This is a genomic window from Haloferax sp. DFSO60 (assembly GCF_046557615.1).
Taxonomy (GTDB): domain Archaea; phylum Halobacteriota; class Halobacteria; order Halobacteriales; family Haloferacaceae; genus Haloferax.
In genome coordinates this window covers 665,695-777,883 of sequence record NZ_JBKIII010000001.1, presented here as the reverse complement: position 1 = coordinate 777,883, position 112,189 = coordinate 665,695, and the positions used below count along the sequence as shown (strand labels likewise).

At 60.5% G+C, this 112,189-nt stretch carries 116 protein-coding genes, 1 tRNA gene, 1 other RNA gene and 1 pseudogene (2 of these 119 running past the window's edge); 52 read left to right on the top strand and 67 right to left on the bottom strand.

Annotated features, from left to right (window positions below):
- From ACK509_RS04095 to ACK509_RS04030, 14 genes are all read left to right on the top strand, one after another.
- Positions 1–292 carry the 3' portion of an NADH-quinone oxidoreductase subunit B gene (locus ACK509_RS04095; RefSeq protein WP_410765219.1) on the top strand. It extends 410 nt beyond the left edge of the window, so 292 of the gene's 702 nt are visible here — the last part of the coding sequence; its start codon lies beyond the left edge, outside the window; its stop codon occupies positions 290–292.
- Positions 289–1,956, top strand: a complete 1,668-nt coding sequence (locus tag ACK509_RS04090) for an NADH-quinone oxidoreductase subunit D (protein WP_410765218.1) — start codon at positions 289–291, stop codon at positions 1,954–1,956. The genes ACK509_RS04095 and ACK509_RS04090 overlap by 4 nt, the downstream gene beginning before the upstream one ends.
- A complete protein-coding gene (locus ACK509_RS04085; RefSeq protein ID WP_410765217.1) occupies positions 1,956–3,005 on the top strand; it encodes a complex I subunit 1/NuoH family protein in 1,050 nt (349 codons plus the stop codon). The genes ACK509_RS04090 and ACK509_RS04085 overlap by 1 nt, the downstream gene beginning before the upstream one ends.
- Positions 3,002–3,463, top strand: coding sequence for a NuoI/complex I 23 kDa subunit family protein (locus ACK509_RS04080; protein ID WP_390223611.1), 462 nt, complete (start codon positions 3,002–3,004; stop codon positions 3,461–3,463). Before ACK509_RS04085 ends, ACK509_RS04080 begins: the two co-directional genes overlap by 4 nt.
- 101 nt (positions 3,464–3,564) lie before the next feature.
- Positions 3,565–3,825, top strand: a complete 261-nt coding sequence (locus tag ACK509_RS04075) for an NADH-quinone oxidoreductase subunit J (RefSeq protein WP_007539048.1) — start codon at positions 3,565–3,567, stop codon at positions 3,823–3,825.
- A complete protein-coding gene (locus ACK509_RS04070) occupies positions 3,822–4,193 on the top strand; it encodes an NADH-quinone oxidoreductase subunit J (RefSeq protein WP_410765216.1) in 372 nt (123 codons plus the stop codon). The genes ACK509_RS04075 and ACK509_RS04070 overlap by 4 nt, the downstream gene beginning before the upstream one ends.
- Complete coding sequence (gene nuoK / locus ACK509_RS04065; RefSeq protein WP_410765215.1) at positions 4,193–4,495, top strand: NADH-quinone oxidoreductase subunit NuoK; 303 nt, start codon at positions 4,193–4,195, stop codon at positions 4,493–4,495. Before ACK509_RS04070 ends, nuoK begins: the two co-directional genes overlap by 1 nt.
- 4 nt (positions 4,496–4,499) lie before the next feature.
- Positions 4,500–6,521: an NADH-quinone oxidoreductase subunit L gene (nuoL, locus tag ACK509_RS04060; protein ID WP_410765214.1), complete on the top strand. Its 2,022-nt coding sequence runs from the start codon at positions 4,500–4,502 to the stop codon at positions 6,519–6,521.
- A complete protein-coding gene (locus ACK509_RS04055) occupies positions 6,518–8,047 on the top strand; it encodes a complex I subunit 4 family protein (protein ID WP_410765213.1) in 1,530 nt (509 codons plus the stop codon). Before nuoL ends, ACK509_RS04055 begins: the two co-directional genes overlap by 4 nt.
- Positions 8,048–9,568, top strand: a complete 1,521-nt coding sequence (locus ACK509_RS04050; protein ID WP_410765212.1) for an NADH-quinone oxidoreductase subunit N — start codon at positions 8,048–8,050, stop codon at positions 9,566–9,568. It begins immediately after the preceding gene.
- 120 nt (positions 9,569–9,688) lie between these two features.
- Entirely contained in the window at positions 9,689–11,146 is a 1,458-nt protein-coding gene (locus tag ACK509_RS04045) for a DHH family phosphoesterase (protein ID WP_410765211.1), read from the top strand.
- A 44-nt stretch (positions 11,147–11,190) separates the two neighbouring features.
- Positions 11,191–11,973: a CBS domain-containing protein gene (locus ACK509_RS04040; RefSeq protein WP_410765210.1), complete on the top strand. Its 783-nt coding sequence runs from the start codon at positions 11,191–11,193 to the stop codon at positions 11,971–11,973.
- Positions 11,970–12,944: an ABC transporter ATP-binding protein gene (locus tag ACK509_RS04035; protein ID WP_410765209.1), complete on the top strand. Its 975-nt coding sequence runs from the start codon at positions 11,970–11,972 to the stop codon at positions 12,942–12,944. The genes ACK509_RS04040 and ACK509_RS04035 overlap by 4 nt, the downstream gene beginning before the upstream one ends.
- Positions 12,941–13,732, top strand: a complete 792-nt coding sequence (locus ACK509_RS04030; RefSeq protein WP_410765208.1) for an ABC transporter permease — start codon at positions 12,941–12,943, stop codon at positions 13,730–13,732. Before ACK509_RS04035 ends, ACK509_RS04030 begins: the two co-directional genes overlap by 4 nt.
- Positions 13,733–13,751: 19 nt before the next feature.
- On the opposite strand, the gene ACK509_RS04025 is transcribed toward ACK509_RS04030, so the two are convergent.
- Positions 13,752–13,976, bottom strand: coding sequence for a hypothetical protein (locus ACK509_RS04025; RefSeq protein ID WP_410765207.1), 225 nt, complete (start codon positions 13,974–13,976; stop codon positions 13,752–13,754).
- 52 nt (positions 13,977–14,028) lie between these two features.
- Positions 14,029–14,193, bottom strand: a complete 165-nt coding sequence (locus ACK509_RS04020) for a hypothetical protein (RefSeq protein ID WP_410765206.1) — start codon at positions 14,191–14,193, stop codon at positions 14,029–14,031.
- A 96-nt stretch (positions 14,194–14,289) separates the two neighbouring features.
- On the opposite strand from ACK509_RS04020, the gene ACK509_RS04015 reads away from it, so the two are divergent.
- Positions 14,290–15,597 carry an MFS transporter gene (locus ACK509_RS04015; protein WP_410765205.1) on the top strand — a complete coding sequence of 436 codons (1,308 nt, stop codon included), beginning with the start codon at positions 14,290–14,292 and terminating at the stop codon, positions 15,595–15,597.
- Positions 15,598–15,617: 20 nt separating this feature from the next.
- On the opposite strand, the gene ACK509_RS04010 is transcribed toward ACK509_RS04015, so the two are convergent.
- Positions 15,618–16,676 (bottom strand): hypothetical protein, encoded by a 1,059-nt coding sequence (locus tag ACK509_RS04010; protein ID WP_410765204.1) that lies wholly within the window; start codon positions 16,674–16,676, stop codon positions 15,618–15,620.
- A gap of 114 nt (positions 16,677–16,790) precedes the next feature.
- Entirely contained in the window at positions 16,791–18,122 is a 1,332-nt protein-coding gene (locus tag ACK509_RS04005) for a S8 family peptidase (protein WP_410765203.1), read from the bottom strand.
- Positions 18,123–18,258: 136 nt separating this feature from the next.
- Between ACK509_RS04005 and ACK509_RS04000 the strand changes: the two genes are divergently transcribed.
- Both ACK509_RS04000 and ACK509_RS03995 read left to right on the top strand, forming a co-directional pair.
- The gene (locus ACK509_RS04000) at positions 18,259–19,341 is read left to right on the top strand and encodes a CNNM domain-containing protein (protein WP_410765202.1); all 1,083 of its coding nucleotides are present in this window, start codon (positions 18,259–18,261) and stop codon (positions 19,339–19,341) included.
- Between the two features lie 68 nt (positions 19,342–19,409).
- Positions 19,410–20,516 (top strand): M24 family metallopeptidase, encoded by a 1,107-nt coding sequence (locus tag ACK509_RS03995; protein ID WP_410765201.1) that lies wholly within the window; start codon positions 19,410–19,412, stop codon positions 20,514–20,516.
- Here the strand turns inward: ACK509_RS03995 and ACK509_RS03990 are convergent.
- A complete protein-coding gene (locus ACK509_RS03990; RefSeq protein WP_410765200.1) occupies positions 20,513–22,231 on the bottom strand; it encodes a histidine kinase N-terminal 7TM domain-containing protein in 1,719 nt (572 codons plus the stop codon). The genes ACK509_RS03995 and ACK509_RS03990 overlap by 4 nt on opposite strands.
- Positions 22,232–22,425: 194 nt before the next feature.
- Here ACK509_RS03990 and ACK509_RS03985 point away from each other — a divergent pair, with 194 nt between their 5' ends.
- On the top strand, positions 22,426–22,605 hold the full coding sequence (locus ACK509_RS03985; protein ID WP_410765199.1) for a hypothetical protein: 180 nt from the start codon (positions 22,426–22,428) through the stop codon (positions 22,603–22,605).
- Positions 22,606–22,660: 55 nt separating this feature from the next.
- Here ACK509_RS03985 and ACK509_RS03980 read toward each other — a convergent pair whose 3' ends face one another.
- Together ACK509_RS03980 and ACK509_RS03975 are read right to left on the bottom strand one after the other, a co-directional pair.
- Positions 22,661–23,740, bottom strand: coding sequence for a phosphotransacetylase family protein (locus ACK509_RS03980; protein ID WP_410765198.1), 1,080 nt, complete (start codon positions 23,738–23,740; stop codon positions 22,661–22,663).
- Between the two features lie 26 nt (positions 23,741–23,766).
- Positions 23,767–25,860: an acetate--CoA ligase family protein gene (locus ACK509_RS03975; RefSeq protein WP_410765197.1), complete on the bottom strand. Its 2,094-nt coding sequence runs from the start codon at positions 25,858–25,860 to the stop codon at positions 23,767–23,769.
- Positions 25,861–26,068: 208 nt separating this feature from the next.
- Here ACK509_RS03975 and ACK509_RS03970 point away from each other — a divergent pair, with 208 nt between their 5' ends.
- The 3 genes from ACK509_RS03970 to ACK509_RS03960 all read left to right on the top strand — a co-directional run bounded on the left by ACK509_RS03970 (position 26,069) and on the right by ACK509_RS03960 (position 28,333).
- A complete protein-coding gene (locus tag ACK509_RS03970) occupies positions 26,069–26,338 on the top strand; it encodes a hypothetical protein (protein ID WP_410765196.1) in 270 nt (89 codons plus the stop codon).
- A gap of 213 nt (positions 26,339–26,551) precedes the next feature.
- On the top strand, positions 26,552–27,301 hold the full coding sequence (locus ACK509_RS03965) for a mechanosensitive ion channel family protein (protein ID WP_410766245.1): 750 nt from the start codon (positions 26,552–26,554) through the stop codon (positions 27,299–27,301).
- A 234-nt stretch (positions 27,302–27,535) separates the two neighbouring features.
- The gene (locus ACK509_RS03960) at positions 27,536–28,333 is read left to right on the top strand and encodes a ZIP family metal transporter (protein WP_410765195.1); all 798 of its coding nucleotides are present in this window, start codon (positions 27,536–27,538) and stop codon (positions 28,331–28,333) included.
- A gap of 48 nt (positions 28,334–28,381) precedes the next feature.
- Here ACK509_RS03960 and ACK509_RS03955 read toward each other — a convergent pair whose 3' ends face one another.
- The 3 genes from ACK509_RS03955 to ACK509_RS03945 all read right to left on the bottom strand — a co-directional run bounded on the left by ACK509_RS03955 (position 28,382) and on the right by ACK509_RS03945 (position 30,473).
- The gene (locus tag ACK509_RS03955; protein WP_410765194.1) at positions 28,382–28,666 is read right to left on the bottom strand and encodes a hypothetical protein; all 285 of its coding nucleotides are present in this window, start codon (positions 28,664–28,666) and stop codon (positions 28,382–28,384) included.
- A 113-nt stretch (positions 28,667–28,779) separates the two neighbouring features.
- Complete coding sequence (locus ACK509_RS03950) at positions 28,780–29,535, bottom strand: ABC transporter permease (protein ID WP_410765193.1); 756 nt, start codon at positions 29,533–29,535, stop codon at positions 28,780–28,782.
- Positions 29,532–30,473 carry an ABC transporter ATP-binding protein gene (locus ACK509_RS03945; RefSeq protein WP_410765192.1) on the bottom strand — a complete coding sequence of 314 codons (942 nt, stop codon included), beginning with the start codon at positions 30,471–30,473 and terminating at the stop codon, positions 29,532–29,534. The genes ACK509_RS03950 and ACK509_RS03945 overlap by 4 nt, the downstream gene beginning before the upstream one ends.
- Before the next feature lie 98 nt (positions 30,474–30,571).
- On the opposite strand from ACK509_RS03945, the gene ACK509_RS03940 reads away from it, so the two are divergent.
- Positions 30,572–31,939, top strand: coding sequence for a PQQ-dependent sugar dehydrogenase (locus ACK509_RS03940; protein WP_410765191.1), 1,368 nt, complete (start codon positions 30,572–30,574; stop codon positions 31,937–31,939).
- Here ACK509_RS03940 and ACK509_RS03935 read toward each other — a convergent pair whose 3' ends face one another.
- Together ACK509_RS03935 and ACK509_RS03930 are read right to left on the bottom strand one after the other, a co-directional pair.
- The gene (locus ACK509_RS03935) at positions 31,940–32,761 is read right to left on the bottom strand and encodes a class I SAM-dependent methyltransferase (RefSeq protein WP_410765190.1); all 822 of its coding nucleotides are present in this window, start codon (positions 32,759–32,761) and stop codon (positions 31,940–31,942) included.
- Positions 32,762–32,831: 70 nt separating this feature from the next.
- Positions 32,832–33,833, bottom strand: a complete 1,002-nt coding sequence (locus tag ACK509_RS03930; protein WP_410765189.1) for a Gfo/Idh/MocA family protein — start codon at positions 33,831–33,833, stop codon at positions 32,832–32,834.
- 331 nt (positions 33,834–34,164) lie between these two features.
- Here ACK509_RS03930 and ACK509_RS03925 point away from each other — a divergent pair, with 331 nt between their 5' ends.
- On the top strand, positions 34,165–35,187 hold the full coding sequence (locus ACK509_RS03925; protein ID WP_410765188.1) for an aldo/keto reductase: 1,023 nt from the start codon (positions 34,165–34,167) through the stop codon (positions 35,185–35,187).
- Positions 35,188–35,202: 15 nt separating this feature from the next.
- Here ACK509_RS03925 and ACK509_RS03920 read toward each other — a convergent pair whose 3' ends face one another.
- The 4 genes from ACK509_RS03920 to cyoE are packed head-to-tail and all read right to left on the bottom strand — an operon-like array spanning position 35,203 to position 37,967.
- The gene (locus ACK509_RS03920; protein WP_410765187.1) at positions 35,203–35,607 is read right to left on the bottom strand and encodes a hypothetical protein; all 405 of its coding nucleotides are present in this window, start codon (positions 35,605–35,607) and stop codon (positions 35,203–35,205) included.
- Positions 35,604–35,840 (bottom strand): SelT/SelW/SelH family protein, encoded by a 237-nt coding sequence (locus ACK509_RS03915; RefSeq protein ID WP_410765186.1) that lies wholly within the window; start codon positions 35,838–35,840, stop codon positions 35,604–35,606. The genes ACK509_RS03920 and ACK509_RS03915 overlap by 4 nt, the downstream gene beginning before the upstream one ends.
- A 60-nt stretch (positions 35,841–35,900) precedes the next feature.
- Complete coding sequence (locus tag ACK509_RS03910) at positions 35,901–36,554, bottom strand: hypothetical protein (protein WP_410765185.1); 654 nt, start codon at positions 36,552–36,554, stop codon at positions 35,901–35,903.
- Between the two features lie 3 nt (positions 36,555–36,557).
- Positions 36,558–37,967 (bottom strand): heme o synthase, encoded by a 1,410-nt coding sequence (gene cyoE, locus ACK509_RS03905; RefSeq protein WP_410765184.1) that lies wholly within the window; start codon positions 37,965–37,967, stop codon positions 36,558–36,560.
- 149 nt (positions 37,968–38,116) lie between these two features.
- Between cyoE and coxB the strand changes: the two genes are divergently transcribed.
- A complete protein-coding gene (gene coxB, locus ACK509_RS03900; protein WP_410765183.1) occupies positions 38,117–38,836 on the top strand; it encodes a cytochrome c oxidase subunit II in 720 nt (239 codons plus the stop codon).
- Between the two features lie 116 nt (positions 38,837–38,952).
- Here coxB and ACK509_RS03895 read toward each other — a convergent pair whose 3' ends face one another.
- Both ACK509_RS03895 and ACK509_RS03890 read right to left on the bottom strand, forming a co-directional pair.
- Complete coding sequence (locus ACK509_RS03895) at positions 38,953–39,381, bottom strand: adenylyltransferase/cytidyltransferase family protein (RefSeq protein WP_410765182.1); 429 nt, start codon at positions 39,379–39,381, stop codon at positions 38,953–38,955.
- The gene (locus ACK509_RS03890; protein WP_410765181.1) at positions 39,378–39,863 is read right to left on the bottom strand and encodes a Mov34/MPN/PAD-1 family protein; all 486 of its coding nucleotides are present in this window, start codon (positions 39,861–39,863) and stop codon (positions 39,378–39,380) included. The genes ACK509_RS03895 and ACK509_RS03890 overlap by 4 nt, the downstream gene beginning before the upstream one ends.
- Positions 39,864–40,225: 362 nt before the next feature.
- Here ACK509_RS03890 and ACK509_RS03885 point away from each other — a divergent pair, with 362 nt between their 5' ends.
- Positions 40,226–42,127 (top strand): DHH family phosphoesterase, encoded by a 1,902-nt coding sequence (locus ACK509_RS03885; RefSeq protein ID WP_410765180.1) that lies wholly within the window; start codon positions 40,226–40,228, stop codon positions 42,125–42,127.
- A 12-nt stretch (positions 42,128–42,139) separates the two neighbouring features.
- Here the strand turns inward: ACK509_RS03885 and ACK509_RS03880 are convergent, their stop codons facing one another.
- Together ACK509_RS03880 and ACK509_RS03875 are read right to left on the bottom strand one after the other, a co-directional pair.
- Entirely contained in the window at positions 42,140–43,726 is a 1,587-nt protein-coding gene (locus ACK509_RS03880; protein ID WP_410765179.1) for a phospholipase D-like domain-containing protein, read from the bottom strand.
- 42 nt (positions 43,727–43,768) lie between these two features.
- Positions 43,769–45,028 carry a HEAT repeat domain-containing protein gene (locus ACK509_RS03875; protein WP_410765178.1) on the bottom strand — a complete coding sequence of 420 codons (1,260 nt, stop codon included), beginning with the start codon at positions 45,026–45,028 and terminating at the stop codon, positions 43,769–43,771.
- Between the two features lie 111 nt (positions 45,029–45,139).
- On the opposite strand from ACK509_RS03875, the gene ACK509_RS03870 reads away from it, so the two are divergent.
- From ACK509_RS03870 to ACK509_RS03860, 3 genes are all read left to right on the top strand, one after another.
- Positions 45,140–45,907: a carbon-nitrogen hydrolase family protein gene (locus tag ACK509_RS03870; protein WP_410765177.1), complete on the top strand. Its 768-nt coding sequence runs from the start codon at positions 45,140–45,142 to the stop codon at positions 45,905–45,907.
- 60 nt (positions 45,908–45,967) lie between these two features.
- The gene (locus ACK509_RS03865) at positions 45,968–47,044 is read left to right on the top strand and encodes an NADH:flavin oxidoreductase/NADH oxidase (RefSeq protein ID WP_410765176.1); all 1,077 of its coding nucleotides are present in this window, start codon (positions 45,968–45,970) and stop codon (positions 47,042–47,044) included.
- Between the two features lie 82 nt (positions 47,045–47,126).
- Positions 47,127–47,873 carry a hypothetical protein gene (locus ACK509_RS03860; RefSeq protein ID WP_410765175.1) on the top strand — a complete coding sequence of 249 codons (747 nt, stop codon included), beginning with the start codon at positions 47,127–47,129 and terminating at the stop codon, positions 47,871–47,873.
- Here the strand turns inward: ACK509_RS03860 and ACK509_RS03855 are convergent.
- Positions 47,870–48,334, bottom strand: a complete 465-nt coding sequence (locus ACK509_RS03855; RefSeq protein ID WP_410765174.1) for a hypothetical protein — start codon at positions 48,332–48,334, stop codon at positions 47,870–47,872. The genes ACK509_RS03860 and ACK509_RS03855 overlap by 4 nt on opposite strands.
- Positions 48,335–48,374: 40 nt before the next feature.
- A complete protein-coding gene (locus tag ACK509_RS03850; RefSeq protein WP_410765173.1) occupies positions 48,375–48,893 on the bottom strand; it encodes a hypothetical protein in 519 nt (172 codons plus the stop codon).
- Between ACK509_RS03850 and ACK509_RS03845 the strand changes: the two genes are divergently transcribed.
- Positions 48,882–49,115 carry a hypothetical protein gene (locus ACK509_RS03845; RefSeq protein ID WP_410765172.1) on the top strand — a complete coding sequence of 78 codons (234 nt, stop codon included), beginning with the start codon at positions 48,882–48,884 and terminating at the stop codon, positions 49,113–49,115. The two genes, ACK509_RS03850 and ACK509_RS03845, sit on opposite strands and share 12 nt — an antisense overlap.
- 58 nt (positions 49,116–49,173) lie before the next feature.
- Here the strand turns inward: ACK509_RS03845 and ACK509_RS03840 are convergent, their stop codons facing one another.
- On the bottom strand, positions 49,174–49,545 hold the full coding sequence (locus ACK509_RS03840; protein ID WP_410765171.1) for an OB-fold domain-containing protein: 372 nt from the start codon (positions 49,543–49,545) through the stop codon (positions 49,174–49,176).
- Positions 49,545–50,696, bottom strand: a complete 1,152-nt coding sequence (locus ACK509_RS03835) for a thiolase C-terminal domain-containing protein (RefSeq protein WP_410765170.1) — start codon at positions 50,694–50,696, stop codon at positions 49,545–49,547. The genes ACK509_RS03840 and ACK509_RS03835 overlap by 1 nt, the downstream gene beginning before the upstream one ends.
- A gap of 93 nt (positions 50,697–50,789) precedes the next feature.
- Here ACK509_RS03835 and ACK509_RS03830 point away from each other — a divergent pair, with 93 nt between their 5' ends.
- On the top strand, positions 50,790–51,203 hold the full coding sequence (locus ACK509_RS03830; protein ID WP_410765169.1) for a hypothetical protein: 414 nt from the start codon (positions 50,790–50,792) through the stop codon (positions 51,201–51,203).
- Between the two features lie 102 nt (positions 51,204–51,305).
- An RNA gene (gene ffs, locus ACK509_RS03825) (signal recognition particle sRNA) lies at positions 51,306–51,617 on the top strand.
- A gap of 119 nt (positions 51,618–51,736) precedes the next feature.
- On the opposite strand, the gene ACK509_RS03820 is transcribed toward ffs, so the two are convergent.
- The 9 genes from ACK509_RS03820 to ACK509_RS03780 form a co-directional block, all read right to left on the bottom strand.
- Positions 51,737–51,997: a twin-arginine translocase TatA/TatE family subunit gene (locus tag ACK509_RS03820; protein ID WP_410765168.1), complete on the bottom strand. Its 261-nt coding sequence runs from the start codon at positions 51,995–51,997 to the stop codon at positions 51,737–51,739.
- 233 nt (positions 51,998–52,230) lie between these two features.
- Positions 52,231–52,734, bottom strand: a complete 504-nt coding sequence (locus ACK509_RS03815) for a hypothetical protein (protein ID WP_410765167.1) — start codon at positions 52,732–52,734, stop codon at positions 52,231–52,233.
- Between the two features lie 195 nt (positions 52,735–52,929).
- Positions 52,930–53,709, bottom strand: coding sequence for an SDR family oxidoreductase (locus ACK509_RS03810; RefSeq protein WP_410765166.1), 780 nt, complete (start codon positions 53,707–53,709; stop codon positions 52,930–52,932).
- A 595-nt stretch (positions 53,710–54,304) separates the two neighbouring features.
- Positions 54,305–54,375, bottom strand: a tRNA-Gly gene (locus ACK509_RS03805).
- A gap of 154 nt (positions 54,376–54,529) precedes the next feature.
- Entirely contained in the window at positions 54,530–55,558 is a 1,029-nt protein-coding gene (locus ACK509_RS03800) for an NAD(P)/FAD-dependent oxidoreductase (protein WP_410765165.1), read from the bottom strand.
- A gap of 98 nt (positions 55,559–55,656) precedes the next feature.
- Positions 55,657–56,304, bottom strand: coding sequence for a class I SAM-dependent methyltransferase (locus tag ACK509_RS03795; RefSeq protein WP_410765164.1), 648 nt, complete (start codon positions 56,302–56,304; stop codon positions 55,657–55,659).
- Positions 56,305–56,355: 51 nt separating this feature from the next.
- A complete protein-coding gene (locus tag ACK509_RS03790; RefSeq protein ID WP_410765163.1) occupies positions 56,356–58,524 on the bottom strand; it encodes a type II secretion system F family protein in 2,169 nt (722 codons plus the stop codon).
- A gap of 1 nt (position 58,525) precedes the next feature.
- Entirely contained in the window at positions 58,526–60,217 is a 1,692-nt protein-coding gene (locus ACK509_RS03785; RefSeq protein WP_410765162.1) for a type II/IV secretion system ATPase subunit, read from the bottom strand.
- 62 nt (positions 60,218–60,279) lie between these two features.
- Positions 60,280–60,786, bottom strand: a complete 507-nt coding sequence (locus ACK509_RS03780) for a hypothetical protein (RefSeq protein ID WP_410765161.1) — start codon at positions 60,784–60,786, stop codon at positions 60,280–60,282.
- Between the two features lie 107 nt (positions 60,787–60,893).
- Between ACK509_RS03780 and ACK509_RS03775 the strand changes: the two genes are divergently transcribed.
- Together ACK509_RS03775 and ACK509_RS03770 are read left to right on the top strand one after the other, a co-directional pair.
- On the top strand, positions 60,894–61,367 hold the full coding sequence (locus ACK509_RS03775; RefSeq protein ID WP_410765160.1) for a DUF5793 family protein: 474 nt from the start codon (positions 60,894–60,896) through the stop codon (positions 61,365–61,367).
- Positions 61,368–61,445: 78 nt separating this feature from the next.
- Positions 61,446–62,072: a uracil-DNA glycosylase family protein gene (locus ACK509_RS03770; RefSeq protein ID WP_410765159.1), complete on the top strand. Its 627-nt coding sequence runs from the start codon at positions 61,446–61,448 to the stop codon at positions 62,070–62,072.
- A gap of 378 nt (positions 62,073–62,450) precedes the next feature.
- Here ACK509_RS03770 and ACK509_RS03765 read toward each other — a convergent pair whose 3' ends face one another.
- Together ACK509_RS03765 and ACK509_RS03760 are read right to left on the bottom strand one after the other, a co-directional pair.
- Positions 62,451–63,125 carry an MBL fold metallo-hydrolase gene (locus tag ACK509_RS03765; protein WP_410765158.1) on the bottom strand — a complete coding sequence of 225 codons (675 nt, stop codon included), beginning with the start codon at positions 63,123–63,125 and terminating at the stop codon, positions 62,451–62,453.
- A gap of 48 nt (positions 63,126–63,173) precedes the next feature.
- Entirely contained in the window at positions 63,174–63,632 is a 459-nt protein-coding gene (locus tag ACK509_RS03760) for a molecular chaperone DnaJ (protein ID WP_410766281.1), read from the bottom strand.
- A gap of 22 nt (positions 63,633–63,654) precedes the next feature.
- On the opposite strand from ACK509_RS03760, the gene ACK509_RS03755 reads away from it, so the two are divergent.
- Positions 63,655–64,194: a hypothetical protein gene (locus ACK509_RS03755; protein ID WP_410766280.1), complete on the top strand. Its 540-nt coding sequence runs from the start codon at positions 63,655–63,657 to the stop codon at positions 64,192–64,194.
- A 53-nt stretch (positions 64,195–64,247) separates the two neighbouring features.
- Here ACK509_RS03755 and ACK509_RS03750 read toward each other — a convergent pair.
- Positions 64,248–64,382 (bottom strand): annotated as a pseudogene (locus ACK509_RS03750) (DnaJ domain-containing protein); the annotation flags it as partial.
- 126 nt (positions 64,383–64,508) lie between these two features.
- Between ACK509_RS03750 and ACK509_RS03745 the strand changes: the two are divergent.
- Complete coding sequence (locus ACK509_RS03745) at positions 64,509–65,495, top strand: MBL fold metallo-hydrolase (RefSeq protein WP_410765157.1); 987 nt, start codon at positions 64,509–64,511, stop codon at positions 65,493–65,495.
- Positions 65,496–65,521: 26 nt separating this feature from the next.
- Positions 65,522–65,812, top strand: a complete 291-nt coding sequence (locus tag ACK509_RS03740) for a DNA-directed RNA polymerase subunit L (protein ID WP_410765156.1) — start codon at positions 65,522–65,524, stop codon at positions 65,810–65,812.
- 66 nt (positions 65,813–65,878) lie between these two features.
- On the opposite strand, the gene ACK509_RS03735 is transcribed toward ACK509_RS03740, so the two are convergent.
- The 3 genes from ACK509_RS03735 to ACK509_RS03725 all read right to left on the bottom strand — a co-directional run bounded on the left by ACK509_RS03735 (position 65,879) and on the right by ACK509_RS03725 (position 68,053).
- Entirely contained in the window at positions 65,879–66,466 is a 588-nt protein-coding gene (locus ACK509_RS03735; protein WP_410765155.1) for a DUF1684 domain-containing protein, read from the bottom strand.
- Positions 66,467–66,553: 87 nt separating this feature from the next.
- Positions 66,554–67,366, bottom strand: coding sequence for an imidazole glycerol phosphate synthase subunit HisF (gene hisF / locus ACK509_RS03730; protein WP_410765154.1), 813 nt, complete (start codon positions 67,364–67,366; stop codon positions 66,554–66,556).
- Positions 67,367–67,471: 105 nt separating this feature from the next.
- Positions 67,472–68,053, bottom strand: coding sequence for a hypothetical protein (locus tag ACK509_RS03725; protein WP_410765153.1), 582 nt, complete (start codon positions 68,051–68,053; stop codon positions 67,472–67,474).
- A 104-nt stretch (positions 68,054–68,157) separates the two neighbouring features.
- Between ACK509_RS03725 and ACK509_RS03720 the strand changes: the two genes are divergently transcribed.
- Positions 68,158–68,799: a VOC family protein gene (locus tag ACK509_RS03720; protein WP_410765152.1), complete on the top strand. Its 642-nt coding sequence runs from the start codon at positions 68,158–68,160 to the stop codon at positions 68,797–68,799.
- A 6-nt stretch (positions 68,800–68,805) separates the two neighbouring features.
- Here the strand turns inward: ACK509_RS03720 and ACK509_RS03715 are convergent, their stop codons facing one another.
- A complete protein-coding gene (locus ACK509_RS03715) occupies positions 68,806–70,545 on the bottom strand; it encodes an alpha-glucosidase (protein WP_410765151.1) in 1,740 nt (579 codons plus the stop codon).
- 535 nt (positions 70,546–71,080) lie between these two features.
- Complete coding sequence (locus ACK509_RS03710; RefSeq protein ID WP_410765150.1) at positions 71,081–72,841, bottom strand: alpha-glucosidase; 1,761 nt, start codon at positions 72,839–72,841, stop codon at positions 71,081–71,083.
- A gap of 122 nt (positions 72,842–72,963) precedes the next feature.
- Here ACK509_RS03710 and ACK509_RS03705 point away from each other — a divergent pair, with 122 nt between their 5' ends.
- The gene (locus tag ACK509_RS03705; RefSeq protein ID WP_410765149.1) at positions 72,964–73,119 is read left to right on the top strand and encodes a hypothetical protein; all 156 of its coding nucleotides are present in this window, start codon (positions 72,964–72,966) and stop codon (positions 73,117–73,119) included.
- A gap of 59 nt (positions 73,120–73,178) precedes the next feature.
- Positions 73,179–74,147, top strand: coding sequence for a quinone oxidoreductase family protein (locus tag ACK509_RS03700; protein ID WP_410765148.1), 969 nt, complete (start codon positions 73,179–73,181; stop codon positions 74,145–74,147).
- On the opposite strand, the gene ACK509_RS03695 is transcribed toward ACK509_RS03700, so the two are convergent.
- The 3 genes from ACK509_RS03695 to ACK509_RS03685 all read right to left on the bottom strand — a co-directional run bounded on the left by ACK509_RS03695 (position 74,148) and on the right by ACK509_RS03685 (position 77,625).
- Complete coding sequence (locus tag ACK509_RS03695) at positions 74,148–74,906, bottom strand: competence/damage-inducible protein A (RefSeq protein WP_410765147.1); 759 nt, start codon at positions 74,904–74,906, stop codon at positions 74,148–74,150.
- Positions 74,907–74,986: 80 nt separating this feature from the next.
- Positions 74,987–77,095 (bottom strand): phosphoribosylformylglycinamidine synthase subunit PurL, encoded by a 2,109-nt coding sequence (gene purL / locus ACK509_RS03690; protein ID WP_410765146.1) that lies wholly within the window; start codon positions 77,093–77,095, stop codon positions 74,987–74,989.
- Between the two features lie 95 nt (positions 77,096–77,190).
- Positions 77,191–77,625 (bottom strand): CBS domain-containing protein, encoded by a 435-nt coding sequence (locus tag ACK509_RS03685; RefSeq protein ID WP_410765145.1) that lies wholly within the window; start codon positions 77,623–77,625, stop codon positions 77,191–77,193.
- Positions 77,626–77,882: 257 nt separating this feature from the next.
- Between ACK509_RS03685 and ACK509_RS03680 the strand changes: the two genes are divergently transcribed.
- Positions 77,883–78,566, top strand: coding sequence for a PHP domain-containing protein (locus ACK509_RS03680; RefSeq protein ID WP_410765144.1), 684 nt, complete (start codon positions 77,883–77,885; stop codon positions 78,564–78,566).
- Positions 78,566–79,654, top strand: coding sequence for an asparagine synthase C-terminal domain-containing protein (locus ACK509_RS03675; protein ID WP_410765143.1), 1,089 nt, complete (start codon positions 78,566–78,568; stop codon positions 79,652–79,654). The genes ACK509_RS03680 and ACK509_RS03675 overlap by 1 nt, the downstream gene beginning before the upstream one ends.
- On the opposite strand, the gene ACK509_RS03670 is transcribed toward ACK509_RS03675, so the two are convergent.
- Both ACK509_RS03670 and ACK509_RS03665 read right to left on the bottom strand, forming a co-directional pair.
- Complete coding sequence (locus ACK509_RS03670) at positions 79,651–80,136, bottom strand: NUDIX hydrolase (RefSeq protein ID WP_410765142.1); 486 nt, start codon at positions 80,134–80,136, stop codon at positions 79,651–79,653. The genes ACK509_RS03675 and ACK509_RS03670 overlap by 4 nt on opposite strands.
- A 63-nt stretch (positions 80,137–80,199) precedes the next feature.
- Positions 80,200–81,192, bottom strand: coding sequence for a transcription initiation factor IIB (locus ACK509_RS03665; RefSeq protein ID WP_410765141.1), 993 nt, complete (start codon positions 81,190–81,192; stop codon positions 80,200–80,202).
- 190 nt (positions 81,193–81,382) lie between these two features.
- Between ACK509_RS03665 and gatC the strand changes: the two genes are divergently transcribed.
- The 3 genes from gatC (at position 81,383) to ACK509_RS03650 (ending at position 85,317) form a co-directional block, all read left to right on the top strand.
- Positions 81,383–81,661 (top strand): Asp-tRNA(Asn)/Glu-tRNA(Gln) amidotransferase subunit GatC, encoded by a 279-nt coding sequence (gatC, locus tag ACK509_RS03660; RefSeq protein ID WP_410765140.1) that lies wholly within the window; start codon positions 81,383–81,385, stop codon positions 81,659–81,661.
- Positions 81,661–82,932, top strand: a complete 1,272-nt coding sequence (gene gatA, locus ACK509_RS03655; RefSeq protein WP_410765139.1) for an Asp-tRNA(Asn)/Glu-tRNA(Gln) amidotransferase subunit GatA — start codon at positions 81,661–81,663, stop codon at positions 82,930–82,932. Before gatC ends, gatA begins: the two co-directional genes overlap by 1 nt.
- Before the next feature lie 114 nt (positions 82,933–83,046).
- Complete coding sequence (locus ACK509_RS03650) at positions 83,047–85,317, top strand: hypothetical protein (protein ID WP_410765138.1); 2,271 nt, start codon at positions 83,047–83,049, stop codon at positions 85,315–85,317.
- Between the two features lie 101 nt (positions 85,318–85,418).
- On the opposite strand, the gene ACK509_RS03645 is transcribed toward ACK509_RS03650, so the two are convergent.
- From ACK509_RS03645 to ACK509_RS03635, 3 genes are all read right to left on the bottom strand, one after another.
- Entirely contained in the window at positions 85,419–86,279 is an 861-nt protein-coding gene (locus ACK509_RS03645; RefSeq protein ID WP_410765137.1) for a hypothetical protein, read from the bottom strand.
- A gap of 65 nt (positions 86,280–86,344) precedes the next feature.
- Positions 86,345–87,007, bottom strand: a complete 663-nt coding sequence (locus tag ACK509_RS03640; protein WP_410765136.1) for a potassium channel family protein — start codon at positions 87,005–87,007, stop codon at positions 86,345–86,347.
- A gap of 37 nt (positions 87,008–87,044) precedes the next feature.
- Entirely contained in the window at positions 87,045–88,430 is a 1,386-nt protein-coding gene (locus ACK509_RS03635) for an APC family permease (protein ID WP_410765135.1), read from the bottom strand.
- A 286-nt stretch (positions 88,431–88,716) separates the two neighbouring features.
- Between ACK509_RS03635 and ACK509_RS03630 the strand changes: the two genes are divergently transcribed.
- Both ACK509_RS03630 and ACK509_RS03625 read left to right on the top strand, forming a co-directional pair.
- The gene (locus ACK509_RS03630; protein WP_410765134.1) at positions 88,717–89,397 is read left to right on the top strand and encodes a potassium channel family protein; all 681 of its coding nucleotides are present in this window, start codon (positions 88,717–88,719) and stop codon (positions 89,395–89,397) included.
- A complete protein-coding gene (locus ACK509_RS03625; RefSeq protein WP_410765133.1) occupies positions 89,397–91,058 on the top strand; it encodes a TrkH family potassium uptake protein in 1,662 nt (553 codons plus the stop codon). Before ACK509_RS03630 ends, ACK509_RS03625 begins: the two co-directional genes overlap by 1 nt.
- Positions 91,059–91,134: 76 nt before the next feature.
- Here the strand turns inward: ACK509_RS03625 and ACK509_RS03620 are convergent, their stop codons facing one another.
- The 4 genes from ACK509_RS03620 to ACK509_RS03605 all read right to left on the bottom strand — a co-directional run bounded on the left by ACK509_RS03620 (position 91,135) and on the right by ACK509_RS03605 (position 95,272).
- Positions 91,135–91,506 carry a hypothetical protein gene (locus tag ACK509_RS03620; protein WP_410765132.1) on the bottom strand — a complete coding sequence of 124 codons (372 nt, stop codon included), beginning with the start codon at positions 91,504–91,506 and terminating at the stop codon, positions 91,135–91,137.
- Between the two features lie 104 nt (positions 91,507–91,610).
- On the bottom strand, positions 91,611–93,215 hold the full coding sequence (locus ACK509_RS03615; protein ID WP_410765131.1) for a TrkH family potassium uptake protein: 1,605 nt from the start codon (positions 93,213–93,215) through the stop codon (positions 91,611–91,613).
- Positions 93,216–93,291: 76 nt separating this feature from the next.
- Entirely contained in the window at positions 93,292–94,629 is a 1,338-nt protein-coding gene (gene trkA, locus ACK509_RS03610) for a Trk system potassium transporter TrkA (protein ID WP_410765130.1), read from the bottom strand.
- A 106-nt stretch (positions 94,630–94,735) separates the two neighbouring features.
- Entirely contained in the window at positions 94,736–95,272 is a 537-nt protein-coding gene (locus tag ACK509_RS03605; RefSeq protein WP_410766244.1) for a type II toxin-antitoxin system RatA family toxin, read from the bottom strand.
- Positions 95,273–95,391: 119 nt separating this feature from the next.
- Between ACK509_RS03605 and ACK509_RS03600 the strand changes: the two genes are divergently transcribed.
- Together ACK509_RS03600 and coaBC are read left to right on the top strand one after the other, a co-directional pair.
- Positions 95,392–96,165 carry an FAD-dependent oxidoreductase gene (locus tag ACK509_RS03600; protein WP_410765129.1) on the top strand — a complete coding sequence of 258 codons (774 nt, stop codon included), beginning with the start codon at positions 95,392–95,394 and terminating at the stop codon, positions 96,163–96,165.
- 95 nt (positions 96,166–96,260) lie between these two features.
- Entirely contained in the window at positions 96,261–97,412 is a 1,152-nt protein-coding gene (coaBC, locus tag ACK509_RS03595; protein ID WP_410765128.1) for a bifunctional phosphopantothenoylcysteine decarboxylase/phosphopantothenate--cysteine ligase CoaBC, read from the top strand.
- Positions 97,413–97,415: 3 nt separating this feature from the next.
- On the opposite strand, the gene mnhG is transcribed toward coaBC, so the two are convergent.
- Genes mnhG through mbhE form a run of 7 tightly spaced genes read right to left on the bottom strand, consistent with a single transcriptional unit; the run spans position 97,416 to position 103,582 of the window.
- Positions 97,416–97,793 (bottom strand): monovalent cation/H(+) antiporter subunit G, encoded by a 378-nt coding sequence (gene mnhG, locus ACK509_RS03590; protein WP_410765127.1) that lies wholly within the window; start codon positions 97,791–97,793, stop codon positions 97,416–97,418.
- Positions 97,790–98,083 carry a monovalent cation/H+ antiporter complex subunit F gene (locus ACK509_RS03585; RefSeq protein ID WP_410765126.1) on the bottom strand — a complete coding sequence of 98 codons (294 nt, stop codon included), beginning with the start codon at positions 98,081–98,083 and terminating at the stop codon, positions 97,790–97,792. Before ACK509_RS03585 ends, mnhG begins: the two co-directional genes overlap by 4 nt.
- Positions 98,076–98,660 carry a Na+/H+ antiporter subunit E gene (locus tag ACK509_RS03580; protein ID WP_410765125.1) on the bottom strand — a complete coding sequence of 195 codons (585 nt, stop codon included), beginning with the start codon at positions 98,658–98,660 and terminating at the stop codon, positions 98,076–98,078. Before ACK509_RS03580 ends, ACK509_RS03585 begins: the two co-directional genes overlap by 8 nt.
- Positions 98,660–100,372, bottom strand: a complete 1,713-nt coding sequence (locus tag ACK509_RS03575; RefSeq protein ID WP_410765124.1) for a complex I subunit 5 family protein — start codon at positions 100,370–100,372, stop codon at positions 98,660–98,662. The genes ACK509_RS03580 and ACK509_RS03575 overlap by 1 nt, the downstream gene beginning before the upstream one ends.
- Positions 100,369–100,710 (bottom strand): sodium:proton antiporter, encoded by a 342-nt coding sequence (locus tag ACK509_RS03570; RefSeq protein WP_410765123.1) that lies wholly within the window; start codon positions 100,708–100,710, stop codon positions 100,369–100,371. Before ACK509_RS03570 ends, ACK509_RS03575 begins: the two co-directional genes overlap by 4 nt.
- A complete protein-coding gene (locus ACK509_RS03565) occupies positions 100,707–101,180 on the bottom strand; it encodes an MnhB domain-containing protein (RefSeq protein WP_410765122.1) in 474 nt (157 codons plus the stop codon). The genes ACK509_RS03570 and ACK509_RS03565 overlap by 4 nt, the downstream gene beginning before the upstream one ends.
- A complete protein-coding gene (mbhE, locus tag ACK509_RS03560) occupies positions 101,177–103,582 on the bottom strand; it encodes a hydrogen gas-evolving membrane-bound hydrogenase subunit E (protein WP_410765121.1) in 2,406 nt (801 codons plus the stop codon). The genes ACK509_RS03565 and mbhE overlap by 4 nt, the downstream gene beginning before the upstream one ends.
- A gap of 429 nt (positions 103,583–104,011) precedes the next feature.
- Here mbhE and ACK509_RS03555 point away from each other — a divergent pair, with 429 nt between their 5' ends.
- From ACK509_RS03555 to ACK509_RS03545, 3 genes are all read left to right on the top strand, one after another.
- Positions 104,012–104,413 carry a hypothetical protein gene (locus ACK509_RS03555; RefSeq protein WP_410766243.1) on the top strand — a complete coding sequence of 134 codons (402 nt, stop codon included), beginning with the start codon at positions 104,012–104,014 and terminating at the stop codon, positions 104,411–104,413.
- Positions 104,414–104,586: 173 nt separating this feature from the next.
- The gene (gene hpt, locus ACK509_RS03550; RefSeq protein ID WP_410765120.1) at positions 104,587–105,153 is read left to right on the top strand and encodes a hypoxanthine/guanine phosphoribosyltransferase; all 567 of its coding nucleotides are present in this window, start codon (positions 104,587–104,589) and stop codon (positions 105,151–105,153) included.
- Between the two features lie 123 nt (positions 105,154–105,276).
- Complete coding sequence (locus ACK509_RS03545) at positions 105,277–105,957, top strand: type 1 glutamine amidotransferase domain-containing protein (protein ID WP_410765119.1); 681 nt, start codon at positions 105,277–105,279, stop codon at positions 105,955–105,957.
- Positions 105,958–105,978: 21 nt separating this feature from the next.
- Here the strand turns inward: ACK509_RS03545 and ACK509_RS03540 are convergent, their stop codons facing one another.
- The gene (locus ACK509_RS03540) at positions 105,979–106,272 is read right to left on the bottom strand and encodes a transcriptional regulator (protein ID WP_410765118.1); all 294 of its coding nucleotides are present in this window, start codon (positions 106,270–106,272) and stop codon (positions 105,979–105,981) included.
- 109 nt (positions 106,273–106,381) lie between these two features.
- On the opposite strand from ACK509_RS03540, the gene ACK509_RS03535 reads away from it, so the two are divergent.
- Positions 106,382–107,347 (top strand): sugar phosphate nucleotidyltransferase, encoded by a 966-nt coding sequence (locus ACK509_RS03535; RefSeq protein WP_410765117.1) that lies wholly within the window; start codon positions 106,382–106,384, stop codon positions 107,345–107,347.
- A gap of 53 nt (positions 107,348–107,400) precedes the next feature.
- Here the strand turns inward: ACK509_RS03535 and ACK509_RS03530 are convergent, their stop codons facing one another.
- The 6 genes from ACK509_RS03530 to gfcR form a co-directional block, all read right to left on the bottom strand.
- The gene (locus tag ACK509_RS03530) at positions 107,401–108,111 is read right to left on the bottom strand and encodes a diphthine--ammonia ligase (RefSeq protein WP_410765116.1); all 711 of its coding nucleotides are present in this window, start codon (positions 108,109–108,111) and stop codon (positions 107,401–107,403) included.
- 505 nt (positions 108,112–108,616) lie between these two features.
- On the bottom strand, positions 108,617–109,570 hold the full coding sequence (locus tag ACK509_RS03525; protein WP_410765115.1) for a phosphoadenosine phosphosulfate reductase family protein: 954 nt from the start codon (positions 109,568–109,570) through the stop codon (positions 108,617–108,619).
- A 224-nt stretch (positions 109,571–109,794) separates the two neighbouring features.
- A complete protein-coding gene (locus tag ACK509_RS03520) occupies positions 109,795–110,766 on the bottom strand; it encodes a phosphoadenosine phosphosulfate reductase family protein (RefSeq protein WP_410765114.1) in 972 nt (323 codons plus the stop codon).
- A 133-nt stretch (positions 110,767–110,899) separates the two neighbouring features.
- Positions 110,900–111,466 (bottom strand): hypothetical protein, encoded by a 567-nt coding sequence (locus tag ACK509_RS03515; protein ID WP_410765113.1) that lies wholly within the window; start codon positions 111,464–111,466, stop codon positions 110,900–110,902.
- 146 nt (positions 111,467–111,612) lie between these two features.
- Positions 111,613–111,957, bottom strand: coding sequence for a glutaredoxin family protein (locus tag ACK509_RS03510; protein WP_410765112.1), 345 nt, complete (start codon positions 111,955–111,957; stop codon positions 111,613–111,615).
- 51 nt (positions 111,958–112,008) lie between these two features.
- Positions 112,009–112,189, bottom strand: partial view of a transcriptional regulator GfcR gene (gfcR, locus tag ACK509_RS03505; RefSeq protein ID WP_410765111.1) — the 3' end only. The gene runs 455 nt beyond the window's last position; only the last 181 of its 636 coding nucleotides appear in the window; its start codon lies off the right edge, out of view; its stop codon occupies positions 112,009–112,011.

Here is a 112,189-nt window from a genome sequence, read left to right as displayed (position 1 = left end):
GATTTCGGGCGGCCCGTTCCAGGAAGGCTACAACGTCATCAAGGGCGCAGAAGAGGTCATCCCGGTGGACATCCACATCCCCGGTTGCCCGCCGCGCCCGGAGGCACTCATCTACGGTATCGCAAAGCTCCAAGAGCGAATTGCGAACGGTGAGTCCAGCCCCGTGACGGTCAAGCCCTACGAACTGGAGCAGTTCGGCGACCTCGAACAAGACGAGATTGTCAACAAATTGGCCGACCAAATCGACCAAGACGACCTCGTGATGCGCTATAACTGGGCTGATTCGCCATGAGCCTGGAACCACAAGATGCACCCGGCGAGACCGAACCGGTCTCCCGTGGTGACGAACTCGCGAACCTCCTCGGTGACCTCGTCATCGACCGCGAAGAGCATCTCAACGCACCGGGTTTCGTCATCCGACCCGACCAAGTACAGGAGACGCTGTTCAAACTCCGCGACGAAGCGGGCTTTGACCACCTCTCCTGTGTGACCGCTCAGGAGTACGAGGACCGTTACGAGTCCATCTACCACCTGACGAAGTTCGACGATCGCACTGACGAAGTGAGCGTCGTCGTTCCCACGTCGAAGGACAACCCGGTTAGCGAGACGGCAGAACCCGTCTTCCGGACGGCCGACTGGCACGAACGCGAGGCGTACGACCTCGTCGGCATCCAGTACGAAGGCCACCCCGACCACCGCCGCATCCTCCTTCCGGAGACGTGGCAGGGTCACCCGCTCGGTCTCGACTACGACCAGAACCGACCACAGATTGCGACCCTCCGCGAGCACGCGAACCCGCTCGCAGAGGACCACCGCGATGCCAACGACGAGAACACGATGTACGTCAACATCGGGCCGCACCACCCTGCGACCCACGGCGTGCTTCACGTGAAGACGGTCGTCGACGGTGAGCAGATTGTCGATCTCGACCCCGACATCGGCTATCTCCACCGCTGTGAAGAACAAATCTGTCAGCAGGGAACCTACCGCTACCAGATTATGCCGTACCCCGACCGCTGGGACTACATCTCGGCGGGCCTCCTGAACGAGTGGGCCTACGCCCGCACGGCAGAGGACCTCGCGGATATCGAGGTGCCGGAGTACGCACAAATCATCCGGACGATGGGTGCCGAACTGTGCCGTATCGCATCGCACATGCTCGCACTCGGTACGTTCGCACTCGACGTCTACGGTGACTTCACGTCCATCTTCATGTACGCAATGCGTGACCGTGAAATCGTCCAGAACATTCTGGAAGACCTCACGGGTCAGCGTATGATGTTCAACTACTTCCGCCTCGGCGGCGTCGTTTGGGACCTTCCCGAACCCCGCGAGGAGTTCTTCGAGAAGATTCGTGACTTCATCGACGACCTCCCAGAGGTCCTCGAAGAGTACCACGACCTCATCACGTCGAACGAGATTCTGCAGGCACGTACCATCGGTACGGGCGTCCTGCCGCCGGAAGTCGCCAAGTCATACGGTGCGACCGGGCCGGTTGCCCGTGGCTCTGGCATCGACTACGACCTTCGCCGCGACGACCCATACGGGTACTACGAGAACCTCGATTGGGACGTCGTCGTCGAAGACGGCTGCGACAACTTCTCGCGCCTCCTCGTGCGCATGCGCGAAGTCGAGGAATCTGCGAAGATTATCCAGCAGTGTGTCGAACTGCTCGAAGACTGGCCAGAGGACGAACGGAACATTCAGGCGAACGTTCCGCGCACTCTCAAACCGGACGAGGACACCGAAATCTACCGCGCCGTCGAAGGTGCGAAGGGTGAACTCGGTATCTACATCCGCGCAGACGGCACCGACAAGCCAGCACGCTTCAAGATTCGCAGTCCGTGTTTCTCCAACCTCCAGACGCTCCCCGAGATGTCTGAAGGCGAGTTCATCCCGGACATGATTGCGTCGCTCGGCAGCCTCGACATCGTTCTCGGTGAGGTGGACCGGTAATGAATCTGCAAACGGTCCTTCCAGAGACCATCAGTGGCCTGCTGGGCCTCGAAGGTATCCTCGGAGACGTCGTTGGCGGACTCATCGGTGCGTTCCTCATCGCCAACATCATGCTCATCACGACCGCACTCGCCGGTCCGTGGGCAAAACGGAAGATTACGGCCGCATTCGGTGACCGCATTGCAGTCAACCGTCTCGGGCCGTTCGGTCTGCTCGTCATCATCCCGGACGCAGTGCGTCTGCTCTCGAAGGAACTCATCGTTCCGGAGGGTGTGGACCGCCCGGCATGGGACATTGCACCGATTATCATTCCGTTTTCTGCGCTGCTTGGGTTCGCCGTCATCCCGATGGGTAACGGCATCCAACTCGCCGACCCCGAAACTGGCCTCGCATTTGCGTTCGCCGCAGGGTCGATTGCGTCGCTCGGTCTCGTGATGACCGGCTACGCGTCGAACAACAAATTCTCGCTCATCGGCGCACTCCGCGCTGTTGCAGCGAACATCGCGTACGAAATTCCGCTCGTCGTCACCGCCGCTTCGGTCGTCATCTTCACCGGTTCGCTCCAGATGAGCGAAATCGTCGCCATCCAGGCAGAACCGCTTCTGACGGTCGCTGGCGTGACGATTCCGACGTGGTTCGCGTTCGTGAACCCCTTCGCGTTCGTGCTCTTCCTCGTCGCAAACATGGCGGAAATCGGACGGAACCCGTTCGACATCCCCGAGGCACCGACCGAGATTGTGGCCGGATACCAGACCGAGTACTCCTCGGTTTACTTCGTTCTCATCTACCTCGGTGAGTTCATCCACATCTTCCTCGGTGGCGCGCTCGCGGCGGTGCTGTTCCTCGGCGGTCCAGCAGGTCCGTTCCTGCCCGGATTCGTCTGGTTCTACATCAAAATCTGGGCGTTCTTCCTGTTCACCCAGTGGGCGCGTTCCGCAGTACCGCGTCTTCGCGTCGATCAGTTCCTCGAAATCGGTTGGAAGGGCATGCTCGTGCTGTCCTTCGCTAACCTGGTTCTCACGGCCATCATCGTGGGGGTGATTGCATGATTGGAATCCTGAAAAGCATGGCAGTGACGATGAGACACGCACTCGACGGTGAGACCTTCACGGTCGAGTACCCCGAGACTGCACCGGAAGTGAGCCCACGATTCCGTGGTGTCCACAAGTTCAGCCAAGAACGCTGTATCTGGTGCCGTCAGTGTGAGAACGTCTGTCCGAACGACACGATTCAGATCGTTCAGGACGACAAGCGCAACGGCGAGCAGTACAACCTGCACATCGGCCAGTGTATCTACTGCCGACTGTGTGAGGAGGTCTGTCCCGTCGATGCGATTCTGCTCACGCAGAACTTCGAGTTCACCGCCGACACGAAGAACGACTTCGTCTACAACAAAGAACAGCTCAAGAACGTCCCGTGGTACAAAGACATCGACCCACTCAACTCTCGCAACCCCGACCGCAACGCGTGGATCGGCGAGGGTGAGGGCGAAGTGGACTACCAGTAAGATGCCTGTAACCACGACCGAACCGGCCGAGTCACGTCCACTCAGCGGTGCTGCGGACGTTCTCGAAATGTTCAAAGGGATATCTCAAGGAGACACACACAATGGTTTATGAAACCATCGCGTTCGCGCTGTTCGCCCTCATTACCGTGGGCTGCAGCCTGGGCGTCGTCCTCGTGCGGGACATCTGGCACTCCGCACTCTTACTCGGGGGCGCGCTCTTGAGCGTCGCGGTGCACTACGTGATGTTGCAGGCGGAGTTCCTCGCCGCCATGCAAATCCTCGTCTACGTCGGCGGGGTGCTGATTCTTATCACGTTCGCCGTGATGCTGACGCGAATCGACCCGGAGGTGAGTAGCACATGACCACAAAACCGCAATTGAAGCTCGGTTCACACCTCGTACCAGGGATTGCCGCCATCGCACTGTTCGTCGTGATGGCCGCAGTCTTCATCGGTGCGTCGTTCCCGAACCCACAAGGCTTCGCACAGGACGCGAACATTACCGCGAGCATCGGCTACACGATGTTCAACCTCGGCTTCGGCGACGTCGAAGGCGAGAGCATGCTCATCGCGTTCGAAATCATCGACCTCGTGCTCGTTGGCGCGCTCGTCGGTGCGGTCCTCCTCGCACGCCGCGAGGACGAAGGCGGTCAGATGCGGACGATTCTGACCGACGGTGGTCGCGAACTGAAGCGCACGCTGTTCGACAACGACGAGGAGGGTGACCACTGATGGTGCCCGCCCAATACTATCTGTTGTTGTCGGCGGCGGTGTTCTGCATCGGTATCTTCGGTCTCTTGACCCGTCGGAACGCACTGTTGTTCCTGATGTCGGTCGAGCTGATGCTGAACGCGGCAAACATCAATCTCGTTGCGTTCTCGCTGTACTGGGGTAATGTCACGGGCCAAACGTTCAGCCTGTTCACGATGGCGCTGGCGGCCGCAGAGGTCGCTGTCGGTATCGGCATCATCCTCGTACTCTACCGCAACTTCGACGGCGTGGACGTCACGAAGGCGACCACGATGAGGTGGTAACTCTATGGCAGGCATTCTCGACTTCGCTCCGGCCATCGTTCTCCTCCCCTTCCTGTCGTTCCTGATCGCACTCGGGGCAGGGAAGTACATGCCAAAGGGAGGCGCACTGGCAGGCATCGGCGCGACCGCAGGCTCGTTCCTGCTCTCGCTCGCGACGCTCTTTGCTGTCAGTGGTGGACAGACATACAACCAAACAATCTACACGTGGGCAGAGGGCCTCGATGCGGTCAACCTGACCTTCGGTCTGCTCATCGACCCGCTGTCGGCGATGATGCTGGTCATCGTGACGCTCATCGCGTTCCTCGTACACGTGTTCAGTCTCGGCTACATGAACGACGAGGGCGAAACCGGTCTGGCACGGTACTACGCCGGTCTCGGCCTGTTCACCGCGTCCATGCTCGGGTTCGTCGTCGCAGACAACCTGCTCATGGCGTTCATGTTCTTCGAGCTCGTCGGCCTGTGTTCCTACCTGCTCATCGGGTTCTGGTTCCGCCAGGACGGCCCGCCGAGTGCAGCGAAGAAGGCGTTCCTCGTCACCCGCTTCGGTGACTACTTCTTCCTCATCGGCGTCGTCGCCGTCTTCGCGACGTTCGGTTCGGCGGCCTTCGCTGGCCCCGACGCGTTCCCGGTACTCGCAGAAGAAGCACTCCACGGCGAACACTCGGTCAACACGTTCCTCGGCATGGGCGAACAGATGTGGTTCACCGTCGTCGGCCTCCTCGTTCTCGGAGGCGTCGTCGGCAAGTCCGCACAGTTCCCCCTGCACACGTGGCTTCCGGACGCGATGGAAGGTCCGACGCCCGTCTCCGCACTCATCCACGCAGCAACGATGGTTGCGGCCGGTGTCTACCTCGTCGCCCGGATGTACGGTTTCTACGCGCTGACCCCGACGACGCTCGCCATCATCGCCCTCATCGGTGGCTTCACTGCCCTCTTTGCGGCGACGATGGGTGTCGTCAAGAAAGAAATCAAGCAGGTGCTCGCGTACTCGACTATCAGCCAGTACGGCTACATGATGCTCGGCCTCGGTGCCGGTGGCTACGTCGCCGCGACGTTCCACCTCATGACGCACGCTTTCTTCAAGGCACTCTTGTTCCTTGGAGCGGGTTCGGTCATCATCGCCATGCACCACAACGAGAACATGTGGGACATGGGTGGTCTCAAAGAGAAGATGCCCGTGACCTACTACGCGTTCCTCTCCGGGTCGCTCGCCCTCGCGGGTATCGTCCCGTTCGCGGGCTTCTGGTCGAAAGACGAAGTCCTCTACGAGACGCTCATCCACGGCCTCGGCGGCAGTCCAATTCTGCTCGCCGCGTACGCGATGGGTCTGCTCGCCGTGTTCTTCACCGGATTCTACACCTTCCGGATGGTGTTCCTCACCTTCCACGGTGAACCTCGCTCTGAGACGGCACGCAACCCGCACGGCGTCCGCTGGAACGTCAAGGCTCCGCTCGCCATCCTCGGCGTGCTCGCCGCGACCGCAGGTCTCGTCAACATGGTTCCTGTCGAGAAACTGCTCGGCATCAAGGGAATCGACTTCCTGCACCAGTTCCTCGACGGGAGCTTCGACTCGCTGAACGCACACCACTACGCCGAACTCATCCCGTACAGTTCGGGCTACATCGGTGGTGAAGCAGGGACCGTCGCAATCGGTGCGGCCGTCTCGCTCGGCCTCGCACTCGCTGGGGCTGGCCTCGCGTACGTCCTGTACAACGTCCCTGAGCCTGTCGAACACACCGACAAGCTCGGGAGCATCAAAACGGTACTGTACAACAACTACTACCAAGACGAATACCAGGTCTGGATTGCGACGGGCGTCGTTCAGCCCATCTCGCGCGTCCTCGACAAGTTCGACCAGGGCGTCGTTGACGGCGTCGTCAACGGCATCTCCAGTGTCAGCCTCTTCGCTGGCAGTCGCGTCAAGCGCATCCAGTCCGGTGTCGTGAGCAACTACGCGGCACTCTTGACGCTCGGCCTCACGGCCCTGCTGCTTGGTCTTGGCCTCATCGGAGGATGGTTCGCATGATAATCGAAGCGCTCATCGCAGTCACGTTCCTCGCCGCGTTGGTCACCTTCGTCCTCCCGGACCGCTATGCCGGGAAGGCAGCCTTCGCGCTGAGTCTGGTTCCCGTCGTCGGGAGCCTTCTCATGTGGCAACAGTTCGACGCAACTGGGAACGCCTTGCTCGGCGGGAACATCGCGTTCGAAACAGACGTCGTCTGGCTCCAACTCGGCCAGTACGACCTCCACTGGATGGTCGGCGTAGACGGAATCAGTCTTCCGCTCATCGTTCTCACGACTATCCTGACCACGCTCGCTATCGTTAGCTCGTGGACTCCCATCTCGGAGCGCCAGTCCCAGTTCTACGGACTCATGCTCCTCATGGAGGCGAACCTCCTCGGCGTCTTCACGGCGCTCGACTTCTTCGTCTGGTTCGTCTTCTGGGAGGCCGTGCTCGTCCCGATGTACTTCCTCATCGGTGTCTGGGGCGGTCCCCGCCGCAAGTACGCGGCTATCAAGTTCTTCGTCTACACGAACATCGCGTCGCTCGTGATGTTCATCGGGTTCATCTCGCTCGTGTTCGGTCTCGGCGACTCGATTACGTCGCTGCGACTCCCCGAGATTGCCCAGGCGTTGCAAGCCGGTCAACTCGGCGGCTTCGCTGGTCTCCCGGCCGGCACGCTCGCCACCGTCGCGTTCGTCGCGATGTTCCTCGGTTTCGCGGTCAAGGTTCCGGTCGTCCCGTTCCACACGTGGCTGCCGGACGCACACGTTGAAGCACCCACGCCAGCATCGGTCATGCTGGCTGGTGTACTCCTGAAGATGGGTACCTACGCCCTGCTTCGGTTCAACTTCACGATGCTGCCGGAGACGGCGCGCAGTCTGGCACTGCCAATCGCACTGCTCGCAGTCGCCTCCGTCATCTACGGCGCGCTCCTCGCGCTGGCACAGCAGGACCTCAAACGCATCGTCGCGTACTCCTCTGTGTCCTCGATGGGCTACGTCATCCTCGGCCTCATCGCCTACACCACCTACGGTGTCGGCGGTGCGACCTTCCAGATGGTCGCCCACGGTCTCATCTCGGGACTGATGTTCATGGCCGTCGGTGTCATCTACAACACCACGCACACGCGCATGGTCGGTGACATGTCCGGTATCGCCGACCGGATGCCCGTCACTGCGGGTATCTTCGTCGCCGGTGCCTTCGGGTACATGGGCCTGCCGCTCATGGCCGGATTCGCAGCGGAGTTCTTCATCTTCAAGGGCGCGTTCGAATCCACGGTCATGGAGGCGATGCCCCTCTTTACCGGTGCCGCGATGTTCGGTATCGTCATCGTCGCCGGGTATCTGCTGTTCGCAATGCAGCGTACCCTGTTCGGACCCTTCCGGTTCGACGGCGAGTACGAAGTCACCGAAGCGCCGTTCCACGACGTCGCACCGCTCGCGGTGCTTCTGCTGTTGACCATCGTCCTCGGTGTCTCACCTGACATCTTCTTCACGATGATCCAAGAAGCAGTTAACCCGATTCTCCAACTGGGAGGTGCGTTCTAAATGACGCCACTGCAAACGCTCCCCGAATGGACGGCAACAGCGCCCGCAATCGTCCTCGGACTGACGGCGCTCTTGCTGCTCATCGTCGATAGTATCGACCCCGACACGTCCAACAACGGCCTGCTCGCCAGCATCTCTGGGCTCGGCGCACTGGCCGCAGGCGGTATCGCTGGCTGGTTCCTCATCCAAGGAACCGGCATGGAATCGACTGGCGGCGCAATCACCCTCTACGGAGACGCGCTCGTCGTCGACGGAGTGAGCCTGTTCTTCACGCTCATCTTCACCAGTGTCGCCGCGATGGTCACCGTCGCCTCGTACGACTACCTCGAAGACCAGCGCTACCAAGCAGAGTACTACGCGCTCGTCATGCTCGCCGCGACGGGCATGACGCTGATGGCGATGTCGAACTCGCTCGCAACCGTGTTCGTCGCGCTCGAACTCGCCTCGCTGCCATCCTACGCGCTCGTCGCGTTCCTCAAGAAGGACCGTGGCAGCATCGAAGCGGGTCTCAAGTACTTCCTCATCGGTGCGCTCTCGTCGGCCGTCTTCGCCTTCGGTATCAGCCTCGTGTTCGCCGTCACTGGCTCGCTCGTGCTGCCCGAAGTCGCGGCCAACCTCTCGAACGCTGACGAACTCGTCGGCGTTCTCGGCCTCGGCGTGCTGATGATTGCCGGTGGGTTCGCGTTCAAGACCGCCTCCGTGCCGTTCCACTTCTGGGCGCCGGAAGCCTACGAAGGCGCACCCGCGCCAATCAGCGGCTTCCTCTCGTCGGCCTCGAAGGCCGCCGGGTTCGCCGTCGCGTTCCGCGTCTTCATCGTCGCCTTCCCGCTCGACACGGTCATGTCGCTCGGCGGTGGCACGGTCGATTGGTCGCTCCTGTTTGCGATTCTCGCCGTCGTCACGATGACGCTCGGTAACTTCGCCGCAGCGACCCAAGAGAACGTCAAGCGCATGCTCGCGTACTCCTCGATTGGACACGCAGGCTACGCGCTCATCGGTCTCGCAGCAATCACCGTCGATGGCGGTGCCGCAAACGGCAACGTCCTCGGCGCCTCGATGGCCCACCTGCTCGTCTACGGCTTCATGAACACGGGTGCGTTCCTGTTCATCGCCATGGTCGAAAAGTGGGGTCTCGGCCGAACCTTCGAGGACTACAACGGCATCGCAGCCAAGGCACCTATCGCCGCAACCGCGATGACGGTGTTCATGTTCTCGCTCGCAGGGCTCCCACCGTTCGGTGGCTTCGTCTCGAAGTACGCCCTGTTCTACTCGGCTATCGAATCTGGCTTCTGGTGGCTCGCCGCCGTCGGTGCGGTCAACAGCGCACTGTCGCTGTTCTACTACAGCCGCGTCGTCAAGGCGATGTGGATCGAAGAGCCCACCCAGCCAATCGAAATCAGCAGTCAGCCGACGGGCCTGTACGTCGCCGTGGTCTTCGCCGCGGTCGGTACGGTCCTCCTCCTGCCGGGCTTCCAGCCCGTTATCGAGACGGCACAGACTGTCGCCGCGGCCCTCTTCTAAGAGCGGCCCTCGGTTTTCGTCTCGTCTCACGATTTATTTTTCACACCCCAGACGTCGAGCGACAGCGCTCTCGCGTCGAAATGACGGTAGGGTTTTCCCACCCGAGACTAACCTCAAAGTATGGTACGTCGCCTGGTTCTCGGGTGCGGCCCCGTCGGCAGTGACCTCGTCGATGGTCTCGTCGACCGTCCGGGGAAACTCACGGTCATCACCAACCGACGCGGGCTTGCCGAAGACTATCGTGCCGACGGTATCGCGGCGACCGAAGGCGACCCGACGGACCCAAAGACCTATCCGAAAGAGGCCGACATCGTCATCGTCGCCGGGCGACGCCCACGGACCAACCGAAATGCCGCGCTCGCCGCGCGAGAACACTTTCCCGACGCATTTCTCCTCGTCTACCGCCCTATCGACACCCCACCGGAGGTAGCCGCAGAACTCGAACAGGTGGCAGACAAAATCATCGAGCCGTGGGGAGAACTGACAGAGCGCCTCACGGGGATGGCCGGGAACTCCCATACGAGTCGGATTCGTCGCCTCATGCGGGTGCTTCGAAACCTCGATGGCCGCCTCGCAATCGTGATGCACGACAATCCCGACCCCGACGCAATCGCCTCCGCTATCGCGTTGCAGGCGATTGCAAAGCGAGCGAACGTCGAGAGTGACCCGTGCTACTTCGGCGACATCTCGCATCAGGAGAACCGCGCGATGGTCAATCTCCTGAATCTGGATTTGACAGTCCTCTCGAAACCACCGAGAGAAGACGAGTACGGCGGTGTCGCGCTCGTTGACCACTCGCGACCGGGTGTGAACGACCGCATGCCGGAAGATACACCCATCGATATCGTCATCGACCACCACCCCCCGCGAGCGCCGGTCGAAGCGAGTTACGTCGATCTTAGACAGGACGTTGGGGCGACGAGTACGCTCTTGACCGAGTATCTCGACCGTCTCGGCATGGTTCCCGACAGCGACGTTGCGACGGCGCTCCTGTTCGGGATTCGCGTCGATACGAAGGACTTCACGCGCGAGGTTTCGACCGCCGATTTCGAGGCGGCATCGTTCCTCATCCCAAACGTCGATACGGACATTCTCCAGCGCGTCGAGAGTCCGAGCATGACGCCGGAGACGATGGAGACGCTCGCACGGAGCATCGCCAACCGCGACGTTCGAGGAAACGTCCTCATCTCCAACGTCGGCGATATTCGTGACCGCGACGCCCTCGCCCAAGCGGCCGACCACCTCATCGACATGGAGGATATCGACATCTCCATCGTCTACGGCCTGATGGGCGGAACTGTGTACGTCTCGGGTCGCTCTCGTGGGTCGAGCGTGGACCTCGGAGAAGTGCTTCGTGACGCGCTCGCACCCATCGGGAGCGCCGGTGGCCACGCCGACATGGCGGGCGCACAGATTCCACTCGGCATCCTCGACGACGTGGGTGACGATTCGAGGGAGTCACTGGCGACCATCGTCACGGGCATCGTCGCTGGACGCATCTTCGAGACGCTGGAACACGCACCGGCGGCCCTCGATTTGGACACCGACGTGACCTTCGAATCACCGCTCGACGAGTAGCGGGGCCCACATGTTTTTGCCGTCTGTCGCCCTACCTCGGAGCGATGAGTGCGAAAGCGACCGTCAAGGAGTACATGACACGCGAGGTGCAGACAGTTTCACCGAGTGATACGGTCGCTGATGTGGCCCGCCGCATCGTCGAGAGCGACGGTCACAACGGATTTCCGGTCTGTGAGGGCCGGAAAGTCGAGGGATTCGTCACCGCCCGCGACATCCTCTTGGAGGACGAAGAGACGACGATTGACTCCGTGATGGCGACGGACCTCATCGTCGCCCACCCGGAGATGGACGTCAACGACGCCGCGCGCGTCATCCTCCGCTCTGGGATTCAGAAACTCCCCGTCGTGGACGACGCGGGAAACCTCGTCGGCATCATCTCGAATACCGACGTGATTCGGAGTCAAATCGAGCGCGCCACACCTGAGAAGGTCGGGAAACTCATGCGAACGCTCGAACAGATTCACGGAATCACTGTTCACCAAGAACGCGGCACGGTTTCGCTCTCGGACTTGATTCCGACGCAAGCGCGAGTCTATGCCGACGAACTCGAAGGCCGAAAGTACGAACTCGAACGCGGACTGGCCGAGCCGTTGGTCGTCATCGACAACAACGGCGCGGTTCTGCTCGCCGACGGCCACCACCGCGTCTGTGCCGCCGACAGGGTCGGCATCGAGACGATGGACGCCTACGTCATCGTCATCGACGACCCCATCGAACTCGGCATGCAGCGAACCGCCGAGAAGGAAGGTCTCTCGTCGATTGCCGATATCGACATCGTGGACTACGCTCGACACCCGCTGGTGGAGCGTACCCAACGGTTGCAATGACCGACCCCGTTATCGAAGTCTCCAACCTCACCAAACGATACGGCGACGTGGTCGCGGTCGATGACGTCTCGTTTTCTGTCGCTCCAGGAACGATAGTCGGTGTCCTCGGCCCCAACGGTGCTGGAAAGACGACGATGCTGAAAGCGATACTCGGACTGCTCGTCCCGACAGCGGGCGAGGTCCACGTCTGCGGCATCGACGTTCACGACCACCCGGCACAGGCCTATCGGAGCGTCGGCGCGACCCTAGAGGGCGCACGAAACGTCTACTGGCGATTGACCGTCCGCGAGAACCTCGCGTTCTTCGCTGGCCTCGCAGGTGATTCCGCACGCGACCTGGCGGTCAGAGAACGCCACGACGACTTGCTCTCGCAACTCGGGTTACTGGACCGCGCCGACGACGTGGTCAACGAACTCTCGCGCGGGATGAAACAGAAAGTCGCACTCGCCTGCGCGCTCGCCCGCGACATCGACGTGGCCTTCCTCGACGAGCCGACGCTCGGCCTCGACGTGGAGAGTTCGCTCGACTTGCGACGCGAACTCAGGCGACTCGCGGACGAGCGTGGACTGACGGTCATGCTCACCAGTCACGACATGAGCGTCATCGAAGACCTCTGTGACCGCGTCATCGTCGTCAATCACGGCCAAATCGTCGCCGACGACGCCGTGACCGGCCTCGTGGAACTCTTTCGAACCAGCGCGGTTCGAATCATCGTCGATGGCCCGCTCTCGGATTCGACCGAGACAACGATTCGCTCGCAGTACACCGTCGAATCGTGGGACCGCGAGGGTGACCGAGTGCGGCTGGTCGTCGCACTGGAGGACGGAAACGAACTCCCGGGACTGACTGCCTCGTGCATCGCAGACGGCGGACGACTCGTCTCGGTGAACACCGTCGAACCCAACCTGACAGAGGCGTTCCTCAGATTGACGAGACAAGAGCGAGACGACGCGCTGGAGGTGTCGCCGTGAGCGTGGCAGCCGACACCCGAGCGTTTGCCGTTCTCGTGAGCGCGGTGGCGCGAAAACAGTTCATCCTCCTCAAACGCTATCCCATCAATACCTTTGGCGCGCTCCTCGGTATCTACGCGTTCTTCGTCTTCCTCTTCTTCGGCGGGCGAACGGTCGCTGGCCCCGCGTTCGACGACTCACTCGATTCGCTCATCGTCGGCTACTTCCTCGTCACGATGGCGTTTTCGGCCTATCAGGACCTCGCGGGCGCAGTGATGCGAGAAGCACAGTGGGGGACGCTCGAACAGCTCTACATGGCCCCGCAGGGATTCGGACACGTCATGGCCGCCAAGACGATTGTAAACATCGCGTTTAGCCTCCTGTGGGGCGGGGCGATTCTCGCGTTGATGCTCGTGACGACCGGCAACTCGCTCTCGGTGGACGTTCTGACGATCGTCCCGCTTGGCGCGTTCGCACTCGCTTCAGTCGTCGGTGTCGGGTTCGCAATGGCCGGGTTAGCCCTGCTCTATAAGCGTGTCAACAGTATCTTCGGGCTCTTGCAGTTCGGCTTCGTCGGCCTCGCGGCCGCCCCCGTCGAACAACTGCCTATCCTCAGAATGCTTCCACTCGCGCAAGGAAGTTACATGCTCCAGCGGGCGATGACGGACGGTGTTCGTCTCTGGGAATTTCCCGTAACCGACCTCGTAGTACTCGTCGTCGTCGGTGTCGGTTACGTCGCCGTCGGCTATCTGGTATTCCGCTCGCTCACGACACGGGCGCGAAAGAAAGGCGTCCTCGGCCACTACTAACCGAGTTTCCCATCTGGGGCTATTCGACGTCGTACTTTGCTTTCCACTCGGCAACAGTCTCGTCGGCGGATTCTTCGTCCGAACACTGCACCGTGTCGTAGCCACGTCCTTCGGGCGACTGGTGGAGTCTATCGAATCGAACGTGCCAGCCCTTCGGCCCCTGGCGAATGCGAATCGTTGCGTGTCCATCGCTTCGTTCCCATTCGACGATACGCTCGTCTCGACGGACTTCGGTCCAGCTCATACGCACACGTCGCCTGCGGCCGCCTTGTGGCTATCCATCTCCACACGGGCGCTCAGAACGCTGGCAACTCGCTTGCAAACTTGCGGACTGTCGGTCCGGTCGTCACCCCACACGATGGGCAGACTGCGTAGCCCAATCGGTCGTATGGGATGTCTACTGACGACTTTGCAAGCCCGCAGTTGTGACAGTGAAAGTATGACACCCACTCGAATGACATATCCAGATAGAGGAATTTCAGCATCTTAATTAATGACCGCTTACTGCCGTATTGAGACCGGTGTGGTTATTCGACCGCCGACCAACCGCTCTATCAATGTCTGTCGAGAACCCACGTCGCGCCCTCGGCGTGGTTTTTGTCATCGTCTTCGTTGACCTGCTCGGGTTCGGGATTCTCATTCCTGTCATCCCGCTGTACGCCCTCTCGTTCGGTGCGACAGAGTTCGTCGGAAGTCTGCTCATCGCCTCGTATTCGGCGATGCAGTTCCTCGCGGCCCCGGTTCTGGGTCGCTTCTCCGACACTCGCGGGCGACGGCCCGTCCTCTTACTGTCACTTTCTGGGAGCGTCATCGCGTGGACGATGTTCGGTCTCGCCGGGTCGTTGGCGGTCCTCTTTGCGGCACGCATGTTGGCCGGTGCGATGGGCGGAAACATCGCAACTGCCCAAGCTTATATCGCCGATATAACGCCTCCTGAGGACCGCGCGAAGGGCCTTGGACTGCTCGGGGCGGCGTTCGGTCTTGGGTTCGTCTTCGGCCCGGCGCTCGGGGGGTTCTTCGCCAGCGAACCCGTCGTTTCGGGCGCACGCTCGCTTCTTCCGGCGTTCGTCCCCGTCTCCGAGTTCTCACTACCGAGCTTTGCGGCTGCCGTTATCACCGGCCTGAACCTCGTCGCCGCGTACGTCATTCTCCCCGAATCGAGGCCACCAGAAGCGCGCACGGTCGTCTCCGAGGAGCGCGAGTCGCGTCTCGAACAGCTCGTGTCTGCGCTTCGGACCCACGGACTGAGCGCGCTCATCATCTCGTTTTTCCTCGTCTCGTTTGCCTTCTCGGCGCTCGAAAGCCAGTTCATCTTCCTGACGAACGACCAGTACAGCTACGGTGCGACCGAGAACGCGATTCTCTTGACCTACATCGGCATCGTCATCGCCATCGTCCAAGGTGGCTTTATCGGCCCGCTGACCGAGCGCTTCGGCGAATATTGGCTCGCACTGACTGGTGTCGCTATTCAGGTCGTGATGCTCGCGGCAGTGCCGTTCTCGCCCATTCTCGGTGCGGTCCTCCCCTCGACTGGAAACCTCGTTTCGTTCGGCCCGACGCTTCCACCGGGCGTGATTGCGCTCTTGATTATCATGACGCCGCTCTCGGTCGGAAACGCGCTCACGAACGTCTCGTTGAACACGCTCGTCTCGCGGTCGGCGACGGCCGACGAGCAAGGTGGTGCGTTTGGCCTCACACAGAGCGCAGGCAGTCTTGCTCGGACGTTCGGCCCGGCGCTCGCTGGCGGTCTCTACACGGGAATCGCCTTTTGGGCACCCTTCGTCGCGGGCGGGTTGCTGATGATTCCAATTCTCATCTTGCTCGCACGAGTAGACCGAGAGGCCGTCAGCCCGTCGACAGCCTAAAAAGAAACAGCGAAAGTTGCTTACGCGGGTGCGGCACCCTCAGTCGAGGGTGAGTCGTCTTCGCTTCTGAATCCCGATACGAGGTCGAGCGATTCGTCCGCACGGCCGAGGACGAACAGCGAGTAGTACCGGAAGTACGTCACGACGGGCATCTGGACGAACGCGGCGGTCGCGATTGCGGCGGCCACGAACAGCACGCCGAGGATGCCGAGCAAGACCAGTCCAACAGTCGAGAACATCGAGACCTGAACGGCGGCCAAGCCGAGGACGATTACTCCTGCGACGATGGCGAACGGAATCGCAACGACGAGGAGGACCAGCGCCGTGGCGATGCCGATTGCGATGCTCGCGAGGATTCCGAGGACGAACCGGAGCAACACGTACAGGCCGAACTCAGAGAACTCGGCGCGGAACAGTGGTGCGACGCGGCGCCACGACGAGATGACGTTCCGGTCTTCGGCAATCATCGTCGGGACGACGAAGTCCGTCGTCAACTGGAGTGCCAGCGCGACGACGAAGAACAGGAGTATCGCGAGGAATATCAGCGGGATGGCGAAGAGGAATATCGACGCCGAGATGGACGCGCCGCCGACGATTAACGCGGCTGCTGGAACGCCGATGAACAGCAGGACAGCGAGGATAATCCCGAGTCTGAAGGCGAACAACCGTAGGCCCAGTCCAAGGCGTTCTCTGAAGGGCTTGCGAATGCGCACGTCTTTCGAGACGACGCCATCGACGAAGACGAACTCCATCACCGAAGCGACGAGCGTCCAGACGAGGCCGACGAGGAACGCCAAGACGGCGAGGCCGATGATAAGCGCGAAAACGCTCTCGGGTGTCACCCACGTGGGAAGTGCATCGACCGGGATATCTCCGGTCTGTCCGAACCCACCGGTTCCACCATCGACTGGCGTCCCGCCTGAACTACTTACATTCGCGCCACCACCGCCGCTACCAACGCTTCCGACGAAGAGTGCGATGAGTGCGAGCCGCGCCCATCGCCCGATATCTACCGGGAGGAGGAGCGACGCTGTCGCGTCACGGGCATCTTCGAGCGCATCGATTGCGTGCCAACTCATGCATAACTGTGCGACGCGTAACCCAATAAAGTTGTTTGGGAGATTATGTTTTTAAAGAGACACGAATTGCGTCTCGTTCGACTCGCGTGTCGAAATCGACCGCAGTAACGCGAATTACTCGCTGACTGCTGCGAGTGGGTCGAGCAGTCCGGCCCCGTAGTACGACTTGTCGTATCCGTCGGGGACGCTCGCGGTTTGCTTGAGTCTCGATTTGACCTGGTCGGCGTTCAGGTCGGGGTCGAGCGACCGGACGAGCGCAACCGCAGCGGCGACTTGTGGGGCGGCCATCGACGTGCCTGCCTTCCAGCCATAGCTGTTGGTCGAATCGACGTACGTCCCGTTCTCGTCGTATTCGGGAACGGAGATAGTGCTGTACACGAGGTCGTAGAACCACGTGTTCGGGTGTGATTCGATAGCCGGGAGATAGGCGTCACCACCGGGCGCGCCGAGGTCGATGGCGTTGGTTCCATAGTTGGTGTAGAACGCCGGACTCTCGGGGCCTTCTTCGACGTCACCTGCGTCGAACGCGAACCCTTTCGGACCGGTCGCGCTGATGCTCAGCGCCGCCGCGCCCTCGTTGGGGAGGCTGATGACGCTCCCGTCGTGCTGGAGGTCTGCGGCGTCGTTTCCGGCGGAGATGACGAGAACCGTTCCCTGACTGTTCGCGTAGGTCATCGTCTTGTTCAGCACCTTGCCGTAGAACTGGCCTTCTTCCTGACGCGGAACCGGATAGGCACCGAGGCTGAGGTTCGCGGCGTCACAGCCGATTTCGACGCTGTAGACGATGGCCGCGAGGATGTCGGCGAACGACGCACCTGCTGCGGTCGAAAAGACGCGACAATCCACGATTTCCGTCTCGGGGGCAGAGCCAACGATTCCCGTTCCGTTGGCGTCGTTGCCCGCGATGATGCCTGCGACGTGGGTTCCGTGGTCGCCACCCGCAGGAACTCCCGAACCGAAGTCGTCTGCGGTGAAGTTCCGCGAGAGGTCTTCGTTGACGGCGGCTTCGAGGTCCGGGTGGTCGGCGGCGACGCCGCTGTCGATGACAGCGACGCGAGTACCTGCACCGCGAGTGACGTCGTGTACGTCGGGAATCTGTTGACTCTGTTTGTCCCACTGGATGCCGTATCCCGGTTCGTCGGTCGCACCCGCCGGAACGGCGTCGTTCACGGCTGGCGTCTCGAGATGAATCTCCACGTCGGGTGCATACGCAGTCGTGACCGACGAGAGATTGGACTCACTCCCTTCGACGACGGCGACACCGGTCGCAGAGAGGTCGTAGGCGACGTCTAATCCAGCACGTCGCAAGTCCGCGACACTGGCATTCTTCGTCTCGACGATGAATCGGTCTGTTCGCGCTGCTGCCACCACGTTCGAACCGACCGCGAGGCTACCGAGGAGGGCACCACTCAACTTCAGGACGGAACGTCTGCTTTGTTGACGCATACCAAATTTTGATAGGACGAGAGAAACATAGTTGTTACGGCACATTTTAACGTTTAAAATAATTCTTTGACGATTCACAACATCACGTCGTGGCCGACAACCTCAGGGGCATCGAGTTCGAAACGCGGACACTCATATGGTAGGTGTCGAGACTGCACTCCGTCTCTTCGGCGGCGTCGTGTTGTTGTTCGCAAATGGCTTCTTCGTCGTCTCGGAGTTCGCCATGACGCGTGTGCCCCAGTTCGACCAGTCGAAGTTCGAGGGCTCTCGCGGACTCGAACTCGCCTGGGAGATGACAGAGCGTCTCGAAGTCTATCTCTCAGGATGTCAGGTCGGGATTACGATTGCCAGCGTCGGCCTCGGTGTCGTCGCCGAACCGGCACTTGCGGCCGTCTTCGACGTCTTTCTCGGCGGCGGCGGAAGTGGCTCGCACACCGGGCTATCGGTGATTCTGTCGCTGGCGCTCATCAACCTCGCCCACGTCGTCATCGGCGAGCAGATTCCGACGTACCTCGGCGTCGAGCGCTCGCGAACCGTCGCCAAGTACACAGCACCGGTCCTCTACGGATGGGCGAAGCTGATGTACCCCGTCATCACTCTCGCCGACTGGCTTGCCAAGACGATTCTCGGCGTCTTCGGCGTCGAAATCACGCGCTCGTGGCAGGAAGCCGAAGCAGAAGGAGAAGGTGAAGAGGGCCGCCTCTCGCGGAGCGAACTCCGCAGTCAGATGGGCGACGTACTCGCTCGTGGGTCGCTCCCCGACGAACGCCGCGAAGAGGTCCTCAACGCGCTCCGTATCGGTGGTTTACCGGTCAGAGACGTGATGGTGCCTGCCGACGACGTCCTCGCGCTCTCGACCAACTCATCGACCGACGAGACGCTCGAGCGAATCAAAACCAACCCACAGCACTCGCGGTTTCCTCTCGTCGGTGACTCGCTGGACGACGTTCGTGGCGTCGTCTACGCTCCGACCGTACTCGCTACAATCGACCGCCTCGAAGCGGGTGACCGGAGTATCCAAGACGTTGCCGTCCCGCCGCTCGTCGTCTCGGCTGAGTTGTCGGTCAGCGACGTTATCGACCGATTCCAAGCGGAGAATCAGGAATTGGCGATGGTTCGTGACCCCGACTCCGAGGAGATAATCGGACTCGTCACTGCCTCTGACGCCTTCGAATCTATCACGGGACAGTTGGACGACCCACTGGACCTCGGAGCCTAACGCGAGACCGACGAGACTCCCTGGGCTGGACCGGCCACACTTTTTTCACCCCCTGCGTAGCCACGTGTATGACGCCCTTCGAACGACGAGTACGCGCCTGTCAGCGACGACTTGCGAGCGAAGACATCGACGCGCTCGTACTCTTTCCGAGCCAGAATCTCTACTATCTCACGGGATTTGACGAGTCGCCGGGTGAGCGCCATCTCTTCTTGTTCCTCCCGAGCGAGGGAGAGCCCGTGTTTCTCGTTCCCGAACTCTACGAGACACAGGTTCGCGCCGAGTCGTGGGTGAGCGATATTCGGACGTGGGGCGACGACGACGACCCGAAAGCCGCCACCGAAGCCGTCGTCTCTGACCTCGGGCTCAGTGACGGACACGTTCTCGTTGACGATACGATGTGGGCGCGGTTCACCCACGACCTGCGGGCGGCCATAGCCGACACGGAATTCGGCCTCGCAAGTACCGTAGTCGCGCCCCTTCGCGCCCAGAAGGATGACGCCGAACTCGACGCACTCCGCCGTGCTGGCGAGGTTGCAGACGCAGTTGTCGAACGCCTCCGTGAGATGGGCGACGACGCAATCGGCATGACCGAAACTGAACTCGCACGCCACATCGAACGGTTGCTCGAAGAAGCGGGTGGTGAAGGTATCCCGTTCGGCCCTATCGTTGGGTCGGGACCGAACGGGGCGATGCCGCACCACATGTACGACGACCGAATCATCGAAGCGGGCGACCCCGTCGTCCTCGACTTCGGCACTCGCGTAGACCACTACCCGAGCGACCAGACGCGAACGGTCGTCTTCGGCGGCGACCCTCCAGCCGAGTTTGAGACTGTCCACGAAGTCGTCGAGCGCGCCCACGCGACCGCTATCGAAGCTGTCGAACCCGGCGTGACTGCTGGCAATATCGACCGCGCCGCCCGCGAGGTCATCGAAGACGCGGGTTACGGAGACCAGTTCATCCACCGAACTGGCCACGGTGTCGGCCTCGACGTTCACGAAGAACCCTACATCGTCGCCGACAGCGACCGCGAACTCGCCGTTGGCAACGTCTTCAGTATCGAACCGGGCATCTATCTCCCCGACGAATTCGGCGTCAGAATCGAAGACCTCGTCGTCGTGACCGAAGACGGCGCAGAACGACTGAATTCGACCGAAACAGGCTGGCAGTGTTAACGGTCGCTTGATTCGGCTTGTGCGTCCGCGTCGGTGGGTTCCGCCGGAGCTAGTTTCAGGCGTACTGTCGCTGTCGTCCCAGTCTCGTCTACGTCGAAGTCGATGGTCCCTCCGGACTGCCGAACGAGCCACGTGACCAACCACAGTCCAATCCCACTGGTGTGATGAAGCGGCGTCTCCCCGGTTTTGATTGCCGAAATTTCGTCCTGTGGAATTCCCGACCCGTCGTCGCTGACGGAGATTATCGCCCACTCGTCGCCTGTCGTCACTGCCACCGAAATCGTCGGTGACTCGCCACCGTGTTCTGCGGCGTTCTCGATGAGGTTGTAAAAGAGCGATTCGGCCGCGGATGTGGCGAGGACATCAACTTGCTCTGGTCCCGAAAGCGAAACTGATGCACGCTGCCAATCTTGATTCACGCGAGTCGTGACCTGCTGGAGCGTCTCCATCAACTGAAGACGCGTTCGGTCGCCACGATGGTCGAGTCCCTTCTCGATAGCACGTATCTTCTCGGCGAGTTCGAGCAGTTCCTCGCTTCTATCCTTGATTCGTTCGGCGCTGGTCTGTCTCTCCTCGGTGTCCGTCTCGTCGTCGACGACGAGTTCTGCGTAGCCGTCGATGATGTTGAGTCCGTTTCTGATGTCGTGACGAAGGATTCGATTGAGGACCGCGAGTCGTTCTTCACGTTGGCGGACTGCCGTCACGTCGTGGAGGGTGATGATGTTGCCACCCATATCGTTTCCGGGGCGTGAGAACGGCGTGACTTTCACGTTGTAGGTTTTGTCCGTCTCGGCGTGGTGGAAGTTCGATTGTTCTTCGGTACGCGAATCGATTTGGCGCGCGAGTGTCGGTGCCGCCGCGCTGAGTTGTGTCCCGACGAGATGCCGCAGTGGGATATCGAGTGCCTCCACGAGCGCCGGATTAACGTCGGTGATGACGTTGGACCGGTCGACGACGAGGACACCGTCGCCCATCTCTTCGATGACGTGTTCGCGTGCAACGTCTCGGGCCAGTGGGTGGACGATGAACAGTTGAAATCGCCGGTCGGCCGCCACGAAGAGGAGCGTCGAGATGGTGAACGCGAACGGCGTCGGGTCGAACTTGGTCGGCAAGAGATTCACGTGGTACACCGCATTGGGTACCAGCGCGACCAACAGCGCGAAAACGATGAGGCGGTGTTGATATCGGGACGTCTCCCGCGTCGCCATGACGTGACGAGCTAACTTCGCGGCCCCCCACAGCAGCATGGTGTACGCGTAGACGAAAAAGACGTAGTACAACGGGCCTTTCGTCGTCGAAAGCGCTGACAACTCGCCAATCGAGATGACCTCGATACTGACCCACGTCGCGCGCACGGCGGGCCACAGTAACACGGACGAAAGGTGTACGACCGTGATACCACCAGCGACCACCCACCCCGCGAACGGAAGTTGTCTGGACCCTGTGAACGCCGTCGCAAACGCGAACCACAGCGCCGGTGTAACGGCGATACAGACGTACATGAGTCGAAGGAGATATGTCATCTCCTGTTCAGATGTGGACGACAGGATGAGAGCGTACAACCCACTCCACGCACCGCAGACGAGAAGGAGCATGCTGAGTTCGCTCGCGCCGGGGCGGTCGCTTCGTCGGTGAATAAAGGTGCCCGCCACAGAGAATGCCAGCACTGTCACACAGACAAGGAGGACTATTGGAAACGGCGGAACACCAACCATCGAAGAGGGTTATGTTACCAACATATTACGTCTTGTGAAGATTGTACTGGTCGAACTATATTCTTCAAAAGTTGTACGTCTCACCCGCCTCGAGGCCTGTTGTTTCCTAACCGTGTCCGATGCGGATCTCGGACTGGCGACCAAGAGCGCTCACGCGCCCAAGCCATTATTCGGTTGACGCGCCAAGCAGTGGTATGGCTCCGCGCGAGAATTTAATAACAATCTTGTTCGTCGTGGCGGCCCTCCCGATTGCCTACGGCGTCGAGAACGTGACTGGGCAGTTCTCCCTCGGAATGCTCGCGCTACTCACGACTGGCGTCATCATTCCGACGATTATCAACGAGTACGAGCGAACGCGACGAAGCGACACGTAGTGTCGGAGGACTTCGAAGAGAATAGAATAGAATCGACGACAGCGAGCAGGTGCGCTCAGTCGTCAGACGGCGAGATGCCGCCGATGATGGCGTCGATGTCGGTGTGTTCGTACATGAGGTCACGCATGCGCTGGACGGTTCGCTCGTCGCGGGTACGACCGGTGCTGACGATATCTTCTGCGCGGTCGGTGACAGAGAGCGTGTCACCGTTGACCATCAGGACGGGCACGCGCTTTTCTTCGGCTTTACCGATGACGGCACCGACTGGTCGGTGACCGCCGGTGAGGATGAGACACTTGACGCCGGGGGCTTCGAGGGCCGCGCGCTGGATGTTGGCGCGGTCACCGCCGGTGATGACGGCGGCGTTCTTCGTGCGTCGGAAGTAGCGAAGTGCCGCGTCGCCGCCCATCGCGCCGACGAGGAATCGCTCGACGAAGGCGTCGGTGGGGGCGTCGGTTGCGAGTTCTGCGCCGAGTTCGTCTGCGAGGTCGGAAACCGTGACGCCCGCGAGGTCTTTCTCGGTGGGGAGTACACCGATGACCGGGATGCCGCGGGCTTCGAGGAACGGCGCGACGTCGGTTTCGAGTTCGTCGTACATCGCGTCGGAGACGCGGTTGAAGACGACACCTGCGAGACGGTCGCTACCGATGTCTTCGACGGCGGCGACGACGTCGTCGAGGTCGGACGAGTCCTTGTAGTCGGCGACGAGCAACACGTCAGAGTCGAGCAATTCGGCAACGTCGGGGTCAGTCAGGCCGACGATGCCGCCGGTTCGGTAGGAGCCACCGCCCTCGATGAGCATGAGGTCTTTGTCGGAGGCGAGGTCGTCGAAGTGGTGCGAGATGACCTCGGAGAGTTCTTCGTTGCTCTCGCGCCCGCGAATCGCGCCCTGAATGAACGTCGGCGAGTAGACGACGGGTTCGAGTTGGTGCATCTCGGCGTCGAGGCCGAGGAGTTCGCGCGCCAGCATGGGGTCTTCGTCGAGCGTCTTGCCCGTACTGGACTGGAGGCGCGTCCCTTTGGGCTTCATGTAGCCCACGTCGAGGCCGCGTTCCTGTGCGAGCAGTCCGAGTGCCAGCGTGATTGCTGTCTTGCCGGTGCTTTCGCCGGTGGAGGTGACGAGTACTGAGTTCATTGGATTAGATAGGGTGACTGTCGATTTTAAAGTTCGTCTGGGTCCACGGTGAGGCGAACGTCCACTGCCTGCACGCCGTCTGGAAGTGCGACGAGCGGGTTGATGTCGAGTTCGAGAATCGCCGGGAAGTCCGTGACGAGTTGCGACAGTCGCTGGATGGTTTCGGTGATTCCGCTGGTGTCCACGGGTTCGCGGCCACGAGCGCCACGGAGGAGCGGTGCGGCGTCGATTTCACGAGTCATCTCGTCGGCTTCGGACTCGGAGACGGGCGCGACGCGGAACGTCGTGTCTTCGAGAATCTCGACGAAGATGCCGCCGAGACCGAACATCATGAGCGGCCCGAACTGCGGGTCACGGTTCATGCCGACGATGGTCTCGACACCGTCGTCGAGGTCCACCATCTCTTGGACTTGCACGCCGAGGATGTTGGCGTCGGGTTGGTAGTTCCGCGCGCGGGTGATGAGGTCCTCGTAGGCGTCGTAGACGTCCTCGTTGGAGACGCCGACTTTGACGCCGCCGATGTCGGACTTGTGGAGGATGTCGGGACTGACGATTTTCATCACGACGTTGCCCTCGATTTCTTCGGCGACTTCGAGTGCGTCCGCAGGGTCGTCAACGATTGCGCCCTCGGGCGTCTCGATTCCGTATGCGTCGAGGAGGTCCATCGCTTCGACGCCGAGGCGGGTGTCGTCACGCTCTTTGACGGATTCGAGGATTTCGCGGGCGCGCTCGCGGTCCACGTCGAACTCTGTCGGTGCGTCGTACTCACGGCGCTTGATGTCTGCGTAGTCGGCGAGTGCTTGCAGGCCGTCCACAGCGCGGGAGGGGTCGAAGTAGTTCGGGATGCCCGCGTGTTGCATGCGGTCCGCGGCGGATTCGACGCGCTCGCCACCCATGAAACAGGCGGCGATTGGCTTGTCGTGTTTCTGCTGGAGTTCGACGGTGTCCTCGGCGAGTTGGTTGTAGTCGAGGACCGCCGTCGGTGCGGTGAGGACGATTGCACTGCCGACGTTGTCGTCTGCGAGTGCCACGTCCAGTGCCGTCTTGAAGCGCTCGTTGTCGGCGTCGCCGACGATGTCAACCGGGTTGTAGATGTTCCCTTCCGGCGGGAGCGACTCGGAGAAGTTCTCCAAGGTTTCGTCGGTAAAGCTCGCCATCTCGAGGTCGGACTCGCCGATGGCGTCGGTCGTCATGACGCCGGGACCACCGGCGTTCGTGATGACGGCCACGTCCTTGTTTTCGGGGAGGGGTTGGTCGCCAAGCACGCGCGCGGCGTCGAAGAGGTGCTGAACCGAGTCGGCGCGGATGACGCCCGCCTGTTCGAGACCGGCCTCGTAGGCGGCGTCAGAGCCAGCAATCGTCCCGGTGTGCGACGAGGCGGCCTGTGCGCCAGCGTCGGTCTTGCCGGACTTGACGAGGACGATTGGCGTGTCCTTGGTCACGTCGCGGGCAGAGTCGATGAAGTCGCGGCCCGCGCTGATACCTTCGAGGTAGCCGATGATGACCTCGGTGTCGGGGTCGTCGTTCCAGGCTTCGATGAAGTCGGCTTCGTCGAGAACGGCCTTGTTCCCGAGCGAGACGATGTCCTTGAAGCCGATGTCCTCGTCGTTGGCCCAGTCGATGACGGCCGTGATGAACGCACCCGACTGGCTCATAAAGGACATATTCCCATCCAGAGCCATCTCGGGGCCGAACGTCGCGTTCATGCCGACGTCCGTGTTCATGATGCCGAGGCTGTTCGGGCCGACGACGTTCATGTCGAACTTCTCGGCGATTTCGCGGAGTTCCTTCTCACGGGCGGCACCTTCGCTGCCCGTTTCGCCGAAGCCAGCAGTGATGACGACGGCGTCGGTGATGCCTGCTTCGCCCGCGGCTTCCATCGCAGGGAGGACGACTTTCGGAGGAACGACGATGACCGCGAGGTCGGCGTCGGTCTCTCCAACGTCGCCGTAGCATTCCAGGCCGAACAGTTCGTCGTATTTGGGGTTGACCGGAACGACCTCACCCGCGAACTTCTCGATGAGGTTGTCCATGATAGCCCGGCCAATGGCCCCTTCGCGCTCAGTCGCACCCACCACTGCGATGCGCTTGGGCGCGAACAACTCAGATAAGTCTCCCATCGTCTGATGATACCCGACATAGATTGATAAATTCGGGGGTGTGGGCCGTCTCACGGCCTTTGGGAGCATATTACAGTGATGTGATTAATCAGGATGGATACGCCCGAATTCGGGTGATTATTCACAGTAGACATACGATTGTCACGTTGTCGTCTCGCCGTGATTTCTTTTCAAAACATCTAACATGTCGAGGATAGAGGATGTGTGTATGTCCTCCTCGTCAAATTTCGTTCCCCTCCGGGCATCACGTCGTGTTCGTCTCGCGGCCGCTATCTTCCTCGCATTGATACTCTTCTATTCGGTGGTCATCGTCCAGCAAATCCTGTTAGGCGTGATGGTCGTCTTCTGGATTGTCGCTCTCTGGTACGGCGCTCGACTCATCGTCGCAATCGAAGGAATCGCCACACAGCTCGGTCGTGTCGCCGATTCGAACACAGTACAAGAAGAGACCAAATCACTCAAATCAAGCAGAGATTAATTCGGTCACCGCATCACGGATTCTGAGAGCCTCTCCGAGCAGTGTGCTTCCGAAATTCGAATACATCATCTCTCCACACTGTCTCCCCAACCCCCCCGTGAATCTGGGATTTCAGACTCTCGGTGTGTACGGAGTTTCCGATTTACAGGCCCATTTTTTCCAGAGTGTAAAATGGCTAACTAAATTTGGGACATGCCAATCTCCCAGTTGGATATGTACGTCCTTCAGCTAACGATACCAGAATCGATCGCTCAAATCGTATTTTCGATTATCACCTTCTTGCCACGACTCATCGGCGCGATTATCGTCCTCCTCCTGGGATGGTTCATCGGACGGTTGGCGGCACGGTTGATCGCCGGATTAGCCGACCGCGTCGAACTCGACAAGGCAGTCCTCTCGACCCCGCTCGGTGACATCCTCGGTGGAACCGAACAGAGAGTCTCACACGCCTTCGGGACGTTAGCGGCGTGGATTGTCTACGCGGTTGCCATCCTCGCCGCGGCGAACGTCATGGCACTCGCGTTGCTCTCTGAATGGGTTGCAACGGCTGTCTCGTACGCCCCCGCATTCGTTGCCGGGTTGGCTGTCATCGTCCTTGGGTTCATCGTCGCTGACTTCATCGGTGATGCAATCATGCGCACCCGTGCGGCGACCCAGACCTCTTACACGTCTGCGTTCGCAGTTGGAACGCGTGTGTTCCTGTACTTCACCGCCGTCGTCATCGGTCTGAGTACGATGGGTATCGACGTGGCCATCCTCTTTACCATCGCGCGGGCGTTCGCGTGGGGTCTCGCCGCCGCGTTCGCTATCGGTGTCGGTGGTGCCATCGCCTTCGGTGCGCGCGACTACGTCTCTGCGAACGTCGAAGGCTGGATGGGTTCGGCACGGTCTGTCGCACAGTCTCCGACCGGTCCGATGGGGTCCGACGACTCTCCAGAAGGTGCGTCGGCCGCAGACGACTGAACCACTGTTCGAACCGTATTCGACCGAATTTTTTCGGGATGTCAGCGCCTCCCCACGAGAGATATCGACTATCTCGAAACTCCATACTTACCAAATCCGATAGATTATCTCTAGGACAGATTTTCGGCCCATCTAAACCGTGAAAGCGCCGTATTTCACTGTTTCAGATTTAGGCCTGCCAAAATTTGTCTGAAATATGATAATGCTTATCGGCGTCCAATTCATACCAGTCGTATGGAGCAACTCACCGCGCTCGCGTTCGTGTTCGTTGCGGGGCTTATCACCGCAATTGCGACCGGAATCGGCGCGGTCCCGTTTTTCTTCGTCTCTGACGTGAGCGACCGCTGGAACGTGGCGCTCTGGGGTATCGCATCTGGAATCATGGTCTCTGCATCGCTGTTCGGTCTCATCTTGGAAGGACTCGCCAACGGCACGCCACTTCAGTTAGGAATCGGTCTGCTCGCAGGTGTCGCCCTCGTCGTCGTCGCCCACAGCATTATCGAAGGCACAGAGGTCTCACCGGAGAAGTACGAAGAGGCCGACTTCCGAAAGTTGTTGTTGATTTTGGGAATTCTCACCGTCCACAGTTTCCCCGAAGGTGTCGCCATCGGCGTCTCCTTTGCCGACCTCGGACTCGACGGTGGCATCCAACTCTTCGGCCTCGCCGTGCCGCTCCTCGCGGTGTTCATGACTATCGCCATCTCCATCCACAATATTCCAGAGGGCCTCGCCATCTCCATCCCACTTCGGTCAATGGAGGTCTCGAACTGGAAGATGGTCTGGTGGGCGATTTTCTCCAGCCTTCCGCAACCAATCGGCGCGGTCATCGCGTTCTACTTCGTGCGTATCGCCCGCGAGTTCCTCCCGCTCGGGTTCGGCTTTGCCGCCGGGGCGATGGTCTACCTCGTCTTCACGGAGTTCATCCCCGAAGCGTTGGAACTCGGTAAACGCCTCCCGAGCGGCGGGAAACCGGAACTCATCGCTGGACTGGTCGCTGGGTTTGGTATCATGATTCCACTCGCGTTCATCTGAGTGGCCGCCGCTCGCCGTGTGAAAACAAAGAATGGATGAAACTCGCGTTTAGTGCGAGTGACCGAGCGCATCGGCGAGCGACATGCCGAAGCGGTCCTCGAACAGCTCTTCCATCTTCTCGTTGATTTCGGCGATGTCGGCCGGTGCGCCGCCTTCGCTGTGGTGTGCGACGACGTGTGCCTGTTGTGCCATCGCCTGCACGACGATGTCGGCGACGACGTTCGTGCCTTCTTCGCCCTGTTCTGCGAACATGTCGACGAGGCCCTCAGGGAGTTCGAAGTCTTCGGTGTCTCCGTTCGGTCCTTCGATGGTGTACGTCTCAGTTTCGACCATACCCCCACGTGGGCACGGGCGTCGGTTAAGGCTTGAGTTTGCGGGTGCAAACTGCGCCCATCTGCTGCCCAGTTCGCTTGCTGTGGTGCCTGTTTTCTGAGACGCCTCTCTACTCAGTCGGTCTGCGGAATCGCCAACGTTCCGGCGACGAAGAATCCGAGAGACAAGACGGCGAGGATTGCGAGGTTGCCAATCCAGTCGCCACCCGTGTAGGTGAGCGCTCTGACACCGCGCGCGAAGTACGTCAGCGGCGAGAGGTTCAGCGCCGGAACGAACCACGCGGGAAGCAGGTCGGGCGTGATGAACGTCTCCGAGAGGAACAACAGCGGCAGTGCAATCGCGTTGCTCGCCGCAATCACGCCGTCTTGTGAGTCGGCGACGCGTCCAATAATCGACCCAAGCCCACAGAAGAGCGTCACACCGAGCGCGACGAAGGGGATGATAGCGAGCGTCGAGAGCGCGACTGGGACTGCCGCACCGGTGACCAACACCGACAGGCCGAGCAACAACAGTGCGGCAAGCCCGATGATGACGACGTTGACCAGCGAGTGAGCCAGAAGCCACTCACTCCGCTTTAGCGGGGTCGTCGCTAACTTCTCGAAGCGGTTGCCTTCGCGGTGCCGGGCGATAGTACTCCCCACCCGCGATAGCGGCGTAAAGAGGACGACGACGGCGAGGTAGCCCGCGATGTAGTACTCTTTTGGCTCGGCAAAGAGGCCGCCGCCGGTCGGTTGGGTTTGGACGAGTGCCCCGAAGATGAGGACGATAATCGCGGGGAAGAAGAACGTGAAGAACACCGCGGTTCGTCGGCGGAGGAACGAGTGCCACGACGCGACGAACTCTGCCTGCACGCGACGGAGCGAACTCATCGTTCACCTCCCGCGAGCGCGACAGAGGCCGGACGGGCCGCTTCGAACTGTTCGCCCGTCAGCGAGAGGTACACCTCTTCGAGACCCGGTTGCTTCCAGACGAGCGATTCGTACTCGACTCCGGCGTCGTCGAGTGCGTCCACCGCAGGGCCGATTTCTCGGGGGCCGATTTCGTGGATGGTGAGTTCTGTCCCGTTCACGTTGGTGGCGAACTCGCCGGGGAGTGAGACGGATTCGAGGGCAGTGGCGTCGTCGGTGCGGACGACGAGGCGACTCTCACCACCGTGTTCTGCCACGAGTTCGTCGGGGCGGCCGACGGTGACGAGTTCGCCTGCGTTGAGGAGGCCAACCCGGTCGGCGAGTCGTTCGACCTCTTCCATCGAGTGACTCGTGAGAAACACCGTCGTTCCGCGGTCGGCGAGGCGTTCGATGAGTGTCCACAGGTCGCGGCGGCCTGCCGGGTCGATGCCGGTCGTCGGTTCGTCGAGAAAGAGTACGTCCGGGTCGTTGACGAGCGTGAGTGCGATACACGCCCGGCGCTGTTGGCCGCCAGAGAGGTTCTCGTACCACGTTTCGGCCGACTCAGCCAATCCGACTTCGGACAAGAGGTCGTCGGTATCGCGGGCGTCGTCGTAGAGGCCGCCGTAGTAGTCGATGAGTTCGCGGGCGGTCAGTCGCCCGGCCGGGCGGAACTCTTGGGGGAGCAACCCGAGGCGCTGGCGGTCCACGTCGGTCGGGTCGGCACCGAGCAGTGAGACGGTTCCGGCATCGACGGCTGTCGTCCCCGTGAGCGCGCGAACTAACGTCGTCTTCCCTGCGCCGTTCGGCCCGATGAGTCCGAACACCTCCCCTTCGGCGACAGACAGCGAGACGCCCGAGAGCGCCGTCACGTCGCCGTAGGATTTGCGGAGGTCTGCTGCGACGAGTACCTCGTTCATGGATTGGAGAGGGGTATGGCCGGTGGTAAGCGGTTCGGAATCGACGTCCCTTCGAGGACTGCACTAGGCTTAATCGCTTCCCGGTACATGTCATACGTGTGATGTGGTCCCGGCGTCGATTCCTCGCGGTGAGTAGTACAGCCACCCTCGGCGGCCTCGCTGGCTGTTTCGGACTCACGGGAGGACAACAGCAACCGACAGAATCGACAACGCAAACGACACCCCCCAGTGCGAACGGAACGCCCCGGCCGATGCCCGACACGCTCGAAGATGTCGAACTCGGGCTTGCGACCCTCAGCACAGGCTTCACTTCGCCAGTTGACGTTGCCATTCCCTCCACGTTCCAAGGCACGCGTCACTTCGTCGTTGACCAACCCGGCCTCTTGTGGCTTCACGACGAGACTGGACAGCGAGAAGACCCGTATCTGGACATCCGTGACCGAGTAGTCGATCTCGGCGGCTACGACGAACGCGGTTTTCTCGGGGTCGCCTTCCACCCGAACTTCGGCGAGAACGGGAAGCTTTACCTTCGATACAGCGCCCCGAACCGACCGGGAACGCCGTCGAATTACAGTCACACGTTCGTCCTGAGCGAACTCACTGTCTCACCCGACGCCACCAGTGCAACCGCCGACTCCGAGCGAATCCTCCTCGAAATCCCGCAACCACAGTCGAACCACAACGCGGGGTCGCTCGCGTTCGGTCCAGACGGCTATCTCTACGTCGGCGTCGGCGACGGCGGCGGGAGCAACGATTCTGACGGCGGCCATGTCGATGACTGGTACGACGCTGGCGATGGCGGTAACGGACAGGACGTGAGCCAGAACCTCCTCGGAAGCATCCTCCGAATCGACGTGGACACCGAATCCGGAGGCCGCCCCTACGGAATCCCCGACGACAATCCGCTGGTTGGCAAGGGACCGTTCGAAGAACAGTACGCGTGGGGCTTCCGTAACCCGTGGCGCTTCTCGTTCGACCGTGAGGACTTCTACGTCGCCGATGTCGGCCAAGGTGCGTGGGAAGAGGTGAGCCTCGTCGAAAAGGGAGGAAACTACGGGTGGAGCGTCCGCGAAGGCGCACACTGTTTCCGAGCCAACGACTGCCCGACAGAGACACCCGACGGCGACCCACTCATCGACCCGGTTATCGAGTACCCACACTCGGGTGATGGTCCGACTGGAATCGCCGTCATCGGCGGGTTCGTCTACCGTGGTGCGGAGGTTCCCCCACTCGACGGGGCGTACGTCTTCGCCGACTGGAATGCACAGGGCCGACTCTTTGCGGCGATTCCCAGCGAGTCGCGCCCGTGGGATATCGTGGAAGTCCCCTTCGCAGACGATGTTGACCTCGGAACCCACATCCTCGCGTTCGGCCGCGACGCCCGCGGCGAACTCTACGTGTGTACGAGCGACCAATCCGGTGTCGGCGGTTCGACCGGTAAACTGTGTCTGCTCACGCTCCCGTAATCACGCGCGACACACGGCGAGCATGTGTTCGGAGAAATCCACTGCGGTTCGGTCTTCGCGGAGCATGCGAACCACGGCCCGAACGTCTTCGAGTGCCGCCGAATCTGCACCTTTCAACTCGTCTTTCATCCGGTTCGCAACGTTTTCGAGACCAACGAGGCGCTCGATTTCGAACCCAGCCTCTCGAAGCACCGTCTCGAACTCGTCTACCCGGAAGCCGTGGCACTCGGCCCATCCCTCTCCGTCTGCGTGTTCGGCGACACGCTCTGCGGTGTAGTCGCCGTCTGCGGCGATTGGTTCGAGCAGGCCATGACTCGTCTCCAGCGAGAACTTGAGGATATCGCGAAGCATCGCAAACCGACTGATAACGGAGATGAAAACGGGCGCGTCGGGTGCGGCGACGCGTCGGAGTTCGGAGAGGGCCGCCGCACGCCCCGACTCACCCATGACGTGGCTCAGCGGCCCGCCGAGACAACAGACTGCATCGAAGGAGTCGTCTGCAAACGGGAAGTGTCGTACATCACCCTGCTGGCAGGTGACTCGGTCGGTCTGGCCTCGCTCGGTAACCTTCCTGCGGGCGATACGAACCTGCTCGGCACTCACGTCGAGGTGTTCGACCTCGAATCCTCGCTCGGCGAGCCACACCGTGTATCGACCTGCGCCAGCACCGGCATCGAGGACGCGGCCCGAAGGAGGGAGAAATTCGTCGAGATACGCGACTGTATTTTCGAACTCTAATCTCGTTACCGGGTCGCGTTCGAGTCGCTCCCACTCTCGTTCAGCAAACTCGTCGTAGTAGTCTTGGGGGTCCAAATCGGCCATCTCGTCGGTGTTCGACATCCAGTACAACAATCTTGTTGACAAGAATGGGCGAGTGGGTCGACTGTCGGGGTCAATCGAGGTCGATGTCGATATTCACGCGGTGGCCCGTCGTCGCCGACTCGTAGGCCGCTTCGGTGAGTGCGATGACTTTCAGACCGTCCTCGGCGGGAATGAGCAGGTCGGCTTCGTCGCGGGCGGCGTCCACGAAGTTCCGGAGTTTCTTCGTCGTCAGCTCCTCGAATTCGGGGACTCTCGGCGTCGTCTTGTAGGTCATTCCGTGTTCGGTCAGTTCGATGGTCTCGCCGTCGTACGAAATCATTCCGTCCGTCCCGAGGATGCGCAAGGATTCACCGGGGTCAGGGATGCTCTGGCCGTCGCCGGAGACGCCAACGCTCCCTGTAATCCGCGAACCTTCTCTGTCGAGAACAACCGCGAGCGCGGAGTTGACATCGACATCGTACTCCTGGTCGTCGATGGCGGCGGCAACCGAAACTGGCGTCGAGCGTGTACACCAGAGCATCGCATCGAGGATGTGCGACCCCGAGTCGTACAACTGGCCGCCGCCGGAGAGTGACGGGTCGGCTCGCCACTGGTCTTTCGTCCATCGAATCCACTGCTGTTCGAGGTGGCAGATGACCATGTGCGGGTCACCGATGCGTCCCTCGTCGATGAGTCGGCGTATCTCGATGAACCGCGGGTCGAAGTGACGTTGATACCCCACTGCGAGCGTCACGTCGTACTCTTCGGCGCGGTGGATGAGTGCCTGTGCGCCGCCGAAGTCGGTGACCATCGGCTTTTCGAGGTGGACGTGCAGGCCGTGTTCGATAGCCGCGAGTGCTTGGTCGAAGTGCAGTGTGTGCGGCGAGACAATCGTCACGGCGTCCAAAAACTCCGAGTCGAGGAGGTCGTCCACATCTTCGTAGGCGGGTGCGTCGAACTCCCATTCGAAGTGGTCACGAGCGTCCGGATTCGGGTCTGCCCCTGCAACAATACTGACACCTTCCAGTTCGTCGAAGAGGCGGCACTCCAGCATCCCGAGGTCACCCAGTCCGATGGCGGCAACACGAAACATGAGTTACATGTCGTGTGGATTCGCCAAAAGCGTGCGGGCAGACAAAAGTGCTATGTGGCCGTCACGAAAGGTGCGAGTCTGGATGATGCATCGTCCCAGCGGTTCGGGATTGCTCTCACGATTGTCGGCGCGGTCCTCCACCTCTAGGTCGTACAGTACGCCACCCCTGGGTGGGCGACGTTCGGGTTTGCAGTTATGGTCGTTGGATTGCTCGTAACGGCGTCACCGCTCGGACCACCGTCTGCGACAGAGGTATCGAGCGGCGACGACCGCCCCTGAACATCTCGCCGCAACTCCCACCCTTTAGTCGCTGTCGGTCGTGTCACTTCGTATGAGCCTCGACTACCGACGACTCGGTTCGACTGGCACCCGCGTCTCCGAACTCTGCTTCGGGACGTGGCGCTTTGGCCGACGGACGGGCGACGTACTCGAAACGGACGAATCGCAAGCCCACGACCTGCTCGATACGTTCGCCGAACTCGGTGGGAACTTCATCGACACCGCCAACGTCTACGGCGACCCGAACGGCACCTCCGAGGAGTACATCGGCAACTGGCTCGCCGAGCGCGATAGAGAAGATTACGTCATCGCCTCGAAGGTCTACTTCGGCTTCGACGACGACAATCCGAATGGAAGCGGCCTCTCGCGCACGCACATTCGGAATCAAATCGACGGCACGCTCGACCGCCTCGGAACCGACTACCTCGACCTCTACTACATCCACCGCTGGGACGAGAACACACCCATCGAAGAGACCCTCCAGACGCTCAATCGACTCGTCGAAGACGGGAAGGTGAACTACCTCGGGGCCTCGACGATGGCGGCGTGGCAACTCACGAAAGCCCTCTGGAAGTCAGAGGTGAACGACTACGCCCGTTTCGACGTGACCCAACCACTGTTCCATCCCGGTTACTACGAGGACGTGAAAGACTATCTCGACGTGTGCGGCGACCAAGACATCGCGGTCTGTCCATACTCGCCACTCGCGGGTGGGTTCATGACCGGAAAGTACGAACGTGCCGACCCCGACGACCCGACGAAGTACGTCGCGCCAGACGGCGCACGCGGGGCGTTCGACGAGCGATTCGAGCGGTTCTACGTCTCCGAACGCGGTTGGCACGTCCTCGACGAGATTCGCGCCGTCGCCGACGAAGTCGATGCGAGTCCCGCACAAGTCTCACTTCGCTGGCTGATGGACTACCCCGAGGCGACCGTTGTGCCCATCATCGGCGCGCGAACTGAAGAACAGATGCGCGAGAACGTCGGCGCGGCCGACGTGGACCTTTCAAACGAGCAGTGGGAACGCATCATGAACGCTCGCTACGAAGAAGACGACAAGGTCTGGGGCCACTAGCTCTCTCCTTTCTTTTCACGCGATTCCGCTATCTCTGAGCAAGTCGCAGACGATGTGTGCGTAGATGACGACGCCGACGAATGCGGCGAACACCAGATTTCCCGATAGAACCAATCCCACCACGGCGACGCCGCCGATGAGTTGGTGGCTCAAGAGCCGCTTCAGATTGAACTCACGAGGGAAGTCTTCGAACACTTTCTCCTGTTCGAGCAAGCCGATTCGAGGATTCGTCACGGCGAGTTTGAGATTGGACCAATCGCCGCGCTCGAAGCGGGCGAGGACGAAGTGGTCGAGGTCGATGAAGACGCTCAAGAGGACGGCGAGGCCGACCAACGCGACGAGCGACCCCGGAGGGGTTAGTGTGAGTGCTGCAATCGTCCCGACGACGACCCCGACGGTGGCGTGTTCGAGCGATTTCACGGGCGGAGATGTGGGCGAACCCGTCGGAGAATCAAGTCGAGGTCGAATTCGTCTTCAGATTTGTCCCAGACCCGCTCGCCATCGACAGAGACAGTGAAGACGCCGTCGTCGCCGGTGACGAGAGAGACGCGGTCGAGTTGCTGGCCGAACTGTTGGAGCAGATGATGCTGAACCGTCTCGGCACGGTCCAGAAAGCCGCAGGGGACGCAGTATTCGATTTCGACAGCAGTCATTGGCCGTTCTTCTCAGCGAAGCGGTAAAAACGAGGTGGAGCAGGATGCGAGCGGGGTGAACTATCGGAATCCGGGTCGCCACCGGAGGAGCGCGACGGTGACGACGAAGACGAGCGTCGAGAGGTCGTAGGAGAGCGACGTGGCAGTGAGCGCGAGCGCCGTCCCACTCCCGAAGACGCTCGTGGCAATCGACGCGAGGACGGGCCACGAGCAGGAGACACACGAGAGCAGGCCGACGATACCCGAGACTGCCGCGCCCGAGGCTTCGATGAACGTGTCGTAGACGAGGTACGCGAGTGCGACGTAGCCGACGAGACGCGCGGGCATCAGAATCACGTTCACGAGCGACCCGGCGTAGATGAGTGCGGGGCCCCATCCCGGTGGGAGAAACGCGACGCGAAGGCCCGAGTCGCCACCCGGAATCGCTGTCGTGACGATTCCGCCAGCGACGGCGAGAAGCGCGAAGTAGCCGACTGCGACGAGTGCGGCACGGCGCTTGGTTTTGGTCGATGTGGGCGGCACTTCGACGTCGAAGAGTACCCACAGACCGACTGCAACCCAGATAACGCCGTACACTGCGTATCGGAGAGCGCCAACGTCTGCGCCAGTGGCGAGAACGTAGACGAGGCTGAGAACGAGCGTCGTGTTGAGCGCGAACGCGCCGTGGACGAGCGTGCTGCGCGACGGACGGAAGGTCGAGGTTGCGGTAGCCATGGATTAGAGAACGAGCGTATCGACGACGATTGCGAGGAGCAACGTGCCGAGGTACGCGTTCGAGGCGTGGAACGAGCGGAACGCGGCGGTGTCGTCTTGGTCGTAGTGGAGTTTGACGACGAAGTAGAGGAACAACCCGCCGAAGACGACGCTCGTGAGCAGGTAGACCGCGCCGAGGGCGTCCATCACGCCGAGGATGGCCGCCGAGAGGAGCGTCGCGCCGAGCCACCAGAGGATGTGCTTGCGCGTCTCGGTCTCGCCGCGTACGACTGGCATCATCGGGAAGCCGCCACGAGCGTAGTCGTCCTTGTACGCGAGCGCGAGGTTGTAGAAGTGCGCGGGCGTCCACATGAAGATGACACCGGCGAGGATGAGCCCGCCGAGTCCGATTTCGCCCGTGACGGCGACCCAGCCGATGAGTGCCGGAAGCGCGCCCGCCGCGCCGCCGATGACGGTGTTCTGGACGGTGTTCGGCTTCAAAATGAGCGTGTAGACCACGCTGTAGAATGCGATGGCGGCGAATCCGAGGACGCCGACGAGCAGGTTGACCGACGCGAACATCGCCACAGAGATGAGCGTCAAGAGAACGCCGAAGGCGATTGCGTTGCGGACGGGAACGAGGTCCACCGCGAGGGGTCGGTCACTCGTTCGCTGCATCTTGCGGTCCACGTCGCGTTCGAGGACGTGATTGAACGTCCCCGACGCGCCAATCGAGAGGACGCCGCCGCCGAGCGTGAGGAGGAGGACGCGCGGCGTCAGGCCGGGCGAGACCGTCCCGGCGAGTGCCATACCCGCCGATGCGACGAGACAGAGCAACCACATCAGTCGTGGCTTCATCAGTTGGAAGTACGCCCACGCGGTCGCCTTTGCCCGTGCGATGGGTTCGGTCGGTACCTCGGGGCGCTCGTAGTCTTCGACGAGTTCGTCGGCGCTCTCTGGTGGTGCGACTGGTCTGTCGCCTGGATTTCCAGTCTCGGATTCGAGTGTCCACGCGAGCGCGAGGATAAATCCACCGAAGATTGCCATCCCAACGAGGAGATGGAGCAACGAGAGGGACGCGCCGCCGCCGACGGTAGCGACGACCGCGCCGAGTCCGGCTTGTGCGGGGTAGAGAACGGCAGACGCGGTTACGGTAGCGCGGACCCGTCGAGACGTGTTTGCTCGCCACGCCGAGACGAGCGTCGCGAGGACGAGCAGTCCGACGAGTACCGCGGCGATGCGGTGGCCGACGGCGACCCTGCCGTCGAACGTTGTCGGGAGCGTAAAGCCGTCTCCGCAGATTGGCCACGCCGTACACGCCGCTGTCGCGTCCGTGAGTGCGGTCGTCGCGCCGACGAGAAGGAGGACGTAGACGCCCATCGCCGTCGCAGCGAGCAAACCGTGGAACGTGTTTGAAGCGCGCGTTGTGGCCACGAAAGTCACCTACGACTGAATTGGGACGTGGTGTATTTAGGATCCGCGCTTTCTGGGCCGCCGTATTCGTAATCGAGTGGTTCGAAAACCGAATGGCTGGCATGAGAGTCGGTATGCATTTATGCAGCTATTCCTAACCCTCGGACAGCATGAGAAAGACGCGTTTCGCGCTCGCGTCCCTGCTCGTGACGGTCGCGGTTGCGCTCTTTGCAACACCCGTCGCGGCGCAGACGTCTGCCTCGTCAGAACTTATCAACCAGCTGAACGGGAAGCTGCTCTACATCGCAATCCCGATTACGCTGCTCGTAGAGGCCATCCTGCTCTACACAGTCTATAAGTTCCGCAACTCCGAGCGCGCTCTGCCGACCAAGGAGAACCGCCGTCTCGAAATCACGTGGACCATCGCAACCGCGATTATCCTGCTCTTCGTCGGCGTCGCCTCCTACGGCGTGCTGGCAAACGAGAACGTCACGTACCAAGCGGACTCGATTTCGGCTGACGAGGACCCGGTCGTCGTCCACGCCGAAGCCTACCAGTGGGGCTGGAACATGTACTACCCCGAAGAGGGTAACTTCACCTCCGGCACCGAAATCGTCATCCCGAAGGACCGCCCAGTGGTGATTCAAGTGACCTCACAGGACGTGATACACGGTTTCCACGTCCCCGACTTGGCGCTGAAGACTGACGCGCTCCCGCAGTCGACGAACACCATCAAAACGGTCGCCTACGAGGAAGGCACCTACCAGGGCTACTGTACTGAGTTCTGTGGTGTGGCTCACTCGCAGATGTACTTCACCGTCGAAGTCGTCTCCGAAGAAGAGTACCAGACCTGGCTCGACGAACAGCAGCAGTCGCAGTCCAGCGAATAATCGCTATTCGCTTTCTCTTCGTTTTCACTTCCCGTGAGCGGATGTGCTGGATTTCTCTTGGAGAGCGCGAGCGTTGCGACTCACAACGTAACACGCAGAAAACCGCGATACCTGGCTCACCCGCGACGTTCTAAAACCCGGTCGATGATGCGCCCCGTCGAGAGCAACTCGTCTTCGTATGCGGGGTCGCGTGGACTCGCGCGGGCGACTTCACAGTCGATACCGCGCTCGGCGAGCGCCGCTTCGAGGTCGGCCTCGTCGTGGTGTTGGTCGTAGCCGAGGACGATGAGGTCGGGGTCGATTTCCTCGATTGGGACGAAGATGTCCGTCTCGTGGCCGAGGTGTGCTTCGTCGACGACGCCGAGTGCGGCGACCATGTCTCGGCGCTGGCGGTCGTCTAAAATTGGTTTGGCCTTGTGGGTCACGTTCGAGGAGCGGGCGATGATAACGTGGAGTTCGTCGCCCATCGCGGCCGCATCGGAGAGATAGTGAACGTGGCCGGGGTGGAGGATGTCGAACGTCCCTTGGGCGATGACGCGCGTCATTTGTCCAACTCCGCGTCGATGTCTTCCTGCGTGAAGTCGAAGAACGATTCGGGGTCGGGGAGGTCAACGTCGAGGACCGGCAGGTCACGAACCTCTCCCGCTTGGTCGAAGGCCTTCCAGTCGTTCGGGCCGTAGGGAGCGCCGATGATGATGTGGGCTTTGCCGCTGCCGAAGGTGTCGAGGTCGGCGTCGCTCGGGCGAATCACGCCGTTCGGGTGCGAGTGAATCGACCCGACGGCCCGAAAGTCGTTCGGCACGAGGTCGTTTCGAACCGTCGCGCTGTACGGGTCGGAGACCGTCCCCGGAATAATGAGTACGTCAGTGATGACGTATCCATCGCGGTCGAGGCCGAGACGCGTTGCGTCTTCGCCGCGGAGCAACCCCATGTACTCGTTGGGGTGGGTCTCCGCCGAGGCTTCGAGTGCGAAATCGAGCGCCTCACTGGCGATTCCAATGACCTCCCGCGACCGAAAGAGTCGCATAGAGTGTCGTCCGACCGCGCGGCATCTAAGGGTTCCGAAACGGTCAGTGAATACGAGAGACAGGACCGCCATACTGAGGTGGTCAGCCGACGGATTATCGGTGTGACGCTCGATTCTGAACTCGTCGCCCGCGTGGGAGACGCCCTCGGTGCCGACGGGGCGCCGACCACGACGACCGAACTCAACGGGGGGCACGTCTGACGGGTCTGCCGACTCGATTTCGACGGACTCGACCCTGTCGTCGCCAAGGTCGGTGATACGCTCGTTGTTGCTGGTGTTCGTGCCAAGTCACTTCGACGCGAATCGCTCCCACACGCGAGACATTTGTAAAGCTTAACACCACCCCCGAACTTAAGCCGACTATGAACGACGAGAACGCCGGGGATTCCGGCGGCGACTCGGGTCCGAATTCGGACTCGCGACCAATCGTCTACGACCTCGCTCCGAATTGCACTGCTGACGACGCTGATGTCGGCGCACACTACCACGCTGTCGTCAACGGCGTCGTCGAATACGGCATCTTCGTTGACGTCTCTGACTCCGTCTCCGGACTGATTCACGAGTCCAACCTCTCGAACGAGTACAGCGTCGGCGACCGACTCGTCGTCCGACTCGACGACGTCCGAGAGAACGGCGATATCGCCTTCGTCGAAGACACGCCCGATAACTACCGCACCGAAACCGTCGACCACGAACCAACGATTACGCCGATTGCCGACCTCTCGACGGGTGAGACGGTCACTATCGAAGGTCTCATCGCCCAAATCAAGCAGACTGGCGGCCCAACGGTGTTCCGCATCGCCGACGAGAGCGGCATCGTCGCCGCGGCGGCCTTCGAAGAAGCGGGTGTCCGTGCGTTCCCACACGTCGAACTCGACGACGTGGTGCGCCTCTCGGGCACCGTCGAAGACCACGAAGGCACGCGCCAACTCGAAGTGGACGACCTGACGAAACTCGACGGCGACGCGGAAGCCGACGCACGCGAACGCATCGACGCCGAGTTCGCCGAGCGCGCCCAACCCGAATCGGTCGAACCACTCGTGGAATGGCCCGCATTCGAAAAGCTCCGCGACGACCTCGAAGAGGTTGCGACGCTTCTGCGCCGGACGGTCCTCGAAGGCCGCCCACTCCGCGTCCGTCACCACGCAGACGGCGACGGCATGTGTGCCTCGGTCCCTGTCCAACTCGCGCTCGAACGCTTCATCGAAGACGTTCACGACGACCCCGACGCTTCGCGCCACCTCTTCAAGCGCCTGCCCTCGAAGGCACCGTTCTACGAGATGGAAGACGTGACGCGCGACCTCAACTTCGCACTCGAAGGTCGCGCACGGCACGGCCAGCGCCTTCCGTTCCTCCTCATGCTCGACAACGGCTCGACCGAAGAGGACGTCCCCGCCTACGAGAACCTCGCACACTACGACGTTCCCATCGCTGTTGTCGACCACCACCACCCCGACCCCGAGGCGGTCAACCCACTCCTCGACGCGCACGTCAATCCGTACCTGCACGGCGAAGACTACCGAATCACGACGGGTATGATGTGTGTCGAGCTCGCGCGGATGATTTACCCCGACGTGACCGACGAACTCCGTCACGTCCCCGCTGTCGCCGGTCTCTCGGACCGCTCGAAGGCCGAGGTCATGGACGACTACATCGCACTCGCCGAAGCGGAAGGCTACGACCGCGAAGAACTCCTCGACGTCGGTGAAGCGCTCGATTACGCCGCTCACTGGCTTCGCTACAACGACGGTGCGTCCATCGTCAACGACGTCCTCAACGTCGGCTGTGACGACGACGAGCGCCACGAGGAACTCGTGGAATTCCTCTCGTCGCGTGCAGAGCGCGACGTGGACCGTCAACTCGAAGCGGCGGAGCCTCACCTCGAACACGAGCGTCTCGACAGTGGCGCAAACCTCTACAGCATCGACCTCGACAAGTGGGCACACCGCTTTACCTACCCAGCACCGGGCAAGACCACGGGCAAACTCCACGACCGCAAGGTCAAAGAGACGGGCGAGCCGGTCATCACCATCGGCTACGGCCCTGACTTCGCCGTCCTCCGCTCCGACGGCGTTCGTCTCGACATCCCACGGATGGTCGCCGAACTGAACGAGGAAGTCGTCGGCGGTGGCGTCTCCGGTGGCGGCCACCTCGTCGTCGGTTCCATCAAGTTCGTCAGCGGCATGCGCGAGGAAGTCATCGACAGCCTCGTCGAGAAGATGGCCGAAGCGGATATCGACGAAGAACTCTCTTCGACCGCGTAAGCCCCGAACGAACTACGGTTCGAACTCGATTTTTCGTAGCGCGACCAGTCCGGCGAGCAATGCGCATCCTGCGAGTGCAACGAGAACCGGGCGTGGCCCGCGATTGCTCGCTCGCCAGTCTGCATCGAATACACGACGGTAGTACGCCGCGGCGTCTGGGCTGTCGAGCGCGACGACGATTTCTCTGTTCTCGCGTGCCGAGTGCCGGTTCCAGTTGAGACTGCCGACGATAGCCGTGTCGTCGGCGACGACGCCCTTCGCGTGGATTGCACCGTAGCGACCCGCAGGCCGGGCGAGGCGCACCGACAGCGGGTTGCCGGTCCGTTCGGCCCACGCGTTCAACTGTTCGGCGAGTCGCTCGTTCTCCTCTTCGACGTACCACACGCTCCCGAGCAAGAGGCGGACGCGAACACCGCGCTCGGCGGCGCGTTTGAGCGCAAAGACGAACGGGGAGTCTGTTTCGACCGTCGGTTGAACCACGTCGATTCGTCTCTCGGCCGAATCGAGACGACGAATGACCGCTGCTTCGGCGTTGTCGGGCGCGCGGAGGACGGACACTCGCTCGACGCTCACCTGTGCTGGTTGTACTTGCGATGGGTACGGTCCACTCGCGGCGTCGGCATCGACGAACGATTCGCCGAGTCTGTACTGGCTCCACCTTCGTGCCTCCGCCAGCGACGAATCGTCTTCGAACGTTCGCGCCAGGTCGGCAGCGACTGACGCAGACTCCATGACGACGCCCCAGCCGCGACTCTTGTTCCCGCCCGTGCCCGACGGCTTCCAGTTCTCGGTCATGACGAGCGCGTGGTCATCGACCACTGCGTACTTCGCGTGATGAAATGAGTGTGGGCCACCGACGACGCGGACCGTCACGCCCGCCTCGACGAGTCTATCGAGGACGCGAGCCGATTGTCGCGGAAAGCCCCCGACTGGTGCGTCGTCCACGAGTACCTCAACGCGAACACCCCGTTCGTGGGCGGCAACGAGTTCGTCCCCGATTTCGGGCGACGAGACGACGTAGCCTGCGAGCAAGATTCGTGTTTCGGCATCGCTGAGTGTCTCCCTCGGGACGGTTGGCGAATCTGGAAGGGTAAAGAGCGTCGCGTTCGCCGGACCGTGGGTTGTGACTGGTCGTTTTGGGAGCGTTCGCGGCCACCACGACCACCCATCGTCGTTCCGCGTCACAACCGCGCCTTCCTCGGCGTTGTCGTACGAAAATCGGTCTTCGACCGTTCCGTTGACGCTGAGTGTGACGGTCTCACCGCCGTTTGCGAGACTGAGGCCGGGTGTGATAACTGGGTACTCGGTGAGATTTGCGGCGACGTTGGGAGCAGAGGCGACGGCGACGACGCCGCCGGACGCGACGAACGAGACCTGAGTCTCGCCATCGTCGAGCGTGACCGTCGTGCCTGTGGGTGCCTGCACCGCGATGAACTCTCCTCGGTCGTCGGGTGTCGCGGGGTTCGGAAGTGCGGCGACGAATTGGGCCGAGGACGTGTGTTCGGTCCGTTCACCGGTCTCGGGCGTTGCGGCCGCTGGCGTGACGACGAGTAGCGAACAGCAGAGCAAGACGGCCACGACGCGGTGGGTGTACGACACACCCCGCGGTGGTCTCGTCTTCCGATAAAAAGATTCGCCGGGTTAGACCGTCGCTTCGTGCGTCACGTCGTCGCCGAGGAATTCGGCGGCGAGTTCAGCCTCTCGCTGGACGAGATAGGAGCGGTCGTCCGCGTAATCGGCGGCCGCTTCGAGTGCGGTTTCCGTGCCAATCTGTCGGAGTGCCCACGCCGCGCTGGCGCGAACCGAGTCGCTCTCGTCGTCTGCGAGTACGTCCGCGAGCGGGTCGACGGCGCGCGTGTCGCCGAGGATACCGAGCGAGCGTGCGGCGGCCGAGCGAACGTTGCCGTTTTCGAGTTCGAGTTTGTTCGCAATCGGTTGGGTGGCTTCTTCGGAGCCAATCTCACCGAGTGCTTTGAACACGACCTTCTGGAGTGCTGGGTCGTTGTCGCTGTCGATGTAGTCGATGAGCATCTCGACACCCTCTTCGGCACCCATCTTGCCGATTGCCTTGATGGCACCCTTGTCACGGCGCTTGGCTTTCGTCGCCATCGCGTCGTAGCCGCGTGGGTCGTTCATGCGCGTGAGCGTCTCGATACAGTACTCCTGCATGAAGTTGGACTGGAGGCTCTCGAACGCGAGGACGATCATATCGACGTTGCCGCGCTTCTCGTGTTCTTTGAGCGCCGAGAGTTCCGGCGGGTAGTCCTTGTAGTGGCCGAGAACGTCGTAGAAGCCCTGTGCGTGGAGTTTCTCGCGGACTTCGAGGTCGTCCCACTCTTGGGAGTCGTCGAGGCCGGTCGTGAGACCCTCGGTGACTTCGAGGAGGTCCGCGATGGTCTCTGCGTCCTCGTCGGCGTCGAGGTCGGCGGCTTCGATGGCCGCGATTGCCTCGTCGAGCGCGGCGTTCAGGTCGGATTCGTCGCTTCCATCGACAGAGACGTCGGCGTCGAGGACGCCGTTGAACGCTTCTGCGAAGGATTCGACGGCGGCGACGATTTCGTCCTCACCTTGCTCGGTCCAGCGGGTGTCCGAGATGGTAGTCTTGGCATCTTCGAGGTCCTCGACAGCGTCCTCGGCGTACGGACCGCGCTGGTCTTCGAGGTCGTCACGTAGGTCGGACAGTTTCGAAGTGAGTTCCTCGGTTGGGTCGTCTTCGTCTTCGTCGTCCGGTTCGGGCAGGTCTGCCGCCTCGATATCTGCGTCGATGTCGTCGAGCGTCGCTTCGACGTCGTCGAGGTCGGCTTCGGTCTCTGCGGCTTCGAGGGCCTCTGCAGCCTCGTCTAGGCGTTCGTCGAGGCTCTCGAACGAGAGTTCCGTCGTATCGTCGTCCCCGTCACTCATATGACGGAAGTCCGTTCGTTGGTAAAAAGAGCGTTTCCCTTCGCTTCGGCGCTCGCCCCAACGTTGCCTCTATTCCGGGGTGTTTTTTCGCGGGAGGGCGTCTGTTGGGCTATGACCGGTCCCACCGTGGCGATTCCACAGCTCTCAATCGCCGATTTAGCCCCCAAAGAGAACAAAACGAAGATTCGAAATCGAGCGGAAGAAATCCCCGAACGTGTCGATATCGCTCTCTTTCCCGAATACGCACTGACGGGCTTCGTCGCCGACAACCGCGCGTTCAGTGGTGCGCTCACCCGCGACGACGCACTCGGTTTTCTCTCTAGACTCGCCGACGAACACGAGTTCGACGTACTCGCGGGGTATCTCGAACAGGACGGCGAGACGTTGTACAACGCGACTGCTTACGTTCCACACGACGGAGAGCCAACAATCTACCGCAAACGCAACCTTTGGGGTGACGAAGCCGCCATCATCACACCAGGCGAGGAACTCGTCGTCATCGACACGCCCGCGGGCAAGACTGGCCTGCTCACCTGCTACGACCTGAACTTCGTCGCCGAGAGCGCCGCGCTCACCGACGAACGCATCGACGCGCTCTTCGTCGTCGGCGCGTGGCCCGCCGAATATTCGGAGAACTGGCGACTGCTGTGTCGCGCCCGCGCGCTCGATGGTGTGCGATGGCTCGTCGGCGCGGGCCGAACTGGGAGCGGGTCGATTCCCGGGTCGGACCAGACAGAATTCGCAGGTCGCTCGCTCGTCGTCAGACCAGACGGCTCTGTCGCGGCCGCGTTGAACCGCGACGAGCGCGACCTCGTGTGGACGCTCGACCGCGACGTACTCGACGACCACCGCGAGTTCGTCGGGTCGGTCGAGAAGTAAAACCGGCCTGCATCACCGCAACCGGGTGGGGCTTATTGTTTCGGACGCAACGAAGGTCCAATGACGGACACGCTCTTTACTCCGCTGACGCTCCGCGAGACCGAGGTTCCAAACCGAGTCATGGTCTCGCCGATGTGCCAGTACTCTTCGACCGACGGCTTCGCCGACGAGTGGCATCTCGTCCACCTCGGGAGTCGCGCGGTCGGCGGCGCGGGAATCGTCATGACCGAAGCCACGGCGGTCTCTCCAGAGGGACGCATCTCCCCCAACGACCTCGGTATCTGGAGCGACGACCACGCCGACGCGCTCGCCCCGACCGCCGAATTCATCAGTGAACACGGGAGCATCCCGGCGATTCAACTCGCTCACGCGGGCCGAAAAGCGAGTATCGCTCGCCCATGGGAGGGTGGCAAGCCGGTTCTCGAAGAAGACGGTGGATGGACACCGGTCGCCCCGAGCGACATCCCGTACCCACGCGACGAGCCCGCTCCAGACGTTCACAAGCTCACCACCGAAGAGATTCAGGACGTCATCGACGACTTCCGCGACGCCGCCGAACGCGCATTGGACGCTGGCTTCGAGATTGCAGAGGTCCACGCCGCTCACGGTTATCTCCTCCACGAGTTCCTCTCGCCGGTCGCCAACGACCGAGACGACGAGTACGGCGGGTCGTTCGAGAACCGAACGCGACTCGTCCGCGAGGTTACCGAGGCCGTCCGCGAGGTATGGCCCGACGACAAACCCGTCTTCGTCCGCATCTCGGCGACCGATTGGCTGGACGACCGTGAGTCGTGGGACCTAGCGCAGTCAATCCGTCTCGCGTCTGACCTCGAAACACTAGGCGTAGACCTCATCGACGTGAGTTCGGGCGGCATCCACCCCGACCAGCAACTCCCGAACACCGGCCCCGGCTACCAGACACCGTACGCCGAGCGCATCCGTGAGGAGACGGACCTTCCGGTGGGCGCTGTCGGAGGGATTCGGACCGCTCGCCACGCAGACGAACTCATCCGCAACGAGCGCGCTGACCTCGCCATCGTCGGGCGCGAACACCTCCGAGACCCGTACTTCACGCTCCACGCCGCCGAAGAACTCGGCGAGGACGTGGAGTGGCCAGTGCAGTACCGTCGTGCCTAAATAGGCCGTTTTCTCACGTTCTCGCCTTCTCCCCATCACCCCGCCTCAAACGCTTATCCCCACAGCGACCGAATCGTCGGGTATGAGCGACCGACGACGGAACGACGAGGTACTCGACCTGCTCGAAGACCTTGGGGAGACACTGGACGAACTCGGTGCAGAACTTCGAGCAGAGCGCGCAGGCGAGCGCGACACGCTCGGCCAGTTCCAACCGCCGCGCCCGCCGACTTTCGGCGAGGTCATGCGTTTTACCGAGTCCTACACCATCCCGACGGTCATCGCCGTTCTCGAAGCGACGATTGCCTCGCTCGAACTCCTCCGTAAACTGATGCGCCTTTCGGACCCCGGGCGTGCCTTCGAAGACGACCGACTCACGTCAGACCAGCGTCTCCGCGAAGCACCACGTGTCGCCGTCTCGGGTGTCGAACGCGCCCTTGCAGAACTTCGAACTGCACTCTCGGAGGCCGACCTCCCGACGAATCCCGAGGCCCGCGATATCCTCGAACGCGCCCGAACGCTCACCGACGAATTGGACGCCCGAATCGACGAAGCCCAGCGAGACCGCTCGGACCGCGAACGTCGATGGCGCGACGACGAGACGCGATTCGAATCTCGATGGCGGGGTAACGAACGTCGCGGCGGGCGGTCGTACGCCGACTCGACGCCCGTCCGAATCGACGTGACCGACGAAGGCGACGAGCAGAACGCTGTACAGGAGACGCCTGACGAACCCACAGAAATCGACGTGGATGCCGAACTCGAATCTATCAAGCGAGAAGTGAACGGCGACGAAGATGCGGACGACGACGGCGAGAACGACGAAAACTAACGAGCTGGTCTCACGTTTACTTCGAACAGCCCTGAGAGCCACGCGGCGAGCGCAATGAGGGTGATCCCGGCCAAACCAGTCACCAATACCGGCGTGCGCTGTGTACTCACGAGGAGGACTCGAAGTGCGAACAAGAGCGAGAGAGTGCCGACAATTGCCAACGCACCCGCCGCCCCGAGTCGCCAGTGTGGGAGGTCAGTTCTTCGAGAGACCGCGCGGAGAACACCGGCGAGCGCCGCCGCCCCGACACCGAGTGCGACGAGATAGACACCGAACAACAGGTCGTAGTTCGCGCCCGCAGAGCCGAATGCCACTTCGATGAGGTCGAAGCCGACGATGAGGAGGTATCCCGGAATCTGGAGGGGTTGGAACTGAAGGCCGAACGCGAGGCCGTACAGGCCGACGAGGACGGCTACCGTGACGACCGAGTCACGGAGGAACAGGGAATTTCGGGCGTTCATACGTCACCTACGATAGGTTGACGTATCAACATTTGGGCGCTTACGTCGCGCTGGACTGGCGCTCGCCGTCGGTTCGCGCGACATCGTCTGCAACGTCGGCATCTTCATCGCAACAAATCGACTGCCGTAAACCGGCTTCTGCGATTCTGCTCGCGTGTTCGACGGTCTGTCCCAGACTGTCGAGGACGCGAACGAGTCGGTAGTCTGCATCCTGTGCTTCGAACAGTTCGCGTTCGAGAGACTCGAGGTCGGAGAGAGTCGCCTCTTTCGCATCCAGTACGTCGCGGGCGGCCTCGACACTCCCCCCGGCGAAGACCGCATCGACCGCCGTTTCGACCGCATCTCTGGTTACTTCCGAGAGCGATTCGAGTTCTGTAGTGATTCCTTCGGAGAGTGGCTCTTCGAGTTCACTGACGACCGTGGCGATACACTCGGTGTGGTCGGCGACGCGCTCGACTTCTCGGGCGACGGTGTGCAGATAGAACAACTCCTGTCGCGTCTCGCCGAGAGCGTCCACCTCGTCGAGGCGGGCGAGCGCGCGAGTGAAATGCTCCGACAACAGATGGTTCCGCTCCTGATTGCGGACGTCCGCGCCGAACTGACCGACGTTCAAACGATGGCTCCGGAATCGGCATCCGGCGAGGATATCTCAGAGATTGCCGCCCGCCTCGATACGCTCGAGACACGCGCAACCGACATCGAATCGGCGCTCGATTCGTTCGAGACGCCTGTCTCGTGGGCGGCCGTGAAATACGAACTCGAACGCGCGCGTCGGGCCTAATCAGACTATTTGGTTTTCTCACAGATTCCAAAAATGAACGTGAAAATATAGAACTGCTTTAGAGCGGTTCGAAGCGGTAACCGTCCCACTCTTGACTCGCCGGTTCGCGGATTCCTGCACCGGGTTCGCGGAGTTCTTCGCAGTAGACCGGTTTCACTTCGTCGCCGATTTCTATGTCTTCTGTGGTGACCTGTCCGAGTGCACGAACTGGCTCGCCATCCACGTCGAATTCGACGATAGCGAGTGTGTTTGGTGCGCGAACGCCGGGAGGCGTCGCCGTCGAGGTCGTCCACGTGAGAACCGTTGCGGTGTAGTCGCTCAGGTCAACCGTGCCGATTGCTTCCTCGCCGCCGGGTCCGACCGGGTGGCCGGGGTAGGTGATGCTCCCGTCGGGGTAGCGGTACGCTTCCATAGGTGGCTGTTCAGACATTATCGGGACTCCATGATGGTGGTGGTGACGCAGTTGCCAAAGCCGCCGACGTTGCAGGCGAGACCCACGTCAGCATCGACTTGGCGCTCGCCCGCGTCGCCGATGAGTTGCTTGTAAATCTCGTACACCTGTGCGACGCCGGAGGCCCCGAGCGGGTGGCCCTTCGATTTGAGTCCACCAGACGTGTTGATTGGGAGTTCGCCGTCGCGGTCGGTGACACCTTCTTCGACTGCCTTCCAGCCCTCTCCTTTCTCGAAGAAGCCGAGGTCTTCGGACTGGAGGAATTCGAGGATGGTGAACATGTCGTGGAGTTCGGCCACGTCGATATCTTCCGGGCCGAGGTCGGCCATCTCGTAGGCGATTTCCGAGGAGTTGACGACGCCACCCATCGTGGTCGGGTCGGCGCGTTCGTGAACGACGTGGGTGTCGGTTGCCCCGCCGATGCCCGAGATGACGGCGTAGTCGTCCGTGTACTCGCGTGCAACGGACTCAGGACAGAAGACGAGTGCCGCCGAACCGTCGGTGATGGGACAGAAGTCGTAGAGTCGAAGCGGGTCCGCGACGATAGGCGAGTCGAGGACGGTTTCGAGGTCGACTTCTTTCCGGAACTGGGCGTGTGGGTTGTCGAGGCCGTTCTTGTGGTTCTTGACGGCGACTTTACCCAGCGACTCGCGGGGTGCGTCGTAGGTGTCGAGGTAGAGTCGCGCGGTGAGTCCTGCGAACGAGGGGAGCGTCACGCCGTGTTTGTACTCGACCGGGTGGGTCAACGAGGCAATAACGTCGGTCGCTTCGGCGGTCGTTCGATGCGTCATCTTCTCGCCGCCGACGAGCATCGTCATGTTCGACGCGCCGGAGGCGACAGACTGCCACGCGGCGTAGACGCCAGCGCCGCCGGAAGACGAGGTTTGGTCGATTCGTGCGGTGTACGCGGGCATCGCCGCGAGGTCGTGCGCGAGGGCGTTCGGGACGCCGGTTTGGCCCTCGAACTCGCCGCTTGCCATGTTCGAAACGTAGAGGTGCTCGATTTCGTCGGGAGAGACGCCAGCATCCGAGAGTGCCGCGATGCCCGCTTCCGCGAGCAATTCTCGAATCCACGCGTCGCGCTGCCCGAATTGGGTCATCGATGCACCGATGATCGCTACGCGGTCCATACGCGCACGTCGTCGCAACACGATTTAAAACCGGCCAATCGTATGTCGTTACGTCTCACATCGTTTATCTGTCGGACACCCGAACGGCCGGATATGGATGTCGAACGTCTCGCACCGACCGTCGGTCTCGTCGGTGCGGTCTGTCTCGTTGGTGCGGTTGCGCTTCCGGGCATCGTCATCGCGCCCGGTGGTGGTCCGACCGCCTCTTACTACGCCTCTGGGCCGATTGGGCTCTCTATCGTCGGCTTGCTCGCGATGCTTTCGGTCATCGTCTTTCTCTCGGGACGCCAGAACCGAACCGACCCTGCGACTGCCGCCGGATTGGCGCTCGTTCTCTCGCTCGCAATGCTCAGCATCGCAACCATCTGGGCGTTCAGTATCAACCCAACGGTACTCTTCAGTTTCGAACAGGAGTATTCGTGGCTGGAGTACCACCGCTGGAGCGTCCTCGCCGCGGCACTGCTGACCTTCGTCGGTGCGGCGGGGTACGCTCGGAGCGTTCTCTGAGGCCTTCGTTCTGTTTTCGACGCGTGGGCGAGACCCCTCCGGTGTCGCTCGATTATCTGCCCGCCGAGTCGAAAGGCCCTTAACAGTCCGTGGATTAGGAGGGAGTGGACTAGGTCGGGCAGTTAGGCCCTGCTCTCTACCCGCGAAATAGGTCTTTAGCGGGGACCGAACACGGGCGCGTCCGGTCAGACCGGTACGGGCCTCGGAAGCCAACGTAGAAACCTCGTCCTTCGGGGACAGCGGCTCCGCGTACCCCTTCCGCAGGGAAGGGCTCGCGCGGTTCATCGGTGGTACCCCGCCAGGCGCGGAAGCGAGCAGCGGACCATCGGACGTGCGTCGCTCGAGGGATCGCGGGGTGGAGGAGGCAACCGAGATTCCCCGTATCGGAACGCCGGGCAACCTCGCTGTCCGCCCATTCATCTTCATTTACTCGGTGAGTGTCGACGCTCGTCGTGGTCTGGCGTACTTAGAACAACCGAGAGCGTCGACACTCACCGGTGTAGAATATGCTGGAACGAACCAGCAGAGAAGTCTTAGTTTTCTTTCTCGGTTTCGGTGTCAGCCTCTGCCGACTCTTCGTCGTCGTCGTCGCTTGCTTCGGACTCTTCGGCACCCTTCTTGAGTTCGTCTTCGATTTCTTCGCGGCCACGTCGGAACTCACCCATCGCCTGCCCTGTCGAGCGAGCGAGTTGGGGGAGTTTGTTCGCGCCGAAGAGAAGCACGACGATGAGCAGGACGATCAGCAGTTCCGGGCCTCCCGGCAAGCCGGGAAAGAGTGGAATAAGGTTTGACATTACATTCGCCTAGGACGGCGGGGAAGATAAGACAGACGGTCCGTCTCGTGTGTCGAATGTTAGCGTTGATTTGCCGGTTTTGACCAGATAGAAGGGATGAGAACACCGTCAGTGAGCGCGCCGGTGGTGCCCTGATGGAATTTGTCTAAAAACCTGTCAATTCGGCACCGTTGTTCCAACGACGACAGGATAGCCGAGACTCGCTCGTGGCGGCCAAAGAAGTTTGAGTCTGATTACTTTTTGTCTACCGTGAAGCCGACTTGAAACACGCCGGGCGTCTCAGGGCAGTCTTTCTCTTTTCGCGTCCAGTGGTAGGTGAGTCCCGGCACGATACTGTTGTCACGCGTGTAGAGGCGCAGTAGTTCGCCCTCCAATGGGCCACTGACGTACTTGATGTTCCACCACGGGAACGGAATCGAGCCACCTTTTCCCGGAGGGAACGGCCCGCCAAGCCCGTTGCATTGGAACAAGATAGACTCGTCACGACACGAGCCGTACGGCGTCTGATTGTCGCACTCTTGGGCTTCGAGAATCACAAACGACTCGTCAGGGTAGTATTCGTCCTCGGGGATGATCGCCTGACCACCCTTTCCGTTTGCGGATGCGGTCCCTGCACCGAGTAACAGTGCGCCCGACCCGGCCGCCGCTTGCATAAATCGCCGCCGAGGGACACCGGTACTCTCGCTACTTTCGGTCTGTTCGTTCTGGTCGTCTGTCGATGAGTTGAAGTTGAACACCACATGTCTGGACAGATTGGAACTGGTTAATTCTTTTCTCGGTGAAAGTACAGTATATTGTTACTATACTCTGACACACGTTTGTTTTCCGAGCAGTCTCCCAACACCCCGTGCTGAAAAAAGAGACGCCTGTGTCGATGCGATACGACGAAGCGAGGCCGTGAACTACGCACACCGGACGTCTGTCCATCCCACTCAACGCCAACTCGTCCACCCGCCATCGACGACGATGGATTCGCCGGTGACGTACTTCGCCAAGTCACTGGCGAGGAAGACAGCGACGCCAGCCACGTCGTCGGGTTGGCCCTGTCTACCGAGTGGAATCAGTTGTTTCAACTGCTCCATCTGTTGTGCTGCCTGCTCTTCGTCTACCTCCATGTCTTCGGGGCCAATTTTGGTCGCAATCGCACCGGGGTGGATGGCGTTCACTCGAACACCCTGTCCACCGAGGCCGTGCGCGAGCGAGTACGAGAGCGTCCGCACAGCGCCTTTCGAGGCGGAGTACGACGGATACCCACCGTTGCCGTAGATACCGTTCACGCTGGAGACGTTGATGATACTCCCACTGCCACTCTCGACCATCCGCTTCGCTGCCGCCTGCGCGCCGAAATAGACGCCCTTCAGATTGATATCTATCATCTGCTGGAACTCTTCTTCAGTGACTTCGAGGAAGTCCTCGGGTCGCCAGATACCGGCGTTGTTGACCATGATATCGACGCCGCCAAACTCGTCCGCGGCGTCCATCGCGTCCTCGAACGCCGCCGGACTCGTCACGTCGAGTTCGACGTACGTCGCCGAGGCGTCCGTGTCTTCTTCGATTTTCACGTGCGTCGGGCGTCCACCCTCTTTCGGGTCCTCACGGATGTCGCAGACGACCACGTCTGCACCCTCTTCGGCGTAGGCGAGCGAGATGCCTCGTCCGATACCTGAACTACCACCGGTTACGACCGCGACGCGGCCTTCGAGTAGTGTCATATGTGTCACACCACCTGACAATTAGTGCAAAATGGCTTAACTTTAGTCAGAGGCTCGAGGGGTGGACCGGATACTCGTCTCGGGTTAGCGCCCGGTCATCACGTCGGTACTCCCGCACTCTGGACACTGTGTCATCCTCCCGAGCGACACCTCGACGGTGGCCCATTCGTTACTGCCCGAGACAGCTGTGAAGCCACACTTTAGACATCGAGAACGTGGGTCTGATGCAGTTGCACTCATGATGGCTAATTCATCACGATTGTAAATAGTCGTTATTCAGGATGACGTGAGGGTTGGTTGGGAGATATGGTCCCCCATCCGGATTTGAACTCCACTCGCTCACTATGTTCGCTCGCTAGTTCAAATCCCTCTGGGGCGCATTTCTTCACTCCACAGAAATTCGGAGTCTAACGACTCTTCGTTTGGTTTCGTTCAGAAAGTGCGCCGGCCGGGAGTCCCGCGAGCACAGCGAGTGGGACGTTGACGAGACGGAGTCTCGTCAGGAGTTGAACCACGGTCGCAAATCGAAGATTTGCTCCCTGATTCAACTCACCGGCGTAGCGATTTCTCTGCTCACGTTGTTCGCAGCAGAAAGTGCGCCGGCCGGGAGTTGAACCCGGATCGTTGGCTTGGAAGGCCAAAGTCATGCCATTAGACCACCAGCGCATACGTGCTCACACTGAGTCCACCTCAGCGCCAGCGACATCCATCCATTCACGACGCTACAATAAGGATGTTACTTTTTCGTCCAGCCGTCTCGGTCACTGATTTTAGCCTCTGAGTCGTCTGTAAACGGGGGATTTCACCCAATGCGACCGACTTAGTCGTCGGCGTGGGATTCGTTGAACTGCTTGGCCTTCTGGAGCAGGCCGGGCGAGATGCCGGGTGCGTCTTCGACCGAAACCTCTCCATTCGCTCGAATCTCGTCGAGGCTCTTCGGGAACTCGCGGAGTTCCATGTGGATGGCGATACCGGCTTTCGCACCCTTGCCCATGGCGACGGGAATCTGGTTGTGGCCGGGGGTGATGTCGCCGACGGCGTAGACGCCATCGACGCTGGTCTCGCCGTGGTCGCCGACTGGGACGGTCCCGTCGTCGTTGAGTTCGACGTCCAGTTGCTCGAAGAGTGTCGTGTTGTAATCCGACCCGTACATGGCGAATCCGCCTTTGTACTCGCGGGTGGTTCCATCCTCGAAGGTGAAACTCTCCAACCAGCCATCCTCGCCCTTGGTCATGCTGTCGATTTCTTCTTCGACGATGTCGATGGGGTGTGCGCGGACGAGTTCGTCCGTCTCGTCGGACCACGAGGGGTCGTCGCCGCGGAGGAGGATATCGACTTCGTCGGTGAAGTTGAGCATAATCATGGCGACGTACGCCGCGGAATCAGAGTGGCCCATCACGTACACCGACTCGTCTACGAACATGTAGGCATCACAGTGGAGACAGTAGTGGAGTCCCTTGCCGGTTCGCGGGAGTGGTGGCTTGGGTCGTTTGTCGTTGAAGCCGACACCGAGAACGACGCGTTCAGCGACGAAGGTGTCGTCGTTGGTGGTGAGCTTGAACCGGCCGTCGTCGAGTTGCTCGGCTTCGGTCACGAGGTCGCGGTAGAGGTCAGTGCCGTACTCTTCGAGTTGCTGACGAGCGGTTCCGAGGAATTCGTTGCCTGAGACGTCTTCGGTGATGCCGATGACGTTGTGCGTATCGACCATCATCGCCGCACGACCACCGCCGCGGTCGATAAGCGCGGTATCGTGGCCCAACCGGGTCGTGTACAGCGCAGTCTGCAACCCGGCAGGACCGCCACCGATGACGACCACTTCGTACTCCTTGGATTCGTCAGTGTCGCTCATACAATGCGATTCGTCCACGCCGTCTTAAGCCCACATCACCTGTGCGCTGGCCACAACCAGCCGCCAACTGTCACCACGCGGCACGGTGAATTGAGACGCTACTGACCCGAGACGACGGCGTAGCAGTTCCCGCTCGAAATCCGAGAATCGACGACCGTCAAATCGCTCGCGTCGAGGTCGGCGTCGAACTCGTCGGGCGCGTAGATGTGATAGTAGCGAGGAACCGTCTCGCCGCCGGGGAGCGTCCAATCGACGGTCGTATCGAACCCATCCTCGCGGTCGAACGTGTCGTGAGCGGTACTCCACGCGCTGACGAGCGCAGTTCCATCTGCATCCAAGACGCGGGCGAGTTCGTCCAGACTTGCAACGCGAGTCTCGCGTGGCGTGAGGTGGTGAAGTGTTGCGACGTACACACAGAGGTCGAACGAATCGTCGTCGAAGGGAAGCCGAGACGCATCACCTTGTACGAGGTGTGCGTCGAATCCGCGGTCTGCGGCGCGTTTCGTCGCTTCGGTCAGGAGGCCACGACTCACGTCGAGGCCGACAACCTCGTCGGCGTAGGAACGCAGCAGTTCGACGTGGCGGCCGTTTCCGCACCCAAGGTCGAGCGCGCGAGTGGGGCGTGAGTCTGCAGTCGCGTCCTCGACGAACGATTTGACTTCAGGCCACGGATACTCTCGCGTCGAGGCGAAGTGTGAGGCGATACGGTCGTACGTCTCTTTGACCGTCTCTCGGGGCTCGTCCATGTCATGAGATTTCGGTAGCGAACCAAAGACCACACGGGTCTGTCCCGACCCTCAGATGAGGAGGAAGACCGCGTAGGTCAACACGAGCAAGAACGTCGCGTGTTTGATGCCATCGGCGACACTGCCTTCTCCGAGTTGTCCCGCGATGATGCCGGAACAGACGCCTTGAATCGCGGTGATGTGGAAGAACAAGAGTTCGTACGAACTCGTCTTCACGTCGCGGAGTCCGTCGAACGTCCCCGACGTGACGCCGACAGTGCCGGACCCAGCGAGTGCGCCAGTACTCGCCTGTTCGACCGCCGGAATGAACGAGATGGCGAGTGCAGCGACGATACCGAGGAAGACGAAAAACGAGATGTAGATGACGACGAGGTAGGTCAGCATCTCTTGTTGGCGCTCGCGGGCGAGACGGCGACTGTCCTGTGCTTCGGTGGCGGCGATGCGGACGACCGGTGCGATATCCCCGCTCGCACTCATCGCGTTGGTCAACAGCGTGACCGACCGCGACACCATCGGACTTCGGGTTCGGCGGTCCATCCGGCGGAGGGCAGACTCGGCGTCGGACCCTACGTCGATATCCCGAATCGTTCGCTGGATTTCGTCACCGAGTGGGCCGAGGTCGGATGCAGAGACGCGCCGGAGACTCTGAACGATAGTCAACCCTGCTTCGTTGACGCTCGCAAGCCGGTCGAGGAAGTCTGGCATGGCGCGCTCGAGAGAGCGGAGTTGCCGTTTTCGAACTTCGTGTATCACCGAGACGATGGCCATCGAGACGATGGCAACCTCGACGATGTGGTGGTCTGCCGCTGCGACGACGGTTCCTATCGAGCTACTGAGTTGCGGCCACAACGTGGGACTGACCGCGGCACGCAGGAGCGACGTGGTCTCGGTCGAGCTGAGTGGGACAGTCGTCTGCACTAGCACCCACAGAAGCCCAATCGGAACGGTGACGACGAGCGTCGCAAACGGGTTGTGAAGGACCGAATCGACTGGTTGGTTCATCCATCGGCGAAGCCAGCGAAGTCGGTCGTAGATTGCCAGTCGCTCGGCGTTCGCCTGCCACCCTGCAATCGCTTCACCACCGTCTGTGCGCGTCGTCTCGTCAACGGGTGAGTGGTTGATGAGTTGGTGGGAATCAGCCGCCGCGTCGGCGTCGATGTTCCGCGAGACGACGCCACGAAGCGACCGCGTGATACTGCCGAGGTAAACGACGAACGCAGCACTCACAGTAGGAATTGCGACGTAGCCGATGACTCGGATGAACGTGAGCGTATCTGCGAGGACGAGTCCGATGACGACGAGGACGGTGATGAGAAACAGCGGGCCAGCGACGAGGACCGTGACGTACACCTCGGCGAGCGTCGAGAGGAGTTCGAGGTACTGCTGTTGTTGGGCCGCGGCCTCCGTCTGGAAGCGTTCGTACTGCTCGCGGAGGTATCGAGACAGGTTGCGGCCACTCCCGAGGACGCTGGCGAGGTTCTCACCGAACTCTTCGAGGTTCTCGCTCGGCGTCCGTTCGGAGAGCGATTGCAAGGCGGTCAGTACGTCGGTCCCGAACGCATCCATGTCTCGGACGGCAATCCCAACTTCGCGGGCCGCCTCGCCGTATACTGCTTCGTTTCGCGCCAGCGTTTCCAGCACCTTCGGGAACGCCATCCCAGACCGAGAGAGTGCGTAGATGAACGCGACCGTTCGTGGGAGTGTTGCTTCGATTTCCGTCGCACGGGTGTTCGCACGCTCGGTGAGAACGTACCATCGAACCCAGTACACACCGAGTGCGAGTGTCGTCCCAATCGTCGCACTCGACAACGTCAAGAGGACGAACAGTTCACGGAGCGAGAGCGCGTCGAGACTCGTCACACCGCGTAAGAACTGAACCTGTGCGGGCAACCCGACCCACGTCTCCGGCGTGAGCGAGAACGTCGCCAGGAATGCCGCCGCCACGTACACACCGAAGATACTGCCGACGATACCGAACACGGCGGCCATGAGGAGCGTCCGCGACGCATAGACCCGGTGGGTCACGCCGACGTGAGCGGCCCGTAGTCGCCACTGTTGCAGGCGATGACGCTGGTTTTCGCTAGCGACGTAAAACCCGAATATCGGGAGTGCAACCTGCGAGACCAACAAGTTCGCACGACGGTTCACGGGACTCAAGAGAATCGGGGCGATGAGAGCGAGTGCGAAGAGCAACGGTAGCAGTGAGAGTCCGGACAGCATGCTATGTGCCGTCCACGTCGCTGACGATTGTCTCTGATTCGACGCGTTCGAGGACGTCCTCGGGATTCGAGTAGTACTCGTTGATGAGTGCGGTAAAGCGGCGGTAGTCCGAGACACCATTGTCCAGCAGGTAATTGAGGAATTTCTCGCGTCGCCGAAGTTCTCGTCTGAGATCGGTTCGGGACCAGCCGTTGTCGCGCTGAATCTCTTCGAGGACGCTACTGTCGCTCTGTGAGAACGAGTCGGATTTGGCGTCCCACGAGAACGACGCGGAGTAGTCGAGTTCGCCCGTCCGTTGGTCGATACTGCCAATCTCGCCGATCGCTTGCGACCGCCGGACACGCTCGCCGTCGAAGCGAGTGAGTGTCTGAATACAGAGCAAGTCGAGCGATTGCACCATCGCACGAGGCACGTTGATGGGCTCGTTCTCCAGACGGTTGATGACCGTCTCGATGCTGTCTGCGTGCATCGTCGAGAACGTGGTGTGACCCGTGTTCATCGCCTGAAAGAGTGTGACCGCTTCGTCGCCACGAACCTCACCGACGATGATGTACTCTGGGCGGTGACGGAGTGCCGACCGAAGCAGGTCGTACATCGAGATGTTCGTCCCGTCGTGGATGCGCTCGCGGGTGACAGACGAGAGCCAGTTGTCGTGGTAGAGGGCGAGTTCGCGGGTGTCTTCGATGGTCAAGACCTTCGAACGCGGCGGGATGAACATCGACACCGCGTTCATCGAAGTTGTCTTTCCTGACGCAGTACCGCCAGCGAAGATGAGACTCTTGTTGTGTTCGATACAGAGCCACATGTACGCCATCTGTTCGACCGAGAACGTCCCGTAGTCGATGAGGTCGATGGGCGTGAACGGTTCGTCTGCGTACATCCGGATGGTGAAGGCCGACCCGCGCGGGGTCACTTCTTCGCCAAGCGCTAATTCAGCGCGCGCGCCGTTCGGGAGCGTCGTCCCGAGTACCGGGTCGCCGACGCTGATGTGGCGACCGGAGCGCTGTGCGAGTCGAATGACGAAGTTGTCTAACTGCTCGTTGTTGAACGAAACGTTCGTCGAGATGTCGGTGTAACTGCTGTGGTAGATGAAAAGCGGGATATCGTAGCCATCACACGAGATGTCCTCGATGTGCGGGTCGTTCATCAGCGGTTCGAGGCGACCGTAGCCGTGGAAGTCGCGCCGAAGGTAGTACAGCAGCGTGTAGAACGAGTGCATATCGAGGTCCAAGCCGTACTGCTCGATGAGCGACTCCAACTCTTCGACGAGCGTCTGTTCTTTCGTGGGGTCCTTGTCGTCGCGGTACAACAACGGGTCGCGGATGTCGGTTCGAACTCGTTCGAGCAACGCCGCTTCGAACGAATCGAGGTCCGGTTCGACGACGTGATACCGGTGTGTCGTCGCGTCGGTATCGTAGGTGACGACCACGTACGCAAACGGTGCGTCTACCCAGTAGCGTTCGACTTCCTCGTGTCCCGCTGGAATATCGAACGTGCCCAGTGGTGTATCGTCCGTCGAAAGGGGTCGAATATCGAGGCTCGAACCGCGGAGCATCTCTGTGGTCCGCCGTAAAATTCGGCGGGTCTCAGAAGCAGCGAGGTCGAACTCGCCGTCACGGAGCAGTCTGAACACGCCCCGGTTGGAGGAACCCCCTGTTGCCGCCGTTGCGTTCGGTGGTGTATCTTGTGGCATCGTCACCCGAATCAGTCGGTCGTTTGGTATGGCGGGTTGGTACTTAAATCGTCCGCGCAGTGTTACTCGGTCCGTTCGACGGTGAGCAACATGCCGCTGAGAACGAAGAGAACGACGATGCCGAGCGGAACTGGAATCCCCGGGAAGCCACGGGTTACGAGCAGGTACGTAGACAGACTGAGGACGAGTGCCGCCGCCCCGAGCAGTCCTCCCATGAGTCGAACGGGGTCGATTGGCCCTGCTTCGAGTTCCTCTTCGCGCGCGTAGTAGACGAACGAGAGCAACACGGCGAATGCGAGAACGCCAGCACCGATTGCCCACGTTTGATACGCAACCTCGATCGACTGGCCTGCTTGCAGCGAGAGCGCGGAGAGGGGATTCGAGAGGGCGACTCGCTGTGCGACGTCGATACCCCACGCGTAGCGGACTTGGAAGAACGGAAATCTGACGAAAAGAAGGCTTCCACCGGCGATATCCGGTGAATAGGTGATATTCCACGGGATGAGCGCGCAGAGCCACGCAGAGATGACAGACAGCGCACCAGCATACTCAGAGCGAACCCAAACCATGCACAATCGGCAGAGGCAGTCGGGTAAAAACTATCGACAGAAATACTATCCAAATTGACCAGTGTGCGTCACGTTAATACGTCGCGCACAATAAGAAATCATACAGAATGCGGCGCGACTACTTCGAACTCGACGTAACCAATGTCGATTGGTATGGGACGGGTGAACCGCCCCGCCAACCGGCGGTTTCGATCGATTTCTACGGACCTCCGGAGTTGCTTCGTGAACGATTCGCTGCGCCGACGGGAGAACTACTCACCGCTGACGAACTCGACGTTGCGCTTCGCTTGCAGGGCCCGATAGACGACCCCGACACGACTGGTGTCGTCAGTGTAACAGACCGACTGACGGGTGATTACGTCTTAGAACTCAACGTCGACGCCGACGACGTGTTGCACTTTATCGGCGCGGCCCGAGAGTACGGCCGCTCTATCGACGTAGAAAACGGGCACTACGAGGTCGATATTGGTATCGAAGACGAACATCTCGTGACGCTCGAAAAATCGACGTTCCTCGTCTACGATGCCGACGGCGAACTGCTTCGGGGACAGAGTCTCATCCCCTCTGGCGTCGAACTCTAATCTATCGTTCACGCTCGTTCGTGGACAACGTTGAGACGAACCACGGATTCTTTATCAGCGCACTCCTGAGAACGCATCGTGAGGAACGTAACCGACCGCACGAGCAACCCGTTTGGCATGCGACCGTCGTGTGACCGGTTCGTTCCGGGCTACGGCGACGCCAACGCCGACTTCCACGTCATCGGAGACCACCCCGGCATCCACGGTGGAATCGACACCGGCGTCCCCTTTACGAACGACCCCGGAGCGAAACTGCAGGCAGCACTCGCGGACGCTGGATTGTTGACGACCACAGGCGAGGAACCCGAAGTGAACACCACGTTCTTTTCGTATCTCCACATGTGCGTGGCCGACGGCACGCCGACTCCGGCCGAGTACACCGATATGGAGCGCTTTTTCGACGCGGAACTGCGCGCAATCGCGGCGCACGTACTCATGCCCGTCGGCGACGTGGCCACCAAACACGTGTTGGAAAACTACAGTTCGATTGCGTGGAAGACGGACATCGATATGGAGTCTCTCCACGGCACGGAACTTCGTGGAAGTGGCTTTCTCATCCTTCCTATCAAGGACCCACTCGAATGGGACGACGATGACCACGACGAACTCGTCGCGGGCATCATGGAACTCCGTTCGACCGACTTCCGGCGTGAAACGGACCTCGGCCGATTTATTCCCGGAGACGACCCATACTACGTCCGCTAGTCACTCTCACACACGCTCACGAGTGCTGAGTCGGCTGATTTTTGCTTTTCTTCATGATTCTTACATTGTTCGTCCACTAAGAACCATGAAGGTTTGGAAACGTTGACTTTATCCGGCTAAACGGTCCACATAACCGCAAGTTTATCCAATGCTTCTGTATGGCATGGCCCTTATTGGCGCGAACAAAGGACTTTTTACAACTAGACCCAAAGTGGATGTTGACGCGCGTGGTTTGATACAATTCCGCCGGGCGCGTCAGGCAACTGTGAGATTGGTGCTCCTCGCAGTGGCTTGGTCAGTCCGGGGATTCGCGCTCGGTCGCGGTCCCCGCTCTTTACAACGACGAGCGAGGCCACTCCTCGCTCTTCTTGTTCAGTCTCACATACTCTCTGCGAGCGCCTGCAATTTCCCGTAACCGTACTCTTCGAGCGGATTCCCGTGTCCCATCGCAATCACCTCGACCGGCGGGCATTGCGAAACCAGCGCGTGAATACTTCGATTGTTTATCTCGGCGTCCGCCGCCATCACCCACGGAAGAACAGTGAGTTCGCCCTTCTTCTCGCGCACGAGGTCACCGACGAAGGCCACACTGAGTGGCTCGTGGACGAACGCTGTGTGCCCTAACGTATGGCCGGGAGTCCGATAGGCGATGAACGGCCCAATTTGGTCACCGTCTTCGACCGTCTCGATTGGTTGCTTCGGTTGGCTGACGAGACGTGACCCGAGTCGCTGGAGCGCACCTTTCCGCGAGGTAACCGGGGGTTTTGCACGTCCAGAGAGGTATGATGCGTCCGGTTCTGCGATGTAAATCGGAGTGGACTCGTGCAATCCGAGTGACCCGAGTGCGCCGACGTGGTCGATATCGTAGTGGGTGACGAGTACCCGGTCGATATCCGAGACGGTGTGCCCGGCAGCAGCAATTCCGGAACGAATCTGCTCGCAGTCCCACGGTGTGCCAGCATCGATGAGCGTGAGTCCGTCGTCGTCGCTCACGAGATACGCATTTACTCCGCGCAACCGAAGGCGGCGAACTTGCTCGCCGAGATTGCTCATACATGTCAATAAGGATTCAAAGGGCAAAAACCGTGATACCGGTTGGCGCTATCGGGCGGCCCACAGATACCGACCGGCGTCCACGACGAATCCACCAGCGCCGAGTAGGGGAAGGACGCCCAGTGCAACGATGTCAACCGCGAGCGGTCGGACCATTCCGACACTCCCAGCAGCCACGAGCGCCAGCGGAGCGATAGCCGCGAGTGCGTAGAGCCACGTCGCCCACGAGTGGCCGAATTTCGCCACCGTTCCGACGAGTGCGAGCGCGAGTACGACGGATGCCGCCGGGAAAATCAGCGTCGTCGGCGACGAGGCTGCTGCAGTTTGAAGCGTCGCAAGCGTCGGAAGCGAGAGCGGCGACGATGCGAGCAACGCAGGAACTGGTGCGGCAGTATCGATGGTCAACACCGTCTCGACGAACGCGCCACCTTCCGTCGAGATGAACCACCCAACTGCGCCGAGGTAGGCGAGCAACGCGACGAGTGAGACCGACCACCCGTACCACAACGGGTTCGTCTTGGACGACTCTGTGGACTCACTCGACGACGAATCGAACCGGTTCGAATCTCCGTTGCGCGCGCGGCGTGACCGGCGGCGACGACTGGAGGAACGCGACGAGCTTCGACTTCCAGTCGATGATCGAGACGAGGTGGACGACGAACGTGAGCTTCGTGACGACGAGTTTCGTGAAGACGACGAGCGACCCGAAGACCCGGAACCACTGGTGCGCGACGATGACCGAGAGGACGACGAGCGAGAAGAAGTGGTGGACGACGTGCGGGACGAGGAAGTTGACGAAGAACGCCCCGACGACGAGGTGCCGGACGTCCGAGAGGAAGAACCGGACGACGACGAGCGACGCGAACGACTCGAACTCGTGGACGAGGTGCGCGACGAGGACGAACGAGACGACCCAGAAGAGCGACTCGTGCCATTCGACCGTGACGTACTGGAGGTAGACGTACTCGACGACCCGTTCTGGCCCTTTCCTGCTTCTCCGGGGAACTTGAACTTCCGCAAGCCATCGAGTCGTTTTTCGACGTACGTACTGTGGCCCAGTCGGTCGTAATCGGCACGCTCCCGCTCGTTGGTGAGTACTTCGTAGGCTTTTCGCACGACGGTGAACTGCGCCGTCGCCCGCTCGTCATCGTTTACGTCTGGATGATACTCACGGGCCATCTGACGGAACGCTTGTTTGATGTCGTCCCGTTCGGCGTCTCGGTCAACGTCGAGCAACTCGTAGAAGTCCACCGGCATTCGACGTGGGGGACGACGTAGGGGTAGACTTTGAATGTAACGGGCACAATCTCTGTGTCAGACAACGACACCCGCACACAGTTCCGTATTCGGAATCATGATAAACGCCGACGGTAAGTTGCTCGCATGGAACGTATCTCGCTCGGGAACACCGTGTTCGAAGGGAGCAACAATTCCTATCTCATCCCCGGCGACCAGTTGACGCTGGTCGATGTCGGCGTTTCGACCGACCACGTTCGGTCTGACCTCCGAAACGGCATCGAAGCCGCAGGCTACGAAATTGCAGATATCGATTCGATTGTTCTCACGCACTGGCACGCAGACCACACCGGTCTTGCGGGTGAACTCCAAGCCGAGAGTGGGGCGACTGTCTACGCCCACACCGCCGATGCCGGACTCATTGCGGGCGACGAAGACGCGCACTTCGCAGAGACCGAGATGCGCGCTCAACGCTTCGAAGAGTGGGGCATCCCACAGGAGTCGCTCGACGAACTCACCGACTTTCTCAGCATCCTCAACGACCTGATGGGCGAGGACGTGGACGTGACGCCCGTCGAAGACGGCGACACCATCCCTGCGGGCGACGGTGAGCTCGAAGTCGTCCACCTTCCCGGCCACGCCGCCGGTCTCTGCGCGTTCGCGTTCGAGGGCAACTCGGGCCGCGAGGCGTTCATCGGCGACGCCGTCCTCCCGAAGTACACGCCGAACATCGGCGGCGCAGACTTGCGAGTCGAGCGCCCGCTGGCGACGTATCTCGATAGTCTCGACCGAGTCGTGGACGAACAGTTCTCTCGTGTGTGGCCCGGCCACCGCGACCCAATCGACGAACCAGCAGAGCGCGCCCGCGTCATCGCCGAACACCATCGAGAGCGTACCGGGCGCGTTCTCGACGTACTCTCTGAACACGGCCCAGCCGACGCGTGGACCGTGAGCGCACACCTCTTCGGTGACCTCTCGAATGTCCACATCCTCCACGGCCCCGGCGAAGCGTTCGCGCACCTCGACCACCTCGTCGAAGAGGGCGTCCTCAGCCGAGACGGGAACGAATACGCGCTCGAAGACGCGGACGTCGATGCAGACGCGCTCGTTGCTGTCCCAGAGACGAAACGTTAAAACGCCGCTGGACGGAACGGAGAGCCATGGAACTGCGGGTCATCGACAAGACCGACGAGGAACTCCGCATCGAGATTGGTGGCGAGGACCACACATTTATGAACGTCCTCAAAGGTGCGCTGCTCGAAACCGACGGCGTCACCGCTGCAACCTACGACGTGAATCCCGAACAGTCCGGTGGACAGACCGACCCTGTGCTCTCTATCAAGACCGAAGAAGGCGTTGACCCACTCGACGCCCTCGCAGATGGCGCACGGGCGGTTCAGGACACCGCTGACGACTTCACCACGGCGTTCAACACCGCGCTCGACGCGTAACTGACGAGTGTTCTTCTCTCGTTTTCTCACTCGTGAGCGACGCGTTTGGGCGTACCAGCGAGGTGGTTAGTCGGCGTGGCCGTGCCCGTGCCCGTGCTGCGACTCGTCGCCACCTGCTGGGCCTTCGTAGTCTTTCTCGCCCGCTTCGATACGAACGCGAAGCCAGTTCTCCATCGGGACGAGCGGACATTCGTACCGCGGTGAGTAGGCACAAAACGGGCTGTACGCGTAGTTGAAATCGACTTCCCACAGGCCGTCTTCGTTAGGGCCGTCCAAGTCGAGATAGCGCCCCGCACCGTAGGTCTCGTGCGTGTTGGTCTCGTCGCGGAACGGCACCCATAGCCGGCCGTCTTCGGGACTGGTTCGATACGCATCGAGTCGGTAGCGCTCGCCATCGACGTCGAACTCGAAGTAGCCCCAAACGAGATAGTCGCGCTCGCCTTCTGTCGTCGTTGCGATGGTTATCGTCTCGGGGTTGTCGTACTCCAGTAAGGCCAGTTCGAATCTGAGGTCTGGGTCCGGCTCGAAGTAGTCGAGGCCGTCGAAGAACTCCCGCTGGTCGTGTGGAATCGGCGAATGCTGGTCTCGGGCGAAGTAGTGGTCTTTCTGCTCGCGGTGGGCTTCGAGTGCGGCGCGCCACGAATCGGTCGTCATCGTGGCACACTATACGCGCGTTTCGGAGGTTAAGCTTGGTTTCGACTGTGCGACGTGCGCACGACCGAGAAAGAAGCGTCGGAGAGCTTAGAGCCGAACCGGAACGTCGTGTTCGTCGAGATACGACTTCACGTCCTGAATCGAATACTCGTCGAAGTGGAAGATAGAGGCCGCGAGTCCGGCATCCGCGTTGGCCTCAGTGAAGACTTCGTACATGTCTTCTGGGCCGCCACAGCCGGACGAGGCGATGACGGGCGTCGAAACGTTGTCACAGACGGCCTTGGTCAAGGGAATGTCGTAGCCGTCTTTCGTCCCGTCGGCGTCGATAGAGTTGATGAAGAGTTCGCCAGCGCCGCGTGATTCGGCCTCGCGTGCCCACTCCACGACGTCCACGCCGGTTCCTTCGCGGCCGCCTTTGATGGTACATTCGAACCAGCAGGACTCGCCATCTACTTCGACGTAGTGTTCGCCTTCGTCGTCGTATCGACGCCGGGCGTCTACGGAGATGACGATACACTGGCTCCCGAAGGCCCGTGCGCCCGCTTCGATGAGTTCGGGGTTTTCCAGTGCGGCGGTGTTGATAGACACCTTGTCGGCCCCGGCGCGGAGCGTCTCTTTGATGTCTTCTTTCGTTCGGATACCACCGCCCACGGTCAGTGGGATAAACACCTCGTCGGCGACCTGCGAGACGGTATCGAGCATGGTCTCGCGGCCGTCTGCCGACGCCGTGATATCGAGAAAGACGAACTCGTCGGCACCCGCTTCGTTGTAGAGTTTGGCCATCTCGACGGGGTCGCCGGTGTACTTCAGGTCCTCGAAGTTGACGCCCGTGTAGACGGCCGGGTTGCCGTCGTCGTCGAGGTCAACGTCGATACAGGGGATGATGCGCTTCGTAAGCATTCGATATGAATTTGTACTGCATCGCAGTACCAAAAGGAGTCCGACACCGGTACGAATCCAAGCCTTGGTTCTCAATACGTCGCTCTGAATTCAACTTTTAACAATTCACAGACATGGGACCACCGGTGCTAATAAAATTCCCAGTCCAAACAAAATGCCAAGAAATCCCAGCCCTAAGGATATGTAAGCAAACGTCTCGATAGATACTGTATCAATAAAAAATCTGTCAACCGGGCCTTTTGTCCTGGTAGTTACTGTTGACTGAATCGCAAACGGATTATCCTTTTTACGCGGATTGAAGTCATCGTTCTCCTGGGTTTTGAAAAATCCAGTTGCTGTGTAATGTTTGTCAATCATATTCTCCAATATCTGGCGCTGGTCTTCGGCGTTTATTTTCTTCTGATTGTACGAAATAAGAACTGCACCAATACCAAGTGCTGCAAGTCCTCCCGCCAAAACTACGAAACCAAATTTAGGTGATTCATGAAATGGGCCATCTGTATTTATAGATGTGATATGGCCCGAGAATATCACGACAGAAATCAAGATGAAATAATATGAATTGTGCATGAGTCCGTCACGGTATCGGGATTCTTCACTATATTGTACATATGATTCTATTAGTTCGTCTTTTGTCGGTCTACGCGATTCTGGAGTATCGGTAGGTTTTGTATCGCTATCCGTCATATCACAATCTGAACAACAGTGGATATTATCACTTGTGTACGAACGTTTGGAGCTACATCTCAGAAGCCGATATCTTGAAAAACGCTCCAACAATTGATTTGATAATGGTCCCCTCGGTCTTCCACCTCCACTATCAGACCCCGGATATCGAACACGCGACCGCAACACTCGCGGACCACGGCATCACGCCGAACGCGAAGTTCGGGTCTGCCGATGGCGAATCTGTCTCACTGTCACCCGACGAAACCCCGCCGGACGAGTTCAAACTTCGACTCCAGACGAACCGTGGTGGGAGCGCAGACGTGACGCTCGCACCGGGGCCGCGGGTCAAATTCGACCACTTCGGCGTCGTCGTCGAAGATGTCGCTGCCGTCGTCGAACGGGCCGAAGCACACGAGTGGCCGGTCGTCCAAAACGAGCGACGGACCTTTCTCACCACGCCGTGGCGATTCAGAATCGAGTTGCAAGCCGCCGACAGCGACGTTGTTGCCGAACTTGGCGACCGCAGCGACTGCGAATTAAGCGAGGTGTTGCTCGCTGTTCCAGTCGAAGCGCGCGATACGGTCGACCGAGAGATTCGCGCAGTTGTGGGAGACGTATCGAACCTCCGGGTCGTGCCTGCTCGCGGGCCGGAAGCGGGAGTTAGACAGGCGTTCCTCTCGGGGACGAACGTCGAAGACCCACACTTGCAGATGTCTGCGTTGGCTCTCTCGACAGCAGACGACGGGCGGAAAGAACGGGACTGAGAGCGATTAGTGCAGGTCGTAGACGCGGGCCTCCCACGGGCGGAGGACTGTCGTCTCGACCGAAACGATGTCAGACTCGTAGTTCGAGATGAGCAGGTCGGCCGCTTCACCGCGGAGGTCACTCGGCGGGTCGAATCGCGTTTCTTCGCCAGCGAAGTTGAGGACAACCAAGAGCGAGTCCTCTTCCAGCGTTCGCGTGTAAACCCACAGGTTCTCGTGGTCTTCGAGTCGCAGGTCGTAGTCGCCGTAGACGAGTACGTCACGCTCTTTACGGAGGGAAATGAGGTCGCGATAGTAGTGCCAAATCGACTCGGGGTCGTCACGCGCGTCTTTGGCGTTGATGTCGTCTTTGTTCGGGTTGACCGGCATCCACGGCGTCGCCTCGCTCTCGGTGAATCCAGCGTGTGTGGAGTCGTTCCACTGCATCGGCGTTCGGGCGTTGTCACGGGTCCGGTAGCGAACGAGGTCCATCACGTCAGCGTCGTCGATGCGACCCGATTTCCGGGCGGCACGAACGTTCTTGATGGTGTCCACGTCGCGCACTTCCTCCAGCGAGTCGAATGGGTAGTTCGTCATGCCCAGCTCTTCGCCTTGGTAGATGTAGGGCGTCCCGCGAAGGGTGTGAAGTAAGGTGGCGAGCATCTTCGCCGACTCGCGGCGGTAATACTCGTCGTCACCGAAGCGTGAGACTTGCCGAGGCTCGTCGTGATTGTTGAGGAACAGTGAGTTCCAGCCTTCGTCTGCGAGGCCCTCCTGCCAGTGAGTCATGGTCTCTTTGAGTTCTTGTGGCGACCACTCGCGGTAGGACCACCGGCCTGCGTCGGTCATATCGAGGCGCATGTGGTCGAAGGTGAACACCATGCTCATGCCGTCGCCGTCGCGTCCAGTGTACTGTCGTGCCTCTTCGACCGAGAGTTCGGCCATCTCGCCGACGGTCATCGCTTCCTCGTCGAGTACTCGGTCGTGGAGTTCTTCGAGATAGTCGTGGACGCGCGGGCCGTTGACGAACTGCCCTGCACCGCGAACGATTGCTTCCGGGTCGTCGCTGTTCGGCAGTCCGTCGGGTTTGGAGATGAGGTTGATGACGTCCATTCGGAAGCCGTCGATACCCTTGTCGAACCACCATTCCATCATCTCGAAGACCTCGTCGCGGACGGCCTCGGTCTCCCAGTTCAGGTCGGGCATTCGCTCGTCGAAAATGTGGAGATACCACTCGCCAGAGTCCTCGTCGTAACTCCAGGCTGGCCCGCCGAAGAAGGATTGCCAGTCGTTCGGTGGGACTTCGTTCACGTCGTCGGGCGTGTCGTAGTCCTCGGGGTCGAGGTCCGTCTCCTCGGGGTCACGGCCTTCGCGCCACCAGTAGTACTCTCGGAAGTCGCTATCCCCCGAAGACTGAGAGTTGAGGAACCACGTGTGTTCGTCGGAGGTGTGGTTGACCACGAGGTCCATGATGAGTTTGATGTCTCGTTTGTGCAACTCGTCACGGAGCGTCTCCCAGTCGTCCATCGTCCCGAACTCGTCCAAGATGGAGCGGTAGTCGGCGATGTCGTAGCCGTTGTCGACGCCAGGTGAGTCGTAGACTGGATTCAGCCACAGACAATCGACGCCGAGGTCGTCAAGGTAGTCTACTTTCTCGATGATGCCCGGAATGTCGCCCAGTCCGTCGCCGTCGGAGTCGTTGAAACTCCGGGGATAGACCTGATAGACGACCGCTTCTTTCCACCACGTGCGGTCGAAAGTCGTCATTACCAGAAGTTCACTCGGAACCGAATTTCACTCCGTCGGTTTGGGTGGTGTCAGTGGGCTAAGGAATGTGTGGCGGCTATTTTGGTCCTGTTGGAACTTTCACTCACTGGTAGTTTGTCGAGTCCGCGTTGAGTACAGGGCGCGTATCGGTCACGGCGACTCTCCAATTTTGGCCCGACGTACAAATCAGGTATCGCCGTCAGCAGAATTATGTCAGCATGCGTACCATCTTCGAGTAATGCAACCACTCCTCGTCGCCGTAGGTCTCCTATTCGTGGTGGTTGGAGCGGCCTCTATCCGTTTTCCGCACCGCGTGAGGAACTACGTGAGCGCCCGAGAGTGGCAAGACAATCCCGAGAGAGCGAAGCAAAAACAGGAACTCTATGCACGTCTCGTCGGCGTATTCTTCGTTCTCGGACTTGGTTGCCTGTGCATTTTTGCCGGATTGGTTCTATAGCTTGGTGACTTCGCACACGTTACTTTTCGGCTAGTTCGGCACTGAATGGGGAATAAGCGAAGAGTCCGTCAGTGCGACTTATCGGAGGTCGTAGACGCGGGCCTCCCACGGTCGAAGCACCGCGTCTGCAACGTCGCTAACGTCGGCTTCGTAGTTCGAGATGAGTATCTCTGCGTTTGCGCCTTTGAGGTCTTCCGGCGATTCGAACTGTGTCTCGTCGTCCGAGAAGTTGAGGACGACCAAGAGCGAGTCGTCGCCCAGCGTTCGCGTGTAGGCCCACAGCGACTCGTGGCCCGGGGTGAGTGGGTCGTAGTCGCCGTAGACGATGACATCGTGTTCCTTCCGGAGTGAAATCAGATCACGGTAGTAGTGCCACACCGAATTTTGGTCGGCGCGTTCGGCTTCGACGTTGATGGTCTCCTTGTTCGGGTTGACGTCAATCCACGGCGTCGAATCGGGGTCGGTGAAACCCGCGTACTCGCTGTCGTCCCACTGCATCGGCGTCCGAGCGTTGTCGCGACTCATCGCTCGTGCCCTGTCTTTGACTGCTTCGAACGACTCGATTTCACCGGCTTCGAGCGCACTTCGAATGGGATTGAGCGTCGCCACGTCGCGGAAGTCGTCCAGTGACTCGAATGGGTAGTTCGTCATGCCCAGTTCCTCACCTTGGTAGATGTACGGTGTCCCCCGAAGGGTGTGAAGCAAGGTGGCGAGTAACTTCGCCGATTCACGACGGTATTCGCTGTCGTTCCCGTAGCGAGAGACTTGGCGGGGTTGGTCGTGGTTGTTGAAGTAGAGCGAGTTCCACCCCGCTTCGGCGAGGCCATCCTGCCAGCGGTCGAAGATTGCTTTGAGGTCCGGGAGGGTCCACTCGGTCAACTCCAGTGCGTCGTCGCCCCGGTCGACGAGTACGTGTTCGAAGTGGAAAATCATCGAGAGACCATCTCCTTCCGGGCCGGGCGTCACGTACTGTCGCGCCGTCTCCATCGGCATCGGCGCGCCAATCATCTCACCCACGCTGAGGAAGTCAGGTTCCAAGACGCGCTCGCGCATCTCGCCGAGATAGTCGTGGACGTTCGGTCCGTTCACCGCACGGTCGATGGTCTCGATGTCGTTTTCGGGGTCGGTGTCGGGCAGTCCCTCGGGTTTGGAGATGAGGTTGATAACGTCCATCCGAAAGCCGTCGATTCCCTTCTGGAGCCACCACTCCATCATCTCGAAGACCTCGTCGCGGACGGCCTCGTTTTCCCAGTTCAGGTCGGGTTGCTTGCGGTCGAAGAGGTGGAGATACCACTCGCCAGAGTCCTCGTCGTAACTCCAGGCTGGCCCACCGAAGAAAGACTCCCAATCGTTCGGTGGGACTTCGTTCACGTCGTCGGGCGTGTCATAGACCTCGGGGTCGAGGTCCGTCTCCTCGGGGTCACGGCCTTCGCGCCACCAGTAGTACTCTCGAAATTCGTTGTCGGTCGATGCTCGGGAGTTGAGGAACCACGCGTGTTCGTCGGAGGTGTGGTTGACCACGAGGTCCATGATGAGTTTGATGTCTCGTTTGTGCAACTCGTCACGGAGTTGCTCCCAGTCATCCATCGTCCCGAACTCGTCCATGATCGCCCGATAATCGGCGATATCGTAGCCGTTGTCTGCGTTTGGCGATTCGTACACTGGGTTCAACCAGATACAATCGACGCCGAGGTCGGCGAGATAGTCGGCTTTCTCGATGATGCCGGGAATGTCACCGACGCCGTCTCCATCGGAGTCTTTGAAACTCCGAGGGTAGATTTGGTAGACGACCGCCTCTTTCCACCAGCGCCGCTCTTCGTCTCGCGGATGTGATGTCATCTATCGTAGACGACTGTCGCGCGTGACTTAGGTCTGTGCGCGGATTCGAATAGCAGACTCCATCGGCTACTCCCGAACGACGGTTAGGTGCGTTTTTGTATTGCGAACCCGTCGCCTCGCGTATGAGCGACCACGACGACCATCACGACCACGGCGACGAGGACGGCCGCGTCACCTCGCCGATGCAGGACTTCACGATGAGCCAAGTTACGACCGGAATCGTCATTTTCGTCATCGGCGTCGCCGTCACGTTCGGCCTCCCGCTGCTTCTCGCCTGAGAACGCGATAGCACTTCCGCGTTCTCCGCATTTTTCTGTCCTCGGGCACACCTACGTGTATGCGAACTGTCGTTGTCCCCGAGTACGGTTCGAGCGATGTACTCGACGTCCGAGAGACTGAAGCTCCCGAACCCGCCCCCGGCGAGGTCAGAATCGCGGTCGAAGCCGCAGGCATCAATTTCGCCGATATCATGCAACGCCGTGGCCACTACCGAAACGGCCCGGAACCGACGTACACGCCCGGAATGGAGGCCGCAGGAACTATCGACGCAGTGGGTGAGGGTGTCGAGCGCGAAGTCGGCGAGCGCGTCGTCGCCCTGACTGGTGGCGGTGCCTACGCGGAGTACGTCACCGCGTCCGCGACTGCCCTGTTCGACGTTCCGGAGTCGATGTCGTTCGCCGAGGCCGCTGGATTCCCGATTCAGTTCCTCACTGCCTACAACTGCCTCCACGAATGGGGCGGACTCGAAGCAGGCGAACGTGTGCTGATTCACGCCGCGGCGGGCGGCGTCGGAACCGCGGCAGTCCAACTCGCCTCGCTCGCGGGTGCCGAAACCTTCGGAACTGCCAGCACCGAGCGGAAGATTTCGCTCGCACTCGACCTCGGTCTCGACCACGGAATCCAGTACACTGAGACCGACTTCCGCGACGTCATCGACGGCGAGACCGAAGATGGCGTGGACCTCGTTCTCGACGGTGTCGGCGGGAAGACCTTCGACCGAAGTCTCGACGCACTCTCGGACTTCGGTCGCATCGTCACCTACGGGGCCGCCTCCGGCGAGGTTGCCAAAGCAGACACCACGCGACTGCTCTTCGAGAACAAGTCGGTCATCGGCTTCCACCTCGGAAACGCGATGCAGAAACGCCCCGAGTCGGTACTCGGTGCGGTTCCCAAACTCTCTTCGCTTCTCGCCGACGGAAAACTCGAAGTCGTCGTCGGTGAGACGTTCGACCTCGAAGACGCCGCTGAGGCACACCAGTACGTCGAGGACAGAAAGAGCGTCGGCAAAGTGGTACTCGAACCGTAGTTAGTCGAACCGTACGGCTGACGGGTCGTTGGCCACGTCGGCATTTTCGAAGAGCCATTCGACCGCGGCGTTCAACGTCTCTTCGTCGGTCCCGCTGAGTTTGATTCGATTCGGTGTCTCCCCGCGAGAGGCATAGCTTCCGACGGTCACGTCGAATCGGTCAGAGAGAGAATCAAATACGTCCGTCATCATCCCTTCCGGTGTCCCCGTGTAGAGCATCGTGCTTGTGACCGCGCCATCGAATCGGTCTGCCACCTGCTCGAACATCGACTTGAGTTCGTCCGGCGGTCCCGGGAAGACGAACACGTTCTCGACGACGCATCCCGGTGACAGACCAACGGTGTTGATGAGCGGTTCCGCACCTGCCGGTGTTGCCGCCCATGCATCCACATCTAATTCGAGTCCATCGGTATCCTCGAACAGTTCCGGATTGGCTTCCTCGTAGGCGCGAGCAGTCGCGACCACGTCCTGTCTGACCGCCGCTTCGACGACGAGTTCGCGACCGAACGCGTCCGCGACGGCGTCCATCGTCACGTCGTCGTGCGTTCCACCGAGACCACCTATGACCACGACAGCGTCGAACGTGGCCTGCCACCGCCCTACCCACTTGGTGATGAGCGATTCGTCGTCGGGGAGGGTGAGGATACGCGTGACTGTCGCCCCACGGTCGGCCATCTGGCGGGCGACCCACGAGGCGTTCGTGTTCTCGATGTCGCCCGCAAGTACCTCGTCGCCGACGGTGAGAATCGCAATTTCCATTGCCGAATTCATGTGACGAATGGCGGTAAACGTGCGGGTCGCGGCCGCCGAAACAGAGAAAGAGCGTTCGAACTGTGTCGTTAGTCGAGTTCGCGGGTGAGGACGCCGCGCAGGTCGGCGATGGCTGACGCATCGAAGGCAACGTAGTCGTCATCGACCGTCACACCCAGATATTCGTCGTCGGTCGTCGTTCCGAGTTCGTAGACCGGTACGTCGCCAGTGAGTTCGACGAGTGCATCCACGTCAGTACTCTCGACGACGACGCGACCTGGCGTCTCGTCGAAGAGTTGGATAACGTTCTCGACGGCGATGTCTGCGCCGATTTCTTCGGTGACCATCTCGGCGAGCGTGACTGCGAGACCTCCGTGGCTCACGTCGTGGACTGCGAGCGTCGAGTCGTCGGTTGCGACGGCGCGAATCGCAGCGAGTACGTCGGCCGCGGTTTCGCCGTCGGGGAGCGTCGGGAAGGCGTCCGAGCCACCTTCGTGCTGGAGGAGCGTGGACCCGCCGAGCGCGTCGCCTGGGTAGCCAACGAGGAACAGGTCGCCGTCACCCGAGAGCGACATGCCGGGCGAGGGGCCGTCTGCCGAACCAACCATCGCGAGCGTCGGCGTCGGCGGAATCGGACCGGCAACGGAGTCGTTGTAGAGCGAGACGTTACCGCCGACGACAGGCACAGAGAGTGCGCGACACATGTCGGCGAGACCATCGACGATGCCTTTGAACCCGCCGTACACGTCGGGTTTCTCGGGATTACCGCCGTTGAGACAGTCCACTGCGGCGAGTGGGGTTGCGCCCTTCGCGGCGAGGTTCGTCGCGTTCTCGAAGGCGACTGCGCGCGCGCCGTCGTACGGTGCTGCGTTGGTCCAGTTGGGGTCTGCACCTGCGGTGAACGCGAGTTTGGTGTCTGCCTCGGGGATGTCGAGGAGTGCGGCGTCGTCGCCGGGCCGTCGTGCAGTCCGAAGGCCGACTTCGTGGTCGTATTGGCGGTAGACCCACTCTTTGGACGCGGTGTTGGGGTCCGAAAGGACCGCCTCGATGGCTTCGAGGAGCGAGACTTCGGGGAGGTCACGCGTTGCCTGTTCGGGCTCGGTCGAATCGAGGTCGTTCATCGGCGCGCCGTCGGCGACGTACTCCGGTGGCACGTCCACGACTGCTTCGCCGTCGAACGTACAGACGTAGTTGCCTTCGGCGACTTCGCCGATGACGGCACTGCCGAGGTCGAAGCGGTCGGCGAGTTCTTGGACGCGCTCGACGTTCTCCGGGGTGACCTCGTAGCACATGCGCTCTTGAGATTCGGAGAGGAGAATCTCGAAGGGGCGCATCTCGGGTTCGCGCTGGTGGACCTTGTTCAGGTCGATGGTCGCACCAAAGCCGCCCTTGGCGACGAGTTCGGACGACGCACCGCCGAGACCTGCTGCGCCGAGGTCACGGCAGGATTCCACGATGCCCTCGTCGATGAGGGCTTCGCTGCATTCGATGAGGAGTTTTTCAGTGTAGGGGTCGCCGACTTGGACGGCGGGTCGGTCTTCGGTTTCGGCGTCTTCGCCGAGGTCTTCGCTGGCGAACGATGCGCCGCCGAGGCCGTCACGGCCGGTCGAACTACCGACGAGGACGAGTTTGTTACCTGCCTTCTGTGCTTCAGCGGTGATGAGGCGCTCGGCAGAGAGAAGGCCGACACACGCGACGTTGACGAGCGGGTTACCTTCGTACTTCTCGTGGAACGAAGTCGCGCCCGCGACGGTTGGGACACCGATTGCGTTACCGTAGTCGGCGATTCCTTCGACCACGCCGTCGAGGAGGTAGCGAGAGTGTTCGCGGTCGAAGTCGCCGAAGTAGAGGCAGTCGGCGAGTGCGATGGGGTATGCACCCATCGAGAGGGTGTCGCGGACGATGCCGCCGACACCGGTTGCCGCGCCGTCGTACGGGTCCACGTACGAGGGGTGGTTGTGGCTCTCGATACCGAGGGTGATGTACGTCTCGTCGTCGAGTGAGACGACTGCGGCGTCGTCACCGGGGCCGATAACGACTTGTTCTCCTTCCGAGTCGAACGCCGACAGCAACGGCCGGGACGACCGATACGCACAGTGCTCGCTCCAGAGGTTCTCGAACAGCATCTCCTCGGTCGGTGTCGGGTCTCGACCGAGTTCGGCGACGATGAGGTCGCGGTCCGCGTCGGGAAGCGTCATTCACTGGTATGGTCATAACGCAGGTTGTAAACCCTTTCTATATGCACAAACGTGCCCAAAAAATCGAATGTCCCGAAAGTCGCCTCCACTGCGACTTATGCGGGTGTGTACGGCGGTGACTCAGCACGGATGATTTGCGAGAGTTCGTGCATCTCGTCTTCGAGTAACACGAGCAGGTCGTCGGCCGTCACGATGCCGCACAGTTCGTCACCGTCGACCACCGGTGCGCGTCGAACGCCGTGTTCACGGAGTTGTCCGAAGAGTTCGTAGACGCCAGAGTCGGCATCGACCGTGAACGGTTCTTCGACCATCACCTCTTTCGCGGTTAGTTTGTCGGGGTTTCGTCCCTCTCCAACGACCTTGATGGCGAGGTCTCGGTCGGTGACGATGCCGTGAATCTCGTCGCCGTTGGCGACGATGACAGAGCCGACGTTTCGGTCTCGCATCCGCTTTGCGAGTTCGCGTACTTCTGTGTCCGGTTCTGCTGTTACCAGTTCGTCTTTTGGACGTGCGATGTCTCGTACAGTCATTGCAGTTCTCCCCAGTGGACACCAACGCGGTGGTTCCCACTGTAGTATTCATTCGCTGGACACGATTAAATATTTGAATGCTGACATTTCATCCAATCTTTCGGGTAGTTCGCAGACGAGGGACTCTCCGACCGAAGGAAGGTTCGTGGTGAATAGAGCGTCAGTACTGGCCACCTCATGAGACAAGTGCTAGCAATCTGCAAGACAGTGACGCCAGGACCGGGGCGCTTTTTTAGCCGCCACTGGTAGATTACATCGTGTTATCGGTCGAGTTGCACTCGCATTCGTCGCTGTCGTACGATGGACGCGACCCAATCGAGTACCTCCTCGAACAGGCGGTTGCGGTCGGTGTAGACGCACTTGCGGTCACCGACCACGACGAAATCGACGCGAGTCTCGAAGCCGCAGAATTAGCGCCCGACTACGGACTCGTCGGCATCCCCGGCATGGAAGTGACGTGCGCCGCAGGGCACGTCCTCGCGATGGGGGTCGAAGAACTCATTCCCGCAGGTCTCTCCTACGATGAGACGCTCGACCGCATCCACGACGCGGGCGGCATCGCTATCGTTCCCCACCCGTTCCAGAAATCTCGCCACGGCGTCGCGCCGCACATCTCGCGCGAGCAACTCGCCGCGGCGGACGCAATCGAAGTCTACAATTCCCGGCTCTTGACCGGGATTGCCAACCAGCGCGCAGAGCGATTTGCAAAGCGTCGTAACCTCCCGATGACTGCGGGAAGCGACGCGCACATCGCCGAGATGGTCGGCCAAGCGATTACCGAAGTCGGCACAGACACACGCTCTGCCGACGCCATCCTCGAAGCAATCACCGAAGGCCGAACCAGCGTCGTCGGGAGTAAGACCCCGTGGCGCATCTCGTTCCAACAGGCCGCAGGCGGCGCGAAACGACGACTCAAGCACGCGCTCGCCGACCTACTGTGATGCGCGGCGCATCCGAGTCACAGGTGCGAGATGCCCTCGAATCGGGTGACCCACTCCCCGGCACTGCTGGTTTTGCGGGCGAACTCGACGGAGTTCTCGTCCGCGACGTCCTCGGTCGCCAACCCATCTTTTCGGAAGCAGGCGACCACACCACGTGGTCGTTCGACCACCGCAATCTGTCGAACCCGGTTGCAGTTCCTCCGGGCCACACACGCAACACGAACGGTCTCGAACAGGTCTGGGAACTTCCCAACCCACCAGCAGAGACCGACCGCGAGGCGGCACTGGAACAGGTCAAAACCGCAGTCCTCGAATCGACGCGCGAAGTCGAGTCCGAGGGACTCGCAGTCGCCTTCTCGGGTGGCGTCGATTCGTCTATCGTCGCCGCAGGCGTCCCCGACGCACCGTGTTATGTCGCCGGATTCGAAGGCTCACACGACATCGACGCGGCCTGCGACGCCGCAGACGCGATGGACCGCGACCTGCGCGTCGTCGAACTCACCCACGACGAACTGAAACGCGCAATTCCCGAAGTCGTCGCGGCGCTCGGGAGAACCAACCCGATGGACGTACAAATCGTCCTCCCTCTCTACTTGCTTGCCGAGCAAGTCGCCGCCGACGGCTACGACAAATTGGCGGTCGGACAGGGTGCTGACGAACTCTTCGGCGGCTATGCGAAAGTCGCCAAAGCCCCCGGTGACCACCGAGTCGAAGCCGAGACGATTCGCGGTGCGGCCCGCGAGATGATTCAGACGCTCCCCGACCAACTCGAACGCGACTTGCTCACCTTGCGGGCGGCGGGCGTCGAACCGGTCGCACCACTCCTCGACGACCGAGTCGTTTCGGCGGCGCTTCCGCTCCCAGACGAGTTACTCGTCGATGTCGAAGCGAGTCGCCGTAAGGTTGCCTTGCGGGAAGCCTCCCGCGACGTCCTTCCGGAGTCGGTGGTCGAAGCCAACAAGAAGGCAGTCCAGTACGGCACGTACGCTTCACGCGAACTCGACCGACTGGCGCGGCAGGCGGGCTACAAACGCCGGATGGACAACCACGTCGAACAGTACATCCAGTCGCTCGTCGGCGAGAATTAGTTCTCTATTGCCGCCTCGTCCGCAACGACGTCGATTGCTTCCAGTGCGAACTGCACCGTGTCGGGGTCGATGTCGCTCTTCTCCAATTCAGACTCGTTGTACCACTCCCACACCTCGGCATCGACTTCGCCGTCGTGGGGGTCGATTTCTCGGGACTCGACGCGGGCGTAGTAGATGTGGTCGATGTGCTGGTGGCCGACCCGACCGTCCTCGTGGACGTTGATGTCGTAGAGCATCTGGTGTCGCGGTTGCGGGAGGACTCGTCCGTCAGGCGCAGGGACGGCGTCCGTCTCATCGACCAATTCTGCTTCGAGACCGGTCTCTTCTTTCACTTCTCGAAGCCCTGCCTCGTGCGGGAGTTCGTCGCGGTCGATGTGGCCGCCCGGTGGGATGCGAATCCCGAGTCGTTCGTGTCGGTGCAGGGCGACGGCACCGTCGTTGACGATGTAGACGGTGGAGGTGAAGTGACGAGTCGTCTCCATAGCTGAGGCTCTGCCTGTTCGCCTATCGGTGTTGCGAAAACGCAGTTGAAAAACGCGATTCCGTTAGGACATCTCGAACTGCTCTTCTGCTTCGAGCAGTTCGTGATACCGGTTACGGATGGTCACTTCAGAGATGTTCGCCACATCAGAGACCTCGTTTTGGGTCACCTTCTCGTTGGTCAGGAGACCAGCGGCGTAGACGGCCGCGGCGGCGAGGCCGACAGGCGATTTCCCCGAGTGAATACTCTGTTTCTTGGCGTTCTCCAGGAGTTGGCGCGCACGGCGCTCGGACTCCTCGGAGAGGTCGAGTTCAGAGGCGAAGCGGGGGACGTACTGCACGGGGTCCGCAGGCTTGATTTCGAGTTTGAGTTCGCGGACGACGTAGCGGTAGGTCCGCGCAATCTCGTCTTTGTCAACGCGCGACACGTTGGTAATCTCGTCCAGCGAGCGGGGTGTTCCGGCCATCCGGGCCGAGGCATACAGCGCTGAGGTTGCGACGCCCTCGATAGAGCGACCCGGGAGCAGGTCGTCGTTGAGTGCGCGGCGGTAGATGACACTTGCCGTCTCGCGGACGTTGTCCGGGAGACCGAGGGCAGATGCCATGCGGTCGATTTCGCCGAGCGCCTGTTTCAGGTTGCGCTCTTTGGAGTCGCGGGTTCGGAAGCGCTCGTTCCACGTTCGGAGTCGTTGCATCTTCTCACGCTGTCGTGAGGAAAGCGAGCGCCCGTAGGCGTCTTTGTTCTGCCAGCCAATGTTGGTCGAAAGTCCCTTGTCGTGCATCATGTTGGTGGTCGGCGCACCAACACGGGACTTTGAGTCTTTCTCGGCCGAGTTGAATGCACGCCACTCGGGACCGTGGTCAATTTCGTCTTCTTGGACAACCAGTCCACACTCGTCACAGACCGTTTCGCCGTGCTCTGTGTCGGAGATGAGATTCGACGAGCCACATTCTGGACAGGCGAGCGTCTCGCCCTCTTCGCGCTCGTTCGACTCTCGTTCCTCTGATTCGCGCACGCGCGCGTTTCCGGTCGTGAAACGTCGGACACTTTCAGTCATTGTGTGTTCGAGAGAAGCAACTGGGAACGGTCGTTCTCCATCAATTTGTATTGAGGCCGGTTACTTATATCTGACGGCATCGGAACGACGGAATATCTGTGCGAGAGTGTGTCACGGGGCGGTTACAAACTTTTTGGAATGGAACGACCACACCGAAACCCTTACTCCCAGTCTCCGACACTGCCGAAGTATGAGCGATACGCCCGTCGATGCCGACGAAGTTCGGCACGTCGCCGAGTTGGCGCGGGTTGACCTCGACGATGACGAAGTCGAAGAGTTCGCAACGCAACTCGCGGACATTCTGACGTACTTCGACGCACTTGACGAGGTTCCCGAAGTCGACAGCGAAGACGAACTGGTGAACGTGATGCGCCCCGACGAGGTCAAAGACGGCCTCACCCAAGAGGAGGCGCTCTCCAACGCGGCCGAGACGGAAGACGGCTACTTCAAAGGACCCCGGGTGTCGTAATGTCGCTGAACGCATTCATCACCGAGGAGACCATCGAGAGCGACGAAGACGGCTCTCTCAGTGGAAAGACCATCGCCGTCAAGGACAACATCTCCACGAAGGGCCTGCGAACCACCTGTGGCTCTGCGATGCTCGAAGACTACGTCCCGCCGTACGACGCAACCGTCGTCGAGCGCGTCAAAGCCGCTGGCGCGACCATCGTCGGTAAGGCCAACATGGACGAGTTCGGGATGGGCACGACCACCGAAACGTCCGCGTTCGGGCCGACGAAGAACCCCGTGGACGAAGAACGCGTCCCCGGCGGTTCCTCTGGTGGCTCTGCGGCCGCCGTCGCCGCAGGCGATGCTGACCTCGCACTCGGGAGCGACACGGGTGGCTCGATTCGCTGTCCCGCCGCCTTCTGTGGCGTCGTCGGCATCAAGCCCACTTACGGACTGGTTTCACGCTACGGCCTCGTCGCCTACGCGAATTCCCTCGAACAAATCGGCCCAATCGCGCCGACCGTCGAAGACGCCGCCGCGCTCCTCGACGTGATTGCTGGTCCCGACGCTCACGACGGAACCACCTACGACGAAGGCGAAGACTCGGACTACGCTTCGGCCGCCGATGGCGACGTCGATGGCCTGAAAATCGGCGTTCCCACGGAGTTCGTCGAAGGCGCAGACGACGGTGTCGTCGAAGCATTCTGGGACGCGATCGAGGAACTCGAAGCACAGGGCGCAGAGTACACCGAAGTCAGTATGCCCTCGGTCGAGAAGGCGGTCGCGGCCTACTACGTCATCGCCATGTCCGAAGCCTCCTCGAACCTCGCACGCTTCGACGGCGTTCGCTACGGCAAATCCGGCGGCTACGAGGGCAACTGGAACGAGGCCTTCGCCCGCGCCCGCGAGGAAGGATTTGGCCCCGAGGTCAAGCGCCGCATCCTCCTCGGCACCTACGCCCTCTCGGCAGGCTACCACGACAAGTACTACGCGAAGGCACAGGACGCCCGCGCGTGGGTCAAACAGGACTTCGATTCTGCATTCGAGGACGTGGACGTACTCGCCTCGCCGACGATGCCGGTGCCGCCGTTCAAACTCGGCGAGAGCCTCGACGACCCGCTCCAGATGTACCTCGCCGACGCTAACACCGTCCCCATCAACCTCGCCAACCTCCCGGCTATCTCCGTCCCGGCAGGCGAAACTGACGGACTGCCAGTCGGTCTGCAACTGATTGGCCCGAAGTTCGACGAAGAGACGATTATTCGCGCCGCATCTGCGGTCGAACAGTAAGCGACTCGAACGCGATTTCGCCCAACGAAAAATCGGTTTCTGTCGGGGGATCTTCTCCCTCGAATCTTCTTTCTCGGGTGGATTCAAACCCCCCCGCTCCGTAGACCCGTCATCATGGCATCATATGTCCGCTGGGGGGACTACGGCGCGACTGGTATCGACCCAGCCGACCTCGAGCTGGTGTACGACCCCGATTCGAAGTACGGTTTTTCCCCCAGCGTGGCAGCGACTATCCAGCAGGTATGGGATTCTGTCGCCGGCAGAAACGACCGCCTCTTCGACGGAAATCTACTGAATGTGGTCGACGTTGACGAGAATGGACGACGACTGTTACTTGGCCCGGCACAGTTCAGGGATTATCTCGTTCGACGGCTCATTCTGTCCCGCCACGGTGCAACTGCCGACATCGAAATATCAGACGAAGTGCGTACGGCTCTTCGGTTACAAGTCCGCGTTCTCTCGTCGTTTGTCGCCGTCGTTGCTGACGACGGCCTGTTGGTTGGTGTCCGAGCGGGCGAAGACGACACCGGGGCATTGCTCTCATTCCCCGGAAGCGGCTATCTCGATCGAGACGAAGACGTGACACCGAGCGGGACGGTGCGACCGACATACGAACTCATCGAGCGGGAAGTCGAAGAAGAACTGGGGCTTGCTGACCGGATCGAAACGATTCGGTGTCTTGGCGTGTTCGAAGACCTCGTAGATTCGACGCACTACAATCCCGCCCTCTTTTCGGTCGTCGAAGTTGCTGCCACCTCCGAGGAAGTTATGCAGTCGATTCAAAAGGCAGATGATTCCTGGGAATTCTCCGAGTTCTTCGTCGTTCCAATCGATGAAGGCACACTCATCGACCTCGTTCAGGTGGGCCTCCCGAATGATTCAGTTTCGGCCCAAGCGAACGAATTCATTCCATCAGCGGTCGAGGGGACGACGAGCAAGACGTTGCTCATGCTTGCATTGCTCGGTCGCTACTGGTTCGGTGACGACTGGTTCGATAGCCTCCGAGAACAACACCCAGAGATCGAGATCAGAGATGTAGAACTATCCAGTGGCGAGTCAGTAGACGACAATCTCCGGACGGATGGTGGAGAGTATTTGCAGGCAGAACTCGACCACTGGTACGACAGTGGCCACGAAGATGACGAGACGTTGGGATGGGGGTTAATCGAAGACCCAGATGGAAACAACCGACTGCGGTTGGTCTTCGACATCATCCAGAAAAAGGTCGATTCACACACCCAAGGTAGACGCGCGTTCTTGAAGACTATCGGGAGTGTGGTCGCATCTGCCAGCGTTCTTCCGGTCACGTCAGCGGGGACGTCTGAGTCACTCCAACACTTCTGGCCGAACGCGCTCTGCGGCGAAGAGTCTGAAAATGCTCTCGATTTGGATACCCTAGATACACTGCTGTTCGACAATCAACTCGACTGGAATCAGTTCAAACAGCAAAGCCAAGATATCATCACCGACCCGGACATCGTCACCAGTTACGACGACGTTCACCTTCTCTCAGTCTTCTTCCGGTCGATCGATGTCGATTTTATTCGAGCAATAGAGGCGTCAGCATCACGAGCAAATCAAGTGTTCGTCTATTTTGCCGACCCAGTTAGCCACCGAACCGAGGAAACGTCCGCCTTAGAACTCCACGAAGATATCGAACTCGAAAGTTTCCGACACCTGTTTCAGGACACCCAGTGGGGGCAGTTTTATGATGCTGCTACGGCCCACCCGGCCAACGGTCGTGTTCCACACCCGGATAGCATCATACTCAATCGGGTACGGGCACTGGCCAACGCACTTCGGGCGATTCAGATGGGTGTGTTTTTGACGACGACGATGAAGAACGTTCACATTCGACTCGTAAATCATCACGAAATCTCACTTCGCGGACGACTCGTTGGAAATCACCACGCATCGTTCGTCCTCAATCCAAAAGCGACGATTGGAACGACCCCTCCGAGAGCAGGATTCATCACCAAAAAGGGGGTGATTATCGGCGAACTCCACGAAGAGCGTCGACGAATTACGACAAAAGAAACGTACAGTGCGCCTGACCTTGTGGAGATGGGCGAACAGGTCCGCACACGAATCGAGACGCTACTCGACGAGGCACTCGTACGTGATGAAATCGAGCTGTCTACCGCCGCCGAGATTCGGACACACGCAGACACACTAACACTTGGGGCCGCCGCCGACTGTAACACGTCACTAGACGAGTGGGAGGCTCGAGACCGAACCAATCGAAAATGCGTTCATCAAGTCAGACAACTGGTGAACGAGGCCCAACCGTTCGACGAATCGGCTCGAGTCAGCGAACAGTCACCACTTCCGCCGGGAGAGTTATTCTCGAAGATTGAAGCAGGCATTCTCGAACAAGGGCGTTGACTTCTAACGAGGAGTCGGGTATCTGTTCCCGGAGTATTGGATTGCAGCCAAAAACGAACTGATTCCGCATTTTTCTTCTTGAGGTTACAACTCTTCTCCGGCTACGACTCGCCTTCTCGCAGGTCTACGACCGTTCCCATACTCCCACGTCGCCAATCGAGTATGAAGGAGGCACGCGAGTATTCGTCCGATGCTGGGAGTGGTAACTCGAACGTGTGACTCCACGTCGCTGTGTCCTTTGCGGGGACTTCGAATACGACTGCCTCTTCGGGCGTGTACGCTACATTCGGTCCAACTCGGTCGAGCGCGCCAACGAAGGTGCCAGCGGTCGAACTGATGTTTCTGACTTCGATTTCGACGTCTACGTTTGCGAGGCCGTCGTCCCGCAACTCTGCCGAGACTCCGTGGACCAAGAACTCAGCCGGTGGACGTGTGAGTTTCGAGACTGAGTTCGAATCGAGTTCGTATGACCCACCGGGCCATCCGAGCGCGACAGACTCGGATTCGATTGGCTTCGGGAGTCGAAAGACGAGGGTTCCGGACGCACCCGGTGTGTACTTTCCACCACTTCGGGGCCACTGTCGGTAGTATCGACCGTTCTCTTCACCAGTTACTGGGTGAAATACTTCGCCGTCGTAGACGAGTTCGAATTCTTCGAAACCGGGGCCGTAATGGTCTGCGGACGCGACGTCGGCGACGACGAATTGCTCGTCGCGGTCGCCGACAGTACTGGTCGAATCCGGCGAGTCGAAGGCGACCAACTCGGGTACGACGCTGATGGAATTCACGTCCACGTCGTACGACGGCGTGGGCGACTCGGTGGTCTCAGTCGTCGGTGTCGTAGTTGTGGTGTTCGTCGTCTCTGTTGACCCAAATTCATGTACTGGGCCAAGACATCCTGCGAGAGAAGCGAGAAACGTCGCGCCAGCACCGAGAAGGGCGCGACGGGAGGGACGGTGCATACTTGTCAAAGTTCTATCCACAGTAATAGGTTTTCAGGCGGCGGTGTCGGCAGAAGACGCCCAACTCAGCCACGGAACAGATTCATCACTTCGTCAGAGACGTTCGACTCCACGGCGAGGACGTACCGATGGCCTGCCTCCAGTACCGTATCGGGGCCGCCGAGTCTGTCGCCGTGGTAGTCCACGATAATCAGGCTCCCGCGCGGAAGTCGAACCTCGTCGAGTCGGCGTCCGGCGACGGGTGCGTCGTCTGCGACTTCGACCTCGACGACTTCGACGCTGCCGCCGATGTCTTCGATAGTTCGGACGCCGCCGTTCGCAATCTCGTTGGTCGCGGCGCGCGCACCCAGTCGCTCGGGGAAGACGAGTCCATCGACGAACTCCTCGTACAGTTCGTCGGGTGCCTCTTCGATTCGCATCACGGTTCGGGCGTCGGACATGCGCTGGGCGGCCAGACAGATAGCGAAGTTCGTCGCTTCGTCGTCGGTCAAGGCGGCCACAACGTCGCTGCGCTCGGGTTGGGCCTGTCTGAGAATCTCCGGGCGTGAGGCGTCGCCTTCGATGATGGTGGCGAGATAGCGGTCGGCTACGTTCTGGACGCGGTCTGGGTCGGGTTCGATGATAACCACGTCGTGGCCGCGGTCATCGAGGAGTTCGGCGGTTCGAACGCCCATCGAACCGCCCCCAGCGATGATGACGCGTAAATCGTGTGTGGCTGTTTCGGTCATTGGTGTGTCTACGGGTTACGATGTTGTATGTGTGCGGTCAGTCGTCGGTCTGTTCTGGGGTCTGAATCGGTTCTGGTTCTTGGATTTCGGGCGTCGTCGGTGGGCCGGTGATTCCGCGACGCGAGAGGACGAGGTACACGCCACCACCCACAGCCAACCATCCGAGTGCGAGTACCCACGTGAAGGGGTCGATAAAGAGTCCCAACAGCAGGTTACAGACGATGCCGAGAACTGGCGTGAGCGGATAGTAGGGAACCTTGAACGGTCGCTGTAAGTTGGGTTGTCGGCGGCGAAGGCGAATCAGCGCGTAGTTGACGATGATGAATCCGAGGAGCGAAAACAGGCTTGCGAGGTTCCCGACGATACGAATCGGGACGACCACCACGGCGATGAGCATCACCACGGCAGACGCGAGAATCGCAACGAGCGGCGTCCCGTATCGGTAGTGGAACCGACCGAGTGCGGCCGGAAGTTGCCGCTCGCGACCCATGGCGAAGGCGACACGCGACGACCCGATGACGACGGCGTTGAGCGCCGAGATAGTCGAGAACACCGCGCCGAAGGCGATGAGTGCCGCGCCAGTTCCGATGAGTGGGAACCTCGGCATGAAGCCTTCTGCGGCCTGTGCGATTGCTGTCTCGCCCGCGCCTGCGAGTCCGTCGGCACCGAGCGTTCCGATGGCGACGAAGACGACGAACAGGTAGACGATGACGGTGACAACGACTGAGAGAAGAATCGCTCGCGGGATGTTCTTCTGCGGGTTTTCGACCTCTTCGGTGACGGTGGCGATGAGGTCGTATCCCTGAAACGCGATGAAGGTGAGACCCATCGCGGGGAGGACCGACAACGCACCGTTCGTAAAGAGCGGGTCGAACTCGTTGACCTGCGTCGCGGTGAGCCCAAATCCGACGAAGACGACGAGAATCGCGATTTTGACGAGCGTGATTGCAGTCTCTCCCCTCCCGGATGCTTCCGTCGAGAGCGCGTTGAGTGCGACGAGTACCGCGACAGCGCCGAGTGCGTAGAGAACTGGCGGGCCGGGGAGCGTGATGCCGTAGATGTGGCCGAATTCGATGAAGTTCGAAGAGAACCCCAACGCGTAGAGTGACCCGGCAATCATGTAGGTGAACCACCGCGTCCAGCCCATGACGAACGAGACGGGTGCAGAGAAGACCTCTCGGACGTACGCGTAGCCACCACCATTTCTCGGGATTGCCGCTGCGAGTTCGGCATACGACAGCGCTGTAAACGCAGTGACGCCCCCGTTGAGCGCGAACGCGAGTATCGCGGCCGGACCCGAGATTTCGACGGCGAGTCCGGTCAGCACGAAGATGCCCGCGCCGATCATCGCTCCGATGCCGACCATCGTGGCATCGAGGAGGCTGAGGCTCACTGTCGGCTCACGCCCACCGGAGTGACTCACGAGCTACCCCTCACGTGATGTCTCGGTCGGGGGTGGGTGACCAACTCGCACATGTGTGTTGACGTACATCATGGCGAATGATAAATCTTCGATAGGTGAAGGACACGACCACATGGAGAATTTTGGCTCGATTGGAGTCTGACACACGTCTTCATTATACTCCTGTTTCGAAACATTCGATGACGAATGTGGTCGCCGATCAGATGTTCTCCAACAATTCGCAGGCCAACAGACTGCTCGTCATGCCGATAGCTTTTCCACTGCCGGTTACGCACGGCGGAATAACATGTACATCATCGTCGTTGGGGCGGGCAATATCGGCACGCCACTTATCGAAATTGCGACCGAAGGCGGCAACGAGGTTGTCGTCGTCGAACGCGACGAAGCCAAAGCAGAGACCGCGGCGGCAACGTTCGATTGTCTCGTCCTCAACGACGACGCCACGGTGAAACAGACGCTCGTCGAGGCCGGTGCCGAGCGTGCGGACGCCATCATCACGACGACGGACAAGGACGCGACCAATATCATGGTCTGTCTGCTCGCAAAGGAACTCCAAATTCCAGATATCGTCTCTGTCGTTCACAATGCCGAACACATGAGTCTCTACCGGCAAATCGGCGTCAACACGATGGAGAACCCACAGCGTCTCATCGCTGAGTACCTCTATCGGGCAGTCAAGCGCCCCTCTATCGTCGATTACATGCGCGTCGGCGACCACGCTGAGGTGTTCGAAATCCGAGTGGACGAAGAAGCACCCATCGTCAACAAGACGATTCAGGAGGCCGCCCAAGGTGGACTGTTGGGCGACGACGTACTCATCGTCGCCGTCGAACGCGCCGACGAGAGCGACCCAATAACCCCGCGTGGTAACACGACAGTCCACGTGGGCGACCTACTTACCGTCTACTCCGGTGACGGTGCAACTCCCGAAGTGACGGACGTCTTCGGCCATTACGAGGACCACTGATGTCTCGTCGCGGACGGACTGTTTCTGGGTGGCCTGCCGACCTCGCAATCATCGGGCGCGACATCGGGTCGTTGCTCGCGATGGAGTCGGTTCTGATGGTCGCCTCCGTACTCGTCGCGGGTGTCTTCGGCGAGTGGTACGCCGCGCTCGCGTTCCTCACGGCCGCAGGATTCACTGCGTTCGTCGGCCTCGGCGCGCGGAGCGCGTTCGAAGAAGCACCGGTCCCGCGAATGAAACACGGGATGATTATCGCCGCTGCTGGGTGGTTTGCGACTGCCGCGTTTGGGGCGCTCCCGTTCGTCCTGACGGCCTACTTCGTGCCCGATGCCGCACTCGCCGCGCTCGTACCACAGGGCGTCGAATACACTCAATCGAGCCTCCTGTACTTCCGAAATCCGCTCCACGCGTTCTTCGAGTCGATGAGCGGGTGGACGGGCAGTGGATTGACCATGGCGATTCACGAACCGTCGCTCCCTCGGTCGATTCAGTGGTGGCGCTCGCTCATCCAGTGGGTCGGCGGCGTGGGTGTGATTGTCCTCACCGTCTCGATTCTCTCGCGCCCCGGCAGTGGGAGTTACGCCCTCTACCGCGGTGAGGCACGCGAAGAGAAAATCCACCCGAGCGTCGTCTCGACGGTTCGCACTGTCTGGAAAATCTTCGTCGGCTACACCGCGCTGTCGATTCTGGTACTCTTTATCGCAATCAGCCTGAGCGACTACGGAGCGACGATTCCGACGTGGGAGGCCGCGTGGCAGGCGTTGAATCACGCGATGACCGGTCTCTCGACCGGCGGGTTCTCGGTGACCGACAACTCGATTGCGACCTACAACTCGCCGCTCATCGAGACGGTGTTGCTCCCGATTATGGCGCTCGGGGCGATTGCCTTCCCGATTCACTACGCTATCCTCCAGAATCACGAACTGAACAAACTCTGGAACGACCTGCAAACGCGCTGGCTGTTCATCATCTTCGGCGTCGGCGTCGTCGGTCTCTCCGTCCAGAACCTCGTCTCGCTTCCGACGACGGCGGGGTCGGCGTTCGCCGAGACTGCCAACTACTTCGACCTCTCGCTGGTCGTCGGTGGCCCCGGTTCGGACGTGATTCGGGATTCGACGTTCCAATGGATTAGCGCCCTCTCGTGTACTGGCTTCCAATCCGCACCAATCGGCCAGTGGTCTGACGGCGGGAAACTCATCCTCTCCAGTGCGATGGTCCTCGGTGGGGCCGCCGGTTCGACCGTCGGCGGTATCAAAATCATCCGTGGCTACACGATTTCGAGAGGCATCCGCTGGCAGTTCTCGCGCGTCTTCCTCCCCGACAGCGCCATCGTCTCGCTCAAGATGGATGGCCGCCGACTCTCTCGGCCCGAGATGGAGCGCGAGTTCTCCGAGGCGTCTATCGTCTCCTTGCTGTGGCTTTTCGTCCTCCTCGGGTCGAGTCTCCTGCTCGTGAATCTCGCCGGACCGGAGTTCACGTTCGCAGATGCACTGTTCGAAGTCGCCAGCGCACAGGGGAACGTCGGCCTCTCGACTGGCATCACCGGCCCGACGATGAATCCCTTTGCGGAAGCGATGTTCCTGCTCAACATGTGGGTCGGTCGTTTGGAGATTATTCCCGTCTTGGTGTTCTTCCGGTCGATTCTCTACGGACTGAATCCGTAAGCGAACGTTCGAAACGGGAGTTTTCTGCTTCGATTGAACGCTTCAGCGCGGGATACCCGTCTCACACGAAGCGCAGTCACACTTCGATTTTCCCTTCACGAACAGTCCCGTCGTCAGCGATCTCCAGCATGTACCCCTCGTACCACGCGATGGACCGCCTCCAAGCGCGTGACCCGTTCACGTGAATTTCAACCGTTCTCCGTTCGTCTGCCGGGAAGTGCCCGCTCAAATCTATCTCTTCGGTGTGGTTCGCAGAGTAGCTCTTATTGAAAACCACCTCCCGCGACTCGCCAGTGATTCGCACCGAGAAGTTTCCGGGGTAGTTGTCTTCGATGACGAGTTTGTTAATTGGTGGCTTCATTTCGGAATCTGTACTTTGGCTCCTCTCGGTTTCGGTGGGCTCTCTGTCCTGATTCAGTGGAGAGTCGAGACACCCACTGGTGAGCATCAAAACGAGTACCGTCGCGAGCAGGATTCGACTGCGCATCTGCGCAAGTAACTGTCAATCGAAAGTAAATGCCTTCTGGACGCGTCGAAAGTGCCAGCGGTGCCCTATCTCCGCCAGTACTCCGGCGTGAACACAACGAGGACAGGGATGATTTCGAGACGTCCGACCCACATCAACAGCACCATGTAGAGTTTCGAACTATTCGAGAAGTCGAGATAGCTCCCCATCGGGCCGACGACGCCGAATCCCGGCCCGACGTTGCCGAGGGTTGCGGCGACGGCACTCATCGTCTCGAGAATCGTGAGTTCGAATCCGATTCGGGTGGCATCGAGGTGCAAGAGACCCGTCGAGATGAAGAACAAGACGAGATAGAGGAGCGTGAAGGCGTATATGCCGCGAATCGCGCGCTCGTCCACGGCGCGGCCTGCGAGTCGAACCGGGCGAATCGCCTCGGGGTGGGAAGTGGTGAACAACTCACGGCGGAGCGATTTCAGCACGATGTACCAGCGGACGATTTTGATTGCCCCACCAGTCGAACCGGCAGACCCACCGATGAACATGGCAAAGAGAAGTCCGTACTTCGTCGTCGAACTCCACGCGTTGAAGTCCATACTGGCATAGCCAGTGGTGGTGATAATCGAGACGACTTGGAAGACCGACTGTCGGACCGATGCTTCGGCGTCGCCGATGAGGGCAACGCGGATGCTTTCGAGGTAGAGTTGGTCGAACGTCTCGCCCATCGGTGCGACCGAGAGCAGGCCATCACCGATGAAGAGGACGGCGGCGAGAATCGCAGAGAGGACACCGATGATGCCGAGATACGAGCGGAACTCGGTGTCGCGGAAGAGCGTCTTCGGCTCGCCGGTGAGGACGTGCCAAAAGAGCGCGAAGTTCGTCCCGGCGGCAATCATGAAGGGGATGATGACCCACTGCGCGGCGGCCGAGAACGCCTCGATACTGCGTGCCTCGGGCGAGAACCCGCCGGTCGGCATGGTCGTCAATCCGTGGGCAACTGCGTTGTAGACGTCCATATTCGGCGCGTAGCCAGCGAGGTACAGGCCGTACAGGAGCAGAATTTCGAGGACGGTCAGACCGAGGTACGCACCCCACAGTGCGCGTGCCGTCTCAGCGATTCGGGGGGTGAGTTTCTCGATACCAGGACCAGGTGCTTCGGCGTCCATGAGTTGTGCGCCACCGACCGAGAGTTCGGGCAAAATCGCTACCGCGAGGACGACGATACCCATGCCACCGAGCCATTGGGTCAACTGTCGCCACATCATGATGCCGCGTGTGTGCGACTCGAACGAGATGTCACCGAGGACGGTCGCTCCAGTGGTCGTAAAGCCGCTCATCGACTCGAAGAGCGCGTTCACTGGGTTCCCGAGGGTCGATTCAGGATGGAGTGCCGAGACGACGAAGGGGATGCCGTGGGCTTCGATGAGGAAGGGAATCGCCCCGATAATCGTCACGGCAAGCCACGTCGCCGCGACCATCAAGAATCCCTCACGCGCGCCGATGTCGGGTTCTTCTGCTAGTTGCTCGAGTCCAGTCCCCACGAGGACGGTGATTGCCATCGTGATGACGAAGGGCAACACCGATTCGCCGTAGTAGAGCGAGACGACGAGCGGGAAACAGAGTGGGACGGCGAGATATTTGAGAACCGTCCCCACCAGACGAAGACTCGCTTTGTAATCTACCCGCAGTTTCATTCGTGAACGAACGTTCTACACGCAGGACTCTTCCCTGTTCGGATTCCGATTCGAGAAACGTGTGGGTGCGCGCCGGTTAGAGTTTTGGTGCGACGCTATCGACGACTTCGTTATCGACGAAGACGACGACGTGGTCGCCGGGGTTGATGACGGTGTTCCCGCGAGGGGTGATAAACTCGTTTTGGCGGGTGATCGCACCGATAACGACGCCTTCGGGGAGCGAACTGACTGACTCACGAATTGGTTTTCCGGCCAGCAAGCTTTCGGCGTCGATTTCGATTTCCAGCACTTCTGCTTTGTCTGATTCGATGAGTGCGATATTCTCTGCGCCGCCGTCACGCGTGAAGCGCGTAATCTCTTCGGCGACGACTTCGCGCGGACTCACGCCGATATCGACGCCCACTGCCTCGAACAGTTCGACATAGGGTGTGGTGTCGATGACGGCGACGGTTCGCTCTGCACCGAGACGAGAGGCGAGCAGCGAGACGAGCAGGTTCTTCTCGTCGGAGTCGAGCGCGGCGACGACGATATCCGCCTCGTCGATGTGTTCGCGCTTGAGGAACTCGATGTCCGTCGCGTCGCTCTCCATGACGATGGTCTTGGGCAGGTCTTCGGCGAGTTCCCGTGCCCGGGCGCTGTCCTGCTCGATGAGACGGGGCTTGAATCCTCGTTCTTCGAGGAGGCGCGCGACGTGATAGCCGATTTCGCTCCCGCCGACCACGACGACTTCCTCTGCCGGGCCGACTTCCTCTTCGGGGGCGATGGTTCGGGCGAACTCTTGGACGCTCTGCGGACTGCCGATGACGACGACTCGGTCGCCGCTGTGGATGACCGTATCACCACGCGGGATGATGACAGAGCCATTTCGGAGCAGTGCTGCGAACGTCAACGAGTCGAATCGGTCTGCCTGCTGGACCGTCTGGTCCGTCACGGGACTCGTCTCGTCGACTTCGAACTCGGCCATCTGAACCTTTCCACCGGCGAAGGGGTCCACGTCGCGGGCGGCGGGAAGGCCGACGACGCGAACGATAGATTCCGCGGCCAGCAGGTTCGTACACACCATGAAGTCCACGCCGAAGGCCGTCTCAGAGCGCTGCCACGTCCGGAGGTATTCGGTGTTCTTCACGCGGGCGATGGTGAACGCGCTGGAAATCGCTTTCACCGTCGCACAGACGACGATGTTCGTCTCGTCGTCGTCGGTTGATGCGATGACCATGTCCGCGCGTTCGACGTCCGCCTCTTCGAGCGTCGAGACTGCCGTGCCGTCGCCTTCGAGCGCGAGGACGTCCAGTGAGTAGTTGAGTTCGTCTACCCGTTCCGGGTCACAGTCGATGATGACGACTTCGTGTGTTTCATCCAGGTCTGCGGCGATAGACGACCCAACCTGACCAGCGCCGACGATGATTACTCGCACGAAATCCCAACCTCTCTCATTGTCGATACGTGAATCATCCGAAGGTATGTGCATTTCTGTTCGGCGGCACTATTTGCCCGTTCGGTGTGCGAGAGAGACACGCGATTCACGCCCTCGAATTGGTGTGAATGGTGATATCGACGTGTCGCCGCCGTCCTTCGATGTCGGCGACGATTCGTTCGACGATGTGTTCTGCCTCTCGTTGTAAGATTGGCTTGATGCGGTTGATGACCCAACTCAACGAGACGAATCTGGGCAGGTCGATACTGCCTTCGTCGACAGTGTCGGTGTCGAACCTCACGTCGAAAACGACGCGTGAGGCCGTCTCGGCGTCCATCGGTGCGTCTTCCGGGAGTTCGTCGAGCGGTTCGACGCGCCACTGGCCGACGGCGTGAATGTCTTTGGTAATCTTGAAATCGATTTGTGTCGGCGGGTCGACTGCGGTGACCTCCGATTCGGCCGTGTAAGTCAGTTTCCACCACGCGAATCGCAGTTGGTAGCGCGTCCCCGGTGACCCGTCGCCCGCCTGTCGCACGTCGGTTAGGTGCTTCGAGTAGTTGGCGTACCGCGGGAAATCGACGAGAAATTCGTAAATCTCCTCGGGCGGCAGATAGACAACGGTACTGACGACAATCTCGTCCACGACCACGAATTGGTCGGCGGGAACAAAGCCCTTTAGGCGAGAATCCATCGACCAGCGGGACACTGGCGACCACAACTGCAACCGATTTGCTTTTTCGGTCGATTCGATAACCTCCGAGTATGGAAGACACACGAGATGTCCTCGTCGTCGGTGGCGGTGTCGCCGGTCTCACCGCGGCGACGTTCCTCGCTCGCGCCGGTCTCGACACGCTCGTCGTCAACGATGGCGAGTCTATCGTCCGCCGAAACGCACACTTGGAGAACGTGCCGGGTTTCCCCGCCGGAGTGAACAGTCGTCTCTTTACCGACCTTCTTTCCGAGCAGGCCGACCGTGCGGGTGCAGACCAGCAAACCGGACGCGTCGTCGCCCTCGACGTACTCGGCACTGCCGACGACCCCGAATTTAGCGCGACCGTCGAAACCGAAGACGGCGAATCGACTCTCACCGCTACGCGCGTCCTCGCGGCCTCGTGGTCCGATGCCTCGTATCTCGAAGAGACGGGCGTCGAACTCCGCGCGGCAGGGTCGAAAACCTACGTCGATACCGACGAACTCGGGCGAACGAGTGTCGAGGGTATCTACGCCGCTGGCCGTCTCACCGAAATCTATCACCAGACCGTCGTCGCGGCGGGCGACGCCGCAGAGACGGCCATCACACTCGTCCACGACTCAGAGACACCGTTTTACAACGACTGGGTTGCGCCGGAAGGCTACTTCACCGACCGTGGGCGCGAAGTGCCGCCAGCGTGCGAGGAGATTCCGCTCGAAGAGCGGAAGCGCCGCGAAGACGAGTCCCGAGAGGTCATGCAGTCGTTCTTTGCAGAGCCACATTCTGAACCACAGCGCACACACCCCAGTCTCGTCGAGGACGAGCTAGGGCGATTGGACGAGTAACACGACTCGCTTCGGTTGCCGAGTCGCACACCATTGGATTTTCGCAGCATCACGACGCGAATCCTTTTAACCAATTGCGGGCGCAGTTTGAGTGAATGCTCGAAGGTGTGAACGTCGCGCTCGGGGTCTCCGGGAGTATCGCGGCCGTGAAGGTTGTCGAGTTGGCGCACGAACTCCGTCGGCAGGGGGCGTCAGTTCGAGCGGTGATGTCGAATGCCTCTACCAGTATTATCCACCCGTGGGCGGTCGAGTTCGCCACCGAGAACGACGTGGTCACCGAGATTACCGGCCGCGTCGAACACGTCGAACTCTGCGGCCGAGAAGGTTGGGCCGACGTGTTTCTCATCGCACCCGCAACCGCCAACACCGTCGGGAAAATCGCCGCCGCCATCGACGATACGCCCGTGACGACGTGTGCAACCACCGCCCTCGGCGCGGACGTGCCAGTCGTCGTCGCCCCCGCGATGCACGAACCGATGTACGACCACCCCGGCGTCCTCGAAGCCATCGAGAAAGTCGATTCGTGGGGCGTCGAGTTCGTGGACCCACGAATCGAGGAGGGCAAAGCCAAGATTGCCACCGAGGACGCCATCATCACCGGCGTCGCCAAAGCGACCACCGAGCAGTCGCTCGCCGGGAAATCTGTCGTCGTCACCTCCGGTTCGACGACCGAATCTATCGACCCGATTCGGACGCTCTCGAACCGCGCATCCGGTCGGACTGGCCGTGCTGTCGCCCGTGCGCTCGCTATTCACGGCGCGGACGTGACGCTCGTCCACGACGGCCCAGACGTTCACTACGCCGACGTGAAACAAGTCGAATCCGGCGCGGAGATGCTCGCAGCAGTCGAGGAAGCCGTCGCCGATGCAGACGCACTCATCTCTGCGGCCGCCATCTCGGATTTCACCGTCGAACAGGTCTCAGAGAAGATTCGCTCCGGCGAGGCGCGAACCCTCGAGCTCGAACCGACGGCGAAGCTCATCGACACGGTTCGCGAGGCGCATCCCGACCTTCCAATCGTCGGGTTCAAAGCCGAAACGTCGGGTGACGACGACGCGATGGTCGCCGAAGCGCGGCGCATCATGGACCGTGTCGGACTGGCATTCGTCGTCGCCAACGACGCCTCCGTGATGGGCGAAGACGACACGAGAACGTTGTTCGTCCGCAACAGCGACGTACAGGAGTTCGTCGGGACGAAAGCCGAACTCGGCGCTCGGCTCGCAGCAGAACTCGAAAAAGAGATGTAAGCGTTAGTCGTCGTCCGGTTCTGTTTCTTCAGGCTCGACCGGCCACTGGACCCCATCGAGGAAGGGGACACCCATCTCTTGGGCGGCCTGCGAAATCATGTGCGCACCGGTCGGTGCCGTCACGAAGAGGAACAGCACCGTCACGAGCGACATGAGGCCGTCGCCAGCGGGCAGGTAGAACACCGACCCGGCGAGGGCGATAGACGCCGTACCGAGGGTCGTCGCCTTCGAGGTGGCGTGCATCCGGTTGTAGACCGTCGGGAACCGGATGAGACCGATGGTCCCGACGACGAGGAAGAAACTCCCGACGAGCGTGAGCAGGATGACGAGCGCCGCGCGAAGCGGGCCGACCGTCACTGCGGCAGCACTTTCGGCGGTCATTCGATGATGTCCCCCTCCGTGACGTACCGCGCCACGGTAATCGTGCTGATGAAGCCGATGATGGCGAGGACGAGACTCACGCCGACGAAGTAGCCCTGTTCGGACCAGATGGCGTAGAGTACGGCAATCGCCACGACGTTCGTGCCGATGGTGTCGAGTGCGACCACGCGGTCAGGAATCGTCGGCCCGCGAATCACGCGGTAACTCACGAGGAGCGTCAACCCCGCCGCGAGGATGAGCGCGCCGTTGAGGACGAGTTCCATCCACGAGACGAGCGCGGATTCAGCCATGGCGTTCACCTCCCGTCTCGGAGTTGCCGCCATCGGTCTGCACGCGCGGAACTGGGTCGCCGGGCTTCAACTCTTCGTCGAAGATGACGAGTGCGTAGTCTTCCCACCGGCGGATTGGTTCGAGGATTCCCTCGACGTCGCTTCCGTCGATGCTGTGTACGTACAGCGTGTTGGTGTCGTCGTTGTAATCCATAGTCAACGTCCCCGGAGTGAGGGTGATACTGTTCGCGATAGTCGTAATCGCAACCGGCGTTCGAACCCGAAGCGACACCTCGACGACGCCGGGGTCGATGGGCATCGACGGCGACAGCGTTCGGCGTGCCACGTCGATGTTGGCCGTGAGGAGTTCCCAGAAGAACGTGGTGAGGTAGAGTACGATGTACGGAACCACTTCCACGCGCTGGGCGAGTGCGGGTTCGTCGCTGTAGAAGCGACGGAAGAGGAACGCGATACCCAACCCGACCGGAAGTCCGATGAGGAACTCTTCGAGGAGTCGAATCGGCGTGAGGTCCACACCGCGGACGAACACCCACAGACCAGCGAGTGCGAGACCGATAAGCGGCCAGCGGCGGCTCATCAGTGCCCACCTCCTGCGGCGGTCTCGGCTCCAGAACCGACGCCGATACCCGGTCCGTGCATCACGGCATCGACGTAGCCGTTCGTGTCGAGCGCGGCGTGTGCGGCGGCGTCGGCAGAGGCGAACAGCGCTTCGAAGCCGATACCGAAGCTGACGATGGCGACAGCGAGCGCGACGACGATTGCGACCTGTGCGATGAGTTCGAGGCGTTCGAGTTCGCCCTCACCGCCGTCGGTCATCGCCACGTCACGGCTCCCAACCGACCAGCGAGACGGAAGCGCGGTATCGACGACTTCGCTCGCGCGGCCCCAGAACACGTTGTTCCACGCCCGCGTGTAGTAGGCAATCGTTAAGATTGCGCCGAAGAGGACGGTTCCCAAGGCGAGAACTGACCCGGCCGACCCGAGTGCGTAGGCATCTGCGGCGGCCTGGAAGACGAGATACTTTCCGAAGAATCCCGAGAGCGGCGGAACGCCAATCAGCGAGAGTGCGCCGAGGAGGAACGCACCGGCGAGTACGGGTGCCCGCGAGGCGAGCCCACCGAGGTCGGCGAGTTGGTCGCTGCCGATGGCGTCTTTGATGGTGCCGCTCGCCAAGAACAGGAGACTCTTGGCGAGGCCGTGGTTGAACGCGTAGACCAGTGCGGCGGTGACACCGAGGATGCGGACTTCGGTCGATGGCACCGTCGCCGCGATTGCCAAGGGGAGGATGATGAATCCGACTTGGCTGATAGACGAGTAGGCGAGGATGCCGTCGAGGTCGTCGCGGCCGACAGCGCCGAGCCCGCCGAAGACGATGCTCACAGCGGCCATGACGAACATGACCGGGCCGAAGAATCCGAGGACGGAGTCACCCGTGATACCGAGGAAGCCGAGGTCGAACACGCCCGCGGCGAAGATGGTGAAGTAGAGACGCACGATGGCGTACACACCGACCTTCTTGACGACACCAGCGAGCATCGCCGTCACCGGCGAGGGGGCGGCGCGGTAGGCCGCCGGAACCCAGAACTGGAACGGTGCGAGTCCGGCCTTCAGTGCGAACACCGAGAACAGGACGGCCGAGAGACCGAGGACGGGCAAGACCGCAACGTCGTAGGTGACGGGGTCGGCCAGTCGCCGTGCCATGTCGGCCATGTTGAGCGTGCCAGTCACGCCGTAGAGACCCCCGATTGCGAGGAGCATGACGGCGCTCCCGATGAGGTTGAGTACGACGTAGTTGAGCGCGGCTCGCGTGTGTTCTGGGCCGGAATAGAACAGGACCAGGATGTAGCTCGACATGAGCATCACCTCGAACCAGACGAACAGGTTGAAGATGTCGCCGGTGAGGAACGAGCCGGTCACGCCGACCATCATGAAGTGATAGAGCGGGTGGTAGGTGAGTCGCTGCCCGTAGGCGGAAATCGAGCTAATGGAGTACGCGAGTGCGAGCAGGCCGACGAGTCCGGCGAGCGCGAGCATGAACACCGAGAGGGCGTCCGCGACGAGCGTGATGCCGAACGGTGCGGCCCAGTCGGAGACTTGGTACACCAAGATTCGTGGTTCGCTTCCGAGCGGCAGAATCACGGCATCGAACAGCGCCGCGACGACGCCGAGATACGCGATACTACCGAGGAGGCTGACGGTTCGTTGGAGTACGTCGCTCGGGCGGACGAGCAGCGTCAGTATCGCTGTCACGAGCGCCACGAGCAACGGTGCGATGACGAGCGTGCTCATGAGTTACCTCCGAGTTCGTACATGTCGATAGTGCCGTGTTCCTCGTAGACCCGGTAGGTCAAGACGAGCGCGAGCGCCGTCGTCCCGAACCCGATGACGATGGCGGTCAACACCAACGCCTGCACGAGTGGGTCGGTCGGGGCAGCGCCTTCGGCACCGTGGCCCGTGAGAATCGGCGCGAGTCCAGAGAACCCGCCCATCGTCACGAGATAGACGTTCGCTGCTTGGCTGATGATACTGATTCCCCAGACGACGCGAACCACGTCGCGTCGGAGGACGAGGTACGTCCCGATGCTGAAGAGGATGCCGAGGACGGCGGCGAGAATGACTTGCGTCATTCAGCACCCACCTCCCCGACGATGGTGAGCAGTCCGCCGACGACGGCGAAGAAGACGCCGAGGTCGAAGACGAACGCGCTCGCCACTTCGATTTCTCCGTAGAGCGGGATGTGTTCGACGAACAGCACACCCTCGGTCAAGAACGGATAGCCGAACGCGATTGGGACGAGACTCGACGTGACTGCGATAGCCAGTCCAATCGCACCCATCCAGCGGTAGGCTTCGACGAGTCCGTGGCTGTCGGAGCCATCGATTGCCATGCCGAGGATGTCGCGCTGGAGGTAGTCGAGTCCGAAGATGATGTAGACGAGTGCGAACGCCGCCACTGCGAGGACGGCCCCGATAAAGCCGCCACCGGGGAGGTTGTGTCCACGGAGGAGCAGCGCAATCGCCGTCACGAGTGTAATCGGGACGACGAGTCGCGTGACCGTCTGCGTGATGACCGTCGTCCGGCCGTCGGACCCCGTCATTGGGTCTCACCTCGGCCACGCATACGAATCAGCGTCAAGATGGCGAGCGACGCCATCACGACGACGGAAATCTCACCCATCGTATCGAATCCACGGAAGTCCACGAGGATGACGTTCACCACGTTGGACCCGCCACCGAAGTCGGTGAAGAACGCCCCGTGTTCGGCTGGGACGCCTGCACGCTGGACGAGGAAGTCCTTGAGAATTGGTGCGGGCGACGCGCTCGTGGCGAGCAGGACGGTGATGAACACCGTCGCGCCGACGCCAATCGAGAGCAGTCCGTCGCGGATGGAGACGGTGCGGTCCGGTGCGTCGCCGTAGAACGCCGGAAGGCGGTCCAAGACGAGCAGGAAGATGACCAACACGAGCGTCTCGACGACGAGTTGGGTCAGCGCCAAATCGGGCGCGTCCGCGAGGATGTAGAAGATAGCGACCATGAAGCCGAGGATGGAGAGCGTCAGCACACCCGCGACGTGCGAGGGTGCGATGTCCACCGCGATGGCTCCGACAATCGCCACCAAGAGGACCAACACGATTGGGATGGTCAGGCTGATGCCCTCGATTGCGGGCAGTGAGACGCCTGCGGCGGCATAACCACCGAGTGCGAGTGCGATGACGGCAGCGAAGCCCCACGTCGCGTACGTGCGAATCAGTCCGGTCTGGACTTTCGGGGTGACCTCGATGCTCGTCGTCGTCAGGCCTTCGACGAAGTTGTCGTACCACCAGTTGGCACGAACTGGGCCTTTGAGAATCGCGTTGATTGCGTCGTGGAGGCGGTCGTAGAACGGGAAGAGCGCCGCGCCGGTGACGATAGTGATGATACTCATGATGAAGTACGGCGACAGCTCGGTCGGGAGGTGGACCGAGAACGAGTGTGCCTCACCGGGAACGACACTGCCGTACACCGAGCCGATGAGTGCTTCGATGAAGAAGTTCGGCGCGATGGAGATGGCGAGGACCAGTACGCCGAGGATGGCGGGCGGCACGAGCATCGCCAGCGGTGGGCGGTGGACGTGACCCAGTTCCTCCGGTTCGTCGCCGAAGAACAGCGAGGCGAACTTGATGGAGTAGAGGAACGTAAAAACGCTCCCGAAGACTGCGACGACTGGGAACACCCACGCGAGTCCACCGGCGTCTTTGGCGGCGTAGTACGTCGACTCGAAGAGCAGTTCCTTCGAGTAGAAGCCGTTGAACGGTGGGAGACCGGCCATCGACAGCGACGCGACGACCGCGATAATCGCCGTGATGGGCAGGTGTTTTCGAAGCCCACTCAGACGGTCGATTCGCCGTGTTCCAGCCTCATGGGCGATGATGCCAGCGACCATGAACAGGGCCGCCTTGAAACTCGCGTGGTTGAGGATGTGGAACGCGCCTGCCTCGGCACCGTAGGAGTTAGCAAAGCCGAATGCGGCGATGATGAGTCCGAGGTGCGAAGCCGTCGAGTACGCGAGTAGTTCCTTGATGTCGGTCGCGCTCACTGCGAGGATGGCAGCGACCGTCATCGTGAGGAGTCCGAGAACCGCGAAGAGAAGCGTCCAATCTCCGAGAACGGGTGCGCCCTCAGCGACGAAGAGTGGGCGGAATCGACCGACGAGGTAGACTCCGGCTTTGACCATCGTCGCGGAGTGGAGGAACGCCGACACGGGCGTCGGCGCTTCCATCGCGTTCGGAAGCCAGATGTGGAACGGAACTTGCGCGGACTTCGTCGCCGCGCCCAGACCGATGAGGACGAGAACGGGCACGAGCAGTCCACTGGCCGAGAGGACTTCTCGAATCGCGTCGGCGTTTTCGATGAGGACCGGGATGCTGTAGGTCGTCCCTTCGATAGCCGTCGTTTCGCCGGAGACCCACACGAGAAGCAGGAATCCGACCAGCATGAACAGTCCACCGGAGACAGTGATTATCATCGACTTCCGGGCGGCGTACTGCGAGGCTTCCTCGCCGGTGTAGTGACCGATGAGGATGAACGACGACAGACTCGTCAGTTCCCAGAAGACGAAGAGGGCGACGAGGTCGCTTGCGAGTGCGACACCGAGCATCGACCCCATGAACGCCAACAGCGTCGCGTAGTATTTCGCCTGGCCCGGTTCGCCGTGCATGTATCCTCCCGAGTAGGTGAGAATCAGCACGCCGACGCCACTGGCGAGGAAGGCGATGAGCAACGACAAACCATCGACGTAGAACGCCAGTGAGATTCCGAGCGAGGGAATCCAATCGAACGAGACGGTACCATGCGCCCCCGCGAGATAGAGGTCCGTCACGAGGCCGAGTGTGGCCAACGCGACGGCGGCCGCGTAGTACGCTGTGCGCTCCCCGAGAACCCGATAAACGGCCGGGGCGAACGCCGCAGCGAGAAACGGCAGGAAGACGACCGCGAGGACGACTTCCGGTGTGGGTTGCACGCCCGCATCTGTGAGTAGAGCAGACTTAGGTGTTGCCAAAGCCGTCGGCAGTACGGCGGTCTTAGGTGGCCGAATACGGCATATTTCACCGACTATTTTCACCGCAAACGACCAGGGGTTTCACCTGCTCAGTCCATGATTATGTAATTGACATATTCGTCGCTTGAACCACTCAATTACATGCAAATAATCGTCCTTCTGAGAGGTAGCACCAATTGTTGAATTGTGGGTTATCGCCCTTGTATGGCCATTTTTCTGGGCGTTAGGAAGTTCTTAACTCCAAATATCCGTAGTTGATGAAAGTTCACCTCTAGTTTTATATGACTATCTGACTATCACTATTTATGGTAGGTCCAGGCGCGCGCTCCGGGCAGGGAGACGCGCAGCGTCAGACCGAGGTGGGATTGCATGATAATTGACCCAGCGCGGATGGCTTCCGTCAATACGCCGGGTCCACGAAGCGAGTTCGTGATGAACGCAATTCAGGAAACGTCGAAGGGGGACGTTCCACTGGTTGCTGTGTACGGCGCGACATCGTTCGACCTCTTTCACGTCGGCGAGTCCGTTCGGACAGCGTTCGAATCACGAAGCGACCTCGTGTCACACTTGAGTGACCTCGCAGAAGAAACACGCCGTGAGTTCATGGAGCGGGGTCTCTTTTCGGGACTCAGCCCGGTGCAAAACAGCGTCGAGTATCGCTTCGAAGACGAAGGGGACTACGCTGTCCTGCAGGTGTACTGCGGCGGCCGCGGTATGTTGCTCTTCGTCGAAGATGACGAACCAGCCGAACCGCTGGTCAAGACTGCGTCCCACCTCCTCGGCGGGATGTAACGAGTCGGGAACTGTTCTTTCCGACTTCGATTATGCGATGAGTGACCACGCTCACGCGACTCCATTCTTCGTCGACCAGCACGCCACGTGAGTCGATACCGTCCATCGTGGGTCTCTGTCACCGACTCCCGCCGAACCGCCACATTTTATGCCTAACCCGGGGAACGGGCGACATGGACCAGTTGCGGCAGTCGCTTCTCGACGCGCCAATCATCGAAAAAGGCGATTACGAGTACTTCGTGCACCCCATCAGTGACGGTGTTCCGATGCTGGAACCCGGCCTCCTGCGCGAAATCGTCATCCGAATCATTCGAAAGGTCAACCTCGAAGACGTTGACAAGATTGTCACCCCTGCGGCGATGGGTATCCACATCTCCACCGCCGTCTCGCTCATGACCGACATCCCGCTCGTCGTCATCCGCAAGCGCGAGTACGGACTGGACGGCGAGGTTTCACTCCACCAGCAGACCGGCTACTCCGAGGGAGACATGTTCATCAACGACGTGAGCGAGGGCGACCGCGTCCTCGTCCTCGACGACGTCCTCTCGACCGGTGGCACCATGACGGCCGTCCTCGACGCGCTCGACCACATCGGCGCAGACGTCGTGGACACCGTCGCCATCATCAAGAAGGCAGGCCCGAACGAACTCGACGACACCGACCACCACGTCAAGACGCTCATCAACGTGAAAGTCGAAGACGGTCAGGTCGTCATCGTCGACGAACACGGCGACGACTAACCGGCAGACTACACGCTGTTTTCTGTCTCGAACGACTCGCTCGATACGGATACGTCTGCGAGAACCCACGGTGGCTTTCCGCCACCACGGAGCCTTTTTCTCGCGAGTTCGTACGTGGTGGTGATGACCTCAGCACTGTTCATCGTCAGCGAGGAAGGCTATTGGGGCGAAGAGTGTATCGAGCCACTGACGACGCTCGTCGATGCGGGTGTCGAGGTGACTGTGGCGACGCCGACGGGCGGCGTTCCAGTCATCGACGAGCGCTCGGTCGACCCCGGGAGCGTCGGAGAAGAACTCGCCGAACACGTCGTCGAGATTCACGAGAACGACGAGCGCATGCAGAATCCCGAAGCACTCGCCGACGTGGATGCCCGCGACTACGACGCGGTCGTCCTCCCCGGCGGCCACGGAACCGAGTGGGACGTCAATCAGGACCGTCACGCTCGCCAAGCCCTCTTGCAGGCAGTCGCGGGCGAAGAAAGCAAGGCACTCGTCGTCTGTCACGCCGTCGGTATCCTCGGGTTCACCCGCGAGGCAGATGGCTCGTTCCTCGTCGATGGTCGCGAGGTGACTGGCTTCCCGAACGAGTGGGAAGCAGACATCGTGGACGAGCAAGACCGGATGCCTGACGGGCGAAAACTTCCGTACTGGGTCGAAGACGAAGTGAAGGCCGCCGGTGGTCTCTGGGACGCGGAACTCGACTCCGAGACGAGCGTGACGGTCGATGGCGACCTGATTACTGCTCGCGGTCCCGGTTCCTCGTCCGCGGCAGCGCAGGCACTCTTGGACGAACTGGGCGAATAAAAACTGGGTTCGAACACCCGATTACTCGATTTTAAACACTGCTTCTTCGATACCTTCGCTTCGACACTCCGGACACCGCGAGGGGTAGTTTACGGGGTCGTCGAAGGCGCTAAAGCCACAGTTGCGGCACTCTGGTGGGGCGACGAGGAACTGTTCGCCGTTGCCGTGGACCGACTGTGCGACGTGCTGGAGGTGACCGTAGACGGACGACACTGGGACGCCGACGGTGGTCGAGAGGTCCGAGGCAGTAGCAGGGTCTTCCCGCAGTGCATCAGCAATCTGCTGGCGGGTGGTGGCGGCCTCCGAATCTGTCATCACCGACCGTTCGAGTCGGAGACGAAAATCTGTTCCGCCGGGTTTCAAAAATGTCAGCTATTCAGACATGATGGGAAAAGGCCTTGCCCCCGTGGTCTGATTTCAACGTATGAAAGCAGTTGTCCTTGCTGGTGGGTATGCGACACGTATGTGGCCGATTACGAAGTACCGGCCGAAGATGTTCCTCCCGGTTGGTGAGCAGACAGTCATCGACACGATTTTCGAAGACCTCGAAGCAGACGACCGCGTCTCTGAAGTATTCGTGAGTACGAACGAGCGATTCGCAGATAGTTTCGAGAACTACATCGCCGAATCGTCGTTCGAAAAGCCAACGCTCTCTGTGGAAGACACGAGCGAAGAAGACGAGAAGTTCGGTGTGGTTGGTGCCCTTGCCCAACTCATCGACCGCGAGGGAGTCGAAGAAGACCTCGTCGTCATCGCCGGTGACAACCTCATCAGCTTCGACGTGGCGGACTTCGTCGATTTCTTCTACGACAAGAACGAGCCGTGTCTCGCCGCCTATGACGTGAAAGACCTCGAACGCGCCAAGTCGTACGGACTGGTCGAACTCGACGGTGATCGCGTCGTCAACTTCCAGGAGAAGCCCGACAACCCGAAGAGTACGCTCGTCTCGATTGCGTGTTACGCCATCCCCGCTGACGACCTGCCGAAGTTCGATGAATACCTTGCGAGCGACAACAACCCAGACGAACCCGGTTGGTTCATGCAATGGCTCCAGCAGAACGGCGACGTGTTCGCTTACACGTTCGACGGCGCGTGGTTCGACATCGGCACGCCACAGAGTTACCTCGATGCAGTCGCGTGGTATCTCGGCGGCGAGAACTTCATCCACGAGTCGGCGACGGTCACCGACACCGAACTCGGCACCAACGTCCACATCATGAAAGACGCCGTCGTCGAAGGCTCGTCGCTCGAAGAGTCGGTCGTCTTCCCCGGCGCAACTATCCGCAACGCCGAATTGAAACAGTCCATCGTCGACGAGGAGACGCTCATCGAGAACCTCGACCTCTCGAACGCGCTCATCGGCGCGCACTCCCGGTTGACCCAAGAATAAGTCGTCGCGTCGAAACTCGTTTTTTGAATTTTTGAGTCTGGTCGCTGGATTCTCTAGCCGAGGTACGCGTCCGTAATCTTGAGTCGGCCGTGGGTGCCTTCCCACTCGGTCTCGTATTCGAGTTCGATTGGGCGGTCCATGTGCGGGCCGTCGGTGACGAGCGTCTCGAACTCGCCGCCTTCGCCCAAGATGTGGACGCCGTACTCATCGTGGAGTTTCTCTAACTCGTCCAGTGCGTCTGCATCCAAGGTTCGGCCGAGCCACGATTCGTCGAGGCCGTGGGCCGCCACCTGAATGATGGTGATTTCGAACCCTGCATCGAGCATCGCATCGCCGAGTTCGCGGGGGTTCTCCTGCCAGAGCGGTGCAAAGAGGTCGATACCGAGGCGGTCGCACATCCCCTGAATCCGATTGGTCTGGAACTCGCTCTCGATTGCACCGGCAGTCACGCCCGCGATGTCGATTTCGGATTGGAGGTCGGTGAGTGCGGCTTCGAGTGGTTCGAGTTCTGCGTCGCCCTGTTCGCCCGAGTCGGATGCGGACGAGGCTTCGAGGTCGCCCGGGTGTACGTCGATGAGTTCGATACCGAGGCTCTCGGCGGCCAGCGTGGTGAGTTCGGTCGCCGGAACGTGGTACATGTAGGAGTCGTCGCTCGGGTGGACGGTGAGGAGTCGGGTGACGTTCAGACCTTCTTCGAGGGCCTGGTAGAGCGCCCACGAGGAGTCCTTGCCCCCGGAAAAGAGACTAACCCATTCGTCTTCCATGGGGTCGGTAGCGAATCGGGGGAGATAGGCGCTACGGTGTGAGTTATGGTTTCTCTTTGCTGAAACACTCCGAGCACGACAAGAATTGTGTGCTGGATGTCGAGGGTGTATGCAGCACGACCGAACCAACTATTTGTTCTCTATCAAACGTGGCAAACAAGAGTCATATGAGCGAACAAGAACGACCCCCTACCTACAACGGGCTTCTAACACTCCTTCTCCTCGCTGTTCTCTTGGTCATTGCTCTGGGAATCGGCTATGTACTAACGTTTGACTGTATCATCGGCTGTCCCGGTTAATCGGGTTCCACAACTATACACGCCTCGCGTCCTGTATTCCGCACAGTTTGAATAAAACATCACTATTACATCGTTTCAGAAGAACCGAGAAATTCCAAAGATACTGCACCGTGCGCGAGCGAAGCGAGTCGCTCGGCACCTTTTTAGTCGAGGTTTTTGCCGCGACGGGTCGCGGAGCGACCCCGAGCGAGTAAAAAAGTCGGTCGTTACATATAGCCGAGGTCGCGGAGACGGCCCATCAGGTCTTCTTTGTCCTGCGCGCGGCCTGCGCGTTCCTTGCTCGCGGCGAGGTCTTGGACCCATGCGGGTCGGTCGTCGGTCTTCGCGGACCCGGATTCGGTGCCGAGCGAGCGGTAGCCCTCGAAGTACTTGGGCGAGACGGGGAGGTCGGCGGGTTCGACGCCCTCGGGGAGGTCCGCGGTGCTTTCGGGGACGTGGCCGACGGGGAAGTCAGGAACGCTGTCGGGGACGATGTAGTTCCAGAACGCGCCCCAGATGTCAGCCTCGGCGAACTGGAGGATGGAGTGGACGCGGTCGTGGGGCGGGTACTTCTCGGACTCGTGGCGTGGGCTGAAGAACGTCTCGTCGGCGCGGGCGTCCTGTTCGTCCCAGCGGACGCCGGAGAAGATGCCGTCGAAGCCGTACTCTTCGATGACGTCGTTGAGTGCGACGGTCTTCAGGAGATGGTTGCCTTCGAAGGTGTCGGCGTCGAGGACGAGGGTGTCTTTCTCATAGCCGAGGCGGGCGAGTTCTTTTTGCGTGTGTTCGCTCAGGTCGGCGACTGGAATCTCGTCGCCGGGGGCCATGCCGCGACCGGCGAAGTCCTCGTTGCGGGCGACGATGAGGTCGAGGTTCCAGCGGTCGGCCCAGTCGTAGACGAACTGCTCGGTCTCGTCGAAGTGTTCGAAGTGGTCGATAAAGACCACGGGTGGGACTTCGATGCCCATGTCGGCGGCGACTTCGCGGACGACGTAGAGGACCACAGTGGAGTCCTTTCCGCCGGTCCACATGATTGCGGGGCGTTCGTACTGTTCGAGGGCGGTCTTGGTGACCATCGCCGCCTTCTCTAGTTTGTCTTCGAGGGTCGGGTACGCTGCTGCGGTTTGGTCTCGTCCCTCGGTGTAATCCAGGCTAAGATAGTCTGGGAACGTGAGAGCCATGCAACACGCATGGTCGGGAGACGTTATCTATGTTTTCGGGCTAACGCGACGTTAGACGCCGCCTAGCGGGCGTTAGGTGCTGAAGAACAAGGTCAGTGGGTCGGGGCGGAAAATGTGACCTGAATTGCACCGAGTGCGAGCGAAGCGAGTCACTCGGGGTCTTTTTAGTCGAGGTTTTTGCGGTGAGAGGGTCGCGGAGCGACCCCGAACGTGCAAAAACGTCGTTACATATAACCGAGGTCACGCAGGCGTTCCATCAGGTCCTCTTTGTCCTGTGCGCGGCCTGCGCGCTCGGTCGTGTTCTCCATGTCCTGCAACCATGCCGGTTCCTCTGCGGACTTGTCCGTCGAGACTTCGCTGCCGAGACTGCGGAAGCCAGCGAAGTACTTGGGCGAGACGGGGATGTCCGTTTGTTCGACGCCCTCGGGGAGGTCGTCGGAGCTTTCGGGGACGTAGCCCTCGTCAGGGTAGTTCTCGACGGTGTCCGGAATGGCGAAGTGCCAGAATGCGTCCCACACGGCGCGCTCTTCGAACTGGAGAATGGGTTGAATGCGGTCGTGGGGTGGGTAGATGTCCGGGTCGTGTCGCGGGCTGAAGAACGTCTCGTCGGCGCGGGACTCCTGTTCGTCCCAGCGAATGCCCGAGATGACGCCGTCGATGTTGTGCGATTCGAGGGTGTCGTTCAGTGCCACCGTCTTCAGCAGATGGTTGCCGACGTAGGTGTCGAGGAGGAACGGGAAGGTCTCGTCTTCGTATTCGAGAATCTCGCGGACGTGGTGCTGATTGTGTTCGCTCAGTTCGGAGATGTCGATGTCGTCGCCGGGTTCGAAACCATTTTCTTCGACGTACTCGCCGACGTTCTCGTTGCGTGCCCAGATGACTTCGAGGTCCCACTCGTCTGCCCAGTACTTCACGAAGTCGATGATTTCGTCGAAGTGCTGGTAGTGGTCGATAAAGACCGTCGGAGGCATTTCGAGGTCGAACTTCTCTGCGACCTCTTTGATGAAGTAGAGTGTCAGCGTCGAGTCTTTCCCGCCGGTCCACATGACGGCGGGGTTCTCGTACTGTTCGAGGCCCGTCTTGGTGACCTCGATGGCTTTCTCGATTTTATCCTGGATTGCTGGATAATCATCCGGGGTCTCACCCTCACCGTCGGTGTAGTCGACGTCGAGGTAGTCGGGGAAGGCTTGCGACATGACTCGTAATTAGATATAATTAGGATGTGTAAATGATTTTTGGCCGAGACCGCCACTGTCCCGTGCTATCACGAACCATGACAAAAAATGTGCGCGCGCCACGCAAAGCGTGGAGACCGGAAGTAAGGGGGATTCAGGAGATGAACTTGTTGTCGCGCCAGTTGATACCGGTGTCGCTGGACCCATTCTGTTGTGGGTTTTCAACGACCTCGACGGATGCAGCGCGGCGTTCACCTTCTACGATACGGGTTCCGTGAAGTTCACCATCGTCTTCGGTGATGGCGGTGAGCGTTCCTTTCTCGGAGCGCAGTGCCACTTCTCGCAGAACGAGGAACATCGGGTACTGGAGTGCGGTGTTCTGAAGAACGGTTTCGAGGTCGCCTTTGAAACAGGCGAACTCGACGAGTTCCGATGGAATCTCTTCTTCTTCTTCGGTACCCCAGTTCGGTGCTCCTGCGCGTGGTGGTTCTTCTTCGTACACCCGGTTTTCCGTCACACTCGCTTTCAGTTGGGCCGTCGGCGTGTACTTGCTGAGGTTATCGTCAGCAGAGACGGCCTTGATGATGAGCGTGTTGTTACGGCGCGTGATGTCCACATCCTCAACCTCTGGTGGGAGTTCGGGATTATTCTCGAAGTAATCAAGTACGTCTTCGAGTGGCAATTCCAACGTCGAATGGAGTCGATATACGCGGCCTGACATTGTTGGCTTCGGTATCGTCGAGCGTCACGGTGCGGGCGCGCACGCGGTTTTTGGCGATACCTGTGTGCAAGTAGGAGTCGGAGCCTTATATGGCCTACTCTTCGAGTCAGCCAGTAGACAAAAGTGTCAACGACACCTAACGAACCTTACGCGTCGCCCGCGAGCGTCGCTTCGAGTTCGCCGCGTTCGTCGAGTTCGGCGAGGATGTCGCTGCCGCCGATGAACTCGCCATCGACGAACGTTTGCGGAATCGTCTCCCATCCACTCACTTCGTTCAGCGAGGCGCGGAACTGCGGCAGTGCGGGGAGTACGTCGACCGTCTCGAACTCGTCTTCGTACTGCGAAATGAGTTCGAGCGCCTTCGCGGAGTAACCGCACTGGGGCATGAGTCGGTTGCCCTTCATAAAGAGGACGACGTGGTTGTTCTCCAGTGCTTCCTCGACACGGGCGTTGACTTCTTCAGCGTCGAGTTGCTCGGGTTGGAACGTCATAGGCCCACATTACGCCTCGGCCGACAAAGGGGTTGCGTCCGTCGCCTTTCGTTACTGTTCGCCGACGCGAACGACGTTGATGAGCGAGTACACGGGGATACCGTCGATTTCGTCCACGCCTTGTTTGTCCACGATGACGACACACGCTACCGGGTCGCCGCCTTCGGCGCGGATAGCCTCGATGGTCTCTTTGAGCGTCGTGCCACTCGTTACGGTGTCGTCCACGATGAAA

Coding starts and splice junctions, on each gene's coding strand:
- ACK509_RS03670 (WP_410765142.1), bottom strand. CDS start 80,136: ATGGAGACGACTCGTCACTTCACCTCCACCGTCTACATCGTCAACGAC.
- ACK509_RS03525 (WP_410765115.1), bottom strand. CDS start 109,570: ATGGCTCTCACGTTCCCAGACTATCTTAGCCTGGATTACACCGAGGGA.
- ACK509_RS03615 (WP_410765131.1), bottom strand. CDS start 93,215: ATGAAACTGCGGGTAGATTACAAAGCGAGTCTTCGTCTGGTGGGGACG.
- ACK509_RS03640 (WP_410765136.1), bottom strand. CDS start 87,007: ATGACCGAAACAGCCACACACGATTTACGCGTCATCATCGCTGGGGGC.
- ACK509_RS03925 (WP_410765188.1), top strand. CDS start 34,165: ATGAGCCTCGACTACCGACGACTCGGTTCGACTGGCACCCGCGTCTCC.
- ACK509_RS03620 (WP_410765132.1), bottom strand. CDS start 91,506: ATGCTCACCAGTGGGTGTCTCGACTCTCCACTGAATCAGGACAGAGAG.
- ACK509_RS04090 (WP_410765218.1), top strand. CDS start 289: ATGAGCCTGGAACCACAAGATGCACCCGGCGAGACCGAACCGGTCTCC.
- ACK509_RS04005 (WP_410765203.1), bottom strand. CDS start 18,122: ATGCGTCAACAAAGCAGACGTTCCGTCCTGAAGTTGAGTGGTGCCCTC.
- ACK509_RS03875 (WP_410765178.1), bottom strand. CDS start 45,028: ATGAGTGACGGGGACGACGATACGACGGAACTCTCGTTCGAGAGCCTC.
- ACK509_RS04070 (WP_410765216.1), top strand. CDS start 3,822: ATGACCACAAAACCGCAATTGAAGCTCGGTTCACACCTCGTACCAGGG.
- ACK509_RS03630 (WP_410765134.1), top strand. CDS start 88,717: ATGTACATCATCGTCGTTGGGGCGGGCAATATCGGCACGCCACTTATC.
- ACK509_RS03710 (WP_410765150.1), bottom strand. CDS start 72,841: ATGACATCACATCCGCGAGACGAAGAGCGGCGCTGGTGGAAAGAGGCG.
- ACK509_RS03530 (WP_410765116.1), bottom strand. CDS start 108,111: ATGGAAGACGAATGGGTTAGTCTCTTTTCCGGGGGCAAGGACTCCTCG.
- ACK509_RS04050 (WP_410765212.1), top strand. CDS start 8,048: ATGACGCCACTGCAAACGCTCCCCGAATGGACGGCAACAGCGCCCGCA.
- ACK509_RS03745 (WP_410765157.1), top strand. CDS start 64,509: ATGGAACGTATCTCGCTCGGGAACACCGTGTTCGAAGGGAGCAACAAT.
- nuoK (WP_410765215.1), top strand. CDS start 4,193: ATGGTGCCCGCCCAATACTATCTGTTGTTGTCGGCGGCGGTGTTCTGC.
- ACK509_RS04085 (WP_410765217.1), top strand. CDS start 1,956: ATGAATCTGCAAACGGTCCTTCCAGAGACCATCAGTGGCCTGCTGGGC.
- ACK509_RS03695 (WP_410765147.1), bottom strand. CDS start 74,906: ATGGAAATTGCGATTCTCACCGTCGGCGACGAGGTACTTGCGGGCGAC.
- ACK509_RS03930 (WP_410765189.1), bottom strand. CDS start 33,833: ATGTTTCGTGTTGCCGCCATCGGACTGGGTGACCTCGGGATGCTGGAG.
- ACK509_RS03740 (WP_410765156.1), top strand. CDS start 65,522: ATGGAACTGCGGGTCATCGACAAGACCGACGAGGAACTCCGCATCGAG.
- ACK509_RS03835 (WP_410765170.1), bottom strand. CDS start 50,696: ATGGACCGCGTAGCGATCATCGGTGCATCGATGACCCAATTCGGGCAG.
- coxB (WP_410765183.1), top strand. CDS start 38,117: ATGAGAAAGACGCGTTTCGCGCTCGCGTCCCTGCTCGTGACGGTCGCG.
- ACK509_RS03520 (WP_410765114.1), bottom strand. CDS start 110,766: ATGTCGCAAGCCTTCCCCGACTACCTCGACGTCGACTACACCGACGGT.
- ACK509_RS04045 (WP_410765211.1), top strand. CDS start 9,689: ATGGTACGTCGCCTGGTTCTCGGGTGCGGCCCCGTCGGCAGTGACCTC.
- ACK509_RS03950 (WP_410765193.1), bottom strand. CDS start 29,535: ATGAGTTCGCTCCGTCGCGTGCAGGCAGAGTTCGTCGCGTCGTGGCAC.
- ACK509_RS03935 (WP_410765190.1), bottom strand. CDS start 32,761: ATGGCCGATTTGGACCCCCAAGACTACTACGACGAGTTTGCTGAACGA.
- ACK509_RS03915 (WP_410765186.1), bottom strand. CDS start 35,840: ATGACTGCTGTCGAAATCGAATACTGCGTCCCCTGCGGCTTTCTGGAC.
- ACK509_RS03645 (WP_410765137.1), bottom strand. CDS start 86,279: ATGCACCGTCCCTCCCGTCGCGCCCTTCTCGGTGCTGGCGCGACGTTT.
- ACK509_RS04040 (WP_410765210.1), top strand. CDS start 11,191: ATGAGTGCGAAAGCGACCGTCAAGGAGTACATGACACGCGAGGTGCAG.
- ACK509_RS03685 (WP_410765145.1), bottom strand. CDS start 77,625: ATGACTGTACGAGACATCGCACGTCCAAAAGACGAACTGGTAACAGCA.
- ACK509_RS03885 (WP_410765180.1), top strand. CDS start 40,226: ATGAACGACGAGAACGCCGGGGATTCCGGCGGCGACTCGGGTCCGAAT.
- ACK509_RS03540 (WP_410765118.1), bottom strand. CDS start 106,272: ATGACAGATTCGGAGGCCGCCACCACCCGCCAGCAGATTGCTGATGCA.
- ACK509_RS03785 (WP_410765162.1), bottom strand. CDS start 60,217: ATGCCACAAGATACACCACCGAACGCAACGGCGGCAACAGGGGGTTCC.
- ACK509_RS03705 (WP_410765149.1), top strand. CDS start 72,964: ATGAGCGACCACGACGACCATCACGACCACGGCGACGAGGACGGCCGC.
- ACK509_RS03725 (WP_410765153.1), bottom strand. CDS start 68,053: ATGACGGATAGCGATACAAAACCTACCGATACTCCAGAATCGCGTAGA.
- ACK509_RS03535 (WP_410765117.1), top strand. CDS start 106,382: ATGAAAGCAGTTGTCCTTGCTGGTGGGTATGCGACACGTATGTGGCCG.
- ACK509_RS04025 (WP_410765207.1), bottom strand. CDS start 13,976: ATGAGCTGGACCGAAGTCCGTCGAGACGAGCGTATCGTCGAATGGGAA.
- ACK509_RS03765 (WP_410765158.1), bottom strand. CDS start 63,125: ATGAGCAATCTCGGCGAGCAAGTTCGCCGCCTTCGGTTGCGCGGAGTA.
- nuoL (WP_410765214.1), top strand. CDS start 4,500: ATGGCAGGCATTCTCGACTTCGCTCCGGCCATCGTTCTCCTCCCCTTC.
- ACK509_RS03865 (WP_410765176.1), top strand. CDS start 45,968: ATGACGGACACGCTCTTTACTCCGCTGACGCTCCGCGAGACCGAGGTT.
- ACK509_RS03820 (WP_410765168.1), bottom strand. CDS start 51,997: ATGTCAAACCTTATTCCACTCTTTCCCGGCTTGCCGGGAGGCCCGGAA.
- ACK509_RS03715 (WP_410765151.1), bottom strand. CDS start 70,545: ATGACGACTTTCGACCGCACGTGGTGGAAAGAAGCGGTCGTCTATCAG.
- ACK509_RS03890 (WP_410765181.1), bottom strand. CDS start 39,863: ATGCGACTCTTTCGGTCGCGGGAGGTCATTGGAATCGCCAGTGAGGCG.
- ACK509_RS03980 (WP_410765198.1), bottom strand. CDS start 23,740: ATGAACTCAGTACTCGTCACCTCCACCGGCGAAAGCACCGGCAAGACA.
- ACK509_RS03965 (WP_410766245.1), top strand. CDS start 26,552: ATGTACGTCCTTCAGCTAACGATACCAGAATCGATCGCTCAAATCGTA.
- ACK509_RS04055 (WP_410765213.1), top strand. CDS start 6,518: ATGATAATCGAAGCGCTCATCGCAGTCACGTTCCTCGCCGCGTTGGTC.
- ACK509_RS04035 (WP_410765209.1), top strand. CDS start 11,970: ATGACCGACCCCGTTATCGAAGTCTCCAACCTCACCAAACGATACGGC.
- ACK509_RS03945 (WP_410765192.1), bottom strand. CDS start 30,473: ATGAACGAGGTACTCGTCGCAGCAGACCTCCGCAAATCCTACGGCGAC.
- ACK509_RS04075 (WP_007539048.1), top strand. CDS start 3,565: ATGGTTTATGAAACCATCGCGTTCGCGCTGTTCGCCCTCATTACCGTG.
- ACK509_RS03790 (WP_410765163.1), bottom strand. CDS start 58,524: ATGCTGTCCGGACTCTCACTGCTACCGTTGCTCTTCGCACTCGCTCTC.
- ACK509_RS03780 (WP_410765161.1), bottom strand. CDS start 60,786: ATGGTTTGGGTTCGCTCTGAGTATGCTGGTGCGCTGTCTGTCATCTCT.
- ACK509_RS04015 (WP_410765205.1), top strand. CDS start 14,290: ATGTCTGTCGAGAACCCACGTCGCGCCCTCGGCGTGGTTTTTGTCATC.
- gatC (WP_410765140.1), top strand. CDS start 81,383: ATGAGCGATACGCCCGTCGATGCCGACGAAGTTCGGCACGTCGCCGAG.
- mnhG (WP_410765127.1), bottom strand. CDS start 97,793: ATGACCGCCGAAAGTGCTGCCGCAGTGACGGTCGGCCCGCTTCGCGCG.
- ACK509_RS03720 (WP_410765152.1), top strand. CDS start 68,158: ATGGTCCCCTCGGTCTTCCACCTCCACTATCAGACCCCGGATATCGAA.
- ACK509_RS04010 (WP_410765204.1), bottom strand. CDS start 16,676: ATGAGTTGGCACGCAATCGATGCGCTCGAAGATGCCCGTGACGCGACA.
- ACK509_RS03575 (WP_410765124.1), bottom strand. CDS start 100,372: ATGAGCACGCTCGTCATCGCACCGTTGCTCGTGGCGCTCGTGACAGCG.
- ACK509_RS03545 (WP_410765119.1), top strand. CDS start 105,277: ATGACCTCAGCACTGTTCATCGTCAGCGAGGAAGGCTATTGGGGCGAA.
- ACK509_RS03860 (WP_410765175.1), top strand. CDS start 47,127: ATGAGCGACCGACGACGGAACGACGAGGTACTCGACCTGCTCGAAGAC.
- ACK509_RS03960 (WP_410765195.1), top strand. CDS start 27,536: ATGGAGCAACTCACCGCGCTCGCGTTCGTGTTCGTTGCGGGGCTTATC.
- ACK509_RS03985 (WP_410765199.1), top strand. CDS start 22,426: ATGGCTCCGCGCGAGAATTTAATAACAATCTTGTTCGTCGTGGCGGCC.
- ACK509_RS03910 (WP_410765185.1), bottom strand. CDS start 36,554: ATGGCTACCGCAACCTCGACCTTCCGTCCGTCGCGCAGCACGCTCGTC.
- ACK509_RS03975 (WP_410765197.1), bottom strand. CDS start 25,860: ATGGGAGACTTATCTGAGTTGTTCGCGCCCAAGCGCATCGCAGTGGTG.
- hpt (WP_410765120.1), top strand. CDS start 104,587: ATGGACCAGTTGCGGCAGTCGCTTCTCGACGCGCCAATCATCGAAAAA.
- ACK509_RS03675 (WP_410765143.1), top strand. CDS start 78,566: ATGCGCGGCGCATCCGAGTCACAGGTGCGAGATGCCCTCGAATCGGGT.
- ACK509_RS03600 (WP_410765129.1), top strand. CDS start 95,392: ATGGAAGACACACGAGATGTCCTCGTCGTCGGTGGCGGTGTCGCCGGT.
- ACK509_RS03700 (WP_410765148.1), top strand. CDS start 73,179: ATGCGAACTGTCGTTGTCCCCGAGTACGGTTCGAGCGATGTACTCGAC.
- ACK509_RS03735 (WP_410765155.1), bottom strand. CDS start 66,466: ATGACGACCGATTCGTGGCGCGCCGCACTCGAAGCCCACCGCGAGCAG.
- ACK509_RS03895 (WP_410765182.1), bottom strand. CDS start 39,381: ATGACGCGCGTCATCGCCCAAGGGACGTTCGACATCCTCCACCCCGGC.
- purL (WP_410765146.1), bottom strand. CDS start 77,095: ATGACGCTTCCCGACGCGGACCGCGACCTCATCGTCGCCGAACTCGGT.
- ACK509_RS03855 (WP_410765174.1), bottom strand. CDS start 48,334: ATGAACGCCCGAAATTCCCTGTTCCTCCGTGACTCGGTCGTCACGGTA.
- ACK509_RS03955 (WP_410765194.1), bottom strand. CDS start 28,666: ATGGTCGAAACTGAGACGTACACCATCGAAGGACCGAACGGAGACACC.
- ACK509_RS04020 (WP_410765206.1), bottom strand. CDS start 14,193: ATGTCATTCGAGTGGGTGTCATACTTTCACTGTCACAACTGCGGGCTT.
- ACK509_RS03625 (WP_410765133.1), top strand. CDS start 89,397: ATGTCTCGTCGCGGACGGACTGTTTCTGGGTGGCCTGCCGACCTCGCA.
- gatA (WP_410765139.1), top strand. CDS start 81,661: ATGTCGCTGAACGCATTCATCACCGAGGAGACCATCGAGAGCGACGAA.
- ACK509_RS03510 (WP_410765112.1), bottom strand. CDS start 111,957: ATGACGTTCCAACCCGAGCAACTCGACGCTGAAGAAGTCAACGCCCGT.
- ACK509_RS03795 (WP_410765164.1), bottom strand. CDS start 56,304: ATGGACGAGCCCCGAGAGACGGTCAAAGAGACGTACGACCGTATCGCC.
- ACK509_RS03990 (WP_410765200.1), bottom strand. CDS start 22,231: ATGGTTGGTGTTCCGCCGTTTCCAATAGTCCTCCTTGTCTGTGTGACA.
- ACK509_RS03650 (WP_410765138.1), top strand. CDS start 83,047: ATGGCATCATATGTCCGCTGGGGGGACTACGGCGCGACTGGTATCGAC.
- ACK509_RS03565 (WP_410765122.1), bottom strand. CDS start 101,180: ATGACGGGGTCCGACGGCCGGACGACGGTCATCACGCAGACGGTCACG.
- ACK509_RS03870 (WP_410765177.1), top strand. CDS start 45,140: ATGACCGGTCCCACCGTGGCGATTCCACAGCTCTCAATCGCCGATTTA.
- ACK509_RS03585 (WP_410765126.1), bottom strand. CDS start 98,083: ATGGCTGAATCCGCGCTCGTCTCGTGGATGGAACTCGTCCTCAACGGC.
- ACK509_RS03555 (WP_410766243.1), top strand. CDS start 104,012: ATGGCTTCCGTCAATACGCCGGGTCCACGAAGCGAGTTCGTGATGAAC.
- coaBC (WP_410765128.1), top strand. CDS start 96,261: ATGCTCGAAGGTGTGAACGTCGCGCTCGGGGTCTCCGGGAGTATCGCG.
- ACK509_RS03995 (WP_410765201.1), top strand. CDS start 19,410: ATGACGCCCTTCGAACGACGAGTACGCGCCTGTCAGCGACGACTTGCG.
- ACK509_RS03515 (WP_410765113.1), bottom strand. CDS start 111,466: ATGTCAGGCCGCGTATATCGACTCCATTCGACGTTGGAATTGCCACTC.
- ACK509_RS03845 (WP_410765172.1), top strand. CDS start 48,882: ATGCTCCGACAACAGATGGTTCCGCTCCTGATTGCGGACGTCCGCGCC.
- ACK509_RS03580 (WP_410765125.1), bottom strand. CDS start 98,660: ATGAGCCGCCGCTGGCCGCTTATCGGTCTCGCACTCGCTGGTCTGTGG.
- ACK509_RS03775 (WP_410765160.1), top strand. CDS start 60,894: ATGCGGCGCGACTACTTCGAACTCGACGTAACCAATGTCGATTGGTAT.
- ACK509_RS03665 (WP_410765141.1), bottom strand. CDS start 81,192: ATGACTGAAAGTGTCCGACGTTTCACGACCGGAAACGCGCGCGTGCGC.
- ACK509_RS03570 (WP_410765123.1), bottom strand. CDS start 100,710: ATGACGCAAGTCATTCTCGCCGCCGTCCTCGGCATCCTCTTCAGCATC.
- ACK509_RS03810 (WP_410765166.1), bottom strand. CDS start 53,709: ATGACACTACTCGAAGGCCGCGTCGCGGTCGTAACCGGTGGTAGTTCA.
- hisF (WP_410765154.1), bottom strand. CDS start 67,366: ATGCTTACGAAGCGCATCATCCCCTGTATCGACGTTGACCTCGACGAC.
- ACK509_RS04000 (WP_410765202.1), top strand. CDS start 18,259: ATGGTAGGTGTCGAGACTGCACTCCGTCTCTTCGGCGGCGTCGTGTTG.
- ACK509_RS03830 (WP_410765169.1), top strand. CDS start 50,790: ATGGATGTCGAACGTCTCGCACCGACCGTCGGTCTCGTCGGTGCGGTC.
- ACK509_RS04080 (WP_390223611.1), top strand. CDS start 3,002: ATGATTGGAATCCTGAAAAGCATGGCAGTGACGATGAGACACGCACTC.
- ACK509_RS03970 (WP_410765196.1), top strand. CDS start 26,069: ATGTCCTCCTCGTCAAATTTCGTTCCCCTCCGGGCATCACGTCGTGTT.
- ACK509_RS03800 (WP_410765165.1), bottom strand. CDS start 55,558: ATGAGCGACACTGACGAATCCAAGGAGTACGAAGTGGTCGTCATCGGT.
- ACK509_RS03840 (WP_410765171.1), bottom strand. CDS start 49,545: ATGTCTGAACAGCCACCTATGGAAGCGTACCGCTACCCCGACGGGAGC.